Source organism: Prosthecobacter fluviatilis (genome assembly GCF_055388355.1).
The window spans coordinates 6,028,305-6,142,750 of the sequence record NZ_AP043782.1 but is presented as its reverse complement, the minus strand read 5'-3'; the positions used below and the strand labels follow the sequence as shown (position 1 = coordinate 6,142,750).

At 60.9% G+C, this 114,446-nt stretch carries 98 protein-coding genes, 1 tRNA gene and 1 pseudogene (1 of these 100 only partly in view); 54 read left to right on the top strand and 46 right to left on the bottom strand.

Annotated elements, in window-relative coordinates; translation table 11 throughout:
- The first annotated feature begins 107 nt into the window (after positions 1-107).
- The 10 genes and pseudogenes from ACZ5WW_RS24045 (at position 108) to ACZ5WW_RS24000 (ending at position 6,349) form a co-directional block, all read left to right on the top strand.
- The gene (locus ACZ5WW_RS24045; RefSeq protein ID WP_377163728.1) at positions 108-485 is read left to right on the top strand and encodes a hypothetical protein; all 378 of its coding nucleotides are present in this window, start codon (positions 108-110) and stop codon (positions 483-485) included.
- A gap of 249 nt (positions 486-734) precedes the next feature.
- Positions 735-1,173 (top strand): annotated as a pseudogene (locus ACZ5WW_RS24040) (IS200/IS605 family transposase).
- Positions 1,174-1,334: 161 nt separating this feature from the next.
- Complete coding sequence (locus ACZ5WW_RS24035; protein WP_377163724.1) at positions 1,335-1,967, top strand: glycerophosphodiester phosphodiesterase; 633 nt, start codon at positions 1,335-1,337, stop codon at positions 1,965-1,967.
- Positions 1,964-2,524 (top strand): GrpB family protein, encoded by a 561-nt coding sequence (locus ACZ5WW_RS24030; RefSeq protein ID WP_377163722.1) that lies wholly within the window; start codon positions 1,964-1,966, stop codon positions 2,522-2,524. The genes ACZ5WW_RS24035 and ACZ5WW_RS24030 overlap by 4 nt, the downstream gene beginning before the upstream one ends.
- A 121-nt stretch (positions 2,525-2,645) precedes the next feature.
- Positions 2,646-3,701 carry an acyltransferase family protein gene (locus ACZ5WW_RS24025; protein ID WP_377163720.1) on the top strand — a complete coding sequence of 352 codons (1,056 nt, stop codon included), beginning with the start codon at positions 2,646-2,648 and terminating at the stop codon, positions 3,699-3,701.
- Positions 3,702-3,727: 26 nt separating this feature from the next.
- A complete protein-coding gene (locus ACZ5WW_RS24020; RefSeq protein ID WP_377163718.1) occupies positions 3,728-4,138 on the top strand; it encodes a hypothetical protein in 411 nt (136 codons plus the stop codon).
- Positions 4,139-4,206: 68 nt separating this feature from the next.
- A complete protein-coding gene (locus ACZ5WW_RS24015; RefSeq protein ID WP_377163717.1) occupies positions 4,207-4,653 on the top strand; it encodes a hypothetical protein in 447 nt (148 codons plus the stop codon).
- A 205-nt stretch (positions 4,654-4,858) separates the two neighbouring features.
- Positions 4,859-5,497, top strand: coding sequence for a hypothetical protein (locus ACZ5WW_RS24010; RefSeq protein WP_377163716.1), 639 nt, complete (start codon positions 4,859-4,861; stop codon positions 5,495-5,497).
- Between the two features lie 3 nt (positions 5,498-5,500).
- The gene (locus tag ACZ5WW_RS24005) at positions 5,501-5,743 is read left to right on the top strand and encodes a hypothetical protein (RefSeq protein WP_377163714.1); all 243 of its coding nucleotides are present in this window, start codon (positions 5,501-5,503) and stop codon (positions 5,741-5,743) included.
- Between the two features lie 63 nt (positions 5,744-5,806).
- Positions 5,807-6,349: a hypothetical protein gene (locus ACZ5WW_RS24000; RefSeq protein WP_377163712.1), complete on the top strand. Its 543-nt coding sequence runs from the start codon at positions 5,807-5,809 to the stop codon at positions 6,347-6,349.
- Between the two features lie 254 nt (positions 6,350-6,603).
- Here the strand turns inward: ACZ5WW_RS24000 and ACZ5WW_RS23995 are convergent, their stop codons facing one another.
- Positions 6,604-7,749 carry an Lrp/AsnC family transcriptional regulator gene (locus ACZ5WW_RS23995; protein WP_377163710.1) on the bottom strand — a complete coding sequence of 382 codons (1,146 nt, stop codon included), beginning with the start codon at positions 7,747-7,749 and terminating at the stop codon, positions 6,604-6,606.
- A gap of 128 nt (positions 7,750-7,877) precedes the next feature.
- Here ACZ5WW_RS23995 and ACZ5WW_RS23990 point away from each other — a divergent pair, with 128 nt between their 5' ends.
- The 3 genes from ACZ5WW_RS23990 to ACZ5WW_RS23980 all read left to right on the top strand — a co-directional run bounded on the left by ACZ5WW_RS23990 (position 7,878) and on the right by ACZ5WW_RS23980 (position 11,346).
- On the top strand, positions 7,878-8,255 hold the full coding sequence (locus ACZ5WW_RS23990; protein WP_377163708.1) for a DciA family protein: 378 nt from the start codon (positions 7,878-7,880) through the stop codon (positions 8,253-8,255).
- A gap of 278 nt (positions 8,256-8,533) precedes the next feature.
- Entirely contained in the window at positions 8,534-10,015 is a 1,482-nt protein-coding gene (locus tag ACZ5WW_RS23985) for a CbiX/SirB N-terminal domain-containing protein (RefSeq protein WP_377163706.1), read from the top strand.
- 95 nt (positions 10,016-10,110) lie between these two features.
- A complete protein-coding gene (locus ACZ5WW_RS23980) occupies positions 10,111-11,346 on the top strand; it encodes a DUF1015 domain-containing protein (RefSeq protein ID WP_377163704.1) in 1,236 nt (411 codons plus the stop codon).
- A 95-nt stretch (positions 11,347-11,441) separates the two neighbouring features.
- Here ACZ5WW_RS23980 and tilS read toward each other — a convergent pair whose 3' ends face one another.
- The gene (gene tilS, locus ACZ5WW_RS23975) at positions 11,442-12,404 is read right to left on the bottom strand and encodes a tRNA lysidine(34) synthetase TilS (RefSeq protein ID WP_377163702.1); all 963 of its coding nucleotides are present in this window, start codon (positions 12,402-12,404) and stop codon (positions 11,442-11,444) included.
- 111 nt (positions 12,405-12,515) lie between these two features.
- Here tilS and cobA point away from each other — a divergent pair, with 111 nt between their 5' ends.
- The 4 genes from cobA (at position 12,516) to ACZ5WW_RS23955 (ending at position 19,076) form a co-directional block, all read left to right on the top strand.
- A complete protein-coding gene (gene cobA / locus ACZ5WW_RS23970) occupies positions 12,516-14,042 on the top strand; it encodes a uroporphyrinogen-III C-methyltransferase (RefSeq protein ID WP_377163700.1) in 1,527 nt (508 codons plus the stop codon).
- Between the two features lie 64 nt (positions 14,043-14,106).
- On the top strand, positions 14,107-16,272 hold the full coding sequence (locus tag ACZ5WW_RS23965) for an ATP-binding protein (protein ID WP_377163698.1): 2,166 nt from the start codon (positions 14,107-14,109) through the stop codon (positions 16,270-16,272).
- 3 nt (positions 16,273-16,275) lie between these two features.
- On the top strand, positions 16,276-16,668 hold the full coding sequence (locus tag ACZ5WW_RS23960; RefSeq protein ID WP_377163696.1) for a response regulator: 393 nt from the start codon (positions 16,276-16,278) through the stop codon (positions 16,666-16,668).
- Positions 16,665-19,076, top strand: coding sequence for a response regulator (locus ACZ5WW_RS23955; RefSeq protein WP_377163694.1), 2,412 nt, complete (start codon positions 16,665-16,667; stop codon positions 19,074-19,076). Before ACZ5WW_RS23960 ends, ACZ5WW_RS23955 begins: the two co-directional genes overlap by 4 nt.
- 25 nt (positions 19,077-19,101) lie before the next feature.
- Here the strand turns inward: ACZ5WW_RS23955 and ACZ5WW_RS23950 are convergent, their stop codons facing one another.
- Positions 19,102-19,521 carry a MarR family winged helix-turn-helix transcriptional regulator gene (locus ACZ5WW_RS23950; RefSeq protein WP_377163692.1) on the bottom strand — a complete coding sequence of 140 codons (420 nt, stop codon included), beginning with the start codon at positions 19,519-19,521 and terminating at the stop codon, positions 19,102-19,104.
- Between the two features lie 166 nt (positions 19,522-19,687).
- On the opposite strand from ACZ5WW_RS23950, the gene ACZ5WW_RS23945 reads away from it, so the two are divergent.
- From ACZ5WW_RS23945 to ACZ5WW_RS23935, 3 genes are all read left to right on the top strand, one after another.
- Positions 19,688-21,391 carry a chloride channel protein gene (locus ACZ5WW_RS23945; RefSeq protein WP_377163690.1) on the top strand — a complete coding sequence of 568 codons (1,704 nt, stop codon included), beginning with the start codon at positions 19,688-19,690 and terminating at the stop codon, positions 21,389-21,391.
- A gap of 109 nt (positions 21,392-21,500) precedes the next feature.
- Positions 21,501-21,905 (top strand): hypothetical protein, encoded by a 405-nt coding sequence (locus ACZ5WW_RS23940; RefSeq protein WP_377163688.1) that lies wholly within the window; start codon positions 21,501-21,503, stop codon positions 21,903-21,905.
- A gap of 211 nt (positions 21,906-22,116) precedes the next feature.
- On the top strand, positions 22,117-22,815 hold the full coding sequence (locus ACZ5WW_RS23935) for an HPP family protein (protein WP_377163686.1): 699 nt from the start codon (positions 22,117-22,119) through the stop codon (positions 22,813-22,815).
- 12 nt (positions 22,816-22,827) lie between these two features.
- On the opposite strand, the gene ACZ5WW_RS23930 is transcribed toward ACZ5WW_RS23935, so the two are convergent.
- Positions 22,828-23,517, bottom strand: coding sequence for a hypothetical protein (locus ACZ5WW_RS23930; RefSeq protein WP_377163684.1), 690 nt, complete (start codon positions 23,515-23,517; stop codon positions 22,828-22,830).
- Between the two features lie 29 nt (positions 23,518-23,546).
- Positions 23,547-24,647, bottom strand: coding sequence for a transporter substrate-binding domain-containing protein (locus ACZ5WW_RS23925; protein ID WP_377163682.1), 1,101 nt, complete (start codon positions 24,645-24,647; stop codon positions 23,547-23,549).
- 98 nt (positions 24,648-24,745) lie between these two features.
- Between ACZ5WW_RS23925 and ygfZ the strand changes: the two genes are divergently transcribed.
- On the top strand, positions 24,746-25,633 hold the full coding sequence (gene ygfZ, locus ACZ5WW_RS23920; protein ID WP_377163680.1) for a CAF17-like 4Fe-4S cluster assembly/insertion protein YgfZ: 888 nt from the start codon (positions 24,746-24,748) through the stop codon (positions 25,631-25,633).
- A 63-nt stretch (positions 25,634-25,696) separates the two neighbouring features.
- On the opposite strand, the gene ACZ5WW_RS23915 is transcribed toward ygfZ, so the two are convergent.
- Positions 25,697-26,995: an acetylxylan esterase gene (locus tag ACZ5WW_RS23915; RefSeq protein WP_377163678.1), complete on the bottom strand. Its 1,299-nt coding sequence runs from the start codon at positions 26,993-26,995 to the stop codon at positions 25,697-25,699.
- A 105-nt stretch (positions 26,996-27,100) separates the two neighbouring features.
- On the opposite strand from ACZ5WW_RS23915, the gene ACZ5WW_RS23910 reads away from it, so the two are divergent.
- Entirely contained in the window at positions 27,101-28,105 is a 1,005-nt protein-coding gene (locus ACZ5WW_RS23910; protein ID WP_377163676.1) for a phosphodiester glycosidase family protein, read from the top strand.
- 50 nt (positions 28,106-28,155) lie between these two features.
- Here the strand turns inward: ACZ5WW_RS23910 and ACZ5WW_RS23905 are convergent, their stop codons facing one another.
- The 8 genes from ACZ5WW_RS23905 to ACZ5WW_RS23870 all read right to left on the bottom strand — a co-directional run bounded on the left by ACZ5WW_RS23905 (position 28,156) and on the right by ACZ5WW_RS23870 (position 34,377).
- Complete coding sequence (locus ACZ5WW_RS23905) at positions 28,156-29,955, bottom strand: FAD-dependent oxidoreductase (RefSeq protein WP_377163674.1); 1,800 nt, start codon at positions 29,953-29,955, stop codon at positions 28,156-28,158.
- Positions 29,956-30,179: 224 nt separating this feature from the next.
- Positions 30,180-31,028 carry an SMP-30/gluconolactonase/LRE family protein gene (locus ACZ5WW_RS23900; protein WP_377163672.1) on the bottom strand — a complete coding sequence of 283 codons (849 nt, stop codon included), beginning with the start codon at positions 31,026-31,028 and terminating at the stop codon, positions 30,180-30,182.
- Positions 31,025-31,663 (bottom strand): tRNA (adenosine(37)-N6)-threonylcarbamoyltransferase complex dimerization subunit type 1 TsaB, encoded by a 639-nt coding sequence (gene tsaB / locus ACZ5WW_RS23895; protein ID WP_377163670.1) that lies wholly within the window; start codon positions 31,661-31,663, stop codon positions 31,025-31,027. The genes ACZ5WW_RS23900 and tsaB overlap by 4 nt, the downstream gene beginning before the upstream one ends.
- Before the next feature lie 51 nt (positions 31,664-31,714).
- Entirely contained in the window at positions 31,715-32,137 is a 423-nt protein-coding gene (gene tsaE, locus ACZ5WW_RS23890; RefSeq protein WP_377163668.1) for a tRNA (adenosine(37)-N6)-threonylcarbamoyltransferase complex ATPase subunit type 1 TsaE, read from the bottom strand.
- Positions 32,134-32,421, bottom strand: coding sequence for a hypothetical protein (locus ACZ5WW_RS23885; protein WP_377163666.1), 288 nt, complete (start codon positions 32,419-32,421; stop codon positions 32,134-32,136). Before ACZ5WW_RS23885 ends, tsaE begins: the two co-directional genes overlap by 4 nt.
- 4 nt (positions 32,422-32,425) lie before the next feature.
- Positions 32,426-33,331, bottom strand: a complete 906-nt coding sequence (locus tag ACZ5WW_RS23880) for a thiamine-phosphate kinase (protein WP_377163664.1) — start codon at positions 33,329-33,331, stop codon at positions 32,426-32,428.
- 11 nt (positions 33,332-33,342) lie between these two features.
- Positions 33,343-33,660 carry a hypothetical protein gene (locus tag ACZ5WW_RS23875; protein ID WP_377163662.1) on the bottom strand — a complete coding sequence of 106 codons (318 nt, stop codon included), beginning with the start codon at positions 33,658-33,660 and terminating at the stop codon, positions 33,343-33,345.
- Between the two features lie 102 nt (positions 33,661-33,762).
- Positions 33,763-34,377, bottom strand: coding sequence for a superoxide dismutase (locus tag ACZ5WW_RS23870; protein ID WP_377163660.1), 615 nt, complete (start codon positions 34,375-34,377; stop codon positions 33,763-33,765).
- A 127-nt stretch (positions 34,378-34,504) separates the two neighbouring features.
- Here ACZ5WW_RS23870 and ACZ5WW_RS23865 point away from each other — a divergent pair, with 127 nt between their 5' ends.
- From ACZ5WW_RS23865 to ACZ5WW_RS23855, 3 genes are all read left to right on the top strand, one after another.
- Complete coding sequence (locus tag ACZ5WW_RS23865) at positions 34,505-34,951, top strand: hypothetical protein (protein WP_377163658.1); 447 nt, start codon at positions 34,505-34,507, stop codon at positions 34,949-34,951.
- A gap of 55 nt (positions 34,952-35,006) precedes the next feature.
- Positions 35,007-36,998, top strand: a complete 1,992-nt coding sequence (locus ACZ5WW_RS23860) for an adenylate/guanylate cyclase domain-containing protein (RefSeq protein ID WP_377163656.1) — start codon at positions 35,007-35,009, stop codon at positions 36,996-36,998.
- Between the two features lie 201 nt (positions 36,999-37,199).
- Positions 37,200-38,822: an excinuclease ABC subunit UvrC gene (locus ACZ5WW_RS23855; RefSeq protein WP_377163654.1), complete on the top strand. Its 1,623-nt coding sequence runs from the start codon at positions 37,200-37,202 to the stop codon at positions 38,820-38,822.
- Positions 38,823-38,864: 42 nt separating this feature from the next.
- On the opposite strand, the gene ACZ5WW_RS23850 is transcribed toward ACZ5WW_RS23855, so the two are convergent.
- On the bottom strand, positions 38,865-39,251 hold the full coding sequence (locus ACZ5WW_RS23850; protein WP_377163652.1) for a DUF2237 family protein: 387 nt from the start codon (positions 39,249-39,251) through the stop codon (positions 38,865-38,867).
- Positions 39,252-39,258: 7 nt separating this feature from the next.
- Complete coding sequence (locus ACZ5WW_RS23845) at positions 39,259-40,485, bottom strand: polysaccharide lyase 6 family protein (RefSeq protein ID WP_377163650.1); 1,227 nt, start codon at positions 40,483-40,485, stop codon at positions 39,259-39,261.
- 193 nt (positions 40,486-40,678) lie between these two features.
- Between ACZ5WW_RS23845 and ACZ5WW_RS23840 the strand changes: the two genes are divergently transcribed.
- The 3 genes from ACZ5WW_RS23840 to ACZ5WW_RS23830 are packed head-to-tail and all read left to right on the top strand — an operon-like array spanning position 40,679 to position 42,394.
- A complete protein-coding gene (locus ACZ5WW_RS23840) occupies positions 40,679-41,380 on the top strand; it encodes a GAF domain-containing protein (RefSeq protein ID WP_377163648.1) in 702 nt (233 codons plus the stop codon).
- A gap of 44 nt (positions 41,381-41,424) precedes the next feature.
- Positions 41,425-41,796, top strand: coding sequence for a VOC family protein (locus tag ACZ5WW_RS23835; RefSeq protein ID WP_377163646.1), 372 nt, complete (start codon positions 41,425-41,427; stop codon positions 41,794-41,796).
- A gap of 40 nt (positions 41,797-41,836) precedes the next feature.
- Positions 41,837-42,394, top strand: a complete 558-nt coding sequence (locus ACZ5WW_RS23830) for a HEAT repeat domain-containing protein (RefSeq protein ID WP_377163644.1) — start codon at positions 41,837-41,839, stop codon at positions 42,392-42,394.
- Between the two features lie 26 nt (positions 42,395-42,420).
- Here ACZ5WW_RS23830 and ACZ5WW_RS23825 read toward each other — a convergent pair whose 3' ends face one another.
- On the bottom strand, positions 42,421-44,070 hold the full coding sequence (locus ACZ5WW_RS23825) for a UxaA family hydrolase (protein WP_377163642.1): 1,650 nt from the start codon (positions 44,068-44,070) through the stop codon (positions 42,421-42,423).
- Between the two features lie 89 nt (positions 44,071-44,159).
- Here ACZ5WW_RS23825 and ACZ5WW_RS23820 point away from each other — a divergent pair, with 89 nt between their 5' ends.
- Positions 44,160-45,923: an ATP-binding cassette domain-containing protein gene (locus ACZ5WW_RS23820; protein WP_377163640.1), complete on the top strand. Its 1,764-nt coding sequence runs from the start codon at positions 44,160-44,162 to the stop codon at positions 45,921-45,923.
- Positions 45,924-46,046: 123 nt separating this feature from the next.
- Positions 46,047-46,523, top strand: coding sequence for a glycine cleavage system H family protein (locus ACZ5WW_RS23815; protein ID WP_377163638.1), 477 nt, complete (start codon positions 46,047-46,049; stop codon positions 46,521-46,523).
- 112 nt (positions 46,524-46,635) lie between these two features.
- On the opposite strand, the gene ACZ5WW_RS23810 is transcribed toward ACZ5WW_RS23815, so the two are convergent.
- The 4 genes from ACZ5WW_RS23810 to ACZ5WW_RS23795 form a co-directional block, all read right to left on the bottom strand.
- Entirely contained in the window at positions 46,636-49,986 is a 3,351-nt protein-coding gene (locus ACZ5WW_RS23810) for a PVC-type heme-binding CxxCH protein (RefSeq protein ID WP_377163636.1), read from the bottom strand.
- A gap of 138 nt (positions 49,987-50,124) precedes the next feature.
- Positions 50,125-50,943 (bottom strand): 3-keto-disaccharide hydrolase, encoded by an 819-nt coding sequence (locus tag ACZ5WW_RS23805; protein WP_377163634.1) that lies wholly within the window; start codon positions 50,941-50,943, stop codon positions 50,125-50,127.
- A gap of 397 nt (positions 50,944-51,340) precedes the next feature.
- A complete protein-coding gene (gene nspC, locus ACZ5WW_RS23800; protein ID WP_377163632.1) occupies positions 51,341-52,537 on the bottom strand; it encodes a carboxynorspermidine decarboxylase in 1,197 nt (398 codons plus the stop codon).
- A gap of 162 nt (positions 52,538-52,699) precedes the next feature.
- A complete protein-coding gene (locus tag ACZ5WW_RS23795; protein WP_377163630.1) occupies positions 52,700-53,776 on the bottom strand; it encodes a sugar kinase in 1,077 nt (358 codons plus the stop codon).
- An 86-nt stretch (positions 53,777-53,862) separates the two neighbouring features.
- Between ACZ5WW_RS23795 and ACZ5WW_RS23790 the strand changes: the two genes are divergently transcribed.
- Positions 53,863-55,092 carry a serine hydrolase domain-containing protein gene (locus tag ACZ5WW_RS23790; RefSeq protein WP_377163628.1) on the top strand — a complete coding sequence of 410 codons (1,230 nt, stop codon included), beginning with the start codon at positions 53,863-53,865 and terminating at the stop codon, positions 55,090-55,092.
- A gap of 15 nt (positions 55,093-55,107) precedes the next feature.
- On the opposite strand, the gene ACZ5WW_RS23785 is transcribed toward ACZ5WW_RS23790, so the two are convergent.
- Positions 55,108-56,820 carry a chloride channel protein gene (locus ACZ5WW_RS23785; RefSeq protein ID WP_377163626.1) on the bottom strand — a complete coding sequence of 571 codons (1,713 nt, stop codon included), beginning with the start codon at positions 56,818-56,820 and terminating at the stop codon, positions 55,108-55,110.
- Between the two features lie 176 nt (positions 56,821-56,996).
- On the opposite strand from ACZ5WW_RS23785, the gene ACZ5WW_RS23780 reads away from it, so the two are divergent.
- On the top strand, positions 56,997-59,750 hold the full coding sequence (locus ACZ5WW_RS23780; protein ID WP_377163624.1) for a DUF6797 domain-containing protein: 2,754 nt from the start codon (positions 56,997-56,999) through the stop codon (positions 59,748-59,750).
- Between the two features lie 356 nt (positions 59,751-60,106).
- On the opposite strand, the gene ruvA is transcribed toward ACZ5WW_RS23780, so the two are convergent.
- Positions 60,107-60,712, bottom strand: coding sequence for a Holliday junction branch migration protein RuvA (ruvA, locus tag ACZ5WW_RS23775; protein WP_184343852.1), 606 nt, complete (start codon positions 60,710-60,712; stop codon positions 60,107-60,109).
- Positions 60,713-60,903: 191 nt separating this feature from the next.
- Positions 60,904-62,742 (bottom strand): molecular chaperone HtpG, encoded by a 1,839-nt coding sequence (gene htpG, locus ACZ5WW_RS23770; protein WP_377163622.1) that lies wholly within the window; start codon positions 62,740-62,742, stop codon positions 60,904-60,906.
- 44 nt (positions 62,743-62,786) lie between these two features.
- On the opposite strand from htpG, the gene ACZ5WW_RS23765 reads away from it, so the two are divergent.
- Together ACZ5WW_RS23765 and ACZ5WW_RS23760 are read left to right on the top strand one after the other, a co-directional pair.
- Positions 62,787-63,332 carry a YidB family protein gene (locus ACZ5WW_RS23765; RefSeq protein WP_377163620.1) on the top strand — a complete coding sequence of 182 codons (546 nt, stop codon included), beginning with the start codon at positions 62,787-62,789 and terminating at the stop codon, positions 63,330-63,332.
- Between the two features lie 43 nt (positions 63,333-63,375).
- Positions 63,376-64,566, top strand: a complete 1,191-nt coding sequence (locus ACZ5WW_RS23760) for an ABC transporter permease (protein ID WP_377163618.1) — start codon at positions 63,376-63,378, stop codon at positions 64,564-64,566.
- Between the two features lie 266 nt (positions 64,567-64,832).
- Here ACZ5WW_RS23760 and ACZ5WW_RS23755 read toward each other — a convergent pair whose 3' ends face one another.
- Together ACZ5WW_RS23755 and ACZ5WW_RS23750 are read right to left on the bottom strand one after the other, a co-directional pair.
- Positions 64,833-66,611, bottom strand: a complete 1,779-nt coding sequence (locus ACZ5WW_RS23755) for an ABC transporter ATP-binding protein (RefSeq protein WP_377163616.1) — start codon at positions 66,609-66,611, stop codon at positions 64,833-64,835.
- A gap of 13 nt (positions 66,612-66,624) precedes the next feature.
- Complete coding sequence (locus ACZ5WW_RS23750) at positions 66,625-68,808, bottom strand: hypothetical protein (protein WP_377163614.1); 2,184 nt, start codon at positions 68,806-68,808, stop codon at positions 66,625-66,627.
- 102 nt (positions 68,809-68,910) lie between these two features.
- On the opposite strand from ACZ5WW_RS23750, the gene ACZ5WW_RS23745 reads away from it, so the two are divergent.
- Positions 68,911-70,026: a zinc-binding dehydrogenase gene (locus ACZ5WW_RS23745; RefSeq protein ID WP_377163612.1), complete on the top strand. Its 1,116-nt coding sequence runs from the start codon at positions 68,911-68,913 to the stop codon at positions 70,024-70,026.
- A gap of 18 nt (positions 70,027-70,044) precedes the next feature.
- On the opposite strand, the gene ACZ5WW_RS23740 is transcribed toward ACZ5WW_RS23745, so the two are convergent.
- Both ACZ5WW_RS23740 and ACZ5WW_RS23735 read right to left on the bottom strand, forming a co-directional pair.
- Complete coding sequence (locus ACZ5WW_RS23740) at positions 70,045-70,413, bottom strand: hypothetical protein (RefSeq protein ID WP_377163610.1); 369 nt, start codon at positions 70,411-70,413, stop codon at positions 70,045-70,047.
- A complete protein-coding gene (locus ACZ5WW_RS23735; protein WP_377163608.1) occupies positions 70,410-71,918 on the bottom strand; it encodes a N,N-dimethylformamidase beta subunit family domain-containing protein in 1,509 nt (502 codons plus the stop codon). The genes ACZ5WW_RS23740 and ACZ5WW_RS23735 overlap by 4 nt, the downstream gene beginning before the upstream one ends.
- 42 nt (positions 71,919-71,960) lie before the next feature.
- Between ACZ5WW_RS23735 and ACZ5WW_RS23730 the strand changes: the two genes are divergently transcribed.
- From ACZ5WW_RS23730 to ACZ5WW_RS23715, 4 genes are all read left to right on the top strand, one after another.
- A complete protein-coding gene (locus ACZ5WW_RS23730; protein WP_377163606.1) occupies positions 71,961-72,854 on the top strand; it encodes a metallophosphoesterase in 894 nt (297 codons plus the stop codon).
- A gap of 63 nt (positions 72,855-72,917) precedes the next feature.
- Entirely contained in the window at positions 72,918-74,282 is a 1,365-nt protein-coding gene (locus tag ACZ5WW_RS23725) for a DUF1501 domain-containing protein (RefSeq protein WP_377163604.1), read from the top strand.
- Positions 74,283-74,310: 28 nt separating this feature from the next.
- Positions 74,311-74,598: a GIY-YIG nuclease family protein gene (locus ACZ5WW_RS23720; RefSeq protein WP_377163602.1), complete on the top strand. Its 288-nt coding sequence runs from the start codon at positions 74,311-74,313 to the stop codon at positions 74,596-74,598.
- Positions 74,599-74,676: 78 nt separating this feature from the next.
- Entirely contained in the window at positions 74,677-75,024 is a 348-nt protein-coding gene (locus ACZ5WW_RS23715; protein ID WP_377163600.1) for a hypothetical protein, read from the top strand.
- Between the two features lie 94 nt (positions 75,025-75,118).
- Here the strand turns inward: ACZ5WW_RS23715 and ACZ5WW_RS23710 are convergent.
- Both ACZ5WW_RS23710 and ACZ5WW_RS23705 read right to left on the bottom strand, forming a co-directional pair.
- Positions 75,119-75,192: transfer RNA gene (locus ACZ5WW_RS23710), tRNA-Gln, on the bottom strand.
- A gap of 64 nt (positions 75,193-75,256) precedes the next feature.
- Positions 75,257-76,603 (bottom strand): alanine/glycine:cation symporter family protein, encoded by a 1,347-nt coding sequence (locus tag ACZ5WW_RS23705; RefSeq protein WP_377163598.1) that lies wholly within the window; start codon positions 76,601-76,603, stop codon positions 75,257-75,259.
- A 153-nt stretch (positions 76,604-76,756) separates the two neighbouring features.
- Between ACZ5WW_RS23705 and ACZ5WW_RS23700 the strand changes: the two genes are divergently transcribed.
- Positions 76,757-78,187, top strand: a complete 1,431-nt coding sequence (locus ACZ5WW_RS23700) for a Gfo/Idh/MocA family protein (protein WP_377163596.1) — start codon at positions 76,757-76,759, stop codon at positions 78,185-78,187.
- A gap of 100 nt (positions 78,188-78,287) precedes the next feature.
- On the opposite strand, the gene ACZ5WW_RS23695 is transcribed toward ACZ5WW_RS23700, so the two are convergent.
- The 3 genes from ACZ5WW_RS23695 to ACZ5WW_RS23685 form a co-directional block, all read right to left on the bottom strand.
- Positions 78,288-79,589 (bottom strand): DUF1501 domain-containing protein, encoded by a 1,302-nt coding sequence (locus tag ACZ5WW_RS23695; RefSeq protein WP_377163594.1) that lies wholly within the window; start codon positions 79,587-79,589, stop codon positions 78,288-78,290.
- A gap of 37 nt (positions 79,590-79,626) precedes the next feature.
- Complete coding sequence (locus ACZ5WW_RS23690; protein ID WP_377163592.1) at positions 79,627-81,795, bottom strand: DUF1549 domain-containing protein; 2,169 nt, start codon at positions 81,793-81,795, stop codon at positions 79,627-79,629.
- Between the two features lie 111 nt (positions 81,796-81,906).
- Positions 81,907-82,482, bottom strand: coding sequence for a DUF4339 domain-containing protein (locus ACZ5WW_RS23685; RefSeq protein ID WP_377163590.1), 576 nt, complete (start codon positions 82,480-82,482; stop codon positions 81,907-81,909).
- A 122-nt stretch (positions 82,483-82,604) separates the two neighbouring features.
- On the opposite strand from ACZ5WW_RS23685, the gene ACZ5WW_RS23680 reads away from it, so the two are divergent.
- Positions 82,605-84,119, top strand: coding sequence for a hypothetical protein (locus tag ACZ5WW_RS23680; protein ID WP_377163588.1), 1,515 nt, complete (start codon positions 82,605-82,607; stop codon positions 84,117-84,119).
- A gap of 105 nt (positions 84,120-84,224) precedes the next feature.
- A complete protein-coding gene (locus tag ACZ5WW_RS23675; protein WP_377163586.1) occupies positions 84,225-84,857 on the top strand; it encodes an NAD(P)H-dependent oxidoreductase in 633 nt (210 codons plus the stop codon).
- 4 nt (positions 84,858-84,861) lie between these two features.
- On the opposite strand, the gene ACZ5WW_RS23670 is transcribed toward ACZ5WW_RS23675, so the two are convergent.
- From ACZ5WW_RS23670 to ACZ5WW_RS23645, 6 genes are all read right to left on the bottom strand, one after another.
- On the bottom strand, positions 84,862-85,530 hold the full coding sequence (locus ACZ5WW_RS23670) for a L,D-transpeptidase family protein (protein WP_377163584.1): 669 nt from the start codon (positions 85,528-85,530) through the stop codon (positions 84,862-84,864).
- 403 nt (positions 85,531-85,933) lie between these two features.
- On the bottom strand, positions 85,934-86,962 hold the full coding sequence (locus ACZ5WW_RS23665) for a sugar phosphate isomerase/epimerase family protein (RefSeq protein ID WP_377163582.1): 1,029 nt from the start codon (positions 86,960-86,962) through the stop codon (positions 85,934-85,936).
- 102 nt (positions 86,963-87,064) lie between these two features.
- Positions 87,065-88,648 carry a sulfatase family protein gene (locus tag ACZ5WW_RS23660; RefSeq protein ID WP_377163580.1) on the bottom strand — a complete coding sequence of 528 codons (1,584 nt, stop codon included), beginning with the start codon at positions 88,646-88,648 and terminating at the stop codon, positions 87,065-87,067.
- Positions 88,649-88,670: 22 nt separating this feature from the next.
- Complete coding sequence (locus ACZ5WW_RS23655) at positions 88,671-88,907, bottom strand: hypothetical protein (RefSeq protein ID WP_377163578.1); 237 nt, start codon at positions 88,905-88,907, stop codon at positions 88,671-88,673.
- Between the two features lie 2 nt (positions 88,908-88,909).
- Positions 88,910-90,058 (bottom strand): hypothetical protein, encoded by a 1,149-nt coding sequence (locus tag ACZ5WW_RS23650; RefSeq protein WP_377163576.1) that lies wholly within the window; start codon positions 90,056-90,058, stop codon positions 88,910-88,912.
- 200 nt (positions 90,059-90,258) lie between these two features.
- Complete coding sequence (locus tag ACZ5WW_RS23645) at positions 90,259-92,133, bottom strand: alpha/beta hydrolase-fold protein (RefSeq protein ID WP_377163573.1); 1,875 nt, start codon at positions 92,131-92,133, stop codon at positions 90,259-90,261.
- A 118-nt stretch (positions 92,134-92,251) separates the two neighbouring features.
- Here ACZ5WW_RS23645 and ACZ5WW_RS23640 point away from each other — a divergent pair, with 118 nt between their 5' ends.
- The 7 genes from ACZ5WW_RS23640 to lpxB all read left to right on the top strand — a co-directional run bounded on the left by ACZ5WW_RS23640 (position 92,252) and on the right by lpxB (position 100,152).
- The gene (locus ACZ5WW_RS23640) at positions 92,252-92,965 is read left to right on the top strand and encodes a hypothetical protein (RefSeq protein ID WP_377163571.1); all 714 of its coding nucleotides are present in this window, start codon (positions 92,252-92,254) and stop codon (positions 92,963-92,965) included.
- On the top strand, positions 92,962-94,449 hold the full coding sequence (locus ACZ5WW_RS23635) for a hypothetical protein (RefSeq protein WP_377163569.1): 1,488 nt from the start codon (positions 92,962-92,964) through the stop codon (positions 94,447-94,449). The genes ACZ5WW_RS23640 and ACZ5WW_RS23635 overlap by 4 nt, the downstream gene beginning before the upstream one ends.
- Positions 94,446-95,216: a hypothetical protein gene (locus tag ACZ5WW_RS23630; RefSeq protein WP_377163566.1), complete on the top strand. Its 771-nt coding sequence runs from the start codon at positions 94,446-94,448 to the stop codon at positions 95,214-95,216. Before ACZ5WW_RS23635 ends, ACZ5WW_RS23630 begins: the two co-directional genes overlap by 4 nt.
- Before the next feature lie 4 nt (positions 95,217-95,220).
- Positions 95,221-96,534: a polysaccharide deacetylase family protein gene (locus tag ACZ5WW_RS23625; protein ID WP_377163564.1), complete on the top strand. Its 1,314-nt coding sequence runs from the start codon at positions 95,221-95,223 to the stop codon at positions 96,532-96,534.
- Between the two features lie 90 nt (positions 96,535-96,624).
- Complete coding sequence (gene ffh / locus ACZ5WW_RS23620; protein ID WP_377163562.1) at positions 96,625-98,058, top strand: signal recognition particle protein; 1,434 nt, start codon at positions 96,625-96,627, stop codon at positions 98,056-98,058.
- A 22-nt stretch (positions 98,059-98,080) separates the two neighbouring features.
- Positions 98,081-99,034 (top strand): Gfo/Idh/MocA family oxidoreductase, encoded by a 954-nt coding sequence (locus ACZ5WW_RS23615; protein ID WP_377163560.1) that lies wholly within the window; start codon positions 98,081-98,083, stop codon positions 99,032-99,034.
- Positions 99,031-100,152, top strand: a complete 1,122-nt coding sequence (gene lpxB, locus ACZ5WW_RS23610) for a lipid-A-disaccharide synthase (protein ID WP_377163558.1) — start codon at positions 99,031-99,033, stop codon at positions 100,150-100,152. The genes ACZ5WW_RS23615 and lpxB overlap by 4 nt, the downstream gene beginning before the upstream one ends.
- 68 nt (positions 100,153-100,220) lie before the next feature.
- Here the strand turns inward: lpxB and ACZ5WW_RS23605 are convergent, their stop codons facing one another.
- The 4 genes from ACZ5WW_RS23605 to ACZ5WW_RS23590 are packed head-to-tail and all read right to left on the bottom strand — an operon-like array spanning position 100,221 to position 105,421.
- Positions 100,221-102,683, bottom strand: coding sequence for a glycogen/starch/alpha-glucan phosphorylase (locus ACZ5WW_RS23605; RefSeq protein ID WP_377163556.1), 2,463 nt, complete (start codon positions 102,681-102,683; stop codon positions 100,221-100,223).
- Between the two features lie 23 nt (positions 102,684-102,706).
- Complete coding sequence (rsmI, locus tag ACZ5WW_RS23600; protein ID WP_377163554.1) at positions 102,707-103,486, bottom strand: 16S rRNA (cytidine(1402)-2'-O)-methyltransferase; 780 nt, start codon at positions 103,484-103,486, stop codon at positions 102,707-102,709.
- 15 nt (positions 103,487-103,501) lie between these two features.
- A complete protein-coding gene (gene lptE, locus ACZ5WW_RS23595) occupies positions 103,502-104,068 on the bottom strand; it encodes an LPS assembly lipoprotein LptE (protein ID WP_377163551.1) in 567 nt (188 codons plus the stop codon).
- A gap of 3 nt (positions 104,069-104,071) precedes the next feature.
- Positions 104,072-105,421 carry a tetratricopeptide repeat protein gene (locus ACZ5WW_RS23590; protein ID WP_377163549.1) on the bottom strand — a complete coding sequence of 450 codons (1,350 nt, stop codon included), beginning with the start codon at positions 105,419-105,421 and terminating at the stop codon, positions 104,072-104,074.
- 152 nt (positions 105,422-105,573) lie between these two features.
- Between ACZ5WW_RS23590 and ACZ5WW_RS23585 the strand changes: the two genes are divergently transcribed.
- From ACZ5WW_RS23585 to ACZ5WW_RS23575, 3 genes are all read left to right on the top strand, one after another.
- Positions 105,574-106,455, top strand: a complete 882-nt coding sequence (locus ACZ5WW_RS23585) for an alpha/beta hydrolase fold domain-containing protein (RefSeq protein WP_377163547.1) — start codon at positions 105,574-105,576, stop codon at positions 106,453-106,455.
- A gap of 45 nt (positions 106,456-106,500) precedes the next feature.
- Complete coding sequence (locus tag ACZ5WW_RS23580; protein ID WP_377163545.1) at positions 106,501-107,769, top strand: glutamate-5-semialdehyde dehydrogenase; 1,269 nt, start codon at positions 106,501-106,503, stop codon at positions 107,767-107,769.
- A gap of 116 nt (positions 107,770-107,885) precedes the next feature.
- The gene (locus tag ACZ5WW_RS23575) at positions 107,886-108,974 is read left to right on the top strand and encodes a L,D-transpeptidase family protein (protein ID WP_377163543.1); all 1,089 of its coding nucleotides are present in this window, start codon (positions 107,886-107,888) and stop codon (positions 108,972-108,974) included.
- Between the two features lie 11 nt (positions 108,975-108,985).
- Here ACZ5WW_RS23575 and ACZ5WW_RS23570 read toward each other — a convergent pair whose 3' ends face one another.
- Complete coding sequence (locus ACZ5WW_RS23570) at positions 108,986-109,741, bottom strand: DUF3313 family protein (RefSeq protein WP_377163541.1); 756 nt, start codon at positions 109,739-109,741, stop codon at positions 108,986-108,988.
- A gap of 143 nt (positions 109,742-109,884) precedes the next feature.
- On the opposite strand from ACZ5WW_RS23570, the gene ACZ5WW_RS23565 reads away from it, so the two are divergent.
- A complete protein-coding gene (locus tag ACZ5WW_RS23565; RefSeq protein WP_377163539.1) occupies positions 109,885-110,625 on the top strand; it encodes a glycosyltransferase in 741 nt (246 codons plus the stop codon).
- A gap of 25 nt (positions 110,626-110,650) precedes the next feature.
- Here the strand turns inward: ACZ5WW_RS23565 and ACZ5WW_RS23560 are convergent, their stop codons facing one another.
- Positions 110,651-112,174, bottom strand: a complete 1,524-nt coding sequence (locus ACZ5WW_RS23560; protein ID WP_377163537.1) for a L,D-transpeptidase family protein — start codon at positions 112,172-112,174, stop codon at positions 110,651-110,653.
- 59 nt (positions 112,175-112,233) lie between these two features.
- Positions 112,234-113,328, bottom strand: a complete 1,095-nt coding sequence (gene hisC / locus ACZ5WW_RS23555) for a histidinol-phosphate transaminase (protein ID WP_377163535.1) — start codon at positions 113,326-113,328, stop codon at positions 112,234-112,236.
- Between the two features lie 92 nt (positions 113,329-113,420).
- Here hisC and ACZ5WW_RS23550 point away from each other — a divergent pair, with 92 nt between their 5' ends.
- Positions 113,421-114,446, top strand: the 5' portion of a protein-coding gene (locus ACZ5WW_RS23550) for an MgtC/SapB family protein (protein WP_377163533.1). Its footprint extends 231 nt past the window's final position; the window shows 1,026 of its 1,257 coding nt (coding positions 1-1,026); the start codon lies at positions 113,421-113,423; its stop codon lies beyond the right edge, outside the window.

Below are 114,446 nucleotides of genomic sequence, written 5' to 3'. Positions count from 1 at the left end.
CTTTCGATTCATCCGACGCCTTCTCCTGAAAAGGGGAAGGCGTTTTTGATTGATCCGCGAAGGCTTTTCTGATTCGATAAGAACAAGCGTCCAAGCAGAACAAGCACATGGAAATTGTCATCGCTCTCTTCTTCCTGGCCCTGATACTGTTGGTTATCCTTCCAACGCTTCCGCATTCGCGACGCCTCAGAGTAATTCTCGCCATCTTAGCCATTCCAGGGATCATTTTCGCGTATCGAGTCTTGGAAATGTATGCGTCTACAGGAGCACAAAGTGCGCGTCTCGACGAGTTTATAAAAAAGTGCGACAATCTCCTGAACCAGGGAAAAACCGAAGAAGTGCGGGCGATCTTGGCAGACTACATGCAGAAGCGTGGCAAACATAACCCCGAGTCATCAGCCTTGGCATCTCGAGCCCATCTGCTTTATCATCTCATCAAGGAGAAAGAGCTCGAGATCGAGTTGGCCAAACTTTCTGAGAAATGACACCATCCATAGTTAAAACGCCTGAAATGAATGGAACTCGGTCGAGGCGAAATTTTCGCACACCTTTCTCCGGCCTGAGGTGGACGAGCGCTCTCGCTGCCGCTTGAAGCACTAAAGGTGCGACCTAACACAGCCCAAGGCAACGCCCTAGGTTTACAACCACCCGTTTCCCGGTTCTATTTCGGGAGCCCTGAAGGGGCGGCCTAATTCCTTCAACTCCCGTCCCTCCGCGCGCATCGCCATCCGCCCATGCCGCAATCGCTCGCGAACCTCTACATCCACCTGATTTTCTCCACGAAGGAACGGGTGCCCTGCCTGTCCGCCTCGGTGCGTCCGGATCTGTACGCGTACATGGCCACGGTGCTGGCCAACCTGAACTCCCCGGCGGTGCTCATCAACTCGGTGGCGGATCACGTGCATCTGCTTTTCAACATGGGCCGCACGGTCACGCTGGCGCTGGTGGTGGAAGACGTGAAGAAATCGTCCTCCAAATGGATCAAGACGCAGGATGCGGCACTGACAGGCGGGATACGGGGCGTTCTCGGTCAGCAAATCGAATGTGCCCAAGGTGGCGAACTACATCCGCGATCAGGAGGAGCATCATCGGGTAAAGACGTTTCAGGAAGAGTACCGGGAGTTTCTGGCGAAGCACAAGGTGCCGTTTGATGAACGGTATGTGTGGGATTGACGCGGCACGTTCGGTTGGTTGATGTCGAAGGCCACCTGAGTTAGGCCGCCCTTTCAGGGCTTCCGGCTTTTCGTGCCGCATTCCCAGGGCGTTGCTCTGAGCTGCGATAGATCGCACTTTTGGTGCTTTGATCCAGCGCCGTCCGTGGTCCACACTGCCCCATGAAAACCATCGCCCACCGTGGCGGCATGGCCCGCTGCATGCAAAACAGCCCTGCCGGCGTGCGCCTCGCTGCACAGCATGAAGCAGACTATGTGGAACTGGATGTGATGCGTGCTGTGGAAGGCGAATTCCACTGCGCGCATTTTGGGTGGAATACAAAGTGCGAGCTGCGCGAATGCCTGGCGGAACTTGGCCCCCACATGCGCCTCATCGCCCACCTCAAGGGCGATTACTCCGAGGCAGATCTCATCTGCGTGGCCGATTACCTCGCAGAGCATCTCCCATGGGAGAAGGTGGTCCTGGCTTCGCACAGGAGCAGCGTTTTGCGCAGAATGCGGCAGTTGATGCCCGACATTCGTCTGGCCCGCTTTGGCCTGCTCCCCGCCCTTGCGGCTTTGTGGAAGCAGCAGCCTTGGGACTGCTGCATGATCAACCAGCTGGTGTTGACACGCCGGCTCGTGAAGGCCCTGAAGCAGCGGGGCTATGAAGTGTTCGCGAGCTGCGTGTGGGAGCTGCGCTCCAGGCAGAGCGTGCGCAGGCTGGGCGTGGACGGAGCCTTTGTGAATCTGCATGCGGAGAAGAAGAAAAGCGGCGAATCAAACCCCAGTCATCCCAACGCACCCACCCCATGAGCGAAGTCCTGATCGGCGGCATTGAAAAGCGTGAGATCGTCATCGTGGATCACGATCCGCGCTGGGCGGCGAAGTTTGAGCATCATGCCGCCATCATCTCCCAGGCACTGGGTGAAAAGTCGCTGGCCATCGAGCACGTAGGCTCCACCGCCGTCCCCGGACTGGCGGCCAAGCCGATCATCGACATCGATCTGCTCGTGGCAGACTCCGCCAACGAGGCCGCCTACTTGGAGCCCCTGCTGGCCGCAGGCTACACCCTGCGTGTGCGCGAGCCGGACTGGCACCAGCACCGCATGCTCCGCACCCCGGAGCTGGACGTTCACATTCACATCTTCACCACCGGCTGCGTGGAGCACACCCGGCACGTCCTGTTCCGCGACTGGCTGCGCACCCACTCAGAAGACCGCCTGCACTACGAGTCAGTGAAGCGCAGGCTCGCCACACAGGAATGGCCGGACATGAACGCCTACGCAGACGCCAAAAGCACGGTGGTGGAGGCCGCGCTGGCCCGCGCCTCAGGCCAGCATCTCCATGCTCCACCCGCTGCCTCCGCATAATCCTTGCGCACATGCGCAGCTCCGCAATACACTGAGGCATGAGCAGCCCCCCGTCCGCGATGCAGTCCATGCCGGCATTCCCCGTGTTGAACCGGGCCCCGTCACTCCGGGCATCTGACGCATGACCTCCGCATCTCCCAGGCTTCCAGTCGTGGACATGCTGCGTGGCTTTGCGGCGCTGGCGGTGTGCTGGTACCACTTTACCAATGGCAGCGCAAATTTCCTGCCGGAGGGCCTTTTGAAGTCGTCCGGCACCCACGGCTGGCTGGGGGTGGAGGTCTTTTTTGTTATCTCGGGCTTCATCATTCCTTATGCGCTGCAGCGCAGCGGCTACCGCATGGCAGACTACGGCCGCTTCATCCTCAGGCGCATCATACGGCTGGACCCGCCCTACCTCGCCAGCATCGTCATCCTGCTCGTGCTGGGCTACGTGTGCAGCGCGCTGCCCGGCTTCAGGGGGCCGCCCTTTGAGCCCACCTTTGTGCAGGTGGTGCTGCATCTGGGCTACCTGAATGCGCTGGCCGGGCAGCCCTGGCTGAATCCCGCCTTCTGGACGCTGGCCATCGAGCTGCAGTATTATTTGCTGGTAGGCCTGCTGTTTCCAGTGCTGGCGCATCGTGCCGCAGGCGTGCGTGTGGCGGCGTTTGCCGTGCTGGCATGCCTGGCGGTGCTGCTGCCGGCGGAGCAGCATCTCTTTCACTGGCTGTTTCTCTTCATGCTGGGCATGGCGGCCTTTCAGCTGCGCGTGGGCCTGCTGGGGCGCAGCGGGTTTTGGCTGGGAGTGCTGCTGTTGGGGGGCGGTGCGTGGCTGGTAAATGGGGGCCTGATCGCGGCCACCGCAGCCGCCACGGCTTTGCTGCTGGGGCTGTCCGGACCGAAGGAGCACCCCATCTTTCTCTTCCTGGGGCAGATCTCCTACTCGCTCTACCTGCTGCACATCCCCGTGGGCAGCCGGGTGGTGAATTTCAGCCAGAAGTTTGACCTTTCCATGCCAGGGAGGCTGGCCGCACTGCTCGCAGCCGTGGCCGTCTCCATCGGCGCGGCGTGGCTGCTCTACCGCTGCGTGGAGCTCCCGGCCCAGCGGTGGTCCTCCAGCCTCCGCTACCGGGAACGAGGAACTCAGAAAAACGACGCGCCCGCCACAGCGGCCGACTCTCCCGGAACCGCCGCACTGTGACATCCCGACCCCTTCCCGCACTCCCCATGATACCGCTCACCGCCCTCGCATTTATCCTCCTCTCCAGCTGCTGCACCACGCCCAAGCCACCGCCAGCATGTGAGCACCTGACCATCACCGGCCTGATCGACGGCAGCGAAAGATTCACCTTCACCCCAGCGGGCGTGAAGTGGACGCACCTCCACTGGTCCGAGCCCGATGACCTGACCTTTGATGGTATTCCGTGGTATAACCCGCGCAAGTCCCCCGCCCTGTGGTCCAAATACGCCACGCTGGACCTCCCCCACGCCCGCATCACCCAGCGCCAGGGCCGCGATCTCGTGGCCCTGGAGCCCACCGCAGACGGCTTCATCCTCTACTTTGACGACTCCCCGAATGACGCAGCCGCTTACTCCGTGACCCTCGCGATTCCGAAGAAGGTGGAGGGTAAAAGATGAACCCAGGGCGGACTCGCGCAAAGCCTGGCGGAGTGTCCCGCCGTTTCGATCTTTTTTGATGCCAGATCATGAACCTCTACCAGACGCCTCAGTCAGAGTCGGACACACCTCATGGGCTCCTTCAAACCCGGCAGCGCTGCTTTGAGTTTGGCAGGGCGCTGGCACTGCTGATGTGCGTCTATTCCGTCGTGGCATGGTACGGCACGGAGCTGGTGTTTGACTGGGGTGCCAGCATCGAAGCGTGGCGTACGGAGTATTACGGGGACGACAACACGCCCAGTGGCAGCATGAAGTTCAGGGGGCCGGAGGGAAAGCTCATCTATTTGATGGCCCCCTGGTCCCTGCTGCTCTATCCCGCAGCGCTGCTGGCTTTTGTTTTGCTGGCACGCTTGTCTTTCAAAGATACCAGCACTTACCACAAGATGATGCACGGGCTCTGCGCGCTGGCCATGGTGGCGATTCTGGCCAGGCTTTGTCATCTGGGGGTGTTCTCCTGCATCATGCAGAGCCTCTGAGATCAACCGGGGACGGAATCTGGAAGCATTCTTCGTGCAAGCCCCCCCAAGTGGCTCACCTTTTCACAATCGAACCGACTTGAGTTCAGTCATTCTGCGGCACCCATCGCCATCAGGGAATCCCCCAAAAAAGCTTGCCGATTTCCTGAGCTTATTTTTTAATCAACACATGCATCCACTGATCCCCCTCCCCCAATTTCCATCCATGCCTGCCCCCTTGAGCAGCACCAGCCCAGGCGAGGCCTGGGTGTGGGGCGACTATGTGCTGGTCCTGCAGACCCACCCCAAGACGGTGCTGGATATCATGAATGAAATGACCGGCAAACCTGCCGAAGATGATAGGGATCTGGACTACCCCTTTGCAGTAACCGTTTACTACCGCAAGGACCGGAATCCCCACGGCCCCTCCAGCCAGCCCATCCTCGTGGTGGGATTAGAACGCATGGACTATGGGAAAGTGGCGGCCAAGATGGGCATGGCCGGCAGCATACCCTCCGGCCTCGGGCCGCCGGTGCTGGGCGTCTTTACCGCGTCCAGCCATCTCAACATGGGAGGCTACGAGGGCGCGCTCGAAATCGATGCGGTGCGTCAGCGCTTGTTCTCCATCATTGCAGATCATTTCCACCCTGTGGGCGAGGCGGTGCGGATCGGCCCCATCTCCGCCATCCACGGTCATCCGGATACCGGCTGGCCGGCGCAAAAGAAAAAGGGCGGCTGCATGTCTGCCGTGATGGCGCTGCTGCTCCTGGCCACATTCTGCTCGTGGATGCTCAGCGGACAGAAACCTCATGCGCTTCAAAGCAAGCCACCCCAGGCCGACATGCCCCCCAGTCACCCCGGCTGATCCATGCGACGCTTCACCGGCTTCGAATACGGCATCTTCATTCTTGGACTCTGCCTCGTGCTCGTGGGCGCGGCCATGATCGTTCATCCTTCTGAGGTGGATGTGGCGCGTCCGGGATCTGCCAAGCTCTCACGCCCCGACACCTTTGAGCATGTCTCGAAAAAGGGTGCCGTAGTGGCTGGCGGCATTTCTGCCCTTGCAGGCATCAGTTTTCTCGCAGCCCTGTTCTGCCGGAGGGGAGAATGACCCGGCCGAAATCAGAAACCTTGGTGCCGTCCGACCATCCTCCCTCAGTCGCCTCCCCCCCACATGACACGCTCGCCGCTCTGCAACGCCCTTGCGCTCCTCCTGCCGCTTTTCCTGGGCTCCTGCGCCACGCGGCTGGCGTGTGATTTCTCCGCGCCCAGGCTGCAGTGGAAGCATGCCAAGACGCCCAAGGGCGGCAGCGAGGAGGCGCGTGTGGCCAGCTACATCGTCGGGCGCAAGGAGGATGGCTTCACGCTCTCCAGGGTGGACCACATCACGCACGTGCCGCACTGTGGCTTGGATCTTTTGTCCACTTTTCTCACGCTGGGCCTCGTCCCGCACTCCTGGCCCGATCCGGTGAACGTCACCGTCACGGGCAGTGTGGACGGCCGGAAAAAGACGAAAACCTTTGCCCTCAAGCTGCACCGCAGCACCTCCCTCTGGCACAATCTGCTGCCCGCGAGCAGCGACGACCGCGCCATCGCACGCGCCGTGCTCCAGGCCCTGCGCGAGCAGAAGGTCCTCGATCCCAAATACCACCATTGGCTGCAGGAGAGTGAGAAGCACTGGCAGCAGCATCAGAAAGGCGACGGGGAGAGTGAGTGAGCTTGGGCCCGCAAGGCATGGCGGGCTTGCTAGGACGTAGGTTGGGTGTGTTTGGCGTCGGGAGTTCTCCTGGCTGCCAAGCTCTCGCCGCCAAACCGCCCGACCCGAGCGTGTGCGCACGCTCCAGCGTTGACGGCACACTCCATCACGGGAGTGCAGTGGCCGCTCGCAGGCGCTTGATGATGGCCACGCGCTTATGGACGGGCGGGATGTCGCCACGCCCATCCTACGAAGCCGCATGCTTTGTCATTCGCTTAGACCACCGGCCCCTTCACGTCCTTATACTTCTCGTGCCATTCCTTGAAGACGATGGGTGAGATCTCGCTGGGCTTGATCTCGCTGCGGCCGCCCCAGAAGACGTTGGTGTATTCCAGGGGGATGCCCACATCGGCCAGGTGCTTGTCGATGGCGGCCTTGTGCGCCAGCACGGTTTCCTTGTCGGTGCCGTGGATGACGCCCATGATGTTCACATTGGCAAAGCGATCGCCGCCTTCACGCCAGTAGCAGTGGGTCATGATGGGGTGGCGGCCCACCTCGCCACCGGCGCGTTCTTCCATGCCCTTGGGCACCTTCCAGTGGAAAAGCGCATTGAAGCGCGTCACGCGCACGCCAGCGGCGCTGGGCTTCACGTGCTCCAGGAAGGTGGAGAAGCGGCCGATCACGCCCTTCTGGTCCAGACGCTTGGCCACTTCGCAGAATTTTTCCAGTGAGACACCAGCGGCCTTGGCGCGGCCTTCCCAAGGGTTGGGGCCCACTTCTTCAGGGGTCAGGTCGCCCTTGAGGTGCAGGAGCACATTCCACTCCTCGGCGTCCAGTTCGGCGATGTTGGTGGTCATCATCTTGGCGGGCTCGTCGGCTTTCTCGCCGGGCTCCATGGTCTTGCGGCGCACGTGGCCCACTCCCAGGGCAAAGATGCCGTGGGCCTGCATGGTGTAGTAATTCTCCGCACCGATCAGGCGGGCCAGCACATCGCAGTGGTCATTGATGTTGCGGTCCTGCGGCACCTTCAGGGTCGTCCACAGGCGGTAGTCGCTGCCGCTGACCTCACGGTCGGTGGAGCGCAGCACCACGTGGCCGCTGAAGGGGTCTTCTTTAAAGAGGAACTCAAAGGCGGCCTCCAGCTTCTCGGTGGGCACCTTCCAGGCCACCAGCGCGCCTTCAGCGAGCTTGTTGGCAAGCAGCGTCTGGCGCACGCGGCGGATCACGCCTGCGCGCAGCATGGCGCGGATGCGCTCCACCACGGTCTCCAGCGGCAGGCCGCAGCCCTCGGCGATGTCCTGAAACGGCGTGGGGGTGAAGCCCTTGATGCGGTCCTCGCTCACAGCCAGGATCTGGGCGTTCACGGGGTCGGTGTGCTCGGTGGGGACGGCAGCAGGGGGAGTGGCGGTGGCGACGGACATGGCTGAAAATCGGCTGGGGGTTGGGGGGGGACAGGTAGGAAAGAGGCACCTTTAACAACGCACCGAAGGAATGCGAGATTTGAAATTTGTGATTTAGCATGCGTCGATTGCCGTCTAGGATGCGCGCCATGGACCCCCGCAAGCCCACCGCCGCCATGCGCAGGCGCCACAACCTCATCGCCGCCTGGCGTGGTGTGGAGGACGGTCCGCTGATGGACCTGCCCACGCTGCGGGTGGGAGATCTGGCCACCCAGATCGTGGCCAAGGCCGGGCTGGCCAACCGTGTGAAGCTGGAGGACATCCTCGCCGCCTGGCAGGAGATCGTGGGCACCATTCTCTTCAGGCTCACCCGCCCGGACACCTTTGAGCGCGGCGTGCTGACCGTGCGCCTGCTCCAGCCCACCGCCCACCACGCGCTAATGCAGGAAAAGGTGAAAATCCTCCGCCGCCTGCAGGAAAAGCTGCCCGATGCCAAGATCAAGGACGTGAGGTTCAGGCATGGGTGAGAAATGCCGAGCCGAGCCGAGCCGAGCCGAGCCGAGCCGAGCCGAGCGAAGCGAATCAATCACGGAATGACGAATTGTTTCCCATCCGGGGGCGGCTGGCGTAGAGAAGTGTCACACCAGCCCGTTTTTCATTCTCGATACCACTCCCGCATACCGACTCTGACAATTTTCAGTTTTCAGTCCTTCGCCCCCCCCCGCATCACCTAGCGTTCGCGTTTTGATCGAGGACGAGCAGGAGAACGAGGACGACTCACACACTTCACCTCACTTTCCCCGCTTTGACCTCACACAAACACGCCGCACTCATCGTCGTCGGTCATGGTTCCACCACGAACCCGGACTCCAGCGAGCCCACGCACCGCCACGCCGACAGCATCCGCCGCCGAGGCCTTTTCCGCGAGGTGGCCTGCTGCTTCTGGAAGGAGGAGCCCAACATGCGCGAGGTCTATGAGATGGTGGACAGCGACGTCATCTACATCGTGCCCAATTTCATCAGCGAGGGCTACTTCTGCCAGCAGGTGCTACCACGCGAGCTGCGGCTCAGCGGACCCACCACGCACCGCGATGGCAAAACCATCCGCTACTGCGACCCCGTGGGCATCCACCCCAACATGACCCGCCTCCTGCTGCAGCGCGCCGATGAAGTCGCGCCACATGTGCCGCGAGAGCAGACCAGCCTCGTCATCGTGGGCCACGGCACCAGCCTCAATGAGAACTCCACCAAGGCCATCCAGGACCAGGTGGCGCTCATCCGCGCCGGGCACTATGGCTTTGCCGAAGTCCTCGACGCTTACATGGAGGAGGCCCCCTTTGTGGCCAAGTGGGCCGAGCTCACCACCGCGCCCAATGTCGTCGTAGTGCCCTTCTTCATCGCCGACGGCCTGCACAGCTTTCAGGACATCCCCGTGCTCCTCGGCATGCGGGAGGAGGTGGGCGCAGCTCTCAGCGAGAGCGGCATCTTCCACCAGAACCCGCACCAGCTCCAGGGCCGCAGCATCTACTACAGCGGTGCCATCGGCACGGAAGCGCTGATGGCCGATGTCATCCTCGATCAGGTGCACGACTTCGACGTGAAGCACGGCGTGAAGGACCCGCCCGGCATGGCCAATGACGAAATCAAATCCTCCCTCGCCTACTGGCTCAATTCTGGCCTCGATGAGATCGGAGAGATCTCCATCACCACCAACACCGACGGCAGCTACTCGCTGTGCCATAGCGCAGATCGTGGCAAAGACGGCCTGCAGGTGCACCACGAGGCGCACGATGCCCTTTACATCGCCCGCAACGACTCTGGCGGTGCCTTCCGCCCTCTGCACTCCGCGCCGACGTTGAATCGCGGCTGGCGGCTCGATCTGCCCGATCTCGACGAACTGCGCCTCGCGCTCGACTTCTTCTACCCCGCCGCCATCGGCATGGCGCGTGCCCTTGAGCAGGAAAAGCTCGCCGCCGTGCCCCTGCGCGATGTTTTGAGCCGCCAGACCGGCATGTACCGCTTTGTCAACACCATCACCGACGATCAGGCCCATGCCATGATCGGCCGCACGTGTGCCAATACCAAGTGCCTGCGCCGCATCCTCTGGCCTCTGGATGCCACCCAGCCCATGCAAGGCCCTGCCGCATCCAAGACGCAGCCCAGCCACGCCGCGAATGCCATCCCTCTCCTGTGCATCGAAGCCTGCACGCATGTCGTCTCCGCAGCCCGCAAAGTGGCGAGGGAGAACCATGAGGCGAAGGAGAAAGAAAAGGCCGCCGCGGGGTAGCCGTTGCCCAATTGCGCCGCACCTGGTTTGCTTTGCTGACACACCCGCCCCGCCTCCGCGTTTGACAAGCGCCCCCCCGCGCTCTATCCCGCCCCATGCGCATCCGCACATTCCAAGGTCTCGTCCCCGCCCAGCAACACGCCCCCGAAGTCGCCGCCGTCCCCTATGACGTGGTCAACCGCGAGGAGGCCGCCGCCCTTGCCACTGGCAAGCCCTTCAGTCTCCTGCATGTGGACCGTGCCGAGATCGACCTGGACCCGGAGATCGACCCGTATTCCGCCCCCGTTTACGCCAAGGCCCGCGAGAACTTTGACCGCCTGCAAAAAGACGGCATCCTCGTCCGCGAGGCCAAGCCCTGCATGTACCTCTACCGCCAGGTCATCGCCGGCCACAGCCAGACCGGCCTGGTGACCGTCTGCCACACCGAGGACTACGAGAAGGACATCATCAAAAAGCACGAAAAGACCCGCCAGGACAAGGAAGACGACCGCACCAACCTGGTGGACAAGCTCAACGCCAACACCGGCCCCATCTTCCTCACCTACCGCCAGCGCCCGGGCATCACCGCCCTCATCGAAAGCTTCATGAAGGACGAGAAGCCCATCAATGACTTCACCGCTCCCGATGGCGTGCGCCATCAGGTCTGGCGCCTCTCCCTGGGCCTCTGCGTCTCGCTGACCGGCCTGTTTGAGAGCCAGGTGCCCTGCGCCTACGTGGCCGATGGACACCACCGTGCCGCCAGCGCCTTCCGCGTCAGCAAGATGCGCCGTGAGGCCAACCCGAACCACACCGGTCAGGAAAACTACAACTGGTTCCTCAGCGTGCTCTTCCCCGGCAACGAGCTCAAAATCCTGCCCTACAACCGCGCGGTGAAAGACCTCAACTGCACGGACCGCGAGGAGTTCCTCAAGAAAGTCAGCGCAGTCTTCACCCTCAAGCCCACCACGCTCAAGTCCCCCACCCAGCCCGGCCAGTGCTGCATGTACCTCAAGGGCCAGTGGTATGAGCTCACCTGGCAGGCGGACAAAAACGCCAGTCCCATCGACCAGCTCGATGTCAGCATCCTGCAGGACCGCCTGCTCAAGCCCATCCTCGGCATCGACGACCCGCGCACCAGCAAGCGCATCGACTTCATCGGTGGCATCCGTGGCACCGCCGAACTGGAAAAGCTGGTGAATGGCAAGGAACACACCGTTGCCTTCTCCATGTACCCCACCACCGTGGACCAGCTCATGGCCATCTCAGACGCCGGCCAGATCATGCCGCCGAAGAGCACCTGGTTTGAGCCCAAGCTGCGCAGCGGTTTGTTCATCAACACGCTGGAGGGCTGAGGTTCTGCAAAGTACTCGCGAGCTTTAGCTCGCTCTGGTCAGCACGTCATTGTCCCAGAATTCAGAGTGAGCTAAAGCTCACGAGTACTTTCTCCTCACTCCACCCACAGCCGCTTCGCCTTGCGGCGCAGGTGCTTGCCCTCGGGCAGATTGGTCTTTGCGGGCCCGTCCGCCGCCAGCATGCCCAGCGCGGCATCGATCACCTCATAGTCGATGCCCGGCAGCCCCCACACCTCCCGCAGCCAGAGGGCAAACACGCGGGAGGACACCGCCGGGTGCAGCGCCAGCAGCTCAGGAGAGACCAGCAGGGAGCGGTCCTCCAGCACGCGGCCATCCACACGCAGAAAATCTAGCGCCAGCCGCTGCAGCGCGTCGTCATCCTGCTCTGCCAGCATGCCCAGCCGCAGCATCTGCGGCACCACATCGCGGACACAGATGTCGTTCAGCAGCGGCAGCGCCTCATGCCGCAACCGGTTGCGCCGGTATTTGGGCGAGGTGTTGCTGGAGTCTTCCCGGTATTTGCAGCGCTTGGACTTGAGGTAGGCGTCGATCTCGCTGCGCCGCACGTGCAGCAGCGGGCGCACCAGGTGCAGCCCTGACTCCAGCCGCTGCACCACCCGCATGCCCGCCAGCCCGGCCAGCCCGGTGCCACGGCAGAGGTTTCCCAGGATCGTCTCCGCCTGATCCTCCGCATGGTGCGCCAGCAGCACCACCCATACGTCGTATTTCTCCGCCATGCGCAGCAGGAAGGCATGGCGTGCCTCACGCGCCGCCGTCTCCGTCGAAAGCCGGCTCTTCTCCGCCAGCGCCGCCACATCCTCTGTCTCGATCTCGCACTTCAGCCCCAGCTTCTTCGCCAGCCGCCGCACAAACGCCGCATCGTCGATCGACTCCTTGCCACGCAGGCCATGGTTCAGGTGGCAGAGGATCAGATGGGCAAAGCCAGCGTCCCGCAGCAGGTGCAGCAGCGCCACCGAGTCACGCCCGCCTGAGATCGCCAGCAGCACAGGTTCAGCAGGATCACAGGCAGGAGGCAGATTTAAAAGGATGGCAGGCACGGTGGGCATCCTTAACGATTTAGCCCCGCTATTTATTCAGTAAATGGGAAACCATCATCCAGCCTTGCGATAAGCCATGTATTCGACACCTTGCACGCCCCCTTTCCAACCATGGCCACCAAGAAAACCACCCCTGGCATCTGTTACCTCGTCGGCGCCGGTCCCGGCGACCCCGGACTTCTCACGCTCAAGGGAAAGGAATGCATCGAGGCGGCGGACGTGCTCGTTTACGACTACCTCTGCAACCCCGCGCACCTGCGCTATGCCAAGGACGGCGCGGCCAGCATCTACGTGGGCAAGAAAGCCGGCGACCACACCCTCTCCCAGGAAGAGATCAACAAGCTCATCGTCAAGCTCACCACCGAGGGCAAGACCGTCACCCGTCTCAAGGGCGGTGATCCCGTGCTCTTTGGCCGCGGGGCCGAGGAAGCCGCCGAGCTGCGTGAAGCCGGTGTGAAGTTTGAGATCGTCCCCGGCATCACCTCCGCCATCGCAGGCCCGGCCTATGCCGGCATCCCGGTCACCCACCGCTCCCACGCCTCCCAGCTCACCATCTTCACCGGCCACGAAGACCCCACCAAGCCGGACACCTCGCTCGACTACGCCAAGCTGGCGCAGGCAGACGGCACCAAGGTCTTCCTCATGGGCGTGGAGCGCATCGAGGAGATCACCCGCGAATTTTTGAAGCACGGCGCCAAGCCGGAAACCCCCGTGGCACTCGTGCGCTGGGCCACGCACACCCACCAGCAAACACTCACCGGCACGCTGGCAGACATCGCCGCCAAGGTGAAGGCCGCAGGCTTCAAGGCCCCCGCAGTCGCCGTCATCGGAGACGTCGTCACCGAGCGCCCGCAGCTCAACTGGTTTGAAGAGCGCCCGCTGTTTGGCAAAAAAATCGTCGTCACCCGCACACGCGCCCAGGCCAGTGTGCTCAGCAAGCAGCTTTCCGCGCTCGGGGCCGACGTCATCGAGATCCCCACCATCCGCATCGCGCCGGTGGAAGACCAGATGTCCTTTGGCGAACTCGTGCAGGACTGCCACACCTACGACTGGATCATCTTCACCAGCCCGAACGGCGTGGACGCCTTCTTCACCATGTTTGACAAGCTCTACAACGACACCCGTAGCATCGGCGGCGTGCGCATCGCCTGCATCGGGCCCGGCACCGCAGAAAAGGTGAAGGCCCGCCATCTGGCCGTGGACCTCATGCCAGACAAGAAAAACTACGTCGCCGAAGGCCTCGTCAAAGCCTTCAAGGACCACCAGGACATGGAAAACGTGAAGGTGCTCTGGGTCCGCGCCCAGGAGACGCGCGAAGTCATCGCCAACGAACTCAGCGGCATGGGCGCCATCGTCGATGAAGCGGAGGCCTACCGCACCATCGCCGAAACGGAGGACAACCTCGAAGCCCTCGCCCGCCTCAAGGAAGAAGGCGCAGACATGATCACCTTCACCAGCGCCTCCACCTTCGAGCATTTCCTCAATCTCAAAGTCCCGCTGCCGGAAGGCATCAAGATCGCCAGCATCGGCCCCGTGACCAGTGCCGCCATCAAGGCCCACGGCTTCAAGGTGGACGTGGAGGCGCAGGAAAACAGCATCCCCGGCCTCGTCTCTGCGGTGGAGAAGTATTGGAAATAAAACAACGCTGGCATTCTGCGGGAAGCTTCGCATAAGAGAGGCAGGCCATCCGGCTTGCCCCTAGATGATTGACTCTGCCGATCCATCCTCAAGCCGCCCCGAGAGCCCGAGCAGCCTCCAGGCGCTGCAGGAGCACCAGCTCGAAATTGAGCGGCTCAGGCGCCTGTATGCCGCGCTCAGCCAGATCAACCACGCCATCGTGAGGAAACCGCAGCGCGAGGAGCTTTTCAAAAAAATCTGCACCGTGCTGGTCGGGCATGGAGGCTTCCTCATGGCCTGGATCGGCTGGAATGACCCGGAAACCAAGCGGCTCATGCCGGTGGCGGAGTGCGGCGACACCGGCGGCTATCTCCACAACATCCAGATTTACACCGATGAGCGGCCGGAAGGCCAGGGCCCCTCAGGCACGGCGTTTCGTGAAGGCAGGCCCTACATCTGCAATGACCTGCTGAATGACCCCGCCACCCTGCCCTGGCGTGCGGAGGCAGGCCGCCGCAACCTGCGCGCGTCCGCCGTGTTTCCCATCCGGCAAAAGGGCGCGGTGTGTGGCACGCTGAATGTCTATGCGGCAGAGCCGGGTTTCTTCCAGGACCAGGAAATCGCGCTGCTGGAAGAGGCGGCCATGGACGTCTCCTTTGCGCTGGAAAACCTGGAGCGTGAGGCACTGCGGCAGCATGCCCAGGAGGAGGCGGAAAACGAAAGGCTCTTCATGGAAACCATGATCGAGAGCATGCCGGGCATCGTGTATTTTTACAACGAGCAGGGCAAGTTTTTGCGCTGGAACCAGAACTTCTCCACCGTCTCCGGGTACAGCAGCGAGGAGATCGCGCAGATGCATCCGCTGGATTTTTTTGGCTCCGAGCACAAGACGGAGGTCGCTCACCGCATCGCCCAGACTTTTGAGACGGGGGCATCCGCTGTCGAAGCTCCCTTCATGTGCCGGGACGGCAGCAGCAGGCCGTATTTTTTCACCGGGCGGCGCGTGGTGTTCAGGGGCACCACCTGCCTGGTGGGCATGGGCATTGACATCTCGGAGCGTCATGCCGCGGAGCAGGCGCTGCAAAAGAGCGAGCAGCGCTACCGCAGCACGCTGGACAACATCCTCGAAGGCTGCCAGCTGCTCGATTTCGAATGGCGCTACCTCTACCTCAACGACGCGGCGTCCATCCAAAACCGCCGGCCAAAAACCGAGCTGCTCGGCAGCCGCATGCAGGACGCCTGGCCCGGCATCGAGCAGTCCAGGGTGTTTGCCCTGATCCGGCGCTGCCTGGAGGAGAGGCTGCCGTTCCATGAGGAAACAGAGTTCATTTTTCCCGACGGCGAAACTGGCTGGTTCGATGTACGCGGCCAGCCGGTGCCCGAAGGCGTCTTCCTGCTTTCCATCGACATCACCGAGCGCCACCAGGCCGAGGTGGCGCTGCGCGAACTCAACGAGAGCCTGGAGGCCAAGGTAGCCACGCGCACCACCGAGCTGGAGGCCGCGCGTGTGCGCGCTGAGGCGGCGGACCGGCTCAAATCCGCCTTTCTCGCCACCATGTCGCATGAGCTGCGCACGCCGCTGAACTCCATCATAGGATTCACCGGCATCCTCCTTCAAGGCCTGGCCGGGCCCCTGAACGCTGAACAAAGCAAGCAGCTCGGCATGGTGCGCACCAGCGCACGCCATCTGCTGGAGCTGATCAACGATGTGCTCGATCTTTCCAAAATCGAAGCGGGCCAGCTCGAACTGCGCGCCACATCATTTGACATCCCAGCCTCCATCGAACGCGTGACCGCCACCGTGAAGCCGCTGGCTGCAGCCAAGGAGCTCACGCTGACCACCGTGCTCTCCCCCGCGCTCGCCACCATGGAGAGCGACCAGCGCCGCGTGGACCAGATCCTGCTCAACCTCCTGAACAACGCCATCAAGTTCACCGATCAGGGCCACGTCACCCTTACGGCCGAGCCGGTCCCGGATTTCCAGCCCTCACCGGAACTCCCGCCGCAGCCTGCCGTGCGGCTTTCGGTGACGGACACCGGCATCGGCATCAGGCCGGAGGATCTCAGCAAGCTGTTTCAACCCTTCCGCCAGATCGACAGCGGCCTCACCCGCCAGCATGACGGCACGGGGCTGGGACTGGCGATCTGCCACCGTCTCACCTCCCTGCTCGGGGGAAAAATCTCCGCCACCAGTGAATGGTCCAAAGGCAGCACCTTCACCGTCATCCTCCCGCTGCAAGCACCCGCCTGAGCCATGAGCCGCACCATCCTATTGATCGAGGACAACGAGCAGAACCGCTACCTGAGCACATTCCTGCTGGAGCAGCACGGCCACCGGGTCGTGTCCGCCCCGGACGGCCTGCGCGGCATCGAGCTGGCCCGCACCCTGGGCCCTCACCTGATCCTGCTCGACATCCAGCTGCCCACCATGGACGGCTACGCCGTCGCCCAAGCCCTGCGCGGCATCGAGTCCTTGCGTGACATTCCGATCATCGCCGTCACCTCCTACGCCATGGTCGGCGACCGCGAGAAAGCCCTCGCCTCCGGCTGCAACGGCTACATTGAAAAACCGATCAATCCCGACACCTTCGTGGCGGAAATTGAACGCCACATCCCGTCCAACATCCCACCTCATCGCTCTCCATGACGCGTGCCCTGATCGTAGATGACAAAGAGGAGAATCTCTACTACCTGCAGGTTCTGCTCACCGGCCACGGCTGCGAGGTCATCACCGCGCGACACGGGGCCGAAGCCCTGGTCAAAGCCCGTCAGGCACCGCCGGACGTCGTCATCTCAGACCTGCTCATGCCCGTGATGGACGGCTACACCCTGCTGCGCCACTGGAAGGCGGACGCGCAGCTCCGGAATATCCCCTTCATCGTTTACACGGCCACCTACACCGAGGCGGAGGACGAGCGGCTGGCACTCAGCCTGGGCGCAGACGCCTTCATCCTCAAACCAGCCGAGCCGGAGGACTTCATCGCCCGCCTGAAGGAAGTGCAGAGCCATGACTCGGCTGCCAGCCCGCCGACCCCACGTAGCCCCGCAGGCGATGAAAAGGCCCTGCTCAAGGTTTACAGCGAGACCCTCATCCGCAAGCTCGAGGAGAAAAGCCTGCAGCTGGAAGAGGCCAACCGCGCCCTCCAGCAGGACATTGCCAAAAGCAAGCACATGGAGGCGCAGATACGCCAGACCAGCAACCTCCTCCACGCCATGGCGGACGGCATCCCCGACGCTGTCTTCGTCAAAGATTTGCAGGGCCGTTACCTGCTTTTCAACAAGGGTGCCTCACGACTGGTCGGCCGCCCGGTGGAAGCTGTGCTGGGGCAGGACGACACCACGATCTTCAGCCCTGAAGACGCCCGCTTTGTAATGGCAAACGACCGCGAAGTGATGATCTCCGGCCAGACCCAGATGGTGGAGGAGGTGCTCACCGCCGCGGGTGTGACGCGAACCTATCTGGTGTCCAAGGCTCCGTACCGCGACAGCCAGGGGAACATCATCGGCATCATCGGCATCTCCCGTGACATCACTGAGCGCAAGCAGGCTGAGAACAAGATTCACGAACAGGCCACTCTGCTGGACAAGGCGCAGGACGCCATCGTGGTGCGGGATCTGGAACATCGGATTCTTTACTGGAACCGCAGCGCCGAACGGCTCTATGGCTGGACGTCGAAGGAAGCCGTGGGGCGCTCCATCAAAGAACTGCTCTACCAAAACCCGGCCCCATTCCTGGCCGCCACCAGCGAGACTCTGGAGAAAGGCGAGTGGGTCGGGGAGATCCATCAGTACAACAGGGATGGAAAAACCCTCACCATCGAAGGCCGCTGGACTCTTGTCCGCGATGATCTGGGCCGCCCCAGCAGCATTCTGGCCATCAACACAGACATCACCGAGCGCAAAAAGCTGGAGCAGCAGTTCCTGCGCACCCAACGCATGGAAAGCATCGGCACACTGGCCGGCGGCATCGCGCATGACCTCAACAATGTGCTGGCCCCCATCCTGATGTCCATTGAGCTGCTGCGACTCCAGGAAAAGGACGCACGCAGGCTCGACATCCTCAAGACCATCGAAACCAGCGCCAAACGCGGGGCGGACATGGTCAAACAGGTGCTATCCTTTGCACGTGGCGTCGAGGGCCGGCAGGTGGAGGTGCAGATCGGGCACCTGCTGCGCGAGATCGAAAAAATGGCCAACGAGACCTTCCTCAAAAGCATCCATGTCTCCTGTGACGTACCCACCGGGCTCTGGACGGTCCTCGGGGACCCCACCCAGCTGCACCAGGTGCTGCTAAACCTCTGCGTCAATGCACGGGATGCGATGCCCACAGGAGGACGCCTCCTGCTCTCTGCCAGAAACCTGCAGGTGGATGACCAGTACGCGGCCATGAATCCCGGTGCCAAACCCGGCCCGCATGTCGTCGTTGTCGTGGAGGACAATGGCAGCGGCATGCCACCCGAGGTCATCGAGCGCATCTTCGAGCCCTTTTACACCACCAAAGAACTCGGCAAAGGTACCGGGCTGGGGCTTTCCACCACACAGGCCATCGTCAAAGGGCATGGCGGTTTCATCCACGTGCAAAGCGACCTCGAAGTCGGGACCAAGTTCAGTGTCTTTCTGCCAGCCCAGACGGCGGGAGCCCCCCTGGCAGTCACGGCCGAAAACGATCTGCCACGTGGCAATGACGAACTCGTCCTGGTCATTGATGACGAGGCCTCCGTGCGGCAGATCACCCGTCAGACTCTGGAGATCTTCGGCTATCGCGTCCTGCTCGCCGCAGACGGCACCGAGGCCGCAGGCATCTATGTCATGCGGAAAAATGAAATCCGCGCGGTGATCACAGACATGATGATGCCGGAGATGGACGGCGCGGCCATCATCCCGGTGCTGCTGCGTATCAATCCGGATGTCCGCATCATCGCCTCCAGCGGCATCAGCACAGGCGGCATGGCGTCAAAAGCCGTCAACGCAGGCGTCAAATATTTCCTCCCCAAGCCCTACACAGCCGAAACGCTGCTCAAAACTCTGAACCAGGCTTTGCAAACCCCGGCCTGAGAGCAGAGACGCCGCAGTCCACTCCTCACTGCCCCAGGCTCTGCAGCAGAGTGCTCAGCTCCGGCCCGATGCGGCGCAGCTGCTCGCGGTGCAGGGCGGACAGTTCCTCCAGCACGGCCTCTCCACGCGCCGTCAGGCGTATGTTCACACAGCGCCGGTCCTCGGCGGAGGCGTCTCGCTGCACCAGCTTTTCCAGCACCAGACGGTCCACCAGCCCCACGGCGCTGTGGTGCTTGATCTGCAGGCGCTCCGCCAGCTCCCCGACGGTCACGTAATCCCGCCCCGGAAACCCCTTGATGGCCAGCAGCGCCTGGTGCTGCTGCGGAGTCAGGCCTGCCGCGCCTGCGGCATCTTCGCTGAAACGCAGGAATTTCCGCAGGGCAAAGCGGAACGACGCCAGGCTTTCGTACTGGGGTTTGGAGATGATTCTGCGGTTGGGCATCATGGCTGGTGAAGCATTTTCCGGGCCCGGGAGGCCATCGATGTTTGACATATATCGTAATACGATACAATTTGACTGAATGCCAGTCCAACCAAGCCTGACAGCCGATATCGTGCCCCCAAGCCAAGCCCCTCCAGGCAGACTGGCTGATTTCACCACCTGCCCGCGCGTGCTTCTCATTTCTGCGGCGGCGCTGGTGGTGGGCCTTATCAGCACCCTGGCCGCGTATGCCCTGACCTGGCTGATCTCGGTGATCACCCATCTGGCCTTCTACCAGCACTGGTCCGCCCTGCCGGCCACCCCGCAGGGCCACCACCTCGGGGTGTGGGTCATCATTGTACCGGTGATCGGCGCCGTCATCATCGGCCTGATGGCACGCTTTGGCTCGGAGAAGATTCGTGGTCATGGCATCCCCGAGGCGCTGGAGGCCATCCTGCTGGGGCGCAGTTTCATCCAGTTGAAAGTCGCCCTCCTCAAGCCGCTCTCCGCAGCCATCTCCATCGGCACAGGCGGGCCGTTTGGCGCCGAAGGCCCCATCATCATGACCGGCGGCGCGCTGGGCTCCCTCTTTGCGCAGCGCTTTTCCCTCAGCCCGGCGGAGCGCAAAACGCTGCTCGTCGCAGGTGCCGCAGCCGGCATGACGGCCATCTTTTCCACCCCGGTGGCCGCCGTGCTGCTGGCCGTGGAGCTGCTGCTTTTTGAGTGGAAACCCCGCAGCTTCATCCCTGTGGTCACGGCCGTCAGCGTCGCCGCCGTCTTTCGCGTCTTCATTCTGGGCAGCGGGCCGGTCTTCCCCACCCTCCCGCACGCCACCGCCTCCGGCACAGAGATGGCCTGCGCCGCGCTCGTAGGCCTGCTGGTGGGCTTTGGCGCCGGCCTGCTGACGCTGCTTGTCTATGGCTTTGAAGACTTGTTTCAAAAACTGCCCCTGCACTGGATGTGGTGGCCGGCCATCGGCGCATTGGTCGTCGGCATCGGCGGGGTGTTTGAGCCCCGGGTGCTGGGCGTCGGCTATGAAGCCATCCACTCCCTGCTCCGTGGCGAGATCGTGGGCTCCGCAGTGCTCGGCCTCCTGCTGGCCAAGGCTCTCGTCTGGTCTGCGGCGCTCGGCTCCGGTACCTCCGGCGGTGTGCTGGCTCCGCTGCTCATCATGGGCAGCTCCATCGGTGCCGCGTTGGCCCCCTGGCTGCATGCTGGAGATGCCGGCATGTGGGCGCTGGTGGGCATGACGGCGATGATGAGCGGCTCCATGCGCTGCCCCTTCACCGCCATGCTCTTTGGCGCAGAGCTCACCTCCGACTACCACCTGCTACCAGCCCTCATGCTGGGCTCCGTGGTCTCCTTCGGGGTGAACGTCCTCCTGATGAAGCGCTCCATCCTCACCGAAAAGCTTTCCCGACGCGGCCAGCACATCACCTGCGAGTACAGCATCGACCCCTTTGAATTCACCCGCGTGCAGGACGTCATGGACACCACGCCCCCCACCGTGCCTGCGCATCTGCCCCTGCGGGAGTACGCCGCACGCATCGCGTCCGCAGAGGATGTACTGAACAAGCGGCAGGCCACCCTGCTGCTCGATGATCACAACAGGCTGACCGGCATCATCACCCGTGGCGATGTCATCCGCGCCTTGCAGCATCCAGAGGCAGACAGCCTGACGGTGGCAGGCATAGGCTCGCGCCATCTCATCGTCACCTATCCCGCCGAACCTCTGCACACCGCGCTGGCCAGGATGCTCGAGCACAACATCGGCCGGCTCCCCGTCGTCGATCCCGCCGCGCCTGCACAGGTGCTCGGTTATCTGGGCCGGGCGGCCATCCTCTCCGCCCGCCTGCGGTTCCACCACGAGGAAAAGATCCATCCCAAAGGCTGAAGCGCAGCCGCCTCCACCCTACCCCTCATGCTGCTCCTCCTCAAAACCCTGCTGATCAAGCTCCTCATAGCCGCGAGTGCCGCCGGGATCATCTACGCCCTCTGCTGACATGCCGCGTTTCCGCTACTTCCGTGATGCGTTATTCATCACTGCCTGCCTGGCCTATGGCATCAACCGCTGCCTCATCAAGCCGTACGTCGCGCCTGGTTTCATGACGTGTCACTTCAATGACCTGTGGCTCATCCCCTGCGCCCTGCCGCCCGTGCTCTGGCTGCACCGCCTCCTGGGCCTGCGCGGAGATGACGCGCCGCCCAGGCCTGCGGAGATCGCAGTGCATCTCGTGTTCTGGTCATGGGTGTTTGAGTGGGCCCTTCCCCGAGCCACCCATGCCATGGGAGACCCTGCCGATGTCGTTGCTTACGCCGCAGGGGCGCTCCTGGCAGGCCTCTGGTGGAACAGCCAGAGCTTCCTCTCCGCAGCCACCCACCCTGCCCAGCCTTCTCCTTCACGATGAAGCAGCCTGCGTCCGCCAAAACGGCTCCTGCTAAAAATGTGAGGGACCACACCAAGGGAAAGACGCGACCAGTCAGGCGGACCCGCCGGGCGGCCGCTCCTGAGGCCGAAGCCGAACCCCGGTGCTACACCAGCCCCCCTTGCTACCTCGCCGAATTTTCCAGTGAGGACTTCGCTGAACAAACTTCAAAATAGAAAAGCACCCCTCCCCAGTGCCCACCCCCAAACTGCGCCAATGGCTCGGCATCGAGCTGATCGAAGTCAGCGTCACTGAAAAAGCCGTCTCCGCCCTCGGCGGCGGGCTGGCCATTCTGGCTTTGATTACCATCTCCACGCATGCCCTGCCCGCAGGTGGTGCCGCCGCGCTCATCACCTCCATGGGGGCCAGCGCCGTGCTGCTCTTTGGTGTGCCTCACGGCCAGCTCTCCCAGCCGTGGCCGGTCATCGCCGGGCATGGAGTCTCCGCGCTTATTGGTGTCGCCTGTGCGCAGTTCATAGCTCACCCCGCCATCGCCGCCGCCTGCGCCGTCGGCCTGGCCATCGGAGCCATGCAGCAGCTCAAGTGCATCCATCCTCCCGGCGGTGCCACTGCATTCACCGCCGTCATGGGTGGCAGCGCCATTCACCAGCTCGGCTTCAGCTTCGTCGTCTTCCCCGTGCTCACCAATGCCCTCGTAATGGTGCTGCTGGCCGTTGTCATCAACTACGCCTTCCACTGGCGGCGCTATCCCAGCTCCCTCAACCGCCCCACCCATGCGCCGCAGCCCAGCATTGCCGAAAACGAGTCCCTGCCCACACACGAGGAAATCATCGCCGCCATCCGCTCCCTCGACTCCTTCGTGGACATCAGCGAAGACGATCTCCTCCGGCTGCTTGAGGTGCTGAGAACACATCCCGGCAGGAATGCGTAACCCGCCTGGGATTCACTTCCCGTCCCTCTGTGTCATCACCGTCACCACCAGAATAAAGAAGCACATGACCACCGAGAACAACGGAAACTGCAGAGCCGCCGGCAGGCTGTAAACAAGGGCCAGCGCGGGGATCCAGACCAGCCAGTTGGTGATGAGCACCGTCGGGCAGGTGCGGGTCCAGAATTCGTGGTCCAGCGTAGGCCGCGTGCGTTTCCATGAGCCGCCCTGCTCCACCCAGCGCAGTGCGATGACATACGTCGGCACAAACCAGATCGGGCTCATGACGAACTGGTCCACCAGCACCTTCTTCACCAGCGTGGCGGCATCATGCGCATCTCCAAACAGCCAGGTCTGGAAATGGTAAAAGAGATCGATCTCCATGCCGCGATAACCCCAGAACAGCATGAGCAGCAGCAGACGCTTTCCACCGCCGTCCTTCGGCAGCGTGCCCATGATCCGCTGGATGCCCGTGGGCATGAGCGCCGCGGCAAACATGGTGGAGACACAGGAAAAGGCGAAGTCCCAGCGGGTTTTGAATGCGCCCACCGACTCCCAAAAGCCCGCCAGCGCAGGCACCTGGTAGTAGCTGACCACCAGGGCCACGGCGAACGCGTTGAGCACCAGGCATGGGACGCGGTTCTGCCGAAACACCGCCATGATGGTGGCCAGAATGCCGGGCGTTGAGGAAGAGGAGGGAGGCATGGTCAGGATCAGAGCAAAGCGCCGCTCTCTTAGTGGTCCTCGCCGAAGTATTTCTTCCGCAGTTCGTTGCCCACCCCTTGCTCGGTGAGCTTCAGCAGGGCCTGGTTCAGGCTCTCGCGCAGCGTGCTGTCCTGCTGCAGCGCAAACGCGTAATTCTGGCGCTCAAAGACCGGGCCGACCATCTGCAGCTTTTCGTCATTCAGCTTGCGGGCTTCATACTGCAGCACCGGAGCATCATAGACCACCGCGTCCACGTCCTCCGCCTTGAGGGCCAGCACACCTTCTGTGATCGTCGCAAACGTCTCCACCCTGGCCCCCTTGGCCGCCAGCCAGCTCTCTGCCGTGCTGCCTTTGACCGTGGCCACCTTGCGGCCGGGAAGATCGCCCGGACCATTGATGTCCCCTTTGAGAGTGTTGATCGTCAGGGTGGTGGTGAAGGAGGCGGTGAGCAGCGAGACAAGCACAATGCTCAGCAGCATCCAGATGATGGCCACAATGCGGCCCCCGACCCCGACGGGCCCTTTGTTGTCCGCCCCGCCGACAAGCAGCGTGCTGATCGTCCACCAGAAGGACTCCCACATGCCCGCCTTGTAATCCTTTGGCCACATGTCGCTGTTCACCTTGTGCTCATAGCGCCAGACGAGGTGCGAGATGATGAACATCGTCACCATGAGCAATGCGAAAGCCCCGATCAGCTCGACGTTGAAGAGATTTTTGACCAGGGCCATGAGATTGTCCGCAAAGCTGCCGCTGGCGCCGGAGACCAGCACCTGCAGGCCGGACTCATAAAAGGGCTGTGAAAAATCGATGACCTCCTCACGCTTTGAAGTGACGCTGATGGCGCCCACTCCCACATCCGCCGTTTTGTTCTTCAGCGCGTCGATGACCTCCTGCGCGGTCTGCACCACATGGACCTCGTAGTCCAGCCTCGCCTCACGTGCCAGCTGGTCCCAAAGCTCCGCCGCATAGCCCACACGGCGGCCGTCTTTTTCAAAGGAGAAAGGCTCCAGGTTGCGGGTGACGACTCGCAGCTTCCTGCCGGCAGGAGCAGCCACCGGAGCCTGGGCAGCGGCCTCCGCAGCAAGCCCCAGGATGGCAACAGCAGAAAGGAAGAGCAAGAGAACGCGCATGCAAGGTGCGCCGACTCTGCCCTGCGCCCGTTTCGAGTCAATACAATCCCAAGGCTTTGCCCGCTTGCGGCAGCGCCGCGTCTGCACATTCATGCAGCATGAACGCCGAGCTGTATCAGCAAATCATTGCCCACGGAGCCGCCGTGGATCTTTCCTCCCGCGCCAAGTTCCGTCTCACCGGAACTGACCGCATTCGCTACCTCAACGGCCAGGTCACCAATGACGTGCGCCGGGCCAAAACGGACGAAACCCTCTACGCCTGCGTGACCGATGTGAAGGGCCGCATCGCCGGCGATGTCTTCGTCCATGCCTACCATGACGCCCTTCTGCTCGATGCCGAACCCGAACTCCACGAACCGCTGGCCATGCGACTGGAGCGCTACATCGTGGCAGATGACGTGGAACTCACCGATATGACAGAGGAGTGGCATCTCTGGCACGTCTGGGGTGATGCGGGCACTCTTGCCCGCATCGAGAGCGCTCCTTACGCGGAAGATCGTCCTCACCACCTCCTGCACTCCACCCGCTACGGCTCACCAGGCCTGGACCTGTGGCTCCCCGGCTTCCTCGCCGATCCGATATTCGATGGTCTTTCTGTGCTGACCGACGCCGACCTCGAAACCTGGCGCATCCTGCAAAAGGTCCCCCGCTGGCCCCATGAGCTCAACACCGAAACATTCCCACCGGAGGCCGGTCTCGAAGCTAGGGCCATGGATTTTGCCAAAGGCTGCTACATCGGCCAGGAGGTGCTTTCACGCATCAAGACCACCGGCAAGATGCCGCGGGAGATGATCGCCTTTGAGACGGAACTTACCGTGAATGCCGGAGACGAGCTCTGGACTGAAAAAGCCGTCGGCAAGGTCACCAGCGTGGCAAAACACCCCGCATCCGACCTGACCGTCGGACTGGCGATGGTCAGGCAGGGCGCGGCACCGGAAGGTCTGCACCTCGGCGGCAGCTCAGGGCCGCTGCTGAGGCAGTGCTAGACCGGCTCTCGAAAAGCCGGACTGCACTCAGCCACCCCCCAGCGGGGGCAGACGACGCCGGCTTTACTTACCCTTGCTCTCACGCACGTGCTTCAGCGCCGCCGCCTGCATAAACTTGCTGGCCGCAGGCGTGCTGGTATGCCCGGAAAGAATGTCGGCGTGCATTTCCTTCGGAATCGTCAGGGCATTGTAGGCCGCATACACGCTGGTGGGCGGGCAGGTGGTGTCGATAAAGCCCACAGTGACTGCGGCCCCTTGGCACTTGGCGCGGATGGCAAAGTTCACATTGTCAAAGTAACGCGACGCCTGCAGAGCCTCGGCGTCAGGTTTGCCGCTGGCGTCGTTGGGCACGATCTTGGGCCAGCCGCTGATGCGGTTCGCCTGGCTGCCGGTATGGTCGCAGCCAGCAGGCACCCCGGCGCAGATGAAGGACACGCGTGAGTCCAGCCCTGCGGCGGCAAAGGCCTGAAAGCCACCCTGGCTGGCTCCGTAAACGATGAGGGTCTTGCCATCCCACTCAGGCTGGGCAGTGAGGAAGTCGATGGCGCGGATCAGACGCAGAAACATGCCTTTGAAGTAAATCTTCTCGCGGTCCTTGACGCCTTCGATGCGGTAATCCTTCAGTTCTCCGGCAGCCAGTGCGTCGTAGAACTCCTTGGGTTTGCCGTTGGGCAGACCGTGGGCATTGATGTCCATGGAAAGCATGCCTCCCTCATTGAGCGCCCAGGACACGGCCCCGAGATTCGAGCTGCGCACACCGGCACCGTGCACATGGAGAATGGCGGGGAGGGACTTGGGCTTTGCACCCACCGGTCTGCCGAAGTAACCACTCACCGGCTTGCCACCCGCGCATTCGATCTGCACGTCAAATGCTTCAACTCCCTTCGGCACGCCAGCGGTCACCGAAGTGAGCGTGGGTTTCAGGGGCACCTGCGCCAGAGCCGCCTTTTGCGCAGCCCAGAACGCATCAAAATCCCCCGGCACGGGCATGCTGGGCTTGAGCAGCAGCGGATCATAACCCGCAGCGGCCATGGCCGAGGCCTTGTCACTCGTCACCCGCATGAGCAGAAAGCCGGGCTCATCCAGCTTGCCGATGAGCGTCGCCTTGCCGTCCTTCAGAGCCAGTGTCTGGGGCGGCTGCGGCTGCACACCGTCCTTGGAAAGCACACACACCACCTTTCCCTCAGCCAGCGGCTTGCCATCCTGCAGAGCCTCAATGGTGAAGGTCGCGGTCTCACCCACCTTGTACAAGGCGTCCGGGTGGTCCGTGCTGGCCTTGAGGGTGAGCCCCGGAGCGGGTGTCTGCGCCTGCAGACCGAGGGAGAAAAAGAGACACAATGCGGAGAACAGTGTAAATTTCATGCTCGTCCAGCATGTAAAGGCCCCGCCGCGAATCAATCTTCATTCATCCGGCATGAGATCGGCTCTTGATCGTGCCTGACTTGTTCTCCATGCTGCCGCACCCCCATGCCTAACAAACGCGGATGCCTGAAACTGCTTCTGCTGCTCGTCCTTGCCGGCGCGCTGCTGGTCTGGCTTGCTGGGGAGGTCTTTTTCAACCTGAACAGCAATCTCGTCGCCGTCGCGGTGCGCGACTCCAAATCCCCCCTCCAGATCCTCACCAAACGCGGTGAATGGAAACCCGCCCAGGCCCTGACCGCCGGTGACCTGGATGCGGCCCTCATCGAGCGCCATCGCGAGACCGGCATGCGCTGGGCCACGCTCAAAGTCCGGCGTGCAGGCAGCACCGCGGCCAGCATCGCCCAGCGGGTTTTCGGGGCGGAAGTACACGTCGTCACCCTCTCAGCAGACCGCTTCGACTTCATGACCACCTACCAGCCCAAGTTTGCCCTCACCACGGCGCATGAGCGCATGGCGGACGGCAATCTGTGGTTCTGCATCACCGCAAACTTCCGCGACCCCAAAGGCCGCCCCATGGGCTGGGTCTATCATGAGGGACGCCAGGTCAATACCCCTTTCGGTGACTGGAGCGGCTGCTTCTTCGTCAAGGACGGCCGTCCCTGGTGCGGGCCCAAGTCGCTCCTCAATGAAGTCCCCGGTCTCATCCAGGAAGGCTGCCAGGTCTATCCCTCCGTGATGAAGAACCACACCACCTTTTCCTACGTGGACCTCAAGCCCGACGAGTTTTTTGACGGCAGCAGGATCAGCTATCGCTCACTCGCCGGCATGAGGCAGGACGGCACCATCGTCTTCGTGCTCTCCGGGGATGGAGGCGTCATGAATGTCAGCGAGGTCACCGAGATCGCCCGCAAGCTGGACGTGCAGCATGCCACCCTCCTCGACGGCGGCCGCGCCCTGCAGTACTCCATCCGCACCGATGACGGGCCATGGCACTTCCACGCTTTCAACACGGAGCTGCCCTTCAAGCACAAGTGGCTGGAGCGGCAGATGTCGCCGGTTTACATCGGCGTCAGGCGCAAGGCGCCTGCGATTGTGCAGGGGCCGCAGTAAACCGCAGTTCCAAGTTTAGTCGGATGTGAAAGCGAACTTGGAAGTTCGATCTACCGTCCCTGCTTGCTCTTCAGCTCCTTGACCCAGTCGGGGTGCTTCTGCTTGTACTCCTGAAAGGCCTCGTGTTCGTCCCTGGAAATCTTGCCATCCTTGCTGGTGTCGATGAAGGGAAAGAGCCATTCCCAGCCGGGCTTGGCTTCGCTCCAAGCCTCCTTGGACTCCCACTCGCCCGCAGCCACGGCTCCGGGTTTGGGGCGCACGCTGGGACCGGTCCATTGCAAAATCTGACCGCGCTTGAGCAGAGTCTGCTGCAGTTTGGCCACATCGATCTGCTGCACGGTCACGCCTTCATGGATGGCCTGCGAGGCGGCCACACCGGCGGATTCTCCCATGACGCAAAACACCGGCTCCATGCGGGCTGAGGCGTAGGCGATGTAGCTGGCCGAGAAGCACACGGGAACCAGCAGATTGCCGCAAGCTTCGGCCTTGGGCGTGAGCGCACGATACGGAATGGGATAAGGATGCCCCGTGCCCTCCGCACCGCCGACAAACATGTTTCCCTCGGTTGCCACGCCCATCTTTCCGGTGGTGGGATCGGCCACGGCATAGCGGCGCACGGGATAGATATCCACTCCGTAGAGCGCCAATCCAACACTGTCGGTCACCTGGGTCTTGTTCCACACATCCGCCAGGGTGAGCACATACGGGCCCTGCATACGCCGGGAGATGCGGACGTAGAGCTGATTGGGCCAGCCGGCGGTGTCTTCATGCATGGCTCGGTTGAGCCCCAGCTCTGCTGTCTCTTGGCGAAACTTCTCCGGCACACGCGGGTCGGTGCTGAGGAACTCATGCAGACCGCTCAGGTAGTCCAGATGCTGCTGCCACACGCGTGTCTTTGCCTCACGGCTGCCATCCTGATAGTAACGGCTCACGCCCAGCGGCGCGATGGTCACGAGGGAGTCGCGCTTGTAGTTGTACTCTCCGCTGTTGAGCCAGCCGGGGAAGATGTCGCGCAGACGCTTGAGCAGCTTGGCTTCGCCGCCCTCGGTAGTGCGGACGAGGTGCTCCACGTAGCGGCCCACCACCTCGAAGTTCTTCGCATCATAGCCTGCGGATTTTTCAATCGGGATGCGTTTGGCGGGGTCTCGTGTGACGTAGAAGCGGTAGTTGTAGGCCTGTGTGTAGTCATCCGCCGCGCCTTTGGGCAGGCCGTGGTCTTTGTCCACCAGCGGCAGCAGACCGCTCTGTGGATCGCCCGGGATCACATAGGGATCGATGGGCGTCCAGTTGGTGGTCGGCCCCACGCCTGCGAGTTCTTCGTTGAAGACATCCTTTGACTCACGCCCCACTGCATAGGGGACGGCAGCCGCAGCCAGCACATCGCCCTCGTAGCTCGCGTCGATGAAGACCTTGGCCTCCACGGTGGCCGCATCTGATTGGGTGGCCTTTGGCGCAGGCACGCCATGGGCATCTGGCGGCGCAAGCTCCAGCACCAGCTTGGTGATGAACGCCCCAGCCTTCTCCGCCTTCTGCACGCGATGCTCAAAGAGCACGGGAATCCTCTCCTCCTCCAGCCATGCGGCGAAGGCCTTGCGGATGACCTCAGGGCTGTTGCCGAGCTTGAAGACACGGCTCGTCGTCAGCCCTCCCACTGCCGCCGGTGCGGCGCAGTCCTGCATGGGCTTGATCCCCGCACCTAGAATGCCACCCAGCCAGCGGCTGGGCTCCACGATGAGCACCGAGCATCCCTCCTGATGCGCGGCTACTGCCGCCACGATGCCGCTGGGCGTCGCGCCATAGATGCAGACGTCCACTTTGCGGGAAGAGGTTTCGGCATGGAGTGAGGTCAACAGTGCTGAAAGGACTAGAAGGACGCGAATCATGCAGCGTAACAGGCCACGAGATAGGCGGCTGTCATGTGGGTTTCTTGGAAGTACAACGGACGCTCCTGTCTGTCGGTACCAGCGCACATGCCAAGCTCCAGTGACCACACAATGCTGACCGCCCGTTCCTTCTTTGCGTGGAGTGAGCACTAATCGACGGGCATGAGGGCCCATCGCTCTTCACGAGGATCTCACCCGCCGAATGCGTGGCTCGGCACGCCCTGCACGCCGGGGCGGCAGACAAAGAGTCGTCCAGCAAGCGGCTCCTCCAGGCCAGGCTTCTTGCCGGTGGTGATGTAGAGGTCTTTGAGGTCGGGACCGCCAAAGGCGCAGGCGGTGGTCTCCACGCAGGGGAAGTCGATCTGTGCTTCAACCTTTTGCGACTTCGGATCATAGCAGACCACTTTGGCACCGTGGCAGAAGGCGATCCAGAGACGGTCCTCGCTGTCGATCGTCATGCCGTCGGGAGAGGAAGGATCGGCGCTGGTGTCCCATACCACGCGCTCGTTGGAGATGGCGCTGGTGTCTTTGTCGAAATCAAAGGCGCGCACCTTTTTGCTAGGCGTGTCGATGTAGTACATCGTGCTGGCATCGCCGCTCCAGATGATGCCATTGGAGTTGGTCACGGGGCCAAATTTTTTCTCCACGCGCAGGTCGGTGTGCAGGCAGTAAAGGGAACCTTCGGCACGCTTGGCCAGGCAGATGGTGCCGGCCCAGAAACGGCCTGCAGGATCGCATTTGCCATCATTAAAGCGGTTGTCCGGCATACCAGGCTCAGGATCGGCAATAGGCGTGCTGACGCCGGTTTCCTCATTGAGGAAATAGAAGCCGTCATCCCCGGCCCAAACCAGCCCGCCGCTGGCGCGCGGCACCACGGTGCCCACACGCTGGCCCACATCCCACACCTTCTCCTCGCCGCTGGAGGGCGTGAGCGCGATGATCTTGTGCGTTTCGATATCGACGTAGAGCAGGCGGTCGCCGTGCCAGATGGGGCCTTCGCCCCATTCGGAGACGTGGTTGGAAATGAGTTCAGGAGTCATGTGGTGGGAGTGAGCAGCGGCCGCTTGGGCATGGTGATGAAAGCTTCGGCCAGATAATGCGGAATAAGCGGCTGGGCGATGAGGGCGGCCAGTTCATCGGCAGACAGAGTTTGCACGATCTGCGCCAGCCGTGCCGCATCCGGCCTGGCGCTGCGCAGGGTGACGAGGCCCAGCGGTGGCTTGGGATCAAAGGTGAACCACGCGCGCGCATCGGCGGTGCGGGCGCGGGCTTCATCCGCAGAAACAATTTCCAGCTCTGGCAGCAGCCGGCCGTTTTCCACCTGAGCCAGGTAAAAGCTCTGCCGGCGGGCATCGCCAATGACGGGGTAGCTCTGCGGTGCCTCCCCGTCTGGGGCGGTGAGCGAGGACCAGCCCACACACCACACGCCGCGAGAGATGGCGATACCCTGCGCTGCCGCGATGGCGATGCGCACGCCGGTGTAAGACCCGGGCCCGTTGCCAATCACGATGCCCTTCAGCTCATCTCCCGCAGCCACCAGCGCCTCGCGCAACGGGGCAAAGACCTGCGCATTGTATGAGCGCTCCGACTGAAACGAAGCCCTAAACAGCACCTCCGCGCCACGCACCACGGCAATGCTGCCGTGGGCGGTGGAGAGATCGAGAGCGAGAAGCATGAGAAGGAAATGACGAATGAATGATGATCTGCCAATGACCAAGAAGTTTCGTCATGATTTGGACGACTCCGTAACGACGCGCTCTCCACCCGTCTGCGGCTCAATATGGAACCAACGCGTGTGCGGCGGCAGCAGCTCGGGGAACATGTCGGCCCATTCGACGATGACGACGCCAGGCTCCATGAGAAACTCATCCCAGCCGATGCCAATGACCTCGGCGGCGGAATCCATGCGATAAAAGTCGAAATGGAAGACTGGGAGGCGGCCATCCAGATACTCGTGCACCAGCGTGAATGTGGGGCTGGTGACGGCGGCCTGGGAGTTCATGCCGGCGACGATGCCGCGGGTAATCTGCGTCTTGCCCGCGCCCAGCGTGCCGCAGAGAGCGACCACATCTCCCGCAGAGAGAGACTGAGCGAGCTGGGTGCCCCAGGCGTGGGCGTCTTCGGCAGTTGCGAGGGTGGCGGCGATCATGAGTTGGACAGCAGTTCCTGGCATTTGGGCAGTTCTACGGCGACCTTCATCCTCATGTATGCCAAAGGCAGTACGGCAAGCATGCATGCCACCCATTTTTTGGTCCAATCGCCGCGGCGTAATGCTGCGATGACTGGAAGCAGACTTGAACCGAGGAACAGATCCGCAAGCAGGTATTCATTGACTGGATAATCGTGACCCAAGATTGAAAACGCCATCAGCACAACGGTTACTTGAAGAATCAAACTGACAGAAAGCTGTGCCGTGTGATCCTCTTTATTCATAGGATCATCCATCCGCACTCAGCGCAAAGTGATCCCAGCCCGTGCTCTCAAAGTCCGGCGGGCGGCCTTCGCCGGGGAGGACGAGTTTGCCGATGATGGTGAGGGGAAGCTTGGGGAAGGCCACACGCCATTTCTGCATCAGTGACTTCACGCTGCGGGGATTGACCGCGAGGAGGAGTTCGTAGTCTTCGCCATCGCCCCAGGCCTGGTCGAAGGTGCAGCCGGGATTGCAGGGCAAGGAGGCGACGTTCACTTGATAATGTGTGCCGCTGGCGAGGGCGAGACGGGGGAGGTCCTTGGCCAGGCCGTCGCTGATGTCCATCATGGCGTGCGGATGGGCGTTTTCAGAGAGCCAGCGGCCTTCCTCAAGGCGGGGCTGAAATTTGAGATGCTTGCCGGAGATGGAGCCGCCGAGACGGCCGGTGACGAGGATGACATCGCCTGCCTTTCCTTCGCTGCGGGAGAGCCAGCGTTTGGAGGGGACGGTGCCGCTCATGGAAATGGAAAGCATGAGGACGAGGCCGCGCGAGGTTTCACCACCGACGATGTTGATGCCGTACTCCTTGGCGATGGCGCGCATGCCGCGATACACCTCGGAAAGAAACTCCACCTCCATGCTGGGCGGAGCCACCAGCGTGATCATGGCATGGCGTGGCGTGCCGCCCATGGCCGCGAAATCGCTGACCACCCGAGCGATGGCCTTGCGCCCGATGAGCTTGGGCGGGGTTTCGAGGGTGAAGTGGACGTCCTGCACGAGGGCGTCGGTTTTGAGGAGGGTGTGCTCGTCCTTGGAGCCGCGAACGACCGCGCAGTCATCCCCAGCCCCGGCGATGACATCGCCGTCCAGCTTCACACCGCGCATGAGTTTGCGGATGAGGTTGTCTTCTCCGATGTCGGCCAGGGTGGGCATGGGTCTGTGATTCAACTCTTTACCACCACGTTCGTTCCATCAAAGTGCAGCAGGCGGTTCTTCAGCCCGCGCATGGCCTGCTTGTGGATGTAAACCTCCACCCCGCCAATCTGGTGGCGGTGTTCAGTCGCAGCCTGAGCCCCGCTCACCCAGGTGAGCTGGCACCACTCCTGGCCACTGAGCTCGCCCTGTGAGCAACGAACGTAGTCCAGGTGCAGCACGTCCCCGGGGTGGCCGATGGCCTCGGCATCGCGCTTGGACTCCAAATACTCTGCGAAGTCCTGGGAGTAGATCAGGCCGGAGCGGAGACGGTGGAGAACCATGGACATGGGCGATGACGAATGTGGCGGGCTGTAAAAAGCGACAAAGCGCGGGACGGGCAGGCCGTTCCGCGCTTTGTGAAATGACGTGTGGGTCAGTGTAAGCGGGAATCAGCCCAGAGCGGCGGCGTAGTTGGCGGCCACAGCAGTCCAGTTCACGGTGTTCCACCAGGCGGCGATGTAGTCGGGGCGCTTGTTCTGGTACTTCAGGTAGTAGGCGTGCTCCCAAACGTCGCAGCCGAGGATGGGGGTGCCGCTGCCGTCCATAAGCGGGTTGTCCTGGTTCGGGGTGGAGGTGATGGCGAGCTTGCCATCCTTGACCACCAGCCATGCCCAGCCTGAGCCGAAGCGGGTGGCACCTGCCTTGGCGAAGGCTTCCTTGAAGGCGTCAAAGCTGCCGAAGGCGGCAGTGATGGCGTCTCCGAGGGCTCCGGAGGGAGCGCCGCCGGCGTTTGGACCCATGATGTTCCAGAAGAGGGTGTGGTTGAAGTGACCGCCGCCGTTGTTGCGGATGGGCCCCTGCACGTCTGCGGGCAGCTTGGAGATGTTCTTGCAGAGGTCCTCGATGGACAGCGCCTCAAGGTCGGCCTTGCCGGCGATGGCGTTGTTCAGATTGGTCACGTAGGCATTGTGATGGCGACCATGATGGATCTCCATCGTCTGCTGGTCGATGTGGGGTTCCAGCGCGTTCGTCGGGTAGGGCAGCGGGGGGAGGGTGTGGGCCATGGTGTTGGGGTGGGTTGAGGTTAGGGGGTAAGTATCGCAGATACGTGCGCGGGCAAGAGGAAGGTTGTACCAGGAGCGACGAAATAGCCCACCCGGATCGGACGTTCTTACGCTACCCTCCAACCCCATGAAAAGCGCCATCCTCCTCCGCCTTGCCCTTGGCCTGATTTTCCTGACCACCCTGCCCTCCTGCGGATTTGCGTTCCGCTCTGCGTGGAAAAAAGCACCCGCCACCACCGGGGCAGAGGGAAAATGGAGCGGCACCTGGCACAGCGATGCCACCGGCCACCAAGGCACACTGCGCTGCGTGGTCTCCGCCCCGGTTGATAAGAAAGGCGGCCACGAATTCTTCTACCACGCCACCTGGAAGAAGATCCTCAGCGGCAGCTACAAGGCCACGCATACCGTGCAGAAGCAGAAGGACGGCACCTACACCTTCAAAGGCGAGCACAAAATGCCTGACTGGGCAGGCGGCCTCTACCACTACGAGGGCACGATCAAAGGTAATGACTTCAATGCCTGCTATCAGAGCTCCATGGACCGCGGCACCTACACGATGAAACGCGTGCCCTGAGCAACTACAGGTGCGGGTGCGGGGTTCATCCCTTGTCACCACCGCGCCCTCCTCCATGAAGTGGATCCACAGCTTCCGTGCCAAGCTCATCCTCACGATGTTTCCCGTCGTGGCGGGCATCACCATCGCCACGCTGGTGCTGGCGGAGTGGAAGTTCATGGAGTCCTACCGCAGGCTCTTTGAGGAGCAGTTTGACTCCCAGATCAGCAGCTACTCATCCGGCAAAAGGAAGCGCACGGAGGCACTTTCCAAGGTGCTGGACAAGCTTGCCCGCGAGACCGAGCTCATCAGCGCCATCTCCAAAAAGGACCTTGCTGAAGCCAACCGACTCCTGCGTGCTGAGCTGGAGCACCTGACCAGCGACCGCATCCTGAGCGAAATCCCCGGCGCCAACCTGCCGCGCCTGGGCAACCTCCAACCGCAAAGCCCCCCAGGACGCCCGAGCAGCGGAGAAAAAGAGAAAGAGCCCAAAGACAGGCCTAAAGACCACCCGCTGAGCCGACTTCCGCTCTCCCAGCTGCCGTACATCGCCCTGATCGACCCCGAGGGCAATTTCCTCCTCTCCCCCAAAAAGAACACTCCCGGCGGGCGTGACAACCTGCCTCCAGGCCGCGACATGCTGCCTCCGGCCCTGCCAGCCGCCCTGCCACGAGAGAGCTCCACCAGCGCGGAGTTTCGCCGCAGATCCGGCAAGCTTCAGTGGCTGGGAGACCGCAAGCTGGCAGACGTGCTCAAAGAGCAGGAAATCGGCTACCTGCGGGTGGAATTCGGAGAAGACAACCGCAACGAGCAGGTGCGAGAAGTTTACATCACCCCGGTGCGCGATCCCAAGTCCGGCCAGTTTCTCGGGGCCATCCTCTTCGGCCTGCCGCTGCAGGTGCTGGCGGAAAAGGTGCTGTATGAGCAGACCAAGCACTCCGACCTTGGCGAAATTATGAGCGGCGTGTGGGTGGAAGAGGGGCTGGTGAGCACGACGATCCCGAAAGATGAGCGGGACATTGTGGCGGCGCACATCGCAGACTCGATCCACCACACTCACAAAACGCAGCGAGGCATGACCGTCTCCATCCACGGAGAGCGCCACCAGATTTACTACCGGGTGCTGAACCCGGGCTCCCCTTTCCCGCTGGCGGCTCAGGTAAACCTCTACCCGCTGGTGGCGATGGACCATGAGCTGGCTGAGCTGCGACGTGATGTGGGGGCGCTGGGCGTGGTTTCTTTGCTGATCGCGCTGGTGGCGGTGCTCTACATCTCACGCGGACTTTCAGGCCCCATCAGCGAAATCGTCAGCGGCACGCACCAGATTGAGCATGGAAACTTCGATGTACGGGTGCCCGTGCGCCGCGACGATGAGCTGGGCCGTCTGGCATCCTCCTTCAATGAGATGGCCGCAGGCCTGGCCCTGCAGGAAAAGTACCGCAGCGTGCTCAATGCGGTGGCAGACCGCTCGGTGGCGGAGCAGCTGATCAGCCAAAGGGGTGCCCTGGGTGGTGAAATCCGGCATGTGACGATGCTGTTCTGCGACATCCGCGGCTTCACGGCGCTGACAGAAAACATGCCGCCGGCGGATGTGATCGACCTGCTGAACGAACACATGACCGCGCTGACAGACGTGGCCTACCAGCACGGCGGCATCGTGGACAAATTTGTGGGAGATCTGATCATGGTGCTCTTTGGCGCGCCGCAGAGCACGGGAGAGGACGCAGTGCGTGCCGTGCAATGCGCCCTGAACATGCTCAGGGTGCGGCGGGAGCTCAACGGCGTGTCCAAACACTCGCTGGAAGTGGGGATCGGACTGGCCACCGGCTCCGTGGTGGCCGGCTGCATGGGCTCAGACCAGCGGCTGAGCTATACGGTGCTGGGGCACCGGGTGAATCTGGCGTCAAGGTTGTGCAGCATCGCGCAGGCGGGTGAGATCATCATGGATGAGGAAACTTACGAGGATAGCAAGGCCCTGATCGAGGCGGCACCGATGCCGCCGATGCAGCTGAAGGGATTTTCGGAGCAGGTGCATCCCTGGCGTGTTCTTCAGGCACGTGCGGCGTAGCGGTGGTGGAAAGCGTATGCAGAGCAGCAGGGCGCGCCCTGCCAAACGTCCCCCACTCCATGCGCCTTACCAACCCAGGAAACGCGCAACGATCCCTGCCTCACAATTCTCAGTTCCCAGTTTCCAATTGATTCGCTTCGCCCACTTTTCAGTCTGCCATCCCAGCGTCATCTGCATTCGTTTATCATTTTCCGCTTCTAAATGCCCCCCCCCATTCCAAGGCCCAATCTCATCGCCAAGCTCCGTGATGTGCCCCACGTCCCCGGCGTGTACATCATGCGCGACCGCCTGGACAATGTGATCTACGTGGGCAAGGCGCGGGACCTACGCAAGCGCCTGGCCAACTACTTCACCCCGGCGCGCTCGCGCATGGCGGACCGCAAGACGCGCGCCCTCATCGCCAGCATCTGGGACTTTGATCTGCATGAGGTGAGGAACAACACTGAGGCCCTGCTGCTGGAAGGAAAGCTCATCAAGGAATTCCGCCCTCGCTACAACGTGACCTTCCGCGATGACAAGCGCTACATGCTCGTGCGCGTTCACTTTGGCGATGCCATGCCACGTCTTGCCACCACGCGACTGAAGAAGGACGACGGCGCGCGCTACTTTGGCCCCTTCCCCCATGGCATGGCGCTGCGCACCACGCTGAACTGGCTCAACAAAAAATTCGGCCTCCGTGTGTGCAACCCGCTGCGGCCGGGAGAGGCTGACTACAAGCACTGCTCCAACGACATCATCAAAAACTGCTCCGCGCCGTGCATCCTGCGCATTTCTCTGGAGGACTACAGAAAGCGTGTGGAGCAGGCCTGCGAATTCCTGGAAGGAAAATCCAAGGATCTCGTGACCGCGCTGGAAGAGGAAATGCAGCACGCCGCCGCCAAGCTGGACTTCGAAAAAGCAGCCCAGCTTCGGGACATGATCGAGGATTTCCGCAAGACGCTCATTCCCTCCCGCACCTTTGAGCGTGGTGCGCGGGCACGCGTCGTCCGCACCATCGACCCCATGGCGGACGTACAGGAGCTCAAGGAGCTGCTGCATCTGGACAAGCCGCCGCTCGTCATGGAGTGCTTTGACATTGCCAACATCGGCACCGCCCACTGTGTGGCCAGCATGGTGCGCTTTAAAAACGGCGTTCCGGACAACTCCAACTACCGCCGCTACCGCATCAAGTCCGTCTCCGGGCAGAATGACTTTATCAGCATGGCGGAGGTCATACGCCGCCGCTTTTCACGCATCCTGCTGCTGGGTCGCAAGGCCGCCGGACCGGATGCCGATTTCTCCCAGGAGTCTCCGCTGGAGGCCATGCGCCGGCTGGAACAAGACGAAGCGCAGGCCGAGGCCGACGGAGGCACAGATTCAGAATCTGCTGACCGAGGCGCCACCTTCATCCGCCTGCCGGACCTGGTGATTGTGGACGGTGGCAAAGGCCAGCTCGGCATGGCCGTGGCAGAGCTGCAAAAGCTGGGCCTGCATGAGCTGCCCATCATCGGTCTGGCCAAGGAAAACGAGGAAGTTTACCGCCCCGGGGAAAGCCATCCCGTGATCATCCCGCACGAGCGCGGCGCGCTGAAGCTGCTGCAACGCATCCGCGATGAAGCCCACCGCTGGGCCAATGGCTACCACCAGCTGCTGCTGGGCCGCCGTGTGGCCGAGAGCATCCTGGATGACTGCCCCGGCATCAGCAAAACACGCAAGGCGGCGCTGCTGAAGACCTTTGGCTCGGTGACACGGCTGCGAAAGGCGACGGTGGAGGAGATCGCTCAAGTGCCGGGCATCAGCAAGGTGCTGGCGCAGCAGGTGCGGGAGTTTTTGGAGAGCCGCTGAATCCAAGAAATGGAGAGTCAGCCAGAAACTGCCCAGCACTCCTCATTCATCATCCATCACTTCACCGGGATCATCGAGAGCATGGGCCCGGAGGTCTTCGAGATCGACCCATTCAAGGGCGGACTCATGCGTGGCTGAGAGAGACACTGGCGGGGCACAGCCGGCATCAAGGGCTTCCTTCCAACGTGAAACACAGAGGCACCAGCGGTCGCCGGGCTTGAGACCTGGAAAATCCCATTCGGGGGCGGGGGTGGAGAGATCATTGCCGCTGAGGTAGGAGAAATTGAGGAACTCCTCGGTGGCCTCGATGCAGACGGTGTGCAGGCCGACGTCTCCGGGGCCGGTGCGGCAGTAGCCATCGCGGTAGAACCCGGTCATGGGCTTGCGGCAGCAGCAGGTGAGTGGTTTGCGGAGGACGTTGGTACGCATGGGGGGACTACTTTTTCCAGGAAGGGCCGGTGGGTTCGAGGGAGGAAGGTGATGCAGCGGGAGGCTCGGCGGTGCCAGTGTTATTGTTCTTCATCGTTACGCCTTCTGCTGTGCATTTGATCTCAAAGGCTTCTCCTTTGTTGGTCTGGATGGCGTTGCCGCTGATCTCGCTTTCGAGCGGTGGGAGGGTGGCCTTTTTGTCGCCGCTCATGCCGATGAGAATGTTGTGCTTGCAGTTGATGAAGGTGTTGCCGGTGACTTTGGCGCGCTTGACCTGGAAGTAGCCGTTGGGCACGGAATCGGGGATGCCGAGCATGATGCACAAGGCGCTGCGTTCATTGTCGCCGGTGAGGTTTTCAAAGCGGTTGGCGGTGACGATGTGGTCTTCGCCAATGATGCGGACGCCGCCGGCACCTTTGGCCCCGTCTCCAACGAAGACGTTGTTCTCCACCTTGCAGCCGTTGCCGTGGCGGAGGGTGAGGGTGCCGGACACGCCTTTGAAGGTGTTGTGGCGGTAGAGATTGCCGCAGGATTTGTTGGAGATGCACTCGGCTTCGCCATCGCATTTCTCAAAGAGGTTGTGCTCGACGATGCAGGAGGCGGTTTGCATGGAGGTCTTGCTGTCGCCGAGGCGGATGGTTTCGCCGCCGTTCTGGCCCAGCCTCTGACGGGGGCCAAAATGGTTGTGGTCGATCTGGTGTTTGCCCTGGTCTTTGGCTTCGTTGGAGAGCCAGACCACCATGGTGGTTCCCTGGGTGGTCTTGCCTGCGATGTAGCAGTGATCGACGCGATTGCGTGCACCGTAAATGGAGACGAACTGGGAGGACTTGGCGGAGGTGAGCTGGGCATCGTTAGTGACGGCGCAGTTGGTGATGCGTGAGTCGAAGGCGAGCTGCTTGGAATCTTTGCGGAGTTCGATGACTTGTTCGCCGGTAGGATTTTGGAACCAGAGGCCGTCCACGATGATGTGGGAGCCGCCGACGGAGAGGCGGGAGGTGCCGGTGAAGATGACTTTTCCGGGAGTTTGCGCCTTGATGGTGACGGGCTTTTCGGCGGTGCCTTCGGCGTGGAGTTTTAACTGAGCATCTGCCCAGGTGCCGTCCTGGAGGATGAGGGTGTCTCCTGCGGTAATCTTTTTGGCGGCCTCTGCAAATGCGGCGGCATCAGCGATGGGGATGTCTTTGGCCAGTGCGGGTAGGGCAAGGAGGAGCGCGAGAAACAAAGGCTTGTGCATGGGGCCATCAGAGACGGGGGAGGCTTGACGGCAAGGTGGAAATCCTGGCCAGGATCGTCAGCAGAATTGTTCTCCGTCATGACTTTCACCGCGTTCACTTTCACAACTTGCTAAGTGATGCATTCAAAATCGCACCCTGGCAAAAAACGCTGCACATCAGGGCATTCGCATTCTAAACTTTGGCAGGATTCATATGACAGCCCCCCTTCCTCCGAACGAAACCAAACGGCTCGCTGCGTTGCGTCGTTATCAGATTCTCGACACTCCGGCAGAGCAGGCTTATGATGATTTCGCGTTTCTTGCCTCCACGCTGTGCGGCACGCCCATCGCGCTGATGACTCTGGTGGATGAGGATCGCCAGTGGTTCAAGGCGCGCGTCGGACTGACGGCCACCGAGACTCCGCGCGAGCATGCCTTCTGCGCTCATGCGATTCTCGGCACCGAGGTCATGGTAGTGCCGGATGCGACGGCAGATGAACGGTTCGCGCAGAATCCGCTCGTCACCGCAGCTCCCCACATACGCTTTTATGCCGGAGCGCCTTTGATTGACTTGGAAGGCCATGGGCTGGGCACCTTGTGTGTCATCGACCGCGAGCGCCGGTCGCTCACCGCTGAGCAAAGCCAGACCCTGCAGAAGCTGCTGAAGACACTGGCCCGCCAGATCATTTCGCAGCTGGAACTCCGCCGCACGGCAGCAGATCTCGCGGCGGCGCTCAGTGATCTGAAGACGCTGCACGGACTGCTGCCCATCTGCTCCCACTGCAAGAGTGTGCGCAATGACGCCGGCTACTGGGAGAGCGTGGAAAGCTACGTGCATGCCCATAGCGAAGCGGACTTCAGCCATGGCATCTGCCCGACCTGCATGAAGGTGCATTATCCTTCGATTTGCAGCTAGCGCAGGCATTTGCTTTCACCTGCGGAGCATCCAAGCTCCCGCCCATGAAGCCCAATCTCGTCTGGTTCGACATTCCTGCCACCGACCTCGCACGCGCCATCCGTTTCCACTCCGCCGTGCTCGGGCGGGAGATCAAGGAGGAAAACTTCGGCGGCGTCCCCACCGCCATGCTGCCGACGGCGGATGGTGGGCAGCAGGGATGCGTGGTGGTGGTGAAGGATTTCAAGCCTTCGGCGGACGGAATCATGATTTACTTTGATGTGAACGGGCGGCTGAAGGAGGCGGTGGCTGCGGTGAGGGCGAATGGCGGGATAGTGCAGGCGGATGTGCACTCGATCGGGGAATATGGCTTCCGCGCGGAGGTGCTGGATTCAGAGGGAAACTGCATCGCGCTGCATTCGGAGACGGAGGGGTGATTTTTGCACACCGTCATTCAAATATGTATGTCTGAAATGTATGTCTGAAGATGCACTTGTCAGAGAGTTAAAAGCCCCTGATTTATTAACTCGATTGGCTGCAATTGACAAAGCTGCGCTCGATCCGCAAAAGCACGCTAAGCAAGTCGCTTCTTTGATGCTGCTCTACCCAGGCGATGCGTATTTCGTTTTAGAACGAATTCCTCGTTTCGGAGATTTTATGATTCCACCATTGAAGGAAATGGCCGAATCGGTTCCCGACGAATCGATTCGAATTTTGGCTGCAATCGGGCTGGCTCACTTCAAACAGCCTCTTGATAACCGATTCCTGCTGAGAGCGATTCATGACCGTTCAACCTATCAACACCTGGCATGCCATGCTCTGAGGTGGCTTGGCGATCAAGATGTGATTCCGGAACTGCTGGCCGAGCTTCACGAAACTTCGGCGACAGAAACGGTGGATCTGGACAGGCTCAGCAGTCTGATCTCTTGCATCGAAGCGCTCGGAGGGACAATTCCCTCCGATGAACGCACGCGCCTGATAGCAGAGGGTCCGCCTTTAATCCGAAAGATGCTGGATGCAAAAAGACCTGGCTAGGGAACCGCCTAAATAGGATTTTATTGTCACAGCGACACGCCGCGCTTCCATGGCAGGAAGTCATCCTGCCCCAGAGCTACCGCTTTAGGCATGTACTCTCCGCTCGCCGTCGCGATGACGAGTTCGAGCATTTCTTCGCCCATTTGTTCGACGGTTTTTTCGCCGGAGATGATGGGGCCGGTGTCGAAGTCGATGAGGTCGGGCATGCGGCGGGCGAGATCGGAGTTGGTGGAGATTTTGAGGGTGGGGCAGACGGGATTGCCGGTCGGGGTGCCGAGGCCGGTGGTGAAGAGCATCATGTTGCAGCCGCCGCCGGCGAGAGCGGTGGTGCTTTCGACGTCGTTGCCGGGAGTGCAGTAGAGGGTGAGGCCGCCGTGCTGGCGGATGGGCTCGGCGTAGTCGAGGACATCGACGATGGGGCTGGTGCCGCCTTTCTTGGCTGCGCCGGCGGATTTGATGCCGTCCGTCACGAGACCGTCGCGGATGTTGCCGGGGCTGGGGTTGGCATCGAAGCCAGAGCCGCAGGCCTGGGCGGTGGCTTCGTAGGCGCGCATGAGGCCGACGAATTTGTCGGCGAGGGCGGCGGTGACGCAGCGGTCGCTGAGGCTTTGCTCGACGCCGCAGAGTTCAGGGAATTCGCTGAGGACGGGTGCGCCGCCGAGAGCGGCGAGGAGATCGGCGGTGTGGCCGATGGCGGGATTGGCGGAGATGCCGGAGAAGCCGTCGCTGCCACCGCATTCGACGGCCATGATGAGATTGCTGAGGGAGCAGGGCTCGCGGGTTTGTTCGTTCGCGGTGGCGAGGTGGAGGAAGGTGTCGCGAATGGCGGCGGCCATCATGTCGCGCTCGGATTTGCTCTTCTGCTGTTCGTAGATGAGGAGGGGCTTTTCCAATTTAGGGTAGAGGGCGGCCATCTCGCTTTCGAGGAGGCTGACCTGGGCATGCTGGCAGCCGAGGCTGAGGATGGTGGCACCGGCGACGTTGGAGCTGTGGATGTAGCCGGCGAGAAGGCGGCAGAGGGCCTGGGCATCCTGGCGGGTACCGCCGCAGCCGAGGCCGTGCTCAAGGAACTTGACGCCGTCGATGTTTTTGAAGACGCGGGCGGCGGTGGCTGAGGTTTCGGCTTCGAGGGTGGCGGCTTCGATTTCATCCCGTGAGGCACCGGAGCGGTGGAGATCCACGAGGCGCTGGGCGAAGCGCTCGTAGGGGGAGGTTTTGCCGTAGCCGAGGCTGCGGGTGAGTGCCTCGCGCATGAAGGCGAGGTTGCGGTTTTCACAGAAGACGAGGGGGATGACGAGCCAGTAGTTCGCGGTGCCAGCGGGGCCGACGGAGCGCTTGAAGCCGTTGAAGGTGCGGGTTTTCCATTTGGAGACGTCCGGGGGCGTCCAGGTGTAGTCGCGCTGCTTGCCGCTGAAGGCGGAGGTGGCGTGGACGACGTTGTGGGTGTGAATCAGGGCGCCGGTGGCGATGGGCTGGGTGGCTTTGCCAACGGTGACGCCGTACATCGTGACGATGTCGCCGACGGCGAAGTCATGGGCGGCGAATTTCTGCTTGGCGGGGATCTTTTCGCGCAGCGTCCAGGAGCGGCCGTTCAGAGAGAGGGCGGTGCCGGCGGCGAGGTCGGAAAGGGCGACGATGGCATCGTCAGATGGATGGACTTGGAGGATGGAGGCCATGATGGGGCAGGAATAAAGCGCAGGAGGGTGCTGGGGAAGACGGAATTTTGAACTTTGCTCTTTCCGCCATACCGGGTTAGATCGGGAATATGCTCGAAATCAACAATCTCTCCCATGTTGTTCCCGGAAAAGGCAAGGAACCTCTCCGCGTGCTGGAACAGGTCAGCTTTTCGGCTCCGGGCGGGCATGTGCTGGCGGTGATCGGGCCTTCGGGCAGCGGCAAGACAACGCTGCTGCGCATCCTGGCAGGACTCACGGAGCCCGAGGCGGGCACGGTCACCCTGGGGAAGCGGGATTTGATCAAGCAGCCGCTGTATGCAAACCAGCTCGGCTGGGTGCCTGCGGGGGATGACAATCTGATCGAGCACCTCACCGTGCGGGAAAACCTGACCAGCGCGGCCATGCTGCGGGGAGCCGGGCGCACGCGGGATGAGGTGATCTCCCGTGTTTCCCACGTGCTGGTGACGGTGGGACTGGAGAACATCGCCACGGAGCGCACCTCGGCTCTGGCGCTGCCTCAGCGCCGTAGGCTCAAGCTGGGGCTGGCCCTGGTGGCAGACCCGGTCATCGTCTTGTGCGACGACTTTACTGTGGGCCTGGACGTGCGCAGCGAGCGCGAATTTGAGGCATTGCTGAAGCTGGTGGCCAGCGACCGCCCGGACCGCATTGTGATCCATGCCACAGACGCGCTGGCCAATCTGGGAGCCTATGACACGGTGGTGGTGCTGCATGAGGGCTATGTGGCCTTCCATGGTCCTGCACGCGCCGTGCCGCACTATTTCACGGTGCCGACTTATGATGAAGTGTATGCCCGCCTGGCCAAGCGTCCGGCCCAACGCTGGGGCGACTCCTGGATGAAGCACCGCGATGCCTATTATGCGGCCTTCAAGCTGGGTGGCGGCGTAGCGGACAAGCTCTCCGCCGCAGAGGAAGACCCCGGAGACGAGGACCGCACGATCATCATGAAGCAAAAGGGCGACTCGGATGAGGAGGAGACCAAAAAGCCCGCTGAAACCGAGACGAGGCCGATCATTCCTCTGCCCGGCATTTTCAGCCAGGCACAGCATCTGGTGAAACGCCGCTGGTCTCTGCTGAGGCGGACGCCGCGGGAGTGGATCACACACGCCTCGCTGCTGGTTGGGGCGCCAGGCGTGGCAGCCCTGCTTCTGCTGCCCAATTTAAAACTGCTCAAGGACATGCGCGGCGGCAGCACTGCGCCGGATGTGGTGTGGCCGGCAGCCAACACCGTCTCGATGATTGTGCTGATTCAAATCCTGCTGGTGATGTTCATGGCTCTGCGACTCGGAGCGCGTGAGATCGCCGAACGCCGCGCCCTTTACGAGCGTGAGCGCATCGGCGGGGTGAGCCCCACCGCCTGGCTGCTGGGCTCGCTGCTGTTCATGCTGCCCATCATTCTCGTGCAGAGTGTGTGGATGGAGATGTTTCTGGACATTGTCTCCGATGGGCTTCCGGGCACCGGACCGGCCAAGCTGCTGCTGCCAGCCCTCTCGGGTGCTGCCTTTGCGGCCATCTGCCTGGGCATCTCGGCAAATTCAGGCAGCAAGGAGCGTGCGCATAGCATCTCTCTGACGCTGCTGTGTGCCAACGTGCTGCTCTGCGGCGCGCTGCTGGGCTTTCCGCGGATCATGGGCCATGTGGTGCATCCGTTCATCACAGCGCATTATGGCTGGTCGGGCATCATCGACTCCCTGGAAAAGACCGCTTATTTTGATCCCATCGACAAAATGGTGAAGACGTGGTTTGCCACACCAGATCTTGCCATGACCATGCTGGGGGTGCATTTCCTCATCGGTGTGGTGCTGACGTTTGTGGGACTGCAGCGGCGTGCCTGATCCAGGCAGCCAGCCTCAAGGTGGTCTGACAGCGAGTCATGGGCACACACGATCACGACTTTTCACTCAGCACTGACCTGCCGTAAACCACCCGAACTCCAGATCTTCGGCTCATCCATTCCCATGCTCAATTTCGTCCGCTTCAAGCACGCCCGGTTTTCCGCCCGCTTTCCTGACACCTTCCGCTACTCGCGCTCGCACTACTGGATGGCACCCGTGGAGGGCCAGCCCGGGGTGTGGCGCGTAGGCTTTACCAAATTTGCCACCCGCATGCTCGGCGAACTCGTCGATTGCGAATGGAAACCCGGCGACGGAGCCAAGGTGACGCCGGGCGACAACATCGGCTGGGTGGAGGGATTCAAAGCCGCGTCTGACGTCTATTGCGTGATGAACGGCGCTTTTGCAGGCGGCAATCCGGAGCTGAAAGTGGACGCCTGCATCGTGCGCAGCGATCCCTACGAGCAGGGCTGGCTCTACGCCGTGCGTGGGGAGCCCGAACCCGAAAGCTTGGATGTCCAAGGCTACATTGACCTCCTCAGCGCCACCATTCACCGCATGGCGGAAGAAGGCCATGGCGAAGAGGGGGCCTCCGAAGAGTAACAATGTCTTAAGCGGGCTCTCCTCGATCAAGGTGCGCCGCCAGCAGCCCAGGAATCAAGCAACACGCATGCAAATGAGCGGCTCCTGATCACTTTGCCGAGAATCCCCGGCATCACTTGCCGAGCAGAAATGCCAGCAAATCCGCCATCTGCTCTTTTGAGATCGCAGCTTCAAGCCCCACAGGCATGAGGGTGTGGTCGAGGGATTTCATTTCCTTGATGACGCTGCGCTGTATGGTCTCCTTGGCTCCGCCCATCATGGCAAGGACGATGGCGTCTCCGGTTTCGCTTTGGATGAGGCCGGAGAGGGTGCGGCCGTCTTTGGTTTCGACGGTGTAGGCGCTCCAGCGGGCTTCAAACATGCGATTGGGATCAAGGATGTCTGAGAGGAGGCCTTCTGGGGGCTTCACTTTGACGTCGGAGAGCGGCGGGCCAACATCGACACCGAGAGAGCCGTGTTTGTGGCAGGTGATGCAGATGGTGGCGAAGACCTGCTGGCCTTTTTTGGCGTTCCCTTTCATGGTGGTGGCGACCATGTAGTCCTGCACGACTTTCGCGCGATCGCTGCTGGCTTCGCCAAAGATTTTCTTGGCGAGCGCGGGCATCTCGCCGGTGCCGCGCTGGTAGCGCCAGCGGGTTTCGACATCGACCCAGGCGGTGGGGAATTCGCCTTTCTCCATGCGCTTGAAGAGTTCGAGCGCGGTCGTGGCATTGGCGGTGAGGACTGGGACGAGGTCGCGCTTCAATGCGGGGCCGGCTTTCGGAAGGAGTTCATAGATGAGCGGAGCGGTGGTGGTGGCGGGGTATTTCCTTAGGAGGGCCAGCGCTGCGAGCGAGAGCTCCGGCGGCTGAGTGGTGGTGAGGAGGGTTTTTACCACAGGCTGCACGGCATCCCATTTGCGCTGGCCGAGGAGGGGCATGACGGCGAGGCGCTGATCGAGGGGGGCTTTGTTGTCGGCGATGATTGCGTCAATCTCGGACTGCAGGGTGGCGATTTCTTTGGCGGCGTCTTCGTGGCCTTTGGGAAGTTTGGCGAGGCCTTGCAGGAGAGCAGGTTTCCACCAGAGGAGTTTGCCGGGCTCTTTTTGGAGGAGGGAAAGGAGAGCGGTGATGTCTTCGGCTTCAGCATCAGCGATGGCACCCAAGGTAAAGGTGCGGATGGTGGTGCTTCGGGTTTCAGAGAAGGTCTTGAAGAAGTCATCGCCGAGGGAGCTGAGGATGCGGCCCATCTGCTTGCTGGCGGAGGAGGCGACCATCCTGGCCATCCATGGGTCTTCGGGATACTTCGCGATGAGAGCGCTGAGCTCCTTGGCATCGGTGATGGTCTGGGCTTTGAGGAAGGCCACGCGTTCGGCGTGTTCAGGCGGGACATCGCCCCAGCCGACTTCAGGAATGGCGTGGTATTTTCCGGGGGTTTTGGTGACGAGTTTTTTGGTGCCCTTTGGAACCACACGCCAGATGCGGCCTTCGTTTTCGCCCTGGCGCATGTCGTGGGTTTTGACGAACTCCTCGGGGAAGAAGCGGGCGTGATCGATCCAGCGGCGGTAGATGTCGCAGATATAGATGGCACCATCGGGGCCGGTGGTGAAGTTCACGGGACGGCTCCATTCATCGCTGCTGCGGAAGAATTCGGTGCGGTCGCCAACACGGGTGGCTTTGAGGGATGCGCCATTCGGCTCGATCTTATAACGGGTGACGAGCTGGCCGGTGGGATCTGGGACGAAAACGTTATTTCTAAGCTCGGGCATGAGCGGGCCGCGATAGACGCCGAGACCGGAGCAGGCGGTGTTTGTGCCGGCATGCGCGTCTGCAGTGGTGTGAGTGATCTGCAGGGGGAACACGCGAGTGTCTGCGCCGAAGGGCGCAATGTCCTCGAAGTTTTGCGTGATGCCGGCGTGGGGATTGCGCAGCATGGCCTCGTAAGGCATGACGGTAAACATCAGAGGATTGCGATTGGAGCAGTAGAAATGATGACCGTAGTCATCGAACGCGCCTCCGTACTGGCCTTTGCCGCCGGTGGGGGTGATCTTGTCGGTGCGGGGGTCCCATTTAAAATTGCTGCCGGGGATGTTCACGACATCGGTGGGATTGTCGGCGGGATAGATCTCACGGGCGTCGAGGCCGTTGTTGAAATGGATGCAGCCATCAAGGCCCCAGCGCGGGGCGCTGACCTGAAGCTGGGCATGCTTGGGATTGAAACCTTTGATGAGGGACTTGATCTCATCGGCCTTGCCGTCGCCATCGGTATCTTTGAGGAATAGGATCTGCGAACGCGTGGTGGCGATGAGGCCGCCATTGTAGGGGAGGAGGCCCTGAACGTTGTCCATGTGGTCGGCAAAGGTGACGGCCTTGTCCATGCGGCCGTCTCCATCCTCATCGGTGAGGAGCTGGATGCGGGAGAGCCAGGGATCGCCGGGGTTCGGCGGGCCGAGGGGGTAGTCGCGCATGTCTGCGACGTACATGCGGCCCTTGGCGTCCCAGGTGCATTCGACGGGATCGAGAACGAGGGGCTCGGCGGCGACGAGCTGCACTTCGTAGTCGCCATCGAGCTGGATGCGCTTGAGGGATTCCTCGGGGGAGAGGGCTTTGGACTGGCCATCGCGCACGGCACCGATGTCGCTGCCGCCGCTGGCCTGGATGGCGCTCCACTTTTCTTTGAACTCGCCGAGGGGGTAGAGTTCGTAACGACGTACGAGCATTTCCGCGCCTTCGGTCTGCAGGAGGATTTTGCCTTCGGCGGGTTTGCAATCGAAGGCTTCATTGACCATCGCGCCATTGACGAAGTATTGAAGGGTGTCGCCTTTGGCGATGACTTCGAGGCGGTTCCACTCGCCGGAGGGGGACTCGACATCTTCGCGGCCTCGGAAGCCGACTTTGTCCGCCCAGTCCACATCGCGGTGCTTCCAGTTGATGCGGCCTTTGGTGACGGTCTGGCGGGATTCGCCCTTCTTCCAGATTTTTTCCTTGTCGCGATCAAGCGCGAACTCGGCGGAGAGGGAGGTCGTCAGTTCGGTGCCGTCGGCGAGCTTGGGTGAGAGGACGAGGATATCGCCCACGCCGCCCTCGATAATCTGGGCCTCGATGCTGGCCATCCAGGTGTCGCTGTAAGCGCCATGCGGGCCGTAGGCATGGAGGAGGATGCCGTTGTCCTTGGCGGCTTTTTCGCGCTTGCCCCAGGTCTTGGTGCCCCACTTGAATTCGAGGACGAGGTGGTAGTCGCGGAAGTTTTCCTTGGTGGCGACGTAGCCGTAGCCGCGGCCGCTGATGTGGAAGGTGCCGTCTTTGTCAAAGGTCCAGATGTCCTTGGGGGCGTCATGGAAATCCGCCTTGGGATTGACGTGGTATTCCACGTTTCCAGATTTGATGACGTCGAGGAGGTTGATCTTCTGTTTGACGGGTTCGGCGGCGGACAGAAGTCCGGCGGCACACACGAAAAACACGGGGAGGAGTGAGAAGATGCGCATGAGATGATTACGACGTGGGTGGGCGTGTCATTACGGCCGGAGGCCACATGATGCAGACAGGATTGAGGGAAAACCGGGGGCTTTTGTGATGCGTGGCGCAGAGCGCTTTTTCCAGAGGGAGCTGAAGCTCCCGAGTACTTACTTCCCTTTGAACTCGCCGAGAGGATACAGCTCGTAGCGGCGCACGAACATTTCCGCGCCTTCGGTCTGCAGGAGGATTTTGCCTTCGGCAGGTTTGCAGTCGAAGGCTTCGTTCACCATCGTGCCGTTGACGAAGTACTGGAGCGTGTCGCCCTTGGCGATGACTTCGAGGCGGTTCCACTCACCGGAGGGAGACTCGACATCTTCACGGCCTCGGAAGCCGACTTTGTCCGCCCAGTCCACATCACGGTGTTTCCAGTTGATACGGCCAGCGGTGACGGTCTGACGAGGCTCGCCTTTCTTCCAGATTTTTTCCTTGTCGCGATCGAGCGCGTATTCGGCGGAGAGCGATGTCGTCAGCACAGTGCCGTCGGCAAGCTTGGGAGAAAGGACAAGGATGTCGCCAACACCGCCTTCGATGATCTGGGCCTCGATGCTGGCCATCCAGGTGTCGCCGAAGGCGCCGTGGGGGCCGTAGGCGTGGAGGAGGATGCCGTTGTCCTTGGCGGCCTTTTCACGCTTGCCCCAGGTCTTGGTGCCCCACTTGAATTCGAGCACGAGGTGGTAGTCGCGGAAATTTTCCTTGGTGGCGACGTAGCCGTAGCCGCGGCCGCTGATGTGGAAGGTGCCGTCTTTGTCAAAGGTCCAGATGTCCTTAGGGGCATCATGGAAATCCGCCTTGGGATTCACGTGGTACTCGACGTTGCCGGATTTGATGACGTCAAGAAGGTTGATCTTCGCTTTGACGGGTTCGATGGCGTGAATGAGGCCAACGGAGCAGACCGACAGCATGGACAAGAAAGGCAGGATGCGCATGAGGTGAGTATGGCGGGGGTGAGCGTATCATTACGGCGTGATGCAGCACGATGCAGACACGATTGAGGCCAAACTTGGTGCTTTTGTGACGGGACAGGGCGTGGAGGGAGCGGATGGTGCGCTTGCGCTGGCATCGCTACTCGATTGTGCGGGGCACGCGATTGAGGTGTGGCGTGGATACGAGCAGTATCGCTTCGATCAACCGCCCCGCTACAGGCTGAGATGGCTCCGCCATCTGGAGGCATTCAAAAATGGCTCTCGGCAACTCGACCGGAGCCGGCAGCTGCGCAGCCGCGAAGCATACCCAGTCCTGCAAGACGTGCGCTTTGGACTACGGAGCGATGAAGATTCGACGTTTTGAGAGCGGGCCAAAGCCCGGCAGCACGTTCATCCAGCCCTAAGAGAGCTTGTTGCGGAAGTCGGCGTAGCCGAATTTGCGAACAACGCGGTATTCCCGGGAGGCGGGATCGTAGATGGCGATGTCGGGATGGGGGACACCGTTGAAAGTGGTGGTTTTCACCATGGTATAATGTGCCATGTCCGCAAAGACGAGGCGCTGGCCGACGCGCAAAGGCTCAGGAAAGGAGAAGCCGCTGAGGACATCGCCGGCGAGGCAGGAGGTGCCCCCCATTTTGTACTCGTAGGGATGCTCTCCGGGGAGCCCTGCCCCGAAGATGTGAGGGCGGTAGGGCATCTCCAGGGTGTCCGGCATGTGGGCGGTGGCGGAGATATCGAGGATGGCGGTGGGCGTGGGGGCCTCGATGATGTCCTGCACTTCGGCAATGAGGTAGCCGGTGTTCAGGCCAGCAGCTTCGCCGGGCTCGATGTAAACGTCCTTGCCCCACTTCTCGCGGAAGGTGCGGAGGACGCGGATGAGAAGGTCCACATCGTAGTCTTTGCGCGTGATGTGATGGCCGCCGCCCATGTTGACCCACTGCACCTGCTTGAGGAGGCGGGGAAAGCGTTGTTCGACGGCCGCGACGGTGCGCTCGAGTACATCGCTGTCCTGTTCGCAGAGGGCGTGAAAGTGGAGGCCTTCGATGCCGGTGAGATCTTCGTCTTCGAGGAGGTCCGAGCGAATGCCGAGGCGGCAGCCGGGGGAGCAGGGATCGTAGAGAGACACCTCCACTTCAGAGTGTTCCGGGTTCACACGAATGCCGGGGCTGGGGGCGTGGCCGGTGGCGGCCTTGGCGGCATCCAGCATGGGCTTGAACTTCCGGAACTGAGCGAGGGAATTGAAGCTGAGATGATGCGAGATGGGGATGATCTCACGCATTTCATGCTCCTTGAAGGCCGGGGAGTATACATGCACCTCCTTGCCAAACTCCTGGGCCAGCAGCGCCTCATTCAGACCGCTGGCGCAGCAGCCGCTCAGATACTCCCGCATGATGGGGAACACACTGAACATGGAAAAGCCCTTCAGCGCCAGCAGCACACGCGCACCGGATTCGCTCTGCACCTGGGCGAGCTTCTCCATGTTTCGGCGCAGCAGTGCCACATCCACTACATACGCGGGTGTCTCGATGGCATTGATGTCAAAGGCCGGAAAAGGCTGCTCATAAACGTGCGGAGGAGTGAAGTCGGTGGTGGCCATTCAGGGAAATAACTGGGGCTGTAAAATAGGGAACGCCAGGCGCGGGAGACAAGCGGCAAAAATGACGAATAACGAAATCCGAATGACGAAATAAGTCCGAAACACGAATGTCGAAAACAACATCTCGACACTCGTCATCCGGATTGACTCATTCGTCATTTCCTATCGCTGCACCTTGGCGTCTCCGCCTTCGGCCAGTTTCTGGACTTCGGGGAAAGTAGCCATGCTGGTGTCTCCGGGGGTGGTCATGGCCAGGGCGCCATGCGCGGCACCGTAGTCCACCGCCTTCTGCGCGTCGTTTTCCACCAGCAGGCCGTGGATGAGACCGGCCACAAAGCTGTCACCAGCACCGATGCGGTCGAGGATGTCAAATCGCGGGTAGTTGCGGCTGCGGTGGAAGGAGCCCTTGTGCCAGCAGAGGGCACCCCAGTCATTGATGCTGGCGGTGTGCACGCGGCGCAGAGTGGCGGCGATGGTGTGCAGGTTCGGGTATTGCGCAGCGAGCTTTTCCATCATGGGGCGCAGCTTGGCGTCTTCAGCAGCGAAGATGTCGCTTGGATCTGTGGGCGTGGAGGAGGCGACAGGGGGATCATCGCTGAGCACGCCGATCATGACATTGACGTAGGGGGCGAGCTGGCGATTCAGTGCTTGGGAACCGGCAAAGCCGCCGCGCTCCTGCCAGAGGGACGGGCGGTAATTGAGGTCATAGCTCACGGTTACGCCGTGCTTCTTGGCAGCCTCGCAGGCCTGGATTGTGACCTCGGCGGTGGATTCGGAGAGCCCGGCAAAAATGCCGCCGGTGTGCAGCCATTTGCAACCCAGGGTGCCAAAGATGTAGTCAAAGTCGAAGTCGCCTGGCTTGATCTGCGAGGCCGCACTATGCCCGCGGTCCACGCTGCCTTTGGCGCCGCGCACGCCGAAGCCGCGCTCAGTGAAATTGATGGGGTTGCGCACACGCTTGCCCATACCGTCATACGGCACCCATTTGACGAGGGAGCTGTCCACACCGCCCTGAAAGATGAGGTCCTCGATGAGACGGCCGATTTCGTTGTCGGCAAACGCGGTCAAAATGCCGCTCCGCATGCCAAAGCAGCGACGCGCGCCGCGTGCCACATTGTACTCTCCGCCGCCCTCCCAGGCCGTGAACTGTCGGGAGGTGCGGACGCGTCCCTCGCCGGGGTCGAGGCGCAGGAGGACTTCACCGAGAGAGAGGAGGTCGTAGGCAGGTTGGGCGGGCATGAGGGCTAGATATGAAGCGCGGTGGGGCGGTGGCAAATAACTCCTCACTGGAAAATGCAGCCGTCGCAGATAAGCATGCGCGCACCATGAGCTCCCGCATCCTGACCGCCCTCGCACTCGCCGCCGTCTCCCTGCACGCCGCAGACACCTACTTCCCGCCACCCGACAGCGAAGGCGGCTGGCGCGAGGCCAAAACGGAGAAAGCATGCCGCGAACTCGCCGGCATGGACCTCAGTAAGATCGAGCCCGCCTACACCCTCTCCGAGCGAGCCACGGCGCATGGAGGGCTGCTGGTGGTGCACAAGGGCTACTTGGTGTTTGAAAAGTACTTCGGCCGCGCAAGCCGGAACTGCAATCCTGACATGGCCTCCACCGGCAAGGCCTTCTGCAGCATCGCCTGCGGCATCATGCTTCACGAGTTCAAAGACAAGATCCCCCAGGGACTCGATACCAAGGTCTTCACCGAGCAGTACCTGCCCGAAGCCTTTCCCCTCAATGATCCGCGCAAGGCCGACATCACCCTCGGCCAGCTCCTCTGCATGACCGGCGGTTACTGGGGCGAAGGCCAGACCCCCAGCGGCTATGTGAAAGGCGACCCCAAAACCCGCCCGCTCAAGCCCGTACCCGGCCAGAACATCAAGGACCTCGACAAGTCTTCCCTCAATGTCCCGCTGTGGATCGAGCCCGGTGGAGGCTACTCTTATTCCTCCCCTTCCCCGCACATCGCCAGCATCGTGCTCCGCCACGTCACCGGCATGGAGCTGAAGGACTACATCGACACCCGTCTCGCCAAGCCCCAGGGCTGGGGTGCCTGGGACTACTGCCTGCACCGTGGCGACTACGTGATGCCCCATGCCAACGGCGCTGGCAGCACCGCCCTGCATGCCACCGACGCCCTGCGCATGGGCTACTGCCTCGCCCACGGCGGCAAGTGGAAGGACAAGCAGCTCGTGCCTGCCGACTACATCAAAAAATGCCAGACCTGGAGCCCCTACAATCCGCACACGCCCTTCTCCCTCCAGTTTGAGCACAACGAAGACGGCCACGTGGCCGGTGTGCCCAAAGACGCCTTCTGGAAATCTGGCGCCGGCGGCTTCTGCCTCTACATCGTTCCCTCGCTCGATCTCGTCATCTACAAGCTCGGCGGCAAAGACGGCCAGTACGACCCCAAGCTCACCCTCATCCCCCAGCCCGAGCAGGATCACAGCCGCGACACCTGGCAGCCCAAGCTCGGCAACGGCTTCGACGAACCCGGCGGCGTCGCCAATCTGACCCGCGTCCTCGCCGCAGTTTGCGCGGCGGTGCGCCTCGACTGAGGGAGTCACATCCGCTCAATCCTGCCCCGCATTCCCATAGGCCAGTTGCGCGCGCAGCAGGTCGTGCAGCGTCACCACACCCAGCAGTCCCTGCTTCTCATCGCACAGCAGCACAATGCCTGCGCGTGATTCAATGATGCGCGACTGGATGGCACCGATGCTCTCCTGCGGCTCGGCCGTGACCGCAGGCTCGCACTCCGATGTCTCCTGGCTCAGCAGTGCACGCTCCATCTCACGGCGCGTCAGCAAGCCCGCCACTTTTCCATCCTTCACCACGGGAAAGCTGGAATAGGGATGCTTTTCCAGCACGGCGCGCATCGTCTCGCATCCTAGGTCCGGCAGCGACACAGGGTGGAAGTTCGCGATGCTGGACACCGGCATCTGCTGCCATGCACCGAGATCACGCGGCGGGATGATGTGGCTGAGGTGGTGGCCGTCCTGCTCCAGCACGGCCTCGTAAAAGTTTGCATGCATCATGCGGCGGCTGATCGCCTGGCTCACCAGCGCACCGAGCATGAGCGGCAGCACCAGAGAAAACTGGTGCGTCATTTCAAAGACAATCAGGATGCCCGTGACCGGCGCGCGCACCACCGCGCCCAGGCACGCACACATGCCCACCACCGCCAGCACCACCATGTCCGCCTCATGCAGCGGCAGCACCAGCCGCGCCAGTCCGGCGGCCGCCAGTCCCGCCATGCCGCCAAAAAACAGCGTGGGGGAAAAGATGCCTCCGCACCCGCCCAGCCCGTAGCACAGCACGGTGGCCAGCAGCTTGGCTGCCAGCAGCAGCGCCGCCAGCTTCCACTCCAGGTGGCCTGAGAGCGCATCTGAGAGGTCATGGTATCCCAGCCCAAACACGCCAAGACGCCCCGTGGCTTTCCACACCAGCACCCCCAGCACCCACGTCAGCAGCGCGCCCACCGCAGGCCGTGCCCACGGCGGCAGCGTCCGCTGCGTGCGCGACCACCCGCGCAGGCCCAGACTGCCCCGCTGAAACAGCAGCCCTGTAAACGTGGCGCACGCTGCCACCCACGGCGTCAGCACATACACCTGCCAGCCCGGTTCCTTCGTCACCACCATGCTGAAGGCCGGCTCCGCCCCCAGCGTGCCATGCACCACCAGCGCACCGATCACCGATGCCATGAGCACATTCCCCAGAAAGCGGCTGTTCAGATCTCCGATGATCTCCTCCAGCACAAACGTCACCGCCGCCAGAGGGGTGTTAAAGGCCGCCGCCAGTCCTGCCGCCGCGCCCGCCGCCGCAGGCATGCGGTGCTTCGACTTCACCAGCCCCAGCCGCGTGGCCATCACCGATCCCAGCGTGCCCGCCATCTGCACCGAGGGGCCCTCCCGCCCCAGGCTCATCCCGCTGCCAATGCTCAGCGCCCCGGCCACAAACTTCACCCACATGATGCGCGGAGGCGACCAGCCAAACTCCTTCCAAAAAGCCAGCTTCAGCTGCGGAATGCCGCTGCCCGCTGCAGCCGGACCCGCCACATGCAGCAGCACGCCCGAGGCCAGCGCCGCCGCCAGCATGAGCACCAGCGTACGCCACGCAAACGACTCCGGTGCCTGCACCGCCCAGGCCTCAAACGTGTGGCTGTAGAGCAGCTGAATGCACTCATGAAACGCCACCGCAATGCCCCCGCCCGCCACCCCATAGATCGCCGTCGCGGCATACAGGCGTGGACGTGGCGGCAGCTTGGCCAATAGGTTGCGGAGGCTCATCAGGACAAGAAGCATAGCCCCGCACACCGTCCACTCACGATCCCCGCATCAGGCTATTTTCAGCACGGCCTCACCTGCAAAAACGCCACAAACGTCCCGCACACCGCCACAAGTCACCCACACGCGAACAACGAAGATTGACAGATCCCCTTCCGCAAGCCTGTTCTCTCCCACCCATGAAGTCCCTCCCGCTCCTCGCGCTCCTGCTCACACTCACCACCTGCGCACTTGCCGCCGACAAGCCCTCCAAGCCCAAGGCAGCCGCAGCCGACGCGCCAACGACACCTTCACCCTGGGGCGACTTCGTGGAAAAAGACTTCCCCTTCTTCAGCAGCGTGCTGGATGCCCGGGAAATCGGTGGAGGCTTCCCGAAAGACAATCTGACCCCGCGAGGCATCATCCTCAATCTCGGCAACAACCTCTGGGCCTGCTTTGACACGGATCTGCTGCGCATCGCCGCCATCTGGGAAGGCGAACCCGGCAAGCCACCCGTCACGCCCGATGCGCTGGCACCAGGGTCGTACCATGTGGCGGGACAGAAGACGAAGGACGGGCAGGAGTATCTGCCGAAGCCGATTGGCAAGGTGTGGCTGGCGAATGGGATTTATCCGGGGTGGCAGATTGGGGAGACGCCGAACTTTGTGGATCCGCGTGAGGCGACGCCGAGTCCGGAAGAGGTGGGAAGAGGGCCGGTTGCTGGCTCGCAGTTCAAGGACATCCATTTCTCCTACACGCACATGACAGAAGAAGGAAAGGTCGGCAGCTGGTTTTTGGATTATTCGATCAATGGCGTTCCCGTCTCGGAAAAGATCGCCGTGATGTCGGTGTTTCATACCGACATACCAGAAAATCAGCCTTCTCTTAAGTTTGCAACCACACGCCAAATGAGAGTTGGGCCTCACACAAAGCCCCTTATTGCCATTTGCGGAAAATGCGAACCCTCAAGCGAGTGCAAAGCTTACTTTGTTGTCGGCGACAAAGGTAAACCCGCCGAGGCTCAACTCAAATCTTCCGATGGAATTCAATGGCTATGCCTGTCGCCTTCTAAGGAGCCAACTCAACTCTATGTCACGCACGAGACCAGCATGCTAGATCGGAAAAAATATCCGAATGCAGGAGCTGGTCGGCCATTTGGCAGTGAAATACCCGGAATATTTAACGGCGAACAAAGTACCACCGCCACACTCTCCACCAAACCCGACGCCTACGTTATCGACGAAATCCCGCTTCCCCTCGACAACCCCTGGAAGCGCAACGTCCGTCTCGCGGATCTCGCTTTCCTTAATGACCAGGGCGATGCCGCAGGCGTCACCTTCGATGGCGATGTGTGGCTGATCTCCGGCCTGAAGGGCGATCTCGAAAAAGTCACCTGGAAGCGCTTCGCCAGCGGTCTCCACGAGCCCATGAGCATCGTCGTGCGTGGTAGCGACATCCTCGTCTTCGACCGCAACGGCATCTGGAAGCTCGTCGATACCAACAACGACAAGGAGTGCGACCGCTATGAGATATTCTGCAACCTCTTCGCTCAAACCGCCGAGACGCGCGAGTTCCCCAACTCCATGAAGCTCGGCCCCAAGGGCGAGCTCTACATCTCCAAAGGCGGCCAGGAAGGCACCACCTATGGCAAGCACAACGGCACCGTCATCAAAGTGGCACCCGATGGCAAATCCATCGAGGTCATCGGCTACGGCCTGCGTCAGCCCTTCATCGGCGTGAATCCAAAAACGGGCCTCGTCACCGCCAGCGACCAGCAGGGCAACTACGTCCCCTCCACGCCGCTGCACATCATCTCAGACCACCACTTCTACGGCCACCTGCCCACCATCGCGCCCAAGGAGAAATACCCCGAGACCATCACCGAGCCCCTCACCTGGCTGCCGCATCCGGTGAACCCCAGCGGCGTCACCCAGACCTGGCTCATCGGCGCCAAGATGGGACCCGTGAACGACGAGCTCATCCACATCGGCTACAACCGGCCGGAGCTGTTCCGCGTGCTGATGAACACGCACTTTGAAAAGCCCCAGGCCGCCGTCGTCAGCTTCAACCGCAATTTCGACTTCCCCACGCTCAATGCAGTCGTCAATCCCGCCGACGGCCAGCTTTACGTCACCGGCTTCCAGGTCTGGGGCACAGTAGTGAAAAAGATCAGCGGCCTCGCCCGCGTGCGCTACACCGACAAGCCGCGCGTGCTCATCAAGGAAGTCACCCCGACAGACAAAGGCCTGCTCCTGCGCTTCAATGCCAAGCTGGACCCCACGCTGGCCACCAATCCCGACAGCTACAACGGCGAGCGCTGGAACTACAAGCGCACCTTTGAGTATGGCTCCCCGCACCTCAAACCCGACGGCAGCAGCGGCCAGGAATGGATGACCGCCAGCAGCGCCTATCTCAGCAAGGACGGCATGAGCGTGCTCGTCGGCTTCCCCGACATGAAGGCCGGCATCCACCAGATGCGCATCGGCTGGGGCCTCAAAAGCGCCGACGGCCTCAAGGCTGAAAACACCGCCTACTTCTCCCCCTGGGAACTCCTCACCTTCGACGCCAAAAAGGAAGGCTTTGACGAAAACCTCAAGGTGGACCTGACCCCACGCAAGGCCGTCGCCGCCACCACTGTGAAAGCCACAGCCGAAGAAGGCGAGCGCCTCTACCAGATGTTTGGCTGCATGGCCTGCCACAGCACCGACGGCACCCTCGTCGGCAAAGTCGGCCCCAGTTGGAAAGGCCTCTACGGGAGCGAGCGCGAAATCGCCAAAGGCCAGAAAGGCAAGTTCAAAGCCGACGAAGCCTACCTCCGCGAATCCATCCTCAATCCAAGCGCAAAGGTCGTGAAAGGCTTTGAGAAATTCGACACGGGAATGCCCATCTACAATGGCATCCTCAACGACTCCCAGATCGAAAGCCTGATTTTGTACATCAAGAGCCTGAAGTAGCGCACGCGTCCCACTTGCCAAGTAGCCCTGTTCCTGCGGAACAGGGAAACGCTCCGCTCATGCCAGGAGCCATTGAAAATAGGTCTGCATGCGCTGCACGTGCAGCAGTGCTGGTAGGGCCCCGCTGTGTCGGGGCCGAAGTTTTGGGTCTACGGCGTCGCGGGTGCTGAAAAAGGTGCGCCGTCCTTGGGATGTCGAAAGGAGGGGGGCGGGCCTCGATGGACTCCAGTCGCATGTTACCCCAGCGCTCCGAGGCTTCTTTTCAACTGTTGCTGGTATAAGAGCCCAGCATGAGGGACCACCGCACGCTCAATGCGCAGCGGAGCTGAACCTTGTTGCACAGCAACAAGGCTACTTTAGCTCAAACTCCTCAGCGCTTCCCTGATCAGCTTGTCCGCTGTATCCATGCCCGGCTGCTTGGCCAGATCATTCACCACCTTGATCGCTTCGCTCTGCTTGTAGCCTAGCGCGATCAGGCCCAGCACCGCATCTGACTGCGCCTCCTGCTTCGGATCATGCGCGCCCTTCGCGGTGCGGGAGGCCTGCCACGCCTCCACCACGCCCACCTTGTCCTTCAGCTCCAACACGATTCGCTCGGCGGTCTTGCCGCCCACGCCCTTAATGCGGGAGAGCGATTTCACATCGCCGCTGATCACCGCATCCTTGAACGCTGCCACCGGCATGCCGCTGATCACGCTCAGCGCCATCTTCGGCCCGATCCCCGACACCCGGTCCATCAGCAGGCGGAAGAGATCGCGCTCATCCGAGGTCATAAAACCAAAGAGAGTGTGCTCGCGCTCCGTCACGTGGTAGTGCGTCAGCAGCTGCACTTCCTCGCCCATCTGCGGCAGCCTGTCGAAGGTGCTCAGCGGAATGAGCACGACATACCCCACGCCATGGACATCCAGCGTGGCACGGTGAGGAAGAGCTTCGGCCAGGCGGCCGCGAAGAAAGGCGATCATGCCGCCATGAAGGCGGAAGGGCGCAAAGGTGCAAGCACTGGTTTGCAGCTTCTCAACCTCCACCACGCTCGCACGACAAAATGGCCGCCTTCAGGCCTGCCTTCGCGTTGTGCGGACCACTCTTTGACGCCACAAAAAAACGCCCTGCAGCGATGGCTCACCGCAGGGCGCTCTGATCTTTCTTGGCAGCCTTACGCCGACAGCTTCTCCATCAGCTTCTGCGTGCGCTCGATGATCCGCTGCGGCTCATCCAGCAGCCCGGCGGAGAGCAGCGCATTGTCCAGAATCTGCTCGGTGATGAGCCCGGCGGTTTCCGGGTCCTTGGCGCGCAGGCCGGAGAGATTGCGCACCAGCGGGTGGCGTGGGTTGATTTCAAAGATCACCTTCGAGCCCGGCATGTCGCCGTCCTTGCCCATGGCCTTCATCATCTGGCGGATCTGCGGGCTCATCTCGCCCTCGGGGGTGAGCACCAGCGCAGGGCTGCCCACGAGGCGTTTGCCCGTGCGCACCGTTTCCACCTGGGTGGAAAGGCGCTCCTTGATCCAGTCGCAGAGGGAGGTGGCATCTGCCTCCGCCAGAGCCTCGCCCTCCTCGCTGCTGTCGCCGAGGTCGATGTCCGGGGCGTTCACAGACTTCAGGTCCTTGTCCTCAAACTTGTTCAGGCTGGAGATCACATACTCGTCGATGTGCTCAAACATGTAGAGCACTTCATAGCCCTTCGCCTTGAAAGCGGCGACGTACGGGCCGCTTTCGATGGAGCTGCGCGAGGTGGCCACCTGATAGTAGATCTCCTTCTGCCCTTCCTTCATGCGCTTCACGTAGTCGCTCAGGCTCACGGTCTCGCCGGGCTCGGTCATGCTGGACTCAAAGCGCAGCAGCTTGGCGATGGCGTCGCGGTTCGTGTAATCCGTGGCGATGCCCTCTTTGAAGAAGCGGCTGAAGTTCGAGTAGAACTCATTGTATTTCTTCGGGTCCTCCACGGCTTCCTTGTCCAGGTGCTTGAGCAGGCGCTTCACCACCACGTCTCCCAGCTTCTTCACCAGCGCGCTGTCCTGCATGGACTCGCGGGAGATGTTCAGCGGCAGGTCTTCGCTGTCAATCACACCACGCACAAAGCGCATCCACTCCGGCAGCAGCTTCTTCGGCTTCGGGTCGATCAGCACCTTCTTGCAGTACAGGCCCACATTCGGCTCCATCTGGCCCATGCCAAAGGACTCCATGTTCTGCGTCGGGGTGAAGAGCAGCGCATTGATGGCGATGGGGGACTCGGCCTGGAAATGCAGGCGGTAGCTCGGCTCATCAAAGGCGTGCGCCGCAAAGCGGTAAAACTCCGTGTACTGCTCATCGGTGATGCCGTCCTTCGACTTCAGCCACAGCGCCTCCACCGTGTTCACGCGCTCGCCGTCCAGCATGACGGGGAAGCTCACAAAGTTGGAATACTTTTCCAGGATCTGCTTCACGCGGTGCTTCTGGGCAAACTCCGCCGCATCTTCCTTCAAGTGCAGCACGATCTTGCAGCCGCGTGCCTGGTCGGAGGAGTCGTCGATGGTGTAGCTGGTGCTACCATCGCTGGTCCAGATGAGGTGTTCGCCCTCCTTGCGCCAGGAGTGCGTATGCACCTCCACCTTGTCCGCCACCATAAAGGCGGAGTAGAAGCCCACGCCAAACTGGCCAATGAGCTGCGCGTCGTTCTGCTTGCCCGCGTTTTTCAGCGCGGCGGCAAAGGCCTTGGAGCCCGAGTGGGCGATGGTGCCCAGGTTTTCCACCAACTCGGCGCGTGTCATGCCGATGCCGTGGTCGGCGATGGTCAGCGTGCGGGCGGCTTCATCCGTGGTGATGCTAATCTCCAGCGCGGCGGTGTCATCAAAGACCTCCTTCTCCGTCAGCTGCGTCAGGCGCATCTTCTCCATCGCATCAGACGCATTGGACACCAGCTCACGGATGAAGATCTCGCGGTCGGTGTAGAGGCTGTGAATGACGATATCGAGGACTTGTTTGACTTCGGCCTGGAATTCGTGTGTCTGGCTCATGGTTGTTATGGGTTTTGAGGGTTAGGGGGCGGAGAGAGTAGCTGGTGGAAAACGCGGGTCAAGAGCTGCGCGGTGCAAGATGGCTGGGCCAAAGAATCGCCACAGTCATTCCACCCCGTCCCCTTGACTTTCCCACGCGCTCCCGCACACTCGCCGCCTCTATGGGACTTTTCGATTCTCTCGCCAAAAACGCGCTGGGCGGCATGCTCGGCGGTCAGGACCCCGCAGCCATGCTCTCCAGCCTGCTCAGCGAGGCCGGTGGCCTCAGCGGCATGATGTCCAAATTTCAATCCGCAGGCTTTGGCGAGGCCTTCTCCTCCTGGGTCGGCACCGGGGCCAATCAGCCCATCACCCCCGAGCAGATGCAGCAGGCCATCGGCCTCGACTCCCTCCAGGCTCTCGCCGCCAAGGTGGGCATGCGGGACAGCACCGTTCTCCCCCTGCTGGCGCAGTTCCTTCCGCAGGTCATCGACAAGCTGACCCCTCAGGGCCAGATCCACGAAGATCACCCCACCGGCAGCCAGATCCAGAGCGTGCTCACCAGCGTCATCAGCAGCAGCTTCGGCGGCCTGTTTGGCGGCGGTCGCTGAGATTCCCTGCGCCTCGGCGCGCCTCCTGCACGTATTCACGCTTATGCTACGCCTGGCCCTCAAGATGCTCTTTGGCGACACGGCGAAGTATCTCATGCTCGTCGCAGGGCTGGCCGTGGCCACCTTTCTCATGGCGCAGCAGACCGCCGTCTTCTGCGGGCTGATGAACTGGACCAAGTCCACCCTGAAAAACGTGCCAGCCCCCATCTGGGTGGTGGAGGACAAGGTGGAGCAGGTCAATGAAACCAATCCGCTGCTGGACACCGACGTGGCCCGTGTGCGCAGCGTCAAAAGCGTGGCCTGGGCCAGCCCCATCTACTCCGGCATCCAGCGCGTGCGTCTGGAAAACGGCAACTTCAAGATGATCCAGCTCATTGGCATCGACTCCAACACCCTTGCCGGAGCCCCGGCCAAGATGCTTGCGGGGGATTTGATGAAGCTGCGCCTGCCGCACTCTGTCGTCATCGACGACCTCGGCGTCACGCGCCTGGCCCGCAAACGCGGTGAACAGGTGAAGGTGGGCGATGTCTTCGAGCTCAACGACCAGGAGGCCCGCGTGGTGGGCATCGCCGATGCAGTGACCTCCTTCACCGGCGGCCCCTATGTCTGGACCACTTACGAGCGCGCCCTGCAGTATGTGCCCCCTCAACGCAAGATGCTGCAGGCCGTGATTTGCGCCCCACGCGAAGGCGTCAGCCTGGAGCAGGCTGTCGAGGACATCCGCCGCACCACCGGGCTCAAGGCCTTCATCAATCGCGAGGCCAATTTCAGCGAGTTCTGGGCCCAGCGCGGAGGTGGCGAGACCAACAACTTCAGTGTCTCGACCGTGTGGTGGTATGTGAAGAACACCGGCATTCCCATCTCCTTTGGCACCACAGTCATCATCGGCCTGCTGGTGGGCATGGCCGTGAGCTGCCAGACCTTCTACTCCTTTGTGCTGGAAAACATGCGCCACCTCGGCGCGCTCAAGGCCATGGGCGCCTCCAACGGCACCCTCTGCCTCATGCTCATCACCCAGGCCTTCACCGTTGGCATCATCGGCTACGGCATCGGCCTGCTGGGCACCTCCGGCTTTGCCATGGGCGCGCTGAAGAATGAGCAGCCCCCCTTCTACATGCCGGAGTTTGTCCCCTTCGCAGTACTGGGCGTCGTCCTCAGCATCTGCGCCCTGGCCGCCCTTCTCGGCATCTGGCGCGTGAGCAAGCTGGAACCCGCGATGGTGTTCCGGAGCTGAGTGCGACTGACACTCCCGCCCGTTGATCATCGCTCACGGATGGCTGATGCCATGCTGTGCTGAAAACGGGTTTGATGGCGAAAGCACGAGCAGACGGAGGGGGATCATCTTGATGCCCACACATGCGGCGTGTTTGCGGATGAATCGAGCACGCTGGGCGATGCGGGAATGTGTGGGATCGGGACGATCCCACTCCGCCGGAGCACTGCCTGCCCGCAGAGCGAACGCAGTGAGGCAATGCCCATCGCACTCCAAACCACCGCCCCCTACTCCAGCTGCAGCTTCGCCAGCGAGCCATACAGGCCGCCGGGGCGGGCCACCAGCTCCTCATGTGTGCCGCGCTCCAGGATGGCGCCGCCGGACATGACGAGGATCTGGTCGCAACGCCTCACGGTGCTGAGACGATGCGCGATGATGATGCTGGTGCGGTTTTCCATCAGCTTGTCCAGCGCGTCCTGAACCAGACGCTCGCTTTCGGCGTCGAGGCTGCTGGTGGCTTCGTCGAGAATCAGGATGGCCGGATCGGCAAGAATGGCGCGTGCGATGGCGATGCGCTGGCGCTGGCCGCCGGAGAGCTGCGTGCCGCGGTCTCCCACCAGCGTCTGGTAGCCTTCCGTCAGGCCCGCGATGAAATCGTGCGCATTGGCCTTTTTGGCCGCGCTGATGATCTCCTCCTCGGTGGCGTCCGGCTTGCCGTAGGCGATGTTTTCCCGGATGCTGCCGCCAAAGAGCAGCACCTCTTGCGGCACCAGCGCGAGATTCCGCCGCAGCGTGGTCAGCGACATGTCACGAATGGGCTGCCCGTCGATGCGGATCTCCCCGCTCGTCGGGTCATAAAAGCGGAACAGCAGGGACACGCTGGTGCTCTTGCCCGAGCCACTCGGACCCACGAGAGCGATACGCTGCCCGGCCTTGGCCTGCAGGCTGAAATCCCGCAGCACTACGGCCTCTGGCCGCGTGGGGTAGGCAAAGCTCACGTCGCGCATGTCGATCTCGCCTTTGAAGTGCAGCTTGGCCACATTGTCGTCTTCGGGCTCAGTGTCATCCCGCAGGATCTCGCGCACACGCTCCGTGGCACCCAGAGAGCGCTGGAGCTGGGTGATCAGTTCCGGAAATTGCATGAAGGACGCTGCGATCATGCCGCTGAGCCCCGCAAACTGCGTCAGCTCCTCCTTGCCAATGCCGCCGTCATTGAGCATGCGCATGGCAAACCACGTGACCAGGATCAACGCCACGCTGAAGGCAAAGATGATGAAGGCGATGAAAGACGCCCGCGGCACCGCAGCGCGCAGCACGGTGCGCAGGTACTCGCTCAGATTCTTGTCATAACGCGCCAGCTCATACGCCTCGTTGCGGAAGGCCTTCACGCTCACGATGCTCTGCAGGCTCTCGTCCACCACCACCTGGGAGGCGGCCAGATTGTCCTGCGCACGGCGCGTCAGCTTGCGGATGCGAGCGCCAAAGATGGCGATCATCACGATCACCACCGGGATCGTGCCCACCATGAAGAGAGAGAGCTTCACGGACATGTTCAGGATCAGCACCAGACAGAGCGAGAGCATGACCGTGTGCCGGATCAGCATCGGAATTGTGACCACCAGCGTCTCGCGCATGGCCTCCACATCATTGGCCAGCCGGGAGGCCAGCTCGCCCACACGGCGGTGGTTCAGCGTCCCCATCGGCAGGCGGATGATGCGGCTGAAAGTATCCAGCCTCAGGGCCGCCAGCGCACGCTCGGAGGCCTTGGCAAAGAGCATGATGCGGAAAAACGCGATTACCGCCTGCGCGGAAATCAGTGCTACAAGATACCAGACACTGTGATTCAGTTCGGCCATCCATTCCGGCCCATGAGCGCCACCAATCCCCTTTCCGGCCACCGCCGCCAGCTCCTTGATGAAGAGGATCGTCATGCCGCCCGTGATCGCCAGCGCGATCAGTGCGGGGATGAACACATTGTAGTGCGGACGCAGGTAGTTCAGGAAAAAGCCAGCGTCTTTCCACGCCGCACGGTCCCACAGTTTTTTACTCGCTCGTTCTTCAGCCATGATGGTTATTCTTCTAATCGACACGCACCGTCCAGCGCAGCGTGGGTTTGTCAGTCAGCTCCAAAACGCTGAGGCTTTCAGCATCATCCCCCTGACGTCTGCTTCGCGTGAGGAAATAATCACGCCCACCTCCGCTAAAGCGCACGTTCAGTCCAAGCTGGCTGTTGCCATTTCCCAGAGCCCACTCGTGACGGTACAAATAGCTTTTTGGCAGGGAGATCGTCAGCCTGCGCCCACCACCGGCAGAACTGGTGAGAGCCGCCTGGATTTCCTTCGGGTCAAACACAGCTGCATAGCCGCTGCCAAACGCCCAAGGAGCGATCGGACTGACCTCCAAATCACCATCGGCAGCTTTACCGCTGATGCGAAGCGCCGCCGTAGCCCCGGGTGTCAGGCGCTCGCCATAGCTGCGGGCGTCGATGTTTAGCAGGAGCTCAAATGCCTTGCCGGAGGAATCGTCCACAAGACTGACGCCGGTCAGGTCAAGCGTAAGAAACAGCTTCATGCTGTCCGCATCTGCCCGCAGTGTCACAGCACTTTCCTGAGCATCCGCAGCACTCAGTTTCACAGACTCTTTCAGCCCCATGTTGCGGGTGAGCTCGACGTCACGGTCAAAAATCTGCCTCCCCCCATTCGAACTCAAGGCCAGCTTGAGTGGCAGCACCCGGCGAAACTGATTCTGACCTTCAGATGGAAGCGGCAGCGCGAGCTTGAGAAGCTCCGAGTTGCCGGCATCCAGCGCCAGCTTTCCAGCCTGCTTTTTTCCAGCCCATTCAGACTCCCATGCCACGGAGAGCCCGGTGCCAGCGCTATTTTCGATTTCAAGTTCAGGGGAGAACTCCGCCTCCTGATTGAAAGCCACACGTGCGTTCCAGGCAATGCTGAACGGACGCAGAGTCACGACGATGTCCTCGATTCGGGACTGTTTGCCAGCCACCACAAGAACAGGCAGGCGCATTCTGCCATCGACCAGCGGCAGCTCCCTGGTGTCGGTAATGGCGTAACTGAGCTTCACCGTCTGCTTTGCGCCAGCATTCAGCTGAAATTCCGGATTGGTGTCTTTGGGCTTTAACCCTGCGGGCACCAGCGGCAGCACAGTCAGGGCCAGAGGTTCGCGGCGAGTGTTGGCCAGCAAAAATTCCAGCGTCATCTGCCCCTGGCCCGCCAACGTCGCTGTGGCAGCACTGATTTCCCAAGAAACCGCAGGCGCGCCCTGCATCACATCCTGGTACAGGATGCGCCCCATTTCCGCATGCATGGCGGTCGTGGGTGTCATCGGCCCTTGAGACGAAGGGGAGTTCAGCAAACTTTGATACTGCTGCATCAAGGCTGGGAAGATTTGGTCCGCTCCCTTCGCGCCTGCGGGAGCCTCAAGAAGGCGTGACAAATCGCCCATGTCTGAGAAAATGACCCCTTCCCGGATGCTGGCTTCACGCAGCACACAGGAAGGGCCGCGTGTGCATGCCAGACTGGCCTCCTCCGGTTCTGCCGCCTGAGGAACAGGGCCGGCAACGATCACTTCAAGATGTTTGCCACGCGCCGTGTCCAGCAGACTGCGAAATGCCACCGCCACATCCGCTGCAGACACACCTGCCAGCCCGTCTTCCAGTCCTTGGGCCAGCAGCACCAGGTCCGGCAGCCCCTGAAAGCCTAAGGTCGAGAGGGCCGAGGCCGCAGACATGATGCTGGAGGTTTGGACAGGCTGAATCAAAATTTCCGGCCCCATCACCTTGGAATCCTTGTCGCGCAATTTGCCACCCGGGCGCACAATGCGTACGCCGCCGGTGTAGTAAAACTGTGATGCCAGCTTTTTCGCAAAGACACCGGCAAAGCTTTTGAGCATCGGATCCACACCGGCTTCAGACGTCACTCCATCCAAGATCGCATCTCCCAGCACTACGATCTGCACACGCTCACGGCGCGTAAGCTTCAGCAGCGTCTGCGGCAGATATTTCCTCCAGCGATCCCGCTGGACAGGAGAAAGATCGAAATAGGTCTGAGGCAGCACGACCGGCGAAGGCAGTTTTTCTTCAGCAGCTCGCGCCGCAGCCTGGAGGGCCGGCAAGTCCGGCACTGTTTCAGCAGCAGGTACAGGAGCCGCAGGCACCGGGGTGGCAGGTGCCTGAGCCCGGAGACCGGTCACGCCCAGCAACGCCAGAGTGCCGAGGATGGAGAATGTCTTGCGGTTGGAAAACATGCGCCCGCTATCTCAGCGAGCCCGGCCACGGCTGCAACCGGCGAGTGCGTTTATGGCACAGGGTTGCGCAGCGGGCCGGTTTCGTCATCATCTGCCCCAACCATGTCCACCCTAGCCCCAGCCGCCGTCCTCTACGAAGCCAAGAAGCCCCTGCGCGTCGAGGAGGTCAAAGTGCTGCCGCCCCAGGCGGGAGAGGTCACCGTGCGGATGAAGGCCGCCGGCGTCTGCCACAGCGACCTGCATGTGATGAAGGGAGACCTCTCCATGCCCATGCCCATCATCCTCGGGCACGAGGGCAGCGGCGTCATCGAGGCCATAGGAGAGGGCGTCACCTCCGTGGAGGTGGGAGATCACGTCATTCTCGTCTGGCGTGGCTCCTGCGGGAAATGCGAGTACTGCAGCAGCGGCCGCCCCGCACTGTGCGACATGGGCACCGCCATGCGCTTCACCGGCCTCATGCCGGATGGCACCACCCGCTTTCAAAACTCCGCCGGAGAGAGCATCCGCCACTACGCCGGCGTCTCCGCCTTCTCCTCCCTGGCCACCATGCCCCAGGCCTCCGTGGTGAAGATCCCCAAGGAGTTCTCCTTTGAAAAAGCCGCGCTCATCGGCTGCGGCGTCATCACCGGCGTGGGCGCGGTGGAAAAAGCCGCCCGCGTGCAGCCCAACAGCACCGTGGCCGTCATCGGCTGCGGCGGCATCGGGCTCAATATCGTGCAGGGTGCACGCATGGCCGGGGCGCGCCAGATCATCGCCGTGGACAAATTCAGCCGCAAGGAAGCCGACGCCCGCCAGTTCGGCGCCACCGACTACGTGGACGTGAACGCCGGCGACCCCGTGCAGGCCATCAAAGACCTCACCGATGGCAAAGGCGTGGACTACGCCTTCGAGGCATACGGCTCCGGCAAGACCGCCGAGCAGGCCTTTGACGCCACCAAGAAAGGCGGCATGTGCGTCATGGTGGGCATCACCAGCGCCGCCGACCGCGCCAGCATCAATGTAAACCAGCTCGTCTATGCCGAGAAAACCCTGCGCGGCAGCCTCTACGGCAGCACCCAGCCCCGCAAAGACCTGCTCCTCCTCATCGCCATGCACCAATCCGGCAGGCTGATGCTCGATGAGCTGGTAACGAAGCGGTATCCGCTGGAGGGCATCAATGAAGCGTATGCTGCGCTGCAGCGCGGTGAGGTGGCGCGGAGTTTGATCGTGTTTGAGTGAGGGAGCCGTAAAGCTTCTTCAAAAGATAGGGGTGATTACCTTGCCAAATATCTGCAGAACGGCCCATGCATACCAAAACGCTGGCGCACAGACGGCAGCACCTACGAGTGCGCGCCACCACCCACGCATACCGAGATGCTGAACGAAGCTGCACAGGACCGGAACTAGAACAGCAGCCACGCACAACCAGCCAAAGTGCTGTTCCACCCAGTTCCAACAACGATCCGCCCACAGGGTTCGATCTTCGGCGTTGGCCACGAGCAACTGATGCTTGTGGAGAAATGCAATTTTCAGTCGAACAGCATGATGCGTCGCTAGCGCAGTGAAAGGCGCCATTGCCCAGGCGGCCATTTCCAGTGCTCGAGCACTGGCGATTTGCCATTTCATGCCAGAGCCCGCTTCAGTGCGTTCCTAGTCATCTGCTGCACGCGCTCATCCGGCCCGTGCGGGCGGGAGAAGTGGCTCCAGGGGATCATGTGGCCGGGGGGATCGCTGAGGCCCTGGCACCAGAAAATCGTCGTGGCGTTGAAGACGATGTTTTTCTTTGGGCCTTCATAAACCGTGGCGGCGTATTTGCCCAACCGCGTGCCGCTGGCCCACACATTGCCTTCGCCCACCACCTCCAACCCCGGACGCGCCGTGTCGGGATCGCCGTGAAACTCCCAGCCCACGAGACCGGGGATGCTGTCCCCTTTCTTCATACCCGTGCCTTCAAACAGCCAGTGCTCCGGCTTGGCGCAGGTCCAGTCGCCGCCGCCGTTGAAAGGCACCGTCGTGCGCGCGCCGATGATGTCGCGCTCATCCGGCCCCGGATTCTCAAACGGGCCCAGCACTTTCGAGTACGCCTCCTTCTCCTCCTCGCGGAATTCGCCGTAGCAGGTCTCGCGGGTCAGGCGGCGGTTTGCTTCGCCCTTCGCATTCGGGGTAAAGGGCGTGACCATATACACATCGTTGGCCGAGAGCCACAGCACGCTCAGACCGTCCGCAATGGCCTGCTTCACGTTCGCATACTGGCGCATGTCCCAGTATTCATCATGGCCCACGCTGATCATCGACTTCGCGCGCGCCAGATTGGCGGGGTTCAGATTGTCCACATTGGAGCAGTAGGTCACATCGTAGCCCTCCTTCTCGAGCCAGTAGCATAGCGGATACTCCCACAGCAAAAACTCACCGCTGCCCATGCTCTGCGGATTGTCAAAGATCTGCACGTATTTGCCATACGGGCGGTCAAAGCTCACGCTCACACCGGGGGCATGCGCCGCGCGCGGATCGGTGTAGAGGGACTCGTTCACCGGCCAGCGGTTGTAGGCCTGCCAGGTGTTGTCGCTGCATTGGAAAAGGATGTCCGCCGGACGGTCGTCCGTGACGATGAAGACGATGTAGCTCTGCCAGTAGGGCTTGTCAGCAGCTTCGGGGATCGTGCTCAGTCTTCCCAGATACACACCGCTGGGCCAGTCCTGCGGGATCGTCAGCGTGGTGCTGGCCTCCCACCGGCACTCGCGCAGGCGCTTGTCCGCCATCTCCGGCACGGGCTGCTCCTTGCCCTCGAAGGGGCCGAGTGTGGTCATGAGCCGCGCACCCGAGCCGCCGTAGTAGCCCATGCGGAAAATCTCGACGCTGAAGCGCGCCACCGGCCGCGTGCTCACAAAGATGTCCATCTTCTCCCCCGCCTTCACCGACTGTCGCGAGCAGTAGCCCTCGATGAGAGAGGTGCGGTAAGACTTCGCGCCATCCGGACGCATGCGCGTGAGCTGAAAGCTGGCCCCCGCCTTCGCATTCTCAGCCTTGATCAGCTCCGGCTGCCTCTTCGTGGTGGGTGCCGCCATCAGCTTGCGGGCACTGGTCATTGCGGCAACGGCACTGGTGGTCTTGATGAATTCGCGGCGGTCCATAGTTGGAGCAATACGGGCCGGAAGCGTCGCGTATAGCAGCCTATGCCGATTCATCTGACCTCCCGCCGAAATTTCATCGCCCAGATGGGTGCCGCAGCAGCCCTGGCACACAGCAGTGCTGGTGCAGCCGAGGTGGATGAAAACCTCATCGCCATTCTCAATGACACCCATGTGGGCGGCAAGCACCCGGCCACGGCCTCCATCCCCACGCACCTGCGTGACACCGTCGCCTGGCTCGTGGCCCAGCCCAAGCGTCCTGCGGCAGTCGTCATCAATGGCGACCTGGCGCTCAATAGCGGCCTGCCGGACGACTACACCCATTTTGCCAAACTGATCGCCCCGCTGCATGAGGCGGGCATCCCCGTGCACCTCAGCATGGGCAACCACGATGACCGCGATGTCTTTTATCAAGTGCTGACCGCTGAAAAGCCCGCCACCGCAGCCGTGGCCTCCAAGCACGTCGGTGTAGTGCAGACCGCTCGTGCCAATCTCTTTCTGCTCGACTCCCTCAAAGCGCGCATGGTGGCGCAGGGACTGCTCGGGGATGAGCAGCTCGCCTGGCTGGCCAAGGCTCTGGACACACACGCCAACAAGCCCGCGCTCGTCTTTGCCCATCACAATCCGCGCCTTGGTGGCGAAGAGAAGCACTTCCCCGGCGGCCTGGAGGACTCCGAGCCGCTGTGGGAGCTGCTGGTCGCCCGCCCGCAGGTGAAGGCCTACATCCATGGGCACATCCACCACCGCAATTTTTTCCACCACCGCGGCATCCACATCCTCAATACCCCGGCCACCTCCTATGTGTCCAATCCCAAGGAAAGCACCACCGGCTGGACCATGGCCACGCTGAGCGCCACCGGCGGCAGCTTCACCACCCACACGCACCTGCCGGAGCACGAGTGGAATGGTGCGAAGGTCGATCTCCAGTGGCGGACGTGAAAACCGCTCACTTATTTTCGTTTCGCAAGAACGCGCCTCTCGCCGCGTAGGTTCTGGACGGTCATGTCCTCTCACGTTCCAGAGATTCGTATTTCGCGGCGCAGCCTGCTTCATGCAGGTGGCGTGGGGATGCTAGGCTATGGGCTGAACCAACTCGCTGCATTGGGCGCGCCCTCGTCACGCCCCGGCATCGGGATCGGCAAGGCGAAGTCCGTCATCATGATCTTCAATGGCGGCGCTCCTAGCCACATCGACCTCTGGGATCCCAAGCCCGACGGCCCCTCGGAGATTCGCGGTGAGTTCAAGACCATCCGCACCAGCGTGCCCGGCATCCACGTCACCGAGCTGCTGCCGCAGATGGCAAAGCGCATGGACAAGCTGGCACTCATCCGCTCCGTGCACCACGGCCACAGCAGCCACAATGGCGGCATGCACTGGGCCACCACCGGGCGGCCCTATCGTGTGGACAGCACGCTCATCACCCCCAGCCCCACGGACTTGCCCGGCGTGGGCACCCTCGTGGGCTGGCTGGCTCAGCGGGACGGCTTTAGCAAAGGCGTACCGCCCTACGTCATCACCCCCTTCCCTCATTGCGACAGCAAGGTGTACCTCACCCCCGGCCAGTTCGGCGGCTGCCTCGGCACACGCTACGATCCCTACGTGCTGGATGACGACCCCAATGCCGCCACATTCCGTGTGCGCAACATGGGCCTCGACTCCAGCCTCACGCCCGCACGTTTCCAGGAGCGCCTCTCGCTGCTCAATCAGATGAGCGCCGTCTCGCGCCCAATCGCATCCCCGCAGGTGGCGCAGATGGACATCTTCAATGAGCAGGCCTACACCATGCTTCAGTCCGGCAAGGCCGCCGCTGCCTTTGACCTTTCCAAGGAGCCCGACAAAGTGCGCGAGCGCTATGGCCGCCATAGCTGGGGCCAGTCCCACCTCCTCGCGCGCCGTCTCATCGAGTCCGGCACCCGCTTTGTCACCACGGTGAACGGCCCGTCCATCACCTGGGACACGCACAAGGACAACTTCAACGGTCTCAAAAACCGCCTCGTACCGCCCATGGAGCAGGCCTATGCCGCGCTGCTGGACGACCTGGAGGAGCGCGGGCTGCTGGAAAGCACCCTCGTAGTCTGGATGGGAGAATTTGGCCGCACGCCCAAGATCAACACCGACGCCGGGCGTGACCACTGGCCGGGTTGCTACACCGTGGTGCTGGCAGGCGGCGGCGTGCGCGGCGGCCAGGTCATCGGCAGTTCGGACGCCAGCGGGGCCTACCCCAAGGACCGCCCCATCACTCCGGCAGACATCCACGCCAGCATCTACTCCGCCCTGGGTTACGACTACCGCGAGATCAGCTACCGTTCCTCGGACGACCGCCCCATCGCGCTGACCGAAGGCTCGATGATCAGCGAGCTGTTTTGATTTCCAGCCACTCCGGCTATGTTGCGCCGTGCCGAAGAAGAAAAAGCCTGCCAAAGCCAAGAGCAAAGCTGCTAAAAAGTGGCACCTCTATGTCCTGCTCTGCAAAGACGAGACACTTTACTGTGGCATCACCAATGATCTGGACCGCCGGATAGCCCAGCACAATGCAGGCAAGGGCGCACGCTACACCCGAGGACGAGGCCCGGTAATTCTGCTGCGTTCCTGGCCTCAAAAGAACAAATCCACAGCCTTAAGAGCCGAAATTTCTTTCAAAAAACTTAGCCGAGCAGGCAAAGAAGAGTATCTCGCTGCCTAAGCACGCATAACAAGGCAGAAATATGTGTTTTGCGAAGGGTTTCTGAGACAGCGCGCCATTCTTGTGGTACTTGAACAGATGGTCACAACAAAAGCAGTCACTAAAAAAGCGCCTTTCTCCCGTCGGGTAGTTGATCACGTCACCGATGAGCTGGTGAATGTTCTTTCCTCAGGGGAAACTTTTGAGTTCAAAACTCTCTTTGCGAAGGTGTTTGAGGGATTGAAGCTGAAAAACGCTGTGAGCGGAGGCGAAGAGATGCTGCGCCTGAGGTCGTATGAAAAGATTCTCAAGCTGACGAACTGCGGACTGGTCAAAAAAGTTGGCAAAACTTACCGTGCTTTGGAAGGCATCGAAACAGCCTCCAGCACTCACCGCCTGGCACGGCTGGACTCAGCCATCCTCGCAGCCACACAGGCCAAGTCCTGAGACAGCAGCTTTAAGTTTAGCGAAACGGCACGGCGCGTCTTAATTAGATGGCCGTGCCTTCTTTTTTATGCCTGCATTGCTGCAGGAAACGAAGTGGTTGCCTCACAAGGATTCGAACCTTGAATAACAGATTCAGAATCTGCTGTGTTACCATTACACCATGAGGCAGTGATAAGGCGGGCGGAGAGAATAGTGGATAGTGGCGTTCTTGCAAGTGGGACAGCAGACTTTTTCACTCCCCGCCGGTCAATTCATGACGATGGGCCTTGGTTTCAGCCACAATCACCCCGCTGAGACAGATCAGGCAGATGAGATTTGGCAGTGCCATCAGCCCATTCGCCGCGTCAGCAAAGTCCCAGACAGCCTGCGCGGGCTGGACCGAGCCAAACAGCACGGCCAGCACCCAGAGAACTCGGTAGGGTTTCACCGCGCGAGAGCCAAAGAGGTACTCCGCTGCTTTTTCACCATAGTAGCCCCAGCCGAGAATGGTGGAGAAAACAAAGGTCATCAGGCCAAACATGAGGATGTACGGCCCCCAGACGTGCAAATCATTGAAGGCAGCGCTGGTCAGCGCAGCTTTGGGCAGGCCGTCCTTCCAGTGGCCACTGCTCACCACCACCAGGCCGGTCATGAGGCACACCACCACGGTGTCCCAAAAGGTGGCCGTGCTGCTCACCAACGCCTGACGCACCGGATTCCGCGTCTGCGCCGCTGCAGCCACGATGGGCGCGGAGCCCAGGCCGGACTCATTCGAGAAAAGTCCCCGAGCGATGCCCGCGCGAGCCACCTCCTTCAATCCTGCCCCCACGAAACCGCCCACCGCCGCCTGCCCGTTCCACGCTCCATTCCAGATGTCCAGGAAGGTCTGCGGCAGCACCGCATAGTTTTTGATCAGGATCAGCGCACAGCCTACCACGTAGCCCACGGCCATCACCGGCACCAAAAAGCCGCACACTTTGGCGATGCTCTTAACGCCACCGAGCACCACGGCCGCCGTCAGCGCCGCCATCACCCCACCGGCGATCCAGCGCAACTGGGTCACTGATTCCGGCTTCACCTTCTCGATGAGCATCTCCACGATGCTGTTGGCCTGTGTCATGTTGCCAATACCAAAGGCAGCGATGCAGGTGAAGACGGCAAACACAACTCCCAGCCACTTCTGCCCTAGCCCACGCTCCAGCGCATACATGGGCCCGCCCGCCATACTGCCGTCAGGCATGGTGATGCGATACTTCACCGCAAGCACAGCCTCCGAATACTTGGTGGCGATGCCAAACACGCCCGTGAGCCACATCCACAGCACCGCACCCGGCCCACCCATGGCAACCGCACCTGCCACGCCGATGATGTTGCCTGTGCCAATGGTGGCGGCCAGCGCCGTCATCAGCGCGCCAAACTGAGACACGTCCCCTTCCCCCTCCTTGTGCCGGGAGAATGAGATGCGGATGGCCTGAATCATGTGCTTCTGAATGAAGCCGGTGCGAAGCGTCAGAAACAGATGAGTGCCGAAAAGCAGAATGATGAGAGGCGCCCCCCAGACAAAACCGGAGAGATCAGCAGCAAATTTAGCAAAGTCCATGAAGTCTTTTAAGGTGTGATACGGTCATGCGCCAAGCACAAACAATGCCCTGAAGAAATTTCTCCACCACAAGCCAAGTTTTTTCCGCACGACTACATTCCCATTGCGTATTTCTGCGCCAATCCGCTATCTTTGCGGTCCCAATCCACCCACATGAAGCCCTCGCTCTTCCCCAACCGTCGTACCTTCCTTCGTAGCACCGCCGCAACCGCAGGCGGCATCTTCTTCCCTAACCTGCTCATCGGCCAGGACGCGGCGGTCGTCAAAAAGATCAACGTCGCCGGCATCGGCGGCGCAGGCGGCAAAGGAGCCTCCGACGTGGGCATTTCGGCCAAAGGAGCCAACATCGTGGCCATCTGTGACGTGGACCGTGAGCGCCTCAAGCAGGCCCAGCAGAAGTATCCTGACGCCAAGATGTTCGAAAGCTTCCGCGAAATGTTCGATGCCATGGGAGACAAGATCGACATGTGCACCGTCTCCACGCCGGACCACGCTCACTACCCTGCAGCGATGGAAGCCATCAAGCGTGGCAAGCACGTGTGCGTGCAAAAGCCGCTGGTCAACCGCATCTGGGAGGCCAACCAGCTCCACGAGGCCGCCAAGAAAAAAGGCGTGAAGACGAACATGGGCAATCAGGGCCACACCGGCAAGGGCATCCGCTTCCTCAAGCAGTGGGTCAGCGAAGGCATCGTCGGCAACGTCAAAGAAATCCACGTTTGGACCAACCGCCCCATCTGGCCTCAGGGGAACGAAGCCAAGGCCAAGTACATCCAGGGCACCGTACCGAAGATCAAGGAAAAGAAAAAAGGCCCTGACGGCAAGGACATCATCGTCGAGACCGCCGAAGACCTCTTCAACTGGGAGCACTGGCTGGCTGCCTGCCCTTCCGTCCCCTTCACCGACGGCCTGCACCCCTTCGCCTGGCGTGGTCATCGTGAATACGGTGCCGGTGCCATGGGCGACATGGGCTGCCACCTTCTGGACGGCCCCTTCTGGGCCTGCGGCCTTGGCGAACCCTACAAGATGGAAGCCGAGTGCACCGAACTCACCGACGTGAGCTGGCCGAAATCCTCCCACGTCATCTTCTACTTCAAGACGGAAAAATACGGCGAAATCAAACTGCACTGGTACGAAGGCAGCTTGAAGCCCGAGCGGCCTGCTGAACTCGAAGCTGAGCGCGACTGGGACAAGATCAAAGGCGGCTTCCTCCTCCGTGGTGACGCCGGTGTCATCCTCAACACCGACGACTACTGCGGCAGCCCACGCCTCATTCCGAACACCAAGATGGCCGACTTCCTCGGCGGCAAGTCTCCTGAGCTCAAGCTTGAAACCTCCATCGCTGAAGGTGAGCCGCAGCTCGAACTGATCCGTGCGATCGAACAGGACAAGATCTGTGGCAGCAACTTCGACTACTCCGTGCCGCTGACCAAGCTCTGCCTCTTCGGCAACCTGGCCATCGCCAATCCGGGCAAGGTCATCAACTGGGACGCCGCCAAGCAGGAGTCCGACAACGCAGAAGCCAACAAGCTCATCACCCGTGCGGCCTACCGCCAGGGCTGGGACTACAGCGCCGCGAATATCTAGGCTCTGAATCAGGCGGCAAGCCTGAGTGCCAACATTCAAACGACGACGCCCGGCAGCTACACACTGCCGGGCGTCTTTTTTCCCTGAAACCATCCATGCCTCACGCAAATAAATGCGTGAGAGGCTGCCCTTTGTCGGCCACGGTGAAAGGACGCTTGCTTGGCGAGTAGATCACCTGATCCAATGGCAGGCCCAAGGCATACCCTATGGTGGCATTCAAATCTGGCGGTCCAACCTTGTCTGCGGCGATGCCGGAACCATCCGGCGTGGTGGCTCCATATTTCATCCCGCCTTTGATGCCGCCGCCAATGATGACGGAGGAAAAAACCGGGTAGTGATCACGCCCCTGGTTCTGATTGATCTTCGGTGTGCGGCCAAACTCGGAGCTCACCACAATCATGGTGCTCTCCAGCATTCCGCGATGTTCGAGGTCGGAGATGAGCGCCGCCAGCGCAGTGTCCAGCGTGTCGCAGAGCCGGGGTGTGTTGATGAAGTTGGCGACATGAGTGTCCCAGCTGCCCAGGCTGACTTCGACAAAACGCACCCCATGCTCAACAAGGCGGCGTGCAAGCAGGCACCCCTGTCCGAAGGTGTCTTTACCGTAGGCCTGCCGCAGCGCATCCGGCTCCTTGGTGAGGTCAAAGGCCACGAGGTCCTCGCTCTTCATGAGTTTCACGGCATCGTCATACACGTCTGAGTAGGCTTTGACGCCGCGCGTGTCCCACTTGCCCTGAAACTCTGCATCCAGCGAATGCGCAAGATCACGACGCATAGCAAAGCGTTCATCGGTCACGCCCTTCTGAGGCTTGACGTTTTGCAGGCCGGCCTCGGGATTGTTCACCATGAGAGGGCCGTGCTTTTTGGCAAAGAAGCCCGCGCCGGGATGGCGGCTGTCATTGCCCACATACACATAGGGAGGCAGGGCGGGATTGCCAGGGCCCTGGAAGAAGCTGAGCCATGCGCCCATGCCGGGATGCTTGATTGTGCTACGCAGGCCAAAGCTGGTGTGCATGAAGTAATTCGCCTGTTCATGCGCGGCGGTGTTGGTGGCCATGGAATTGATCACACATGCGTGATGCATCTGCTTGGCCGTCCGCGGCAGGTATTCGCTAATCTGCACACCGTCGGCGCTCGTCTTGATGGCCTTGACCGGACCCGCGACCTCCTTGTTGTCCGGCTTGGGATCCCAGGTGTCCAGATGACTCTGCCCACCCGTCATGTAAAGGAAGATGACATTGCGTGCGGTGGCCGCCTGCTTGGCGGTGGCACTTCCTTCACCGACAGCGAAAGCCTTGCCGGAGAACAGCTGCTCCATGGAGGGCAGCAAACCGACCCCAAGGCAGGACTGGGCCATGCGGGTCATCACAGCGCGGCGGGAGAGGTCGTTGTTGGGCGTTTTCATGATGCGTTTGAATGAGGTGTTGATGAAAGGTCCGGCTCTATTCGACGAAGATAAAACGCTGGGTGCTAAGAGCAGCCAGGGTGATGTCCTCCCACAGAGTCTTGGAGGAGGCGTAGCTTTCCAGAGTCTGAAGCATGTGAGCCTTCTCCTTGGCGTTCGGCTTGCGCGAGTAGAGGCTGAGAAAGAGCGTGTCGATTTTCTCCTCGTTGGTTTTGGCCTTGCGCAGATTGATGCTGAGCGTGGACCAGGCACTGGTAAGCTGGTTGAGGAGAGAGCCATTCAGCATCGTCAGCGCCTGCGGCACACTGGCCTCATCACTGGCGTTTTCGATGATCTCGCGGTCGCTCTGGCCAAACTCGCGCAGGAAATGCCCCCGCGGCGCAGGAGAGGGCAGCTCAGCAGCCCGGCTCCAGGTCTGGTGCAGTGTTCGCTGGAAATTTTCGAAGCTCTTGATGCTTTTTGCATCCTTCATGCCGAGCACTTCTTCGTCCGCTTTGAGGGTGGTCAAGACCCTCGCGTCAAGAGGTGCGTCCTTGGGATCCACGCGGCTGTCCTGCATGAGATTCATCATGGCCATCTCCATGGGCCCATCTCCGCTGACCGCCGCAAGCTGCTTCTGAATTTCCTGGTTGCCGGACTTTTTAGCAGCCTCATAGAAGCATTTCGAAACCTGCTCACGCAGAATGCGCTGGCTTTCCCCCAGCCGACGCTGGATTTCTCGAGACTTGGCCTTGTCGTCTTTTGCGCGGGCCTCATCGAGTTCTTTGCGGAGCTGCTCAAACTCCTTGTTCTGTTCGCGCATTCCCGCAGCCACCTCTTTGGCGGCCTCAAACAGCAGCGGTGCCTCGGTCTTGTCCAGCAGCTGCGCGAGGTGATGGCGGTTTTCGAGGTCACGGCGTTCGCGCTCACGGGTGCTCCAGTTCACCTGGTCAGGATCTGGGCTGACAAGAGTGACGAGGGAATCCCAGACCTGCTCTGAGCGCATGCGGTGAAACACCGGTCCCTGGAAGTAGCAAGGCGTGCCGGGAGAGACTTCCTTGATGCTCTCACGTGCAAAGGCCTGCGTATTCAGCAGCACCCTCAAGTAGGCCTTCATATCGTATTTCAGCGCGACCATCTGCCGCTCCAGAAAGTGCATCAGCTCGGGGTTGGAGGCCACGCTGCTGTCCATCATTTCATCCACCTGCTCATAGAGGCCTGCCCCAAAAACGCGCTGCCAGAGGCGGCTGGCAATAATCGTGGTAAATCGCGGGTTTTCCTGAGATGTCAGCCACTGTCCGAATTCCCCGATGGTGTTTGCCCCCTTTTGCAGCGTGACGGGCTTGCCAAACATGACCGCCGCTTGAACCACATCCTTGGGCTTTGCGTCTTTGTATTTGTAGTCATGCGGCAGACGGAGCTGGCCTTTGTTTTGCACCACCTGCGTATCACGCAGCGGACGCACCGCCTCGGTGATGGCCTGGCGCATGAGGTCACGGGTCTCGGCGTCGAGGCTTTTGTCCGCACGGATCATCTTCTGAGCCTCCTCGGCACTCTGGGAGCGGTAGCTGGTGGCGCTCATGTTGTGCGTGAAAGCCGCCATCTCGTAGAACTGCTTTTGCGTCCATTTGTCAAAAGGGTGGTCGTGGCACTGGGCACACTCCATGCGGGTGCCTAGAAAGATGCGGGTGGTGTTGGACAGATTGTCCAGCGGCATGCCACGATCGCGCATGTAATAGCCGATGGCCCCGGTGTCGAAGCAGGTGCCTTCACTGGAGACGAGCTCACGGGCCACCTGGTCCCATGGTTTGTTCTCCCGCAGTGCGCTGCGGATGTAGTTCAGGTAATTCTGCGAGGTGGTGTTGCCAGCGACGCCCTGGCTTTGGGCGCGAAGCACATCGGCCCAGTAGTTGAAAAAATTCTGCACATATCCTTCGCTGGCCAGGAGCGAATCGATGAGCTTGGCACGCTTGTCCGGCATCTGGCAGGCATGGAAGGCGCGGGCCTCATCCAGCGTGGGAATGCGGCCGACGACAGTCAGATAGACACGGCGCAGGAAGGTGGCGTCGTCCACTGGAGCGTTGGGCTTGATCTGATGTTTCTGCCAGCTTTTGGCAAGCAGGGCATCGACCTGCCTGGATGCGGCAGTTGTGTCCACAGAAGCGGCATGCAGCGTGACGGCGGACAAGGCAGCGGCGAAAATCGAAAGTGTTGTGCTGGCTTTCATGCCAGAACCAACGCGGCACTCCCACGGCAGATGTCAACGCCTCCTCAGGATGCCAAATCCTGCACACCAAATGGCAATCCAGTCCTTGCCAGCCGAGCCGGCGGATGGGAATTATTTTGCAGCGGTGTCGTTGAGCAGCCCTTTGATCACGTCCCAAGCCTCCCCCATGCCCTTCATCAGTTCAGAAAGCCCGGGACCCAAAATCCAGGAGGAATAGGTAATGATCAGCCACCAGCCAACCGCATTCAAAATAATCATGAGCGTGACCAGCACCTCCACCCAGCGCCCCCAGACGACGAGATAGCCGTTCTCATCTTTCTTCTGGCGGAAAATGTGGTCTGTGTACAACGACACAGCCGCCCACCACAGCATTGGCGGGAAAAACAAAAAACCCAGAATCATGCGCCTGAGCACGGTGCCGCCACGCTGATCGTAAGGCACACGGTTGTAGTCGCGGTAGCGAGCTACCCGGCGGCGGATGGGGCGGACGGTGAGGCCATCAGCCACAATCTGCCCTTCGGCATGCAGCTCCAGCAGAGAGGAAACCGGGTGCCACTGCTCCTCGTCCTCACGTTTCACCAGATCGCTGTCCCGAATGGAACCATAGGCAAGAAAATTGCGCAGATCATCCTTGGAGCACGGGCCCAGTGTCTTTTGGCCTTTGGCGATGTAATAGGCAGCATGCACGAATCAGTAGGAATCAAGCGGTTCTACAATAGATCGGAACACGGGTAATATGCAATATCCGCACCAAGATGTAATGTAAGTTTTTTATCATTAAACATGCCCGCAATGAGCGTAGTCCAGTCATGCGACTTTGCTTTCTCCCTCTCTTTGCCAGTCTTTTTGCTCTGAAGCTAAACGCCCTGCCGCCTGCCCCCACCTCCAGCATCAAGGCAGGCTTTGCGGAGCGGGACATCACGCCAGACATCGGCATGGAACAGCCGGGAGGCTACGGCAAAAGCTATCACCGCACCTTTCACGACGCCTGCAAGGTGCGCGTGGCCCTGTTTGATGACGGTAAGAAAACGGCTGTTGTCATAGGCCTCGACTCCCTTGTCGTGCCTCGTCAGGTGGTGCTGGACGCCCGCGAACAAATTGAAAAAGCCACAGGCATCACTGGAGACGCGGTTCTCATAGGAGCCTCTCATTCGCACAGCTCAGGCCCTGTGGGCATGGTCATGCCGGGAGAATATGACACCGCCTCAGATCTGGTGAAGAAGCTGGCCTATGAAGAATCTTCCTGTGCTGATCCCGGCTACCTGCTGCGACTGACCCATGAGATTGTGTCCGGAGTCGTGGCCGCGAATCAAAGCAAAGTGCCCGTTTTGCTGAGCTGCGGCTTTGGCCATGAGGACAAGGTGGCATTCAACCGAAGGCTGCGCATGAAAAACGGTCAGAGCTGGAGCCACCCCCGCCCTGGCAATCCCGAGATCCTGGAATATGCAGGCCCAATCGATCCGCAGGTTGGCGTCATCGGTGCCTGGGACCTGCAGGGGCAGCTTGTGGGCGTCGTGGTCAACTATGCCTGCCATGCCACCACCAACCCAGGCGGCATTTCTGCCAACTGGATCCAATATCTTGAAAAGACCATCCAGGGCGGCCTGGATACACATGCCCCGGTTGTCTTCATGCAGGGAGCCTGTGGGGACATCACACAAGTGGATAACCTCAGCCCATACCAGAATCCAAAACCCGAGGAATGGAGCCGCCTTGTCGGCGGACGTGTCGGGGCCGAGGCCATCCGTGTTCTGCTGGCCATGCCCAAAATCAGCACTGCGCCCATCGAAACGCGCCAGGAAGTCCTGAAAATCAAACGCCGTCCCCCTTCACCACAGCGGGTGGCAAAAAGCCTCGCTCTTGCCAGCCTGCCCCGCCCTGCCGGAGACACGACGGACTACCTTTTTGCCAAGGAAATTCTTTTGCTGGACCACCTGAACAAGACAATGCCTGTCGTCGATTGCGAAGTGCAATGCATCAAAGTCGGTCCGGCATGCTTCGTTTCCAATCCCGCCGAATATTTCGTCCAGTATGGGCTCGACATCAAAAAGGGCAGCCAGCATGCCTTCACTTTTCCATGTGAGCTTTCCAACGGCATCGTTGGCTACGTCCCCACAGAAGAAGCCTTCGGCCCGCACGGCGGCGGTTATGAAACCAGGCTCACGGCTTACTCCAACCTCGAAATCACCGCCGGGACACAGATGGCCAAAAAGGGCGTCGAACTGGCGAATCAAATGACCGCAGAACCCCGCCCCGAACCGCCCAAAGCACCTCCTTTCAGCCAGCCCTGGACCTACGGGAATGTGCCGCCAGAGCTGGAGTGAAGAGTTTATGCGCAGCACACAGCTTCTGGCTGCATGAGTCGGTTATGCCCATCGTCAACTTTTCGGCTTTAAACCTGAAACTTGTCACTTCATAGTCGCGCCTCCATGACTCCCGCTGAACTCCTCTCTGCTCTCCAATGGCGCTACGCTACCAAGGTCTTCGATTCCACAAAGAAGATCCCTGCTGAAACTTGGGCGGCTCTGGAGGAATCCCTGGTGCTCACGCCATCGAGTTTTGGCCTGCAGCCCTGGAAGTTTATTGTGGTGCAGGATCAGGAACTGCGTGAAAAGCTCGTCGCTCACGCATGGCGGCAACGCCAGGTGGCTGACTGCTCCCACCTGGTTGTGATGGCCACCAAGCGCAGCATGGGCGAGACCGAAATCGACGCAAATATCACACGCATGATCGAAGTGCGCGGAGGCACTCCAGAAGCACTGGCAGGTTTCCGCAAAATGCTCATTGGCACGCTGCAGCAGGGCTACATGACCCAGGAGTGGGCCAAAATGCAGGCCTACATCGCCCTAGGCCAGTTCATGGCTGTGGCGGCCATGCTGGGCATCGACACCTGCCCAATGGAAGGCTTCGTCCCTGAAAAGTTTGATGAAGTCCTGGGACTGACCGCGCAGGGGTTTACGACTGCCGTGCTCTGCCCTGCAGGCTATCGTCATGTCGACGACCGGTATGCCTCACTGCCAAAAGTGCGCTTCAAGAACAGTGACGTGATCGAGCACCGTTAGGGCTTCAAGGTTGCTGCACAAGCTGCACGAGGCACGGGCACGCGGAAGGCTCCAGCCAAGCAAGAACGCTGCGCAGATGCGCCTCAGACATGGCGGTGCAACCCGCAGTCGGCACCTCACTCCCCTGCCAGAGGTGCATGAATATGCATGAGCCAAGCCCCGGTTTGTTGTACGGATTGTGCGCGATGACGGCTCCCAGTTTGTAACAGCCGATGCCGGGAACCATGCTTTCGGGGCCCTCCCAGTCGCAGGCAGTGCTGCGATCATCAACAATCTGGTTGTAGTGCCGGGAGCGCACATCATCGATGCCCCAGTGATGCTTGGTGCAGTGAAGGTATGGCAGCTTGATCCAGCCAGGCCGCGTCTCATCACCAAACGCCTGGGTGATGCGAAAAACCCCGGCCGGAGCGCAACCATCCCCCTCCTGCTTGACGCGCCAGCCAGCAGGGACCGCAAGCTTGAATTCACCATGCCCCCACGCCATGCCATTGCGCCCGACGCGCACAGGAATGGAGCCGCTTGCAGCCAGCCATTCATCTTTGGAATTGCGCTCGAGCAGCCTCATTTCCGCAGCCGACGTGCGCTGATCGGCCGCAGTCACATAAATCACCTGCCTGCATTCCGGCGGCAGCACTGCGACTATTTCAGGGCTCAGGTGGACAGGAGTGATCATGCGCGCACAGGAGGCGAGCACGAGGGGTATGACAAGAAAACGATGCATAGCGCCCATCTATCAGCAGCCATTAAGCAAGGTGGCGCCACTCATGGTGCTTTAGGGTTGGCTTCGGTCTCGCCTGGCTTGGCGGGCGCTTTGTGCGGGGCATTCTTTTCCTCATTGTCATTGGCCAGCTTCCCGACATTGCATGCATCTGGATTTCCCCCGATGCCCGCCTTCTCTCCAGCTGCATTTTCATCTTGGGCCTTGGTAAACCATGGAACAGCAAGGCAGAAAGATGGATAAGCTGGCGCGTGCGCATACACGCGAGGCTAACACAGGGGCAGCGCTCCCTGACAAGACCAAAAAAACGCCGCAGAGTTTCCTCTGCGGCGCTGCCAGAAGGATCTGATCAGAGCTGTTACCAGCCGTGGGCATCACGCACTTTGATCATGGCGGCAAGGATCTTGTTCCAGGTGTCTGGAGTTTCGAGCACCGCATTGGGGAACATGCAGCCGTCCCAGCAAATGTGCTGGATGCCACGTGCAGCAGCATCCTTGAGCCAGTAGCCGGAGGCCTTCGTGATGTCGAGCTTGCCGTTAGGATCATCAGCACGGCAGTGCTTGCCGGTCTTGTCGTGTGAGCCTGCGCCGTGCACTGTGCCGTCGTTTTGAGCCACATGGAAATCGATGGTCCATGGGCGAAGGGCGTCGGTCATCTTTTCATAGGCGGCCCAGAACTCGGCGTCGCTGTAGCCTTCCTTGAGCAGGGCATGCTCGGGGGCGTTGTAGCCGAGGGTGTAGAGGTAGGTGTGGGCGAGGTCGGCCTGGAAGCCGAGTGCGTTTGGCATGCCGACGCCTTCGAGGACGTCGAGCATGTCCTTCCAAGAGTGCATGCCGGCCCAGCAGATTTCACCTTCGGCGGCAAGGCGCTCGCCATTGTCTGCGGCGATCTGGGCGGCCTTCTTGAAGGTGTCCACAATGCGGGCGGTGTTGGCCTTGGGGTTTTCACGCCACTTGGCCACGCCAAACTCAGCGGAGTCGATGCGAATCACACCGTACTTGCGCACACCGTGGTTGTTGAAGATCTTGGCAATGCGGCAGGCCATCTTCACAGCACTCAGGAACTTTTCCTGCTGCGCGTCGTCGCCCATGGCGGAATCACCGACGGTGCCGGGCCAGACGGGCGCCACAAGGGAACCGACGCTGAAGCCCTTGCCGGCGATCAGGTCGGCAATTTTTTTGATCTCATCATCGCTGGCCTCAGGATTGGTATGCGGCAAAAACAGGAAGTAGTCGATGCCCTCAAATTTCTGGCCGTTCACATTCGCTGCGGCAGTGAGGTCCAGCATCTTTTCCAGGCTGATCGGTGGTTCCTGGCCTTCGCCATCGCCTTTGCCGACGAGTCCGGGCCACATTGCATTGTGAAGTTTAGGAGATGAGTAGCTCATGATGTTTGCTTGGTTTGGGAAGCGAGCGCCGAGGTTAGCGGGATGGTTTGGGAAAGCACGTAAAAAAGTGACGTGATTTCACCGGGGCAGGCCTGGGACAGATCACTTCGCCTTTTTCTTTGCCTTGCCCTTCGGCTGGGCGGCGGGGGCGGGCTTGCGCAGGACGACGGGAACGGCGTTTTGCTGCACCGTACCGGGCGTGCTTCGGCCGCTGGTGACGATCTGTTCGAGTTCGGCAGTCATCCTGGTCACGATCTCGGGGTTCCTGCCCTGCAAGTTGTCCTTCTCAGCGATGTCGGTCTTCAGATTGTAGAGTTGGGTATCGGGCAGGCCTTTCTCTCCGGGGCTGCCTGGCCGGGGATCACTCCAGCCGCCGGAGCCGGCACAGAGTTCGAGTTTCCAGTCGCCTTCACGGAGCGCGAAGGAGCCGTTGATCGAATGGTGGATCACGCTCTGGCGCACGGGTTTGCCGGATTCCCCCAGCAGTGCTGGAAGGATGCTGAAGCTGTCTTCGGCAGCGTTCTCGGGCAGTTTCACGCCGACGGCATCCGCAGCCGTGGCCATGAAGTCGGTGAGGCAGACGATCTGCGCGGAGGTCTGGCCGCCTTTGACCTTGGCAGGCCAGCGAACAATGAAGGGCACACGATGACCACCGTCAAAGATATCCGCCTTGTGGCCGCGCATGTTGTAGCTGGGGTTGTGACCTGCGGCGAGAAGCTTGGGATAGTCCGCGCTGGGCGAGCAACCATTGTCACTCGTAACGATGATCAGCGTGTCCTTGGCGATGCCGGCATCTTCCGTGGCCTGCATGATCTGGCCGATGGCGTCATCTGTTTCCATGACAAAGTCCGCATACAGGCTGATACCGCTTTTGCCCTGCCATTTTTCGCTGGGCAGGATGGGCGTGTGGGGGGAGTTGAGAGGCATGTAGAGGAAAAAAGGCGTTCCCGCTTTCGCTTTTGCCTCAACGATTTTTTTCGCCTCGCGGGTGAAGGTGGGCAGCACGTCTTCACCACGGAAGCCGGGGGAGCCCGGGCCTTCGCGAGTGTAGCCCATGCGACCGCCTGCATTCATCGCAAGCTTCATTTTTTCCGTGGGATTGGCTACCACATGATCGTTTTCAATGAAGCAGTAAGGCACCATGTCGAGCGAGGCGCTGATGCCAAAGTAGGTGTCAAAGCCGACGCTAGTGGGGCCGTTGGTGATGGGCTTGGTGTAGTCCACGTTGTTCACTTGATCAGCCTTTTCAATATTGAGCTCCTCGGTGGGCCCGGTGCGCACCCAGTCCATGCCCAGATGCCATTTGCCCACGCAATGCGTCGAGTAGCCCTGCTCTTTGAGCATGCCGGCCACCGTCATTCGCCCCTGCTCGATCAGCCTGGGGCTTAGCCCGCCAAGAACACCGCTCTGCAGCTTGGAACGCCAGGCATAACGCCCCGTAATGACTCCATACCGTGTCGGTGTACAGACACTGGAGCCGGAATGGGCGTCAGTGAAAATCATCCCCTCTTTGGCGAGCCGGTCAAAACTCGGCGTGGCGATCTTCCCATCTGGATTGAGGCACTTCACATCGCCATAACCTAGGTCATCACAGAGGATGAAAATGATGTTGGGCTTGTCGCCGGCAATGGCAGAGGCGGCGAAAGCAAGACACAGCAGGGTTGTGAGGGAAAAGAGGCGGCTCATGGTTGAACCGACTTCAACGCGCTCAGCCCTCCGAGCTATCGAGATATTCCAAGGCCTTTGAGAAACTGGCCTGGGTGAGGAAATGATTCAGCCGTGGAGGGAGCTGTGCGCGCAGCCTGAGATGCTCAGCACCCAGCTCTTCCGAAACCTTTTTCAACGCCTCCAGGTGCGCCGCAGAGTCACGATCCCGAAACTCATGGTCGGCTATGAACTCTAGGCGACGCTGCAGGAGAGTGCGCAATATATCAAAGGATGACATGCCTACATGTTCTTGAGGCGGAAGTAACTCACCACCAATTTTTCTCCCGGTTCAACCTGAAAGGAATACTGCTTGAGCAGGTCCGTCAGAGTTTCGAGCATCCAAGGATACGTAAATGTGGCCCCGTTTTTGGTGTAGAAAATGTCATCAGCCAAATACACGGCCGAATGAACAACGTTTCCGGAGGGCTTGGAAAACAAGGCGATGTCTCCGTAGCGCGGGTCTCCCGCAGCAGGAGCGTAATCGGCCTTCAGCTTCTCCATGAAATGCGCCGGGTCTCCCAACTGCTGGTCAGGCACATCCTGGAAGAAATTGAACGAAGACCAGTGGCAGTCGCGCACCGGAGCTGGACCGTTCAATGGATTGTCCGGTGTGGGATACACAAACATCTGAGATGAGGGCTGGGGAGGCAGTACATTGATGATGCCCAGCGTCCCGCCGGTGGGAGAATCGGCAATAGATTCGAAAATGGTACGCACATCGGTGCCGCGGATGCCTTTCCCCCAGTAATTTGCCATGGCGCTGACATCCGCACCATGATTGATGAGGAGCCGCATGGTCAGGGTGCGCTGGCACGTGAGCCCGCGCATAAAATCCCTCTTCTCCTCATAGGTGGGCAGCTGCGCCAGCACGACGGAGAGGCCGCTGAAGACGAGATAGTCCCCGTGCTCGCAGCAGAGCTGCTTGAAGAGCATGAGCGTGTGCTCACCATGGTGTGAGCCCCCGAAGCGATCCCCCAAAGTGTCCTTGTGGATGAAGGTGATCTGCCCACGGTTTTCCGGATATTGCAACAGAGCCTGATACAGCTTTTTGCGTGGCCCGGCAGGCAGTGCCAGGAGAGTCTGGGCAGATGGAATCATTTCCATGCCCCCGGGATTTTGCACCAACACCGCCGGCTCCATCAATTCCGCCTGCAAGTGTGCCGGCATGCCTGTGGATGCCAGCACACGCTCCACATCGTTGTAGCGGGCGTTGGGAAAGACCCAGCGGGTGCCATTTTCCTCCAGCCTTCGAAGCGGCAGCAATTCCTCGGGGGCGGAGATGGTGAACGCCGTGGAATAAACGCTTCCCCAGGGACCAGGACGCAAGGGCTTGCCAAGAGCAACCGCCGCCACGACGCCAGATCCCTCGGCATGATCGTACCATTTCATCAGCAGAGCCCCCAGCAGGACGCCTATCGTGAGTAAAGCGGCAGGCGCGAACTTTTTCTTTAAATTTGAGTCTGACTTTGGCGGCGCTGCTTCTGTTCTCGGCATTCAGATTTTAGGGGCAGACTCCATCGCACAGAAAGCCCCTGCTTCAAATCTCAAACTGCTGTATTTTTGCCATTTCGTAGGGCAAGCAGAGCGCATCAGAGCTTCGGCTTTGGCGGGGTGACCGGGGCCATCTGGCCGCTGACGATGCCGTGGGCCTTGGTGGGACGTTTGTATATGGCATTTCCGCAGGCGATGAAAAGCTCGCTCAGATCTTTGCCGCCGAAACAGATGTCCTTCGGCTCATCCGGTGTCTGGATGATGAAGTTCACGCGGCCCGCCTGATCGCAGACCTGGATGCCAAGCGAGGTGGCGACGTAGAGCCAGCCGTTGGTGTCCACGCACATGGCACGGACTGTCACACGAGACATCAGGCCGTAAGGGTCTTCAGTGAGATAAAAATGCTGTGCATGATCAAACAGCGGCGGCTCAGATCGGAGATGGAGGCAGTCAATACGTCCACCTGGCCCCGCGACGTAAAACAGGGTTTGATCGGGGGAGAGGCAGACTTCTCCTGCAGACGTTCTCAGCACTCCACTGTGAAGCTCCTGACCATGACGATAATGATAGCTTCCATCGCCATCCACTCTGCCGATCAGCGCATCATTATTTCCTGCGAAGTACAAGCGGCCTGAGCTGTCACAGCAAATGCCCTGGTGCCTGGTGGAAGGAGGATCGTATTTGTTGCCCTTGTCTCCGAATTCGATCTCTCGTTCCACCTTGCCGTCCCGGGAGACATCCACGATCCGGGCGGCTTTGCTGGGATGCCGGGCATTAAAGAAGAGGCGCAGACGGTTTTCCGGACCGGCTGTGAAGCCCGCAAGAGCGCCAGCCACCTGCATTTTGACTTCGTCTTTTTCCCCTGAAACGCCAAGCCGGCTGAAGCGCAGGGTATTCTCCTCCAGTGAGCGCTGCCGGACAAAGACTGTACCATCAGCAAAAGCGGCCATTTCAGAAATCAGTGACGATTCTTCCGAGCCGCTTTTTTCGGGATCGTTCAGGACGTCCTGCCACTCCCCTTCCCCGACCACCTCATAGCCTTTCCACTTCGACTCTGCTTGGACATTCGCTTTGACTTCGATGTTTGCCTGCCAGTCACGCCAGAGCCAGCGGAGGACGTCTGGGAAGATCTGGGTGGCATGTTTGGCGTTATGTCCACCTTCCCCCCAGGCATGGTTCACATCGTAGCCGGCCCAGACCAGGCTGCGCTCCATCATCTGGTTGGCCATCCACCAGTCGCCGCAGTAGAGATTGTTGTCTCCAGTGCCAGACTGAAGGAAGACGCGCAGGGGCTTGGGCTCAAATTTGCGCACCAGCACAGGGAGCTGGTCGGCCCCGTGAATGCCGACGTAGGTTCCCACGCCGGTGAAGACCCGGCGAAAGCGGTCCGGGCGGTGCCATGCGACCATGAAGGCACAGATGCCGCCGCTGCTGTTGCCAGAGATGGCAGTGTGATTGGGGTCGGTGCTCAGCTTGATGCCGTGCTTTGCCTCAATGGCGGGCAGAAATTCGTCGATGAGGAACTCCGAGTAGGCAGGTGTGATGCTGTCGTACTCGTAGCTGCGGTTGTAGCGCGGCAGGGCCTTGTCATTTGCCGCAGGGACGACGCCGGGCTTGATGAAAATGCCAACGAGCGGCGGGATGTCATTTTGCGCGATGAGATTGTCGAAAACGACGGGAGCCTGATAAATGACGCCGTCTTGAAAGACCATGAAGGCTGCGGGTTTCGACTTGTCGAAACCCGCAGGGAGGTAGATTTGGTATTCGCGCGTGGTTCCGGGGAAAACGCTTCCCTCCCCGCCGGAGTAGTCTCCCTTGAGCATGTCGCCTTTGGGGGCGCTAGGCTGTGGCTTTGAGTCTTCAGAAAGTGGGAACTCCGGCTCTGCACTGAAGACTGCCTGGGAAAATAGTAAGAAGGCGAGGAAAGAACGCATCTGAGCATGCTGGCAGATGCAGCCGCAGGCTGCCAGCATGATTTTTCAGATGGTTGGATGAATAGAACACCTATTTCGAGACTATGAGTTCGGGCTTGTTTCACCGTGCGGTCCGGCTAGCATGAGACAGTTTGTTTCACCCCCCTCATCTCTCCATTTGAAACTCGGTTTCGTTCTCGCATGCACAGTCGTCTGCGCGGGGCTTGCCATGTCGGCCCCGGTGGCGGAGAAGCGCACGGACGACCCCGGGGCGAGTGCTGAGATTGCCCTGCTGCGGCTGAACTATGAGCGTGAGCTGATTGAAGCGAGCCTGGCCCCGGTAAAAGAGCAGATCACCACACTCGGGGCCTTGGAAAAACAGTTTGCCGCTGACCGTGACTACGATGATGCCATCACCGCGCGCGATGAACGCAAGCGTCTGCAAAACGAACTGGCCCGGCTGGACAAAGAGCTGCTCCTGCTGCAGACCCGTGAACAGACACTCAGAGCTTCACTGCTGCCTGAGCGCATCAAACTTCCCCTCGACAATGCCAGCCTGAGCGGCCTTCGGCTTGAGGGCGGGGCCATCACAGGATGGTCCAAAGTCGGAGCTTCCGCCACCTGGAAGCTGCCAGACCTGCCCCCCGGGGGATATGAGGTGATGCTGCGCTACCGCTGCGGCACTGCGGAGGGAGGCAAACTGCTGATCAAAGAAACACGCTTCACCCTGACCACGAGCATTGAAACCACTCTGAAAGGCCCCGAAGAACGCAGTGCTGGCACCCTCAAAGTCAGTGATGGCTCAGGAACGCTGACGCTTTCCGCCGCAGCACTGATCACTGACAATCTCATGCAACTGCTGGCCCTGGAACTCGTGCCAGCCACCCGATGAAAGCCCGCCTGCCAGCCGTGATTTTCCTCCTGCATGCCTGCACTGCATTGCTGGCGCAGGAGCCTGCGGCACTGACTGCAACACGCGCGGCCTTCATGCGGCAGGTGATGGCAGACTCCCAGCTGCTGACACAGCAGTACGAGCGTGCACTGGCCAAGGTGGAGTCCGAAGTGGCCGCCACAGGAGATTATGAAGAAGCGCGGGCAATCCGCCAGAGGCGGCAGCAGCTGCAGGCCCTGTATGCCGGGACGGTGTCCAGCCTGGCCACCCCTCTTCCCCTGACCCTGGCGCGAATGATGGGCTCCGCCCAGGCTGCCGGGGAAACACTAGGCGGCTGGCGCTCAGGCGGCAGCGGAGCGGAGTGGCAGAATTTCCGCCTGCTGCCAGGCAGCTATCATCTCGAATTCGAAGCCAATATGAGCGATGCGCCTGTGGCAGGCAGCATCTATGCGTCCTCCAAGTTTCAGCCGCAGCAGAGCGCCTTGTTTGAATTTGATGAGGTCACGCTGCTGGGCACAGCCACGGAGAATCGCCGGACATTCGAAATCGCACGCAGCACGGATGAAACCACGTTCACCACCGTGCGTGTCGGCCCTCTGACATTCAGCCGCAATCCTGTCACACTGCGTTTCACAGCTACGGATGGCTATCCCGCGAACATCATCCGTATTCGCAACCTGCGGCTCGTCCCCGTCACGGAAACGGCAAGCGCCAGCCCCGCCCCGATCCCGAAAACGGGCTCGGCAACGGCGATGCAGCAGGCCAGCATGACTTTGAAAGAAGCGATCGAAAACGCAAAAAAAACGGCGACCGCCAACTATCTCGATGAGCTCAATGATCTCGCAGTGACGAAACCCGAGTTGAAAGGGCAGGTCGATGCTGAAATACGCAGAATGAAGCGGTTGGGTGAGCAAAAAACCGGCCAAAGCGGCATCAACGCCATCACTGCAACCAGCGGGGGCTTCGGTGGCTTTGAAGACATCAGCGATGCGCGTCTCGCGGATGAGGAACCAGCCTCCGGTGAACGCTTCAAGGTTGTACATGAAGGCCGCACCCTGCCGGTGCGCCTGCTATGGGTCGACTGTGCTCCTGTCGAAGAGGATGACGAAAACGCAGTGAAACGCTTTGCCAAACATTTCAGCATCGAAAATGAGGACGTGATAGCCGTGGGACGAACCGCGCGTGAATTCACCTCAAGCTACCTGCGGGACAAACCGCTGCGCCTGCTGATCCGCCCGGATCGAGACAAAGACGGCACCATGGCCGCTCTTCTGTTCCTGCCCAATGTGGGCCTTTACCAAAACGTCCTCGTCAATCACGGGCTGGCCGCTGTCGTGATACCCGCGCGAGATCAGCAGCGCAATGCCATGGAGCGGGCCTTCCTCTCCACCCTGACCACGCTCGAAAACACAGCCAGGAAACGCAAACCAGCCCCGGGCGCCTGGGCGCTCTCAGCGGAAACTCAGGGAGGGAAGCAGCCATGAAGCCTGTTTGGGTTTGGATACTTTCCGCCGGACTGGCGCTGCTGTCTGGCCCAGCCAGTGCGCAGCAGCCAGAACCTTCCTCGGCCCCCGCCGCACCGGCGGCTACGGCACGCCTGCAGCAGATGGAAGGCATTTATCAGAAAGAGCTCAGCGCGCGGCACATTCCTTTGCTGGGAAAATATCTCCTCGAACTGCAAAGGCAGGCAGCCACCGCCGCTGACAAGTCTGCCTACAATGCTGAGATCGCGCGCATCCAGCAGATCATCAGCGCCGGCGGAGTGCTGGACCTGATCGCCACTCAGCAGGCTCAGTCCGGCACCATGCCAATGCCTGCACCGGCACCCGCTCCGACGCCGACCGAGCAGAAAAATGCGCTCATTGCCCTTTCCCCCGCGCTGGCTCAGGAGATCACTCCCAAAGTTTCGGCAGATGCGCCGACTGCCACAGTCGGCGAGATCGCCTGGCGCCTCGAATTCATTGCAGCAGGCACCTACGACATCCTGCTGCATTACGCCTGCCCAGATCTTGAGAAACCGCTCAAGATCGTGGTCAAATGCAACGGCCAGACACTCGAAAAAGAACTGGAGGTCGAACAAGTGACCAAAGATGGGCAAACCTTCCGGATACTGAGACTGGGCAGCCTCACCTTGACCAGTGACCTTCGTGGAGAAACACTGCGCCTTGCTGCAGGCGACGGCACCAAACCGCAAGTCATTGTCAAAAGCCTGCTCATCACCCGGCCGCGCCCCCCTGCCATCCATCCCTAGCGCCATGCGTTCTGCTTTTCAGTTTCTTATCGTCATACTTCTTCTCGGCACCCTGCCTGGCTGCAAACGCATTGAAGCCAAACTGCGCCGCCTGGCAGAGCAAAGCGGCGTCACGCCAAAACCGCCGCCGCCCAAGCCTGAAGAGCCTGCGCTGACCCCGGAAGAACAGGCGATCGAGAAAAAGCTGCAGGAGAGCGCACTGCTGAATGCTGCCGCACCGGCGCCAGAGATTCCGGAGGCTCCTGCATTCGAACTCAACAAATCCTCGGTCGTCTCCATCCTCGGCTACCACGATTTCCGAGATCGCGGAGGCAGCCCCATGCTTATCGCCGCCCCAAAGTTCAGAGCCCAGATGCAGGCCATCAAGGATTCAAAGATCCCTGTCATTTCGCTCAGTGAAATGATGGCCTGGAAGCGGGGTGAAAAAAACATCCCTGAAGAAGCCATCGTCATCACCATGGATGACGGCTGGGAGGGCGTGTACACCTATGCCTATCCTGTGCTGAAGGAGTTTGGCTTTCCCTTCACCATTTACCTTTACAAAAATTATGTCGGCGGCGCCGGCCGCTCCATGAGCTGGGAGCAAATCAAAGAGATGATGCAGCACGGCTGTGAAGTGGGCAGCCACAGCGTGTCTCATGCAAGCCTCAAGAGCCCCCCGAAAAATCTGAAATCAGACGCTGACAGGCAGCAGTGGGTCCTCAGCGAACTCAAGGACTCCCGTGACTTTCTGGAGCAGAACCTGCACATCAAATGCCTCTCCTTTGCCTACCCCTACGGCAACTTTGACGATGCCATTCAGGAGACGGGCCTGCAGATTGGCTACGAATCTCTCGTCACGGTCAACGGCCAGAAAGTGAGCTGGGACACCCCCAATGGCAAGCTGGGCCGCTACATTGTGCATGGCGACAACGACATCAATTTTAAGCTCGCGACCAGCTTCAGGGGCCGCGGAGATGTCGGATCCAGCAAAATTCTCGTCGCTGACGCCAAGGACGACAAAGGAGAGCAGCTCATCCAGCTCAAACCCAAACCAGACTCCGTCATCACTGAGCGCCGTCCGCTCGTCGAAGCTGACCTGAAAAAAATAGGCACCATCCTGCCTGAGAGCATCAAGCTGCGAATCGCAGGTCTCGGCACCGTCCCCGTGGACTATGATCCGGCCACCATGGTCGTGCGCTTCCAGTTCCCCTACAAGCTGCGCAGAGAAGACTGCGCCCTCAGCCTCAGCTTCCAGCGGGGGGCCACCCAGCCGGCCGAAGTCGTGAGCTGGCGCTTCAAGATTGACCTGGAAGCCGCCTACCAGCCCGTCCAATAGCTAACTTCCACGTCTGATTAGCCCCGCCTTCGCAGTTGCCATATGAAGGCTGCTGCCGACTATCCAGCGCCCCATTTCTCCCTCCTCCCGATGTTCTCCGCCCTCTCTGAAAAACTCGAAAGCGCCTTCAAAAAACTGCGCGGCCAGGCCCGCATCAGTGAATCCAATGTCAGCGACGCCATGCAGGACATCCGCATGGCCCTGCTGGAGGCGGATGTGGACTTCAAGGTGACCAAGGACCTGGTGGAAACGGTGACCAAGCAGTCCGTGGGCTCGGAGGTGCTGCTCAAGGTCTCCCCAGGGCAGCAAATCGTCAAAATTTTCCACGATGAGCTGGTGAAGCTTTTGGGCAGCGAGTCCAGCGCGCTCAATCTGGAGCCGCCACAGCGCATTCTGATGACTGGCCTCAATGGCGCCGGCAAAACTACCACTTCGGCCAAACTCGCCAACTGGCTCAAGAAACAGGGCCGCCGCCCATTGCTGCTGGCCCTGGATTTGTACCGGCCGGCCGCCGTCAAGCAGCTGCAGGTGCTGGGCCAGCAGCTCAATGTGCCCGTTTTTGCCCCAGCCGAGGGGGAGACTGATCCGGTGAGGGCCGCCAAAGCTGCCATGGTGTGGCTCAAGGAGCAAGGCAACGGGGTGGCTATCTTTGACACCGCGGGGCGACAGGATCTGGATGAAGAGCTGCTGGCAGAACTCAAACGCGTGCGCGCCGTAGTGGAGCCCAACGAAATCCTTCTGGTGGCTGATGCTGCCACAGGTCAGCAGGCGGTGAGCGTCGCCCAGAAATTCAATGCCGCTGTCGGCATCACCGGTCTCATCATGACCAAGCTGGATGGTGACGCCCGAGGCGGTGCCCTGCTGTCCATGCGCCAGGTCACCGGCTGCGCAGTCAAATTCCTCGGTGTGGGTGAAAAGATCGACCAGCTGGAAATCTTCCACCCGGACCGCATGGCCCAGCGCATCCTCGGCATGGGCGATGTCGTCGGCCTCGTGGAAAAAGCAGCGGAAGAAATTGACGAGAAGGAGGCCATGAAACTGGCCGCCCGCATGCAGTCGAACAAATTCGATTTCACGGACATGCTCGCGCAATTGCGCATGATGAAAAAGCTCGGCCCCATCGGCGGCATTTTGGGCATGCTCCCCGGCATGAGCAAAATGAAGGACATGATCGGCGATGATGGTGACAAGCGCATGAAACACGTGGAGGCGCTCATCCTTTCCATGACGCCCAAGGAGCGCCAGCGCCCGGAGATTATCAACGGCCAGCGCCGCAAGCGCATCTGTGCCGGTGCCGGACGCCCCGTGATGGAGATGAACCAGCTCCTCAAGCAGTTTGAGATGATGAAGAAGCTCATGAGCAACAAGGGCATGCTCACACAGCTCATGGGTGGCATGATGGGAGGCGGCGGCATGGGAGGGCCCGGAGGCATGGGCGGACTTGGCGGCCTAGGTGGCATGCTCGGCGGAGGAGGCAAGCCCCCCAAGCTGCCCCCAGGCATGAAGTTCCCAGGCAAGTTTTAATCCAGCGCTATAAGTTCGAAATATGAGTTCCCCTTTCCGTATCGGAGTCGCCGGAGTCGGCGCCATTGGCAAAAACCACGCACGCATCATGGCGGAAATCGCCGCGAAGAGCGGCGGTGCCATCGCCTTCACCGCCGTGTATGACGCCGACCCGGCACGCGCCGCCGAGTTCGCAGCGCAGTATGGCACGCATGCCGCCAGCGATCTCGCCGACTTTGCCTCCCGCGTGGATGCCGCCACCGTGGCCGTCCCGACCATCTTCCACCGCAAGGTGGCCGAGCCCCTGATGCAGGCCGGCATTCACGTCATGGTGGAAAAACCCATCAGCGAGTCCTACGCCGAGGCGCAGGCCCTCATTGAGCTGGCCAAGTCCAAGAGCGTCATCCTGCAGGTAGGCCACATCGAGCGCTTCAACCCCGTGCTACTCCAGCTGGAGCAGCGCATGGACGCCCCCCGCTTCATCGAGGCCCACCGCCTCTCCCCCTTCCCCAACCGCAGCATCGACATCGGCGTCGTGCTCGACCTCATGATCCACGACATCGAAATCGTGCTCCACCTCGTGAAGTCCGAGCTCATCCAGGTGGACGCAGTGGGCATCCCCGTGCTGACCAAGCGCGAGGACATCGCCAACGCCCGCCTCAAATTCGCCAACGGCTGCATCGCCAACATCACCGCCAGCCGCATCAGCCCGGAGAAGATGCGCAAGATCCGCGTCTTCCAGAGTTCCAGCTACCTCAGCCTCGACTATCAGGAGCAGAGCGGCTGGATCTACCGCAAGGACGGCATGCAGATCGTGCGCGAAGCTGTGGAGGTGGAGAAAGACGAACCTCTCAAGCTCGAGATCGCCGCCTTCGTGGAATGCGCCCGCCATGGCCGCCGCCCCGTCGTTACCGGCCAGGAAGGCGCAGAGGCTGTGCGCATCGCGCTGGAGATCACCGACCAGATCGAAAAGAACGCTGCTCTGAGCGCCTCATGAACCGGATCTTCATCATCGCGGGTGAGGTCAGCGGCGACACCCATGCCGCCGGCCTTCTGCGTGAATTGCAACTTTTGGAGCCCGACATGAAGGTCATCGGCCTAGGCGGCCCGAAGATGCGTGAAGTCGTCGGCGAAGGAGTTGAAGACTGGGTCGAAACTGCCGGGGTCGTGGGACTTTGGGAAGTGGTGAAAATGTACCGCTACTTCAAAGAAAAGATGGATGCCGTGCTGGACTCCATCCTCGATCAAAAACCCGAAGCGGTAATCTTGGTGGACTACCCTGGCTTCAACCTGCGTCTGGCCAAAAAACTGCGCTCAGCGGGGTACAAAGGGCGAATCCTCTATTACATCAGCCCGCAGGTATGGGCCTGGAAAAAGGGCCGGGTAAAGACCATGGCGCAGGTCCTCAATCTCATGATCTGCATCTTTCCCTTCGAGAAAGAGTTTTATGAGAAGAGCGGGCTGCGCACGGAATTCAGCGGCCACCCCATGGTGGACCGGGTGGTGACTCTGAAGCGCGACTGGAAGCGCGAGACCGGCCTCGTTGGGTGGTTTCCAGGCAGCCGCCTCAATGAAGTGCGCCGGCTGTTCCCGCTCATGATGGAGGCGGCCAAGATCATCAAACAAACCATGCCTGGCGCACGCTTTGCAGTTTCGGCCGCCAACGAAGCGCTGGCGGGCTTCATGCGCAACATGACCGATGAGCATGGAATGCCTGAGGCGAAACGCTGGATCGAGACTGGAACAGTTTATGATTTGATGCAGCGCTGCCAAGCCGGCGCGGTGGCCTCAGGAACTGCCACACTGGAAGCCGCCTGCTTTGGCCTGCCCTACACACTGATCTACAATGTCAGCTGGCCCACATACGTGATTGGGAAGCTGGTGGTGAAAATCAAGCACCTGGGCATCGTCAACATCCTGGCCCAGCGCGAAGTGGTGAAGGAACTGGTGCAAGGGGAACTCACTGCGCAAACACTCGCCGAAGCGACTCTCGAACTGCTGACCAACGACGCCAGGAGGGAGCAGTTGCAGCAAGAGCTGGCGGCAGTCGTTGCAACCCTTGGCGGCAGCGGTGCCTATGCACGCGCTGCGCAGGCAGTGCATGAGGAACTCTGAGTTCTGCTGCTTCTGACGCAGCTCTGGAGCTTTGCATGCAAGGCAAAGCTCCAGGGGCACGTGCGGCTTCAGACCCCGATCTGGGGCAGGTTCCAGACGTTTTTGGCGTATTCCAAAATCGTGCGGTCACTGCTGAACTTGCCCATGCGTGCCGTGTTGTGAATGGCCATCTTTTGCCAGCGGGGCTGGTCTCTGTAAGCCTTGTCCACTTCCGCCTGGCAGGAAGCATAACTTTCATAGTCGGCCATGACGAGGAAGGGATCACCATGGGAAAGCAGGCTGTCGCGGAACGGCTTGAATTCGTCCTGATTGCCTGTGAAGTAGTCTGAGGCGAGCCAGTCGATGCTCAGGCGCAGGTCTTCACTGGCATGATAGAAGTCCCACGGATTGTACCCCTTCGCATAAAGTTCCGTCACCTCTTCAACGGTGAGCCCGAAGATGAAGATGTTTTCCGGCCCAACTTCTTCGAGGATTTCCACGTTAGCACCGTCAAGCGTGCCGATGGTGAGCGCTCCATTGAGGGCGAGCTTCATGTTGCCAGTGCCGGAGGCTTCCTTGCCAGCTGTGGAGATCTGCTCGGAAAGATCCGCCGCAGGGATGATTCTCTCAGCAATGGAAACACCGTAGTTCGGAATGTAGATGACTTTGAGGCGGCCATTCACGCGTGGGTCGTGATTGACCTTGCTCGCAACGGCATTGATGGCGTGGATGATGTTCTTGGCCAGGTAGTACCCCGGCGCGGCCTTGGCCCCAAAGATGAAGACACGGGGAGCCATTTCAAAATTTGGATTGGCGATGATCTTCCGGTAAAGAGAAACGATATGCAGCAGGTTGAGGTGCTGGCGCTTGTACTCGTGCAGGCGTTTGATCTGCACATCAAACATGGCATCAGGACTGACGCTGACACCACAGGTGTCCTGAATGATCTTGGCAAGATGCACCTTGTGCCCCCGCTTGATGGCATGGAATCTCTCGCGGAACGAGGAGTCATCCGCAAAGCGGTCGAGCTGAATGAGCTTGGTGGAGTCTTTCAGCCAACCGGAGCCGATGGATTCGGTGATGAGCGCGGAAAGCTGCGGATTGCATACGTCCAACCAGCGGCGGAAGGTGACACCGTTGGTCAGGTTGAGGAAGCGATCAGGGTAGAGCTCAAAGAATTCGGGAAAGAGACGTTCACAAAGGAGACGTGTGTGCAGCGCGGCAACCCCGTTGGTCGCATGACTGCCCAATACGGAGAGGTGGGCCATGCGGACTTTTTTCCCGCCCGTCTCCTCGATAAGCGAAAGCGCCCGTTTTTTCTCCCCGTCACCAGGCCAGCGAGCCTCTACATCACCTTCCAAGAAGCGTTTGTTGATTTCAAAGATGATCTGCAGATGACGTGGAAGCACGCGCTCAAAGAGTGCTGCATTCCAAGTCTCAAGGGCCTCAGGCAGCAAGGTATGATTGGTGTAGGAGAAGGTCTTCTGGCAGATTTCCCACGCCTGACTCCACTCGAGCTTTTCCTCATCCACAAGGATGCGCATGAGCTCAGGAATGGCGACGGCAGGATGGGTGTCGTTGAGCTGGACGGCCGCCTTGGATGGAAACTCACTCCATGGCAGATCATAGCCAGTTTTGAAGCGCCGCACGATATCAGCGAGAGAGCAGGCCACGAAGAAGTACTGCTGAACGAGTCGAAGTTCCTTGCCGCTCTCGGTGGCGTCGTTGGGGTAGAGCACTTTGGAGACCGTTTCTGCGATGGCTTTTTCGCGCAGGGCCTCAATGTAGCTTCCCTCATTGAAGACCTTGAAGTTAAAGTCTTCATCTGCCTGAGCCTGCCAGAGGCGCAGCACATTCACGGTGTTGCTGTCATAACCGACGATGGGAATGTCCCACGGAAGACCGAGGAGGCACTTGGTCTCAACCCACTCGTGATGTGGCCGGCCGAATTCGTCAAATTTCTGGATGGTGTGGCCGTAAAGGTGGACGGTCTGCCGATAGGAGGGCCGCGCAATTTTCCAAGGGCTGCCATCGCGCATCCAGGCGTCAGGGTGCTCAACTTGCTTGCCGTTGACGAACTCCTGACGGAACAAGCCAAACTCATAGTGAATGCCATACCCAATGGCGGGCAGGTCCATGGTGCTGAGAGAATCCATGAAGCAGGCGGCCAGGCGGCCCAGACCTCCGTTGCCAAGCCCCATATCGGGCTCCTTCTGCACCAGGGAATCAAGGTCTTTGCCCATTTCAGAAAGAGCCACCTTCGTGGCTTCATAGATGCCTGAGTTGCGGAGGTTGTTTTCCAGCAGACGGCCCATGAGATACTCCAGGGAGAGATAATGCACACGGCGCACCCCCTGGGCACGATGCTGACGGCGAGACTGCGTGGCACGCTCCATGACTCGGTCACGCACCGCGAGCGAGGTGGCGACGTACCAGTCATTTTCACTGGCTGTCTCAATGTAGGCCCCCAGTGTGAAACGCAGGTGATTGGTGATCGAAAGCTTGAGACTGTCGGTGGTATTGAGAACGGCGCAGTTGGCGAGGGCTTCCATGAGATTGCTGGGTGGTGAATAATTTACCAGGTCAACCACTTGGGGGGATCGACCGGCGCGATGAGGAGGGTGATTTCTCCTTTGGGCGTCTTGGTTTGGTAATAGGATAGCAAGATGCTTGCCGGACCACGTTTGAATTCCTCAAACTTTTTTGTCAGTTCCCGTGCGACGACCACCCTGTGATCCGGCGCGGCCTCAGCCAGAATCGCCAATGTGTCGACCAGACGGTAGGGACTTTCGAAGAAAACACTGGTGCAGTCACGCTGCAGAGCCGCAGTCAGGACTGATGAGCGGGCGCCTTTTTTATGAGGAAGAAACCCGCCAAAATAGAAAGGCGTGGTGGGCAGTCCCGATGCAGCCAGCGCTGTAATGACTGCGCTAGGCCCGGGAATCCCTTCTGCATGCAAACCGGCAGCTACCACGGCTCCCACCAGCCGCTGCCCGGGATCAGACACGGTGGGCATTCCGGCATCCGAGATCAGAGCAACACTCCCCCCCTGCTTCATGTGCTCGAGGAGCTGGGGAATGCGCATTGCTTCATTATGCTCATTGAGGCTGATGAGCCTCGCACGAATGTCATGATACTTGAGCAGCATGCCTGAATGCCGTGTGTCCTCGCAGGCCACCAAGTCAGCGCAGCGGAGGGTGTCGAGGGCACGCAGAGTGATGTCGCGCATGTTCCCGATAGGGGTGGCCACCAAGTGGAGGCCGGGGGGCAGGCGCCCCGTGGCTGTCAAAGATTCCAGTGCCCCCTCGTCTGCCCTGTCGGACTGTTCTTCGGCTAAATCCTGATCCGACGACATTGCAACGGACAGGGGTTACCAGCCTTCAGAAATTTGATCTGCCAGGTTGTTGGCCAGACGCTGCGCAGCGTCCTCAAAGAGCTGGGTCTCTGACAACTGCAAATTCGCCTCGAGGATGATGTAAGAATCTGCGGTGGCAAAGCCGGAATGAAGGGTCTTTCCTGTAGCGGTGTCAGTGATTGTAAACGGGCAGACAATGGTCGCCTGAAGCTGTGAGCTGCTCAGCACATTGTTCAGATCAGAACGGAACTGAGTGCGATTGATGTTGGAGACTTTCCCCTGCAGCACAGCCTCAGCTTCGCTCTTGGCCACGATTTGATAGGAACCATGGTTTTGCAGCTGCTTGATGACAGCGTTTGTCACGAGCGAGGCAATGCGGGGCTCAAGAGTAAGATTTTCAAACGTGGGCACCGCAATCTTGGTGATATGGCGCAGGTGAACAGGTTTGTGAGCACCCAGAGTGTACCCTGCACATCCGGAGAGCATGAGGCAGCCAGCTGCCAGCAGAAGAAAAAGCGATTTCATCCAAATAATTTGAGAAGTGACCCTGCCGAGTAATGGCGTGCTGCCATGGCGGCGCAAGAATTATGACGCAGGCTTCGTCGTGGAAGGAACTGGTGGGACTGGCGGCGTAGGGACAGCAGACCCCGGCGACGACGGCAGCATGGATGGAGCGTTCGGGTTGGGCGGCACGGGCAGCAAAGCTGGCTTTTCTGTCTCAGGCACAGGTGGCAGAAGAGAGCCTGCTCCTGGAGCAGCAGCGCCAGGACGGAGAGGCAGGGTGGGCTCCTGCAGCGGGATAGGCACAAAACCTTCATCGCCAGTGCGCATCTTGGGCTTCTGGCTAAGACGTGCGAGTTCAGGAGCCATAGGCCCGACATAATCGTCACGCGCCTTCAAGTTCTCCGCAGTAAGTGCGGTGTAGTCCTGCCCGGGTCCTTTTTTGGCATCTTCCACTCCATCTGGGTCCGCAGAAGCAAGTTCGGCGAGCATGGTTCGTGCCTGTGCCGAAACCTCCGGAGAACCAAACTTGAGAGCCTCGTTAAGGTAGATGGCCGCGGCTTTGGTTTTGCCAACACGCTGGTAGAACTTGGCGACGGTCAAAGATTGATTCGCCTCGGCCGTGTTGACCTGATGCAGGATCATTTCAGTCTCCTGTTTACGATCACCGGTGGGATGGGTGGCGATGTAAGTGCGCAGGGCATCACGAGCAGCCAGAAGATTGGAGGCATCCTCGCTGCGCTGAGCAGCGATGTTGCTGATGGAACCAATCCTGAACTGGGCCTCTGCGGCCTGAGAGGTATGCGGGTAGTTTTCCACCACCTTGTTGTAGGCAGCCACAGCCTTGTCCTTTTCCTTCAGGTCCTGCTGGATTTCAGCGATGCTGAACTGGGCCAGCGGAGCATACTTGCCGAAAGGAGCATTTTTGATGATTTTCTCGTAGAATTTGATCACGTCAGAAGAGTTCATCTTCATGCTGATCAGAAGCATTCCCCTCTGCTTTTTGCCGCCCTTGGCCTCTTCGGCGATCTCATACTGCTTCTCGATGGCCTCGCTGAAATGAGGACTGTCACGATAAGATTGAATGAAATTCTGGAAGGCATCAAATGCATCATCCATCTTGCCGTTGTGCCGGATGATCACGGCGTTGTGGAAAGAGGCTTCAGCAGCACTCGGGGTGAATGCGTATTTTTTTACGATGGCTTGGTACATCGCCTGAGCCTTGCCGATTTTGCCAGCATTCTCCGCCTGCCGAGCCTGTGCCAGCATGCCGGCGGCGGCAAGTTCCTGAGAATCTCGCTCACTGTCCACGGGAACCACTTGGTCTTTCTTGCCTGAAAACGGCCAGATAGCGGGAGATGCAGTCGTCAGGGCTAGAAATGAAACGGCACATGCCAGATGGACTGACAGGCGGGCGTGGGGGGGGAATTTCATCGAGGCGATAGTAAGTTCTGGTTAAGCTTGCGTCAAGGTGCCAACGCACTTGTATCGCAAGGGCCTGCCCGCCCTTGTTTTGACCGCTGCCACGGTCTAATTACGGCCTCATGTTGCGCCCCCTGCTTTTGCTAGCCCTAGGCTTTCCCCTTTTGGCCCAGTGCCAGAAGGCCCCGCTGTCTCCGGGATACCGGAAGGTGCAGAATATTGACTACGTCGGGGCCGGAGATCCGCGCCAGAGGCTGGACCTCTACCTGCCCGAGACGGACTCCGAGAAGCCCAGGCCTCTGCTGGTGTACGTCCACGGCGGCGGCTGGTCTGAGGGCAGCAAGGACGAGGCGGACGTGCTGCTGGGCCTGATCAAAGACGGCACGCCATATGCCGGTGCCAGCCTGAACTACCGCCTGACCGACCAGGCGCAGTGGCCAGCACAGATCCATGACTGCAAGGCCGCCATCCGCTGGCTGCGTGCCCATGCCAGGGAGTACAACCTCGATCCCGACAGGATCGCCGCCTTCGGCATCTCTGCCGGCGGGCACCTGGTGAGCATGCTGGGTGTGACCGGCGGCGTGAAGGAGCTGGAGGGTGAGCTGGGCAGGCACCTGGGCCAGAGCAGCCGCGTCACCTGCGTGCTGGACTTCTGCGGCCCGTCGGATTTTTTGACCTTTGGCGGCAAGGGCAGCATCATAGACCCGGACGAACCCGGCGGGGTGCTGGCCAAGCTGCTCGGCGCACCGCTCAAGGACTGCAAGGAAAAGGCCCGCAAAGCCTCTCCGGTGAGCTACATCACGCCAGATGACGCACCTTTTTTGATCATTCATGGGGACAAGGACAACGTGGTGCCCTACTCCCAGGCCACGGAGCTGGATGCCGCACTCGACAGCGCCAAAATCCCCTCCATCCTGCTGACCGGCACCGGAGGCGGACACGTCTTTCTGAGCGGACCGCTGGTGGAGCGCATGTACGCCTTCAACGCACGGCACCTGCTGGGCAAAGACGTCCAAATCCCCGAAGGAGCCGTTCCTTCCAAGTAAGCCCGCAGTGCCGCACCGCTTCCAAGCCAGACCTTTTCATTTTCAATGACCGATTCCGAAATCAAGTCCGCCATCCTCGACATGGGCCGCCGTGCCCGCGCTGCCTCGTATGCCCTCGTCAAGCTGAGCAGCGAGCAAAAAAACGCCATCCTCGCAGCCATGGCTGATGAGCTCACGGCCCGGCAGGACACCATCCTGGCCGCCAACGCCCTGGATCTGGAGCGCGCGAACCAGAACGGCCTGAGCAAGGCCATGATCGACCGCCTGACACTGGACCCCAAACGACTCAAGGCCATCGCCGATGCGGTGCGCGAGGTGGCACTGCTGCCCGACCCCGTGGGCGAAAAGCTCACCGACTGGACTCGTCCGAACGGCCTGCACATCCGCAAGGTGCGCGTGCCCATCGGTGTGATCGGCATCATCTTTGAGTCCCGGCCGAATGTGACCACGGACGCGGCCTCTCTGTGCTTTAAAACCGGCAACGCCACCATCCTGCGCGGTGGCAGTGAGGCGATCGACAGCAACCGCGCCCTGGCCGCCGCCCTGCAGGCGGGAGGCGAGCGCGCCGGACTGCCTCCGGACAGCATTCAGCTCATCCCCTTCACCGACCGCGCCAGCGTGGAGCACATGGCTCAGATGGACCAGTACCTGGACCTCATCATTCCGCGTGGCGGCAAGGGGCTGATCGAGAAAGTGGTGGCCACAGCGCGCATGCCCGTGATCAAGCACTACGACGGCGTATGCCATGTATTTGTGAACGCAGACGCTGATCTCGACATGGCGGCCAGCATCATCGTCAACGCCAAGTGCCAGAAGCCCGGCGTGTGCAATGCGCTGGAGACGGTGCTGGTGCATGAAGGTGTCGCGGCCAGGTTTTATCCGCAGCTGGGCCAGCGCCTGGCCGAGGCCAAGGTGGAGATCCATGCAGATGCCACCGCGCTGCAGCATCTGGGCGTGCCCGCCATCGCCGCCACGGAGGAGGACTGGAGCACGGAATATCTGGACCTCATCCTCGCCGTGAAAACCGTGAGCGGGCTGGACGAGGCCATTGCGCACATCAACCGCTATGGCTCGCACCACACGGACAGCATCATCACCAAGGACCGTGCAGCGGCCGAGCGCTTCCAGCACGAAGTGGACAGTGCCGTCGTCCTCCACAACGCCAGCACGCGCTTCAACGACGGCGGCGAGTTCGGGTTCGGCGCGGAGATCGGCATCTCCACCGACAAGCTGCATGCACGCGGCCCCATGGGGCTGGCGGAGCTGTGCAGCTACAAATACCTGGTGGACGGCAGCGGTCAGGTGCGGGGGTGAGTCGCCCCCGTGAATGTCCGCGCATCTTCGCTTGCGAGTCCCTGCGTCCCTGTGTTTTTTGCCGAGTCTGAATCACGGACTCCGGCGCATTTTCGCGCCCCGCTTTGCACATCCCCATGAAGCAATCGCTCACCCTCGCCATTTCTCTGCTGCTTGCCTTCAGCGCCACCTCTGCGCTGACGATCCCTGATCCGCTGCCCAAGGCGCCGGAGCCGGTGGAGGACATTCTGCGGCTGCAGATCTTTCTGGATACGCAGCTCTTTGGCCCTGGAAAGCTGGACGGGCGGCCTGGAGAGTTCACCACCAAGGCGCTGAAGCGCTACCAGAGTTCCCACGGAATGCCGGAGACGGAACTGGCGGACTGCACGCTGGACCTTTCCAGCGTCACGGAGCTGTACACCAGCTACACGATCCGGCAGGAGGATCTCAAGTTTGTGGGCGAGCTGCCACGCCAGCCCTCAGAGCAGAGCAAGAAGAAGTACCTGCCGTATGACTCGCTGCTGGAGTTTCTGACCGAGCGCTTTCACTGCGCGCCAGAGCTGCTGGAGTTTCTCAACCGGCCGATGAAGATGGACGATCTCAAGCCGGGAGATGTGGTGAAAGCGCCAGCGGTGCAGCCGTTTCTTATCGAGGAGCTGACGGAGATCGCCAAACTGCCGGAGGTGCCGGAATTTCAGCAGCGGGTGATCAAGATCGACACCAAGGAAAAGCTGCTGGGCGTGTGGGATGGTGAGAAGATGCTGGCCAGCCTGCCCATCACTCCGGGCAGCGGGCATCTGGCCACGCCGCCGGGCACATGGCGCATCCTGGGCATCACGCAGATGCCAACCTTCCGCTGGGACAAGAGCGTGCTGGAGTACGGCGTCCGCAGCAGCACGTATTACCAGCTGCCTATCGGTCCCAACAATCCGGTGGGGGTCATGTGGATCGGGCTGAACCGCCCGGGCATCGGCATTCACGGCACCAACTCTCCGCAGAACATCGGCCGCAGCTCCAGCCACGGCTGCATGCGCACGGCCAACTGGGACGTGGTGCGGCTGGTGAAGCTGCTCACGAAGGGCATGACAGTCATCATCGAAGGACCGCCACCAGCGCCGCGGCCTGTGGAGGTTGCCAAGGCTTTGCCGGTGGTGGAGCCACCAGCGGCCCTGCCCGCAGAGGGGCAGAAGCGCGGCTTTTTCTCCCGGCTTTTTGGCAGGAAGTAAGAATGTGCAGGTCAGTTCAGCCGCAGGGTGATGGAGCCTGAGTCCTTCACCTTGCAGCCATGGGGAGTGCGGGTCATCAGCTCAAACTGCGTGGCCCAGTAGTGCATGGTGTTGACCGCGTGACCGTAGGGCTGGTAATCCCGGAGGTTGATGAAGGTCAGCTTGTCGCTCTCATTGTCGGCAAACTGGAAAAAGGGACGGCCGGAGCCGGAGTCCACCACCTTGCCTTCGATGGCCATGTTACCCTTGGTGAAATAAGCAGCCAGCCCGACCATCGGTGTGACCACAAACTTCAGCATGGTCACCACCGCGTTGCCCTTGGGGCTGGTGGGATTGAGTTCAATGACGGCCAGGCGCAGCGTGAGGGTGTCCTTGCCCGGCTGGTTCACGAGGCGGTAGTAGGGGGTGGGAGAGCGGCGGAAGGCAGCCACAAACTCCTCTCGCAGGCGCACGGCCACCTCGACTTCCCGCCGCTGCACGCCGCCCCAGGCGACCTCTCCGGAAGCGATGGCGCGGTTCACCCGGCGCAGGTAGTCCAATGTGACCGGGGCGATGTAGAGCTTTCGCTTGGCAATCCCCGCCGCCAGCGCCTGGGGATCCAGCGTGGTCCATATTTTTTGAAATCCGAGCTGTCTGCTGGCATCCTGAGCGAGCGAGGGCTGCTCAAAAAAAGGCGAAAGAGCCACCGGCCCTGCCTTGAGCATGCGATTCGTCGAACTGCAGGCGGGCAGCAGCACCAGCGCGAGAATGAAGTGCGGAAATCGCATGAGGGACAAGCCCCAGATAAAGACATAAAAATCGCCCGCTGTGCAATGCCAGAACTCTGCAGCCGTGGAAAAGATGAGCGGCCACGGTGGTTTTAGCTTTCACCGGCGTACCTTTCTGCCGAACATCCACCACCACACACTGCATGCAGCCAGCCACCGTCCATCTCGTGATCCCCTGCTATCAGGAAAGCGGACGCATCGGTCCCTTCCTGACCGAGCTGTGTGAGGTGACGAAAGGGCTCGGAGACGTGAGCATCCGGGTGGTGGAGGACGGGTCAGATGCAGCAGAGGCCGAGCGCATGCGGGAAATCATCACGCCGCTGTGCCGCATGCATGCGCATCTGCATCCGCCACTTTTTCTGCCGCAGAACCGGGGCAAGGGAGGTGCGGTGTATGCCGGGTGGGACCAGGCGCCGGAGGTGGACTGGCTGGCCTTTGTGGACGCTGATGGCTCGTGCTCCGCCACGGAGGTGGCAAATCTCATCCACCTGGCGCGCAAGCAATCGAAGCCTGAGACGGCTCTCTTTGCCTCCCGCTGGGATCAGACAAGCCCCCGGGTGCAGCGCCAGTGGAAGCGCCGGCTGATGGGGCGCATCTTTGGCACGCTGGTGGCCACCCTGCTGCGCATTCCCATCCACGACAGCCAGTGCGGGCTCAAGCTGGTGCCGCGCACGGCGTATCAGCGCATCGCCCCCTCTCTGCGCATTCAGGGCTTTGCGTTTGATGTGGAGCTGCTTGCAGCACTGCATGACAGCGGCTGCGGCTTTGAGGAGGTCTCCATAGCCTGGCATGAGACGCCCGGCGGCCATGTGCACCTGATCCGTGACTCCATCCGCATGGCACGGGATGTGGTGGCCATCCGCAGGCGGCGGGGGCAGCACTGAACAGACCAGCCGCCCCTACCAGCCCCTACTCCCACCTGAGCTCGGTCCCAGCGGGAAGAAGGCGCACAGCACGTGCAATATCCCAGTTGGTCATGCGAAAGCCACCAATGCTCTCCTGTTTAGTCATGGATCCAGGAATGCTGGTGCCATGAAGGCCATAAGGAAGAGGCTTGGGGTCTCCACTCTTCGCGAGATTGATCCAGAGAATGCCCGCCGGATTGTTGGGCCCGGCATGAAACCGATAAGGGATGGTCTTGGGAGCCGCGGGATCTCCCATGCTAGTGAACACCGGCCGGGGAATGACTTCGAGGATCTTCCAAATCTTGCGTCCGTGCAACCCGGGGCGCGCGGCGGAAACCGGCATGCTGGCAACAACCACATCCCCACGACGAATCACCAGGCGACTCACCCCCAGCATGCTGGCGGAGATCGGCGCCTGCGGATCTGCGGCTGGCTGCAGTGGCTCTGTGAGTGCATTTTCAATTTCGAAAGGCACCACATTGGGAACCAAAAAGACGGCACCTGGGGCATTAGGGTTCTTAACACCCGGGTTGATGTGACGGAGAAATGACTCGGCTGCATGAAACCGCTCCGCCACAAACTCCCAGCCGGAACGGTAGGCCATGAAAGTTTCACGGGTCAGCTCTTCGAACGTGGGCGGCGGCTCAGCGGCCCTGCCCTTCCCCCTGCCGGAGACATCGCTCCCCGGATGGGGGGAAATCCAGCGCATGTCCGCCGCCGTGAGTACATACTCGGCATAAGGTCCGCCAATGGCCTTCATGGCGGCCGAAGGCTGGCCTTCCGGGGTATGCAACTCTCCAGGATGTGCTTTTTCAAAAGCTTTGTATGCCGCATCGTACACAGGCCCCGCAGTGCCATCGATCGGACCGATGGTGAACCCCTGGCGGTCCAGGAAAGCCTGAATGAGCACCAACGATGCCGCCCCCCAAGCCGCAGGAGGCAGTGCACGATGGGGCTTCGTGGCGATCAAGACCGGTGGCTCCTCCCTCACGGGCGAAGGGGCCTTTTTTGTTTTTTCCTTATTCTTGGCCGGATCCTTGGCTGCTTCTTTTTCCGCAGCCAATGCAGCATCAACCATGGTCTTGATGTCACTCTCCCCCGGAACTTTGACGACCTGCCCGATGACAATCCGGTCGTTTTTCAGATCATTGAAAATCCTGATCTGATCCACGGTAACGCCATTTGCATTTGCGATTTTGATGAGCGAATCCCCCTTGACCACCACATGCTCGACCATGGTTGCCGGAGGCCCTTTTGGCGTGCCCCTGGCTGGAGAAGTCGCCCCAGCGGGTTTTGAAGGCATGGCACCCGCCTGGGCTTCGACAGGAACCTCGACAGGCAGGCCCCAGTCAGCGGGTGCGGATGGCTCAACCTGCCAAGGCCATTTTACAGCCTGCTCCAGCCCAGGCTCAATGGCAGGAACCGCAGGCTTCACGGTTTCCACCTGTGCAAGAATGCCGCAAGGCAGGCAGCCCGCCAGCGCACAGAGCATCCATGTTACCTTTTGAGGCGAAAGACACGGTTTCATGCAGCATTCAATCCGCATTTGCCGCCGGCACAAGTGCCTGTTCTGGACGCAGCTGGGGTCTATTTCCCCAGCACCTGCTTCAGCACCTCGATGCAGCGCTCATTCTGCGGCATGGTACCGATGCTGATGCGCACCCATTCGGGGAGTTTGTAGGCGGCCATGGCGCGGACGATTACGCCCTTGTCCATCATTCCTTTGAAGACGGCGTTGCCATCGCCCACCTTCACCAAGACGAAGTTGGCGTAGCTCGGGATATACTCCAGGCCCATTTCCCCGAACTGCTTCTGCAGGTAGGCACGGCCTTCGTCAGTGATGGCCTTGGTCTTGTTCTGGTGTTCTTCGTCCAGCAAGCCGGCCAGTGCACCGGCCTGCGCGATGGAGTTCAGATTGAAGGGCTGGCGCGTGCGCTGCAGCACGTCGATCAGCTCCTTGTTGGCGATGCCATAACCCACGCGCGTACCCGCGAGGCCCTGGATCTTGGAGAAAGTGCGCAGCACCACCACATTGCGTCCCTGACGCACGTATTTCAGCGTGTCCGGCGGATTGTCGAGGAACTCATAATAGGCCTCGTCAAACACCACCACCACATGATCCGGCACCTTGTCCATGAAACGGTCAATCTGCTCCTGCGTCACCAGCGTGCCCGTTGGGTTGTTCGGGTTAGCGATGAAGATCTCCTTCGTGTTTGGCGTGATTGCGGCGGCCATGGCGTTCAGATCGTGCACGTAACCGGGGTCCGGCACCTCGATGGTGTCAGCGCCAAAGACCTTGGCCATCAGCTTGTACACCAGGAAGGCGTGCTCGGCGGTAATGATGTTGTCCCCCGGCTTGAGGAAGGCGTGGCCGATGAACTCGATCACCTCGTTGGATCCGCAGCCCATGATGATGTTGCCCATCTCCAGGCCAAACTTCTCCGCCAGGGCATTGCGCAGCTTCCATGAGGCGCCGTCAGGATAGATGTGCACCTCTTTCACAGCCTCCTGCATGGCCACGATGGCCTTGGGCGAAGGGCCCAGAGGGTTCTCGTTGGAGGCCATCTTGATGATGTCCTCCGGCTTCAGTCCGCGTTCACGGGCCACATCCTCGATGGGCTTTCCGGGTTCGTAGGCGACGAGATCTTTGAGCTGTGGGTTGGCGTAGTTCCAGATGGACATGGTTGGAGGCGTAATAGGACCATTTCTTGGACTGGGATGGCGTCGAAGGCAAGTCCGTGTAAAGTTCCGCTCAGACTTCGTTTTAAACCCCTATGCCTGCCAGCCTGCCTGAAACCTCCGAACTGCTCCTGTCCCTCGGCACTGCCACCGGGCTGGGGCTGCTCGTCGGCCTGCAACGCGAGTGGGTGCAGAACCGCGTGGCGGGCATCCGCACCTTTGCGCTGCTAACCCTTTTTGGCGCATTGACCGGGCTGCTCGGAAACGCCTACGGCACATGGGTGGTCGCGGCAGGTCTCGTCGCCTTTGCCTGCATCGTGGTGTTCAGCACCTGGCTTAGCCTTTCCACGCGCGAGCCAGACTCCGGCCTCACCACTGAAATGGCCATGCTGGTGATGTTTGTCACGGGCATCATCATCATGCTCGGGGAGCGGCTGATCGCCGTAATGATCGCCGGTGGAGTCATGGCGCTGCTGCAGAGCAAGAAGGCGCTGCATACGATGGTGAGGCGCTTTGGCGAAGACGATCTGCGAGCCATCGTGCGCCTGGTGCTGCTGGCGTTGGTCATCCTGCCTGCGCTGCCAAACCGTGAGATGGGCTATCTCGGTGTGCTCAATCCCTTTGCCATCTGGCTGATTGTGGTGCTCATCGTCGGCATTAGTCTGGCAGCGTACATGGCAGAAAAGTATCTGGGAGGTGCCAAGGGTGCTGTCGTGGCCGGTCTTCTGGGCGGCCTGGTCTCCAGCACGGCCACCACGGCGAGTAGTGCACGCCGCAGCGCCTCTGCCAGACGGGGCGAGTGCTCGCTCGCTGCCATGGCCTTGATTGCCTCAGCCGTGGCTTTTGTGCGGCTGCTGGCAGAGGTGGTGATCGTTGCCTCCGAACACATCCGTGAACTCCTGCCTCCGCTCACGGCCATGATGCTCTGGGTGACTCTGATCGCCGCCGTAGCGCATCGACTCGCTGAAAAAACAGATACGCAGCCGGTGGATGAGCCTCCGCCCTCTGAACTGAAAAACGCCGTCTTCCTAGGCCTGCTCTACGCGCTGGTGCTGGTCGTCGTGGCCTACACACGTCAGCACAACAGTTCATCCGGGCTGTATGTGGCGGCGTTTCTTTCC

Bases quoted from the DNA above. Each gene is read 5' to 3' on its own strand.
- ACZ5WW_RS24045 (WP_377163728.1), top strand. From the start codon at position 108: ATGGAAATTGTCATCGCTCTCTTCTTCCTGGCCCTGATACTGTTGGTT.
- ACZ5WW_RS24035 (WP_377163724.1), top strand. From the start codon at position 1,335: ATGAAAACCATCGCCCACCGTGGCGGCATGGCCCGCTGCATGCAAAAC.
- ACZ5WW_RS24030 (WP_377163722.1), top strand. From the start codon at position 1,964: ATGAGCGAAGTCCTGATCGGCGGCATTGAAAAGCGTGAGATCGTCATC.
- ACZ5WW_RS24025 (WP_377163720.1), top strand. From the start codon at position 2,646: ATGACCTCCGCATCTCCCAGGCTTCCAGTCGTGGACATGCTGCGTGGC.
- ACZ5WW_RS24020 (WP_377163718.1), top strand. From the start codon at position 3,728: ATGATACCGCTCACCGCCCTCGCATTTATCCTCCTCTCCAGCTGCTGC.
- ACZ5WW_RS24015 (WP_377163717.1), top strand. From the start codon at position 4,207: ATGAACCTCTACCAGACGCCTCAGTCAGAGTCGGACACACCTCATGGG.
- ACZ5WW_RS24010 (WP_377163716.1), top strand. From the start codon at position 4,859: ATGCCTGCCCCCTTGAGCAGCACCAGCCCAGGCGAGGCCTGGGTGTGG.
- ACZ5WW_RS24005 (WP_377163714.1), top strand. From the start codon at position 5,501: ATGCGACGCTTCACCGGCTTCGAATACGGCATCTTCATTCTTGGACTC.
- ACZ5WW_RS24000 (WP_377163712.1), top strand. From the start codon at position 5,807: ATGACACGCTCGCCGCTCTGCAACGCCCTTGCGCTCCTCCTGCCGCTT.
- ACZ5WW_RS23995 (WP_377163710.1), bottom strand. From the start codon at position 7,749: ATGTCCGTCGCCACCGCCACTCCCCCTGCTGCCGTCCCCACCGAGCAC.
- ACZ5WW_RS23990 (WP_377163708.1), top strand. From the start codon at position 7,878: ATGGACCCCCGCAAGCCCACCGCCGCCATGCGCAGGCGCCACAACCTC.
- ACZ5WW_RS23980 (WP_377163704.1), top strand. From the start codon at position 10,111: ATGCGCATCCGCACATTCCAAGGTCTCGTCCCCGCCCAGCAACACGCC.
- cobA (WP_377163700.1), top strand. From the start codon at position 12,516: ATGGCCACCAAGAAAACCACCCCTGGCATCTGTTACCTCGTCGGCGCC.
- ACZ5WW_RS23965 (WP_377163698.1), top strand. From the start codon at position 14,107: ATGATTGACTCTGCCGATCCATCCTCAAGCCGCCCCGAGAGCCCGAGC.
- ACZ5WW_RS23960 (WP_377163696.1), top strand. From the start codon at position 16,276: ATGAGCCGCACCATCCTATTGATCGAGGACAACGAGCAGAACCGCTAC.
- ACZ5WW_RS23955 (WP_377163694.1), top strand. From the start codon at position 16,665: ATGACGCGTGCCCTGATCGTAGATGACAAAGAGGAGAATCTCTACTAC.
- ACZ5WW_RS23950 (WP_377163692.1), bottom strand. From the start codon at position 19,521: ATGATGCCCAACCGCAGAATCATCTCCAAACCCCAGTACGAAAGCCTG.
- ACZ5WW_RS23940 (WP_377163688.1), top strand. From the start codon at position 21,501: ATGCCGCGTTTCCGCTACTTCCGTGATGCGTTATTCATCACTGCCTGC.
- ACZ5WW_RS23930 (WP_377163684.1), bottom strand. From the start codon at position 23,517: ATGCCTCCCTCCTCTTCCTCAACGCCCGGCATTCTGGCCACCATCATG.
- ACZ5WW_RS23925 (WP_377163682.1), bottom strand. From the start codon at position 24,647: ATGCGCGTTCTCTTGCTCTTCCTTTCTGCTGTTGCCATCCTGGGGCTT.
- ygfZ (WP_377163680.1), top strand. From the start codon at position 24,746: ATGAACGCCGAGCTGTATCAGCAAATCATTGCCCACGGAGCCGCCGTG.
- ACZ5WW_RS23915 (WP_377163678.1), bottom strand. From the start codon at position 26,995: ATGAAATTTACACTGTTCTCCGCATTGTGTCTCTTTTTCTCCCTCGGT.
- ACZ5WW_RS23910 (WP_377163676.1), top strand. From the start codon at position 27,101: ATGCCTAACAAACGCGGATGCCTGAAACTGCTTCTGCTGCTCGTCCTT.
- ACZ5WW_RS23900 (WP_377163672.1), bottom strand. From the start codon at position 31,028: ATGACTCCTGAACTCATTTCCAACCACGTCTCCGAATGGGGCGAAGGC.
- tsaB (WP_377163670.1), bottom strand. From the start codon at position 31,663: ATGCTTCTCGCTCTCGATCTCTCCACCGCCCACGGCAGCATTGCCGTG.
- tsaE (WP_377163668.1), bottom strand. From the start codon at position 32,137: ATGATCGCCGCCACCCTCGCAACTGCCGAAGACGCCCACGCCTGGGGC.
- ACZ5WW_RS23885 (WP_377163666.1), bottom strand. From the start codon at position 32,421: ATGAATAAAGAGGATCACACGGCACAGCTTTCTGTCAGTTTGATTCTT.
- ACZ5WW_RS23880 (WP_377163664.1), bottom strand. From the start codon at position 33,331: ATGCCCACCCTGGCCGACATCGGAGAAGACAACCTCATCCGCAAACTC.
- ACZ5WW_RS23875 (WP_377163662.1), bottom strand. From the start codon at position 33,660: ATGTCCATGGTTCTCCACCGTCTCCGCTCCGGCCTGATCTACTCCCAG.
- ACZ5WW_RS23870 (WP_377163660.1), bottom strand. From the start codon at position 34,377: ATGGCCCACACCCTCCCCCCGCTGCCCTACCCGACGAACGCGCTGGAA.
- ACZ5WW_RS23865 (WP_377163658.1), top strand. From the start codon at position 34,505: ATGAAAAGCGCCATCCTCCTCCGCCTTGCCCTTGGCCTGATTTTCCTG.
- ACZ5WW_RS23860 (WP_377163656.1), top strand. From the start codon at position 35,007: ATGAAGTGGATCCACAGCTTCCGTGCCAAGCTCATCCTCACGATGTTT.
- ACZ5WW_RS23855 (WP_377163654.1), top strand. From the start codon at position 37,200: ATGCCCCCCCCCATTCCAAGGCCCAATCTCATCGCCAAGCTCCGTGAT.
- ACZ5WW_RS23850 (WP_377163652.1), bottom strand. From the start codon at position 39,251: ATGCGTACCAACGTCCTCCGCAAACCACTCACCTGCTGCTGCCGCAAG.
- ACZ5WW_RS23845 (WP_377163650.1), bottom strand. From the start codon at position 40,485: ATGCACAAGCCTTTGTTTCTCGCGCTCCTCCTTGCCCTACCCGCACTG.
- ACZ5WW_RS23840 (WP_377163648.1), top strand. From the start codon at position 40,679: ATGACAGCCCCCCTTCCTCCGAACGAAACCAAACGGCTCGCTGCGTTG.
- ACZ5WW_RS23835 (WP_377163646.1), top strand. From the start codon at position 41,425: ATGAAGCCCAATCTCGTCTGGTTCGACATTCCTGCCACCGACCTCGCA.
- ACZ5WW_RS23830 (WP_377163644.1), top strand. From the start codon at position 41,837: ATGTCTGAAGATGCACTTGTCAGAGAGTTAAAAGCCCCTGATTTATTA.
- ACZ5WW_RS23825 (WP_377163642.1), bottom strand. From the start codon at position 44,070: ATGGCCTCCATCCTCCAAGTCCATCCATCTGACGATGCCATCGTCGCC.
- ACZ5WW_RS23820 (WP_377163640.1), top strand. From the start codon at position 44,160: ATGCTCGAAATCAACAATCTCTCCCATGTTGTTCCCGGAAAAGGCAAG.
- ACZ5WW_RS23815 (WP_377163638.1), top strand. From the start codon at position 46,047: ATGCTCAATTTCGTCCGCTTCAAGCACGCCCGGTTTTCCGCCCGCTTT.
- ACZ5WW_RS23810 (WP_377163636.1), bottom strand. From the start codon at position 49,986: ATGCGCATCTTCTCACTCCTCCCCGTGTTTTTCGTGTGTGCCGCCGGA.
- ACZ5WW_RS23805 (WP_377163634.1), bottom strand. From the start codon at position 50,943: ATGCGCATCCTGCCTTTCTTGTCCATGCTGTCGGTCTGCTCCGTTGGC.
- nspC (WP_377163632.1), bottom strand. From the start codon at position 52,537: ATGGCCACCACCGACTTCACTCCTCCGCACGTTTATGAGCAGCCTTTT.
- ACZ5WW_RS23795 (WP_377163630.1), bottom strand. From the start codon at position 53,776: ATGCCCGCCCAACCTGCCTACGACCTCCTCTCTCTCGGTGAAGTCCTC.
- ACZ5WW_RS23790 (WP_377163628.1), top strand. From the start codon at position 53,863: ATGAGCTCCCGCATCCTGACCGCCCTCGCACTCGCCGCCGTCTCCCTG.
- ACZ5WW_RS23785 (WP_377163626.1), bottom strand. From the start codon at position 56,820: ATGAGCCTCCGCAACCTATTGGCCAAGCTGCCGCCACGTCCACGCCTG.
- ACZ5WW_RS23780 (WP_377163624.1), top strand. From the start codon at position 56,997: ATGAAGTCCCTCCCGCTCCTCGCGCTCCTGCTCACACTCACCACCTGC.
- ruvA (WP_184343852.1), bottom strand. From the start codon at position 60,712: ATGATCGCCTTTCTTCGCGGCCGCCTGGCCGAAGCTCTTCCTCACCGT.
- htpG (WP_377163622.1), bottom strand. From the start codon at position 62,742: ATGAGCCAGACACACGAATTCCAGGCCGAAGTCAAACAAGTCCTCGAT.
- ACZ5WW_RS23760 (WP_377163618.1), top strand. From the start codon at position 63,376: ATGCTACGCCTGGCCCTCAAGATGCTCTTTGGCGACACGGCGAAGTAT.
- ACZ5WW_RS23755 (WP_377163616.1), bottom strand. From the start codon at position 66,611: ATGGCTGAAGAACGAGCGAGTAAAAAACTGTGGGACCGTGCGGCGTGG.
- ACZ5WW_RS23750 (WP_377163614.1), bottom strand. From the start codon at position 68,808: ATGTTTTCCAACCGCAAGACATTCTCCATCCTCGGCACTCTGGCGTTG.
- ACZ5WW_RS23745 (WP_377163612.1), top strand. From the start codon at position 68,911: ATGTCCACCCTAGCCCCAGCCGCCGTCCTCTACGAAGCCAAGAAGCCC.
- ACZ5WW_RS23740 (WP_377163610.1), bottom strand. From the start codon at position 70,413: ATGAAATGGCAAATCGCCAGTGCTCGAGCACTGGAAATGGCCGCCTGG.
- ACZ5WW_RS23735 (WP_377163608.1), bottom strand. From the start codon at position 71,918: ATGGACCGCCGCGAATTCATCAAGACCACCAGTGCCGTTGCCGCAATG.
- ACZ5WW_RS23730 (WP_377163606.1), top strand. From the start codon at position 71,961: ATGCCGATTCATCTGACCTCCCGCCGAAATTTCATCGCCCAGATGGGT.
- ACZ5WW_RS23725 (WP_377163604.1), top strand. From the start codon at position 72,918: ATGTCCTCTCACGTTCCAGAGATTCGTATTTCGCGGCGCAGCCTGCTT.
- ACZ5WW_RS23715 (WP_377163600.1), top strand. From the start codon at position 74,677: ATGGTCACAACAAAAGCAGTCACTAAAAAAGCGCCTTTCTCCCGTCGG.
- ACZ5WW_RS23705 (WP_377163598.1), bottom strand. From the start codon at position 76,603: ATGGACTTTGCTAAATTTGCTGCTGATCTCTCCGGTTTTGTCTGGGGG.
- ACZ5WW_RS23700 (WP_377163596.1), top strand. From the start codon at position 76,757: ATGAAGCCCTCGCTCTTCCCCAACCGTCGTACCTTCCTTCGTAGCACC.
- ACZ5WW_RS23695 (WP_377163594.1), bottom strand. From the start codon at position 79,589: ATGAAAACGCCCAACAACGACCTCTCCCGCCGCGCTGTGATGACCCGC.
- ACZ5WW_RS23690 (WP_377163592.1), bottom strand. From the start codon at position 81,795: ATGAAAGCCAGCACAACACTTTCGATTTTCGCCGCTGCCTTGTCCGCC.
- ACZ5WW_RS23680 (WP_377163588.1), top strand. From the start codon at position 82,605: ATGCGACTTTGCTTTCTCCCTCTCTTTGCCAGTCTTTTTGCTCTGAAG.
- ACZ5WW_RS23675 (WP_377163586.1), top strand. From the start codon at position 84,225: ATGACTCCCGCTGAACTCCTCTCTGCTCTCCAATGGCGCTACGCTACC.
- ACZ5WW_RS23670 (WP_377163584.1), bottom strand. From the start codon at position 85,530: ATGATCACTCCTGTCCACCTGAGCCCTGAAATAGTCGCAGTGCTGCCG.
- ACZ5WW_RS23665 (WP_377163582.1), bottom strand. From the start codon at position 86,962: ATGAGCTACTCATCTCCTAAACTTCACAATGCAATGTGGCCCGGACTC.
- ACZ5WW_RS23660 (WP_377163580.1), bottom strand. From the start codon at position 88,648: ATGAGCCGCCTCTTTTCCCTCACAACCCTGCTGTGTCTTGCTTTCGCC.
- ACZ5WW_RS23655 (WP_377163578.1), bottom strand. From the start codon at position 88,907: ATGTCATCCTTTGATATATTGCGCACTCTCCTGCAGCGTCGCCTAGAG.
- ACZ5WW_RS23650 (WP_377163576.1), bottom strand. From the start codon at position 90,058: ATGAAATGGTACGATCATGCCGAGGGATCTGGCGTCGTGGCGGCGGTT.
- ACZ5WW_RS23645 (WP_377163573.1), bottom strand. From the start codon at position 92,133: ATGCTGGCAGCCTGCGGCTGCATCTGCCAGCATGCTCAGATGCGTTCT.
- ACZ5WW_RS23635 (WP_377163569.1), top strand. From the start codon at position 92,962: ATGAAAGCCCGCCTGCCAGCCGTGATTTTCCTCCTGCATGCCTGCACT.
- ACZ5WW_RS23630 (WP_377163566.1), top strand. From the start codon at position 94,446: ATGAAGCCTGTTTGGGTTTGGATACTTTCCGCCGGACTGGCGCTGCTG.
- ACZ5WW_RS23625 (WP_377163564.1), top strand. From the start codon at position 95,221: ATGCGTTCTGCTTTTCAGTTTCTTATCGTCATACTTCTTCTCGGCACC.
- ffh (WP_377163562.1), top strand. From the start codon at position 96,625: ATGTTCTCCGCCCTCTCTGAAAAACTCGAAAGCGCCTTCAAAAAACTG.
- ACZ5WW_RS23615 (WP_377163560.1), top strand. From the start codon at position 98,081: ATGAGTTCCCCTTTCCGTATCGGAGTCGCCGGAGTCGGCGCCATTGGC.
- lpxB (WP_377163558.1), top strand. From the start codon at position 99,031: ATGAACCGGATCTTCATCATCGCGGGTGAGGTCAGCGGCGACACCCAT.
- ACZ5WW_RS23605 (WP_377163556.1), bottom strand. From the start codon at position 102,683: ATGGAAGCCCTCGCCAACTGCGCCGTTCTCAATACCACCGACAGTCTC.
- rsmI (WP_377163554.1), bottom strand. From the start codon at position 103,486: ATGTCGTCGGATCAGGATTTAGCCGAAGAACAGTCCGACAGGGCAGAC.
- ACZ5WW_RS23590 (WP_377163549.1), bottom strand. From the start codon at position 105,421: ATGAAATTCCCCCCCCACGCCCGCCTGTCAGTCCATCTGGCATGTGCC.
- ACZ5WW_RS23580 (WP_377163545.1), top strand. From the start codon at position 106,501: ATGACCGATTCCGAAATCAAGTCCGCCATCCTCGACATGGGCCGCCGT.
- ACZ5WW_RS23575 (WP_377163543.1), top strand. From the start codon at position 107,886: ATGAAGCAATCGCTCACCCTCGCCATTTCTCTGCTGCTTGCCTTCAGC.
- ACZ5WW_RS23570 (WP_377163541.1), bottom strand. From the start codon at position 109,741: ATGCGATTTCCGCACTTCATTCTCGCGCTGGTGCTGCTGCCCGCCTGC.
- ACZ5WW_RS23565 (WP_377163539.1), top strand. From the start codon at position 109,885: ATGCAGCCAGCCACCGTCCATCTCGTGATCCCCTGCTATCAGGAAAGC.
- ACZ5WW_RS23560 (WP_377163537.1), bottom strand. From the start codon at position 112,174: ATGAAACCGTGTCTTTCGCCTCAAAAGGTAACATGGATGCTCTGTGCG.
- hisC (WP_377163535.1), bottom strand. From the start codon at position 113,328: ATGTCCATCTGGAACTACGCCAACCCACAGCTCAAAGATCTCGTCGCC.